Raw genomic sequence first — 109883 nt, 5'->3', positions numbered from 1 at the left:
TCGACGCCATCGACGACAAGTACTACGGGTACTGGGTAGTCCGGTCGGAGAACGTCCGCATCGAGGATGCAACCGCGCGCGACCACACGCGCGGTGAGGGTGAAGGGTTCTCCATCATCCGGTCGAGCAACCTCGTGCTCGACAACATCCGGTCGTACGACAACGACTACGGTATCCACATCGACAACAACGCCCAGGACATGCGCATCGTCGACTCGGTCATCCGCGACAACAGCAACTGGGGCTACTACATGCGCGGGTACGTCGACTCCGAGCCGGCGAACGTCACGGCGAGCAACCTGACGCTCGGCGACGCCGTCGTCGACATTCAGGCGAGCCAGAACGTCGTGCTCGAGGGCGCAGACTCCCTGCCGGCCAGTCCCGGCGGCGGGCAGGTCGTCGGCGCGCCCCTCCAGACGTCCACCGCGGGCGGCAAGGCTCCCTCCGCGCTGAACGTCTCGGTCCACTACGGCAGCGCCGACGGGGTCGACGAGTCGAGCATCCAGCTCTGGCAGTACGCCAGCGACTGGTCGGCCTCCCCCGACCCGAACGTCGTCGACACGGACGCGAACACCGTCACGAGCGACGTCGACTTCACGACGAACAACCGCATCTACCTCGCCGCGGTCGGTGACGCCGCGGCCGAGGAGCCGGCTCCCGAGCCGGCGAACTTCGTGGTGTCAAACCTGAACGCGCCCTCGACGGTCACGCAGGGCGACGCGGTGAGCGTGACGGCGAACGTCACGAACGCGGGCGGGTCGGAGGCGACCCAGACCGTGGAGTTCCGCATCGACCTGAACGGCGACGGCACGCCCGAGGCCATCGGCGTGAACGAGTCGGTGACGCTCGCGGCCGGCGCGAGCGACACGGTCAGCTTCGAGGTGCCGACGGACGGCGTCCCCGCCGGGACGTACACGCACGGCGCGTTCACCGCGAACGACAGCGCGACGGCCCAGATTACCGTCGAAGAACCCGAACCCGACCCGACGGCGAGCGTGACGTTCGCGAACCAGTCGACGAACGGCACGACGGTCGTCGTCGAGTCGGTGACGATGTCCGACGGCGGCTTCGTTACTATCCACGCCGCCGACGGCAGCGTCGTGGGCGTCTCGGGCTACCTCTCCGCGGGCACTTACGAGAACCTGGAGATCGCGCTGTTCGACGTCCCCGGCACGGAGTTCGAGGACGGTATGAGCCTCGGGGAGAACCAGACGCTCGTGGCGATGCCGCACCTCGACACGAACGGGAACGAACAGTACGACTTCGTCGCCTCCGGTGGAAGCGCCGACGGGCCGTACACCGACGGCTCCGGTGCGGTCGTCGACTCGGCGGCCATCACCGTCGAGGACGACGAGATGGAGGAACCCGAGACGGTCTACTACCAGGTGGACTTCGTCGCGGGCGAACCGATGGAGAACCTGTCGGCGGACAGCCTGTACGCCCAGGAGGACCGGCTGGTGCGGTTCGCACACGGGACGAGCGAGGACGGTATCACGGACCGCGGTCGGGCGTGGGCGAGCGAGGGCATCCGGTCGTGTCTCGACCACGCGGGCGTGGTGAAGCAGGAGGACGGGACGGCGACGGTAACGTTCACGCTCAACGAGAGCTGTTCGGACGTCGAGCTGTCGCTCGTCTCGTACACCAAACCCGGCGCGGGCTTCAGCCCCGAGACCGCCGACCAGCAGGAACTGTACGATTCGACCACCCAGACGTTCGGCCCCGGCACGCACACCATCACCGTGACGGTGCCCAACGCCACCGAAAACGGCGAGGACGCGACCGACGTGAGCGCAACCTCCGCGCCGCTCGCCCCGGCCTGACGTCTCGGCAGTCGTTCGACCTCACAACTGACACCCTTTCTTTCGGCGCTTCGCTCGACCCTCCAGCGGCGTCGCTCCTCGTTCCCCCGCTCCGGCGATGGTGCGCGCTCGAACCGGTGGTGTTCATTATCACCCCACACGACGCCTCGCGTCGAGTCCAGATGCCACCGATGGACCTCGACTCCGACCTCGCGGCCGTCGTCGCCGACATCGAAGCGCTCGGCGTCCCCGAGTGGGGCGCGCTCTCCGTCGAGAGCGGACGCCGCGTGGAGGCCGACCTGTTCGGCAACGACCCACCGCGCGACGGCTCCGACGCAGGCGCGGTCCCGGACGACGGCACCCCAGTCCCGGCGACCGACTTGGCGTTCGACGGTCCGGGCGGCCCGCTCTCGATCCGGGTGTACCGTCCGACGGAGACGCCGGCCCCGACGCTGGTGTTCTTCCACGGCGGCGGCTGGTGTCTCGGCACGCTCGACTCGGCGGACGACATCGCCCGCGGCCTCTGTCGCCGGGTCGGCGCGGTCGTCGTCTCCGTCGACTACCGCCTCGCGCCCGAGCACCCCTTCCCGGCGGCGGTCGACGACGCGGCCGCGGCGGTGGCGTGGGCGCGCGAGTACGCCGGCGAGTTGGGCGGCGACGGCCGCGTCGGCGTCGCCGGAACGAGCGCCGGGGGCAACCTCGCGGCAGCCACCGCGCTGCGGGCACCGGGCGAGGACGACCTGGCGGTCCAGGCGCTACTGTACCCAATCACGGACCACGACTTCACGACCGACTCCTACGAGGAGAACGCCGACGGGCCGCTGCTGACGCGCGCGGACATGGAGACGTTCTGGCGGCGCTACCTCCGGAGCGAGGTGGACGCCGCGAACCCGTACGCGGCGCCGCTGCGCGCGCCGTCGCTCTCGGAGACGGCGTCCGGTGTCGTCGTCACGGCCGGGCACGACCCGCTTCGCGACGACGGCGCCCGCTACGCCGCGCGACTCGACGACGCCGGCGTCGACGTGACCCGCGGACACTATCCCTCGATGTGTCACGGCTTCCTCTCGTTCGCCGACCGGGTGCCCGCGGCCGACGCGGCGTTCGACGAGGCGGCGGCGGCTATCCGCTCGGCGTTCGACGGCTGAGCGCCTCGTAGGCCGCCCACGACGGGTCCGACGCCGGCGGGGTGACCCGCTCGCCGTCGACGTACACGCCCCTCCCCTCGCGCACCTCGCCGACGACGCCGACCGGCGTCCCACGGTCGTCGAGCGCCGCTGCCACCGCCTCGGCTGCGTCCGGGCGGGCGGCTATCACGAGCGTTCCGGACGTCGTACACGCCCACGGGTCGATACCGAGCGCGTCGCAGGCGGCGACCGCCGCCGGAATATCCGGGACTGCGACCGACTCCACGTCGAAGCGGACGCCCGCCGCGTCGGCCGTCTCGCAGAGCGCGCCGCGCAGGCCGCCCTCCGTGGCGTCGTGCATCGCCGTGACGCCGTTCACCGCGGTATCGCCGGGTTCGTTCGCCGCCGCTCGTCCCGCCTCGGCGGCCGCGAGGGCGTCGCGCGTCACGCCGACCCGGTCGAGACACGCCTGCGCCTCGCGGAGCGTCGACTCGTCGAGCGCGTCGAACGCATCGGGGTACAGCGTCGTCAACAGTCCCGCCGTCTCGACCGCGGGTCCCTTCGTGACGAGCAGGCGGTCGCCGGGCCGCGCGCCGTCCGGCCGTATCACGTCCGCGTGGTCGCCGACGCCGAGCATCGTCGCGGCGCCGACCCACGGGAACGACGCGCCGGGGTACCGGGCCGTGTGTCCGGTGGCGACGGCGACGCCCAGGTCGGCACACTCCTCGCTCACCGCCGACCAGAGCGCGGCGAACTGTTCGTCGGTCACGTCGGCGGGGAACGCGAACGACGGACAGATGTGGGTGGGCGCGACGCCGGACACCGCCACGTCCGCGAACGCGAACGCCAGCGCGAACCGGCCCGCGCGCGCGAATCCCAGGTCCGGCAGCACCGAGAGCGGGTCGGTCGCGGCGACGAGCGCTCGCCCGCCGACGTCGAGTACGCCGAAGTCGACGCCGTGGGCCGGCCCCAGCGGCACGTCCGCGCGGTCGGCCCCGAGGTTCGGGTAGATGACCGACTCGAAGAGGTCACGGTCGGCCTTCCCGAGTTCGCCGTCGTCCATGGCGCCCGGTGCGAGCGCCCCGGTGAAAAACCGCCCGTGTCCGGAGTCCGGGTCAGACGCGGGCGGGGGACGGGTTCAGAACCGCGGGGCCATCGGGTGGGGAACCTCGTGTTCGGTGCGCTCGACCGGTCGCTCCAGCGCGGCCACGCGCCCGTCGGGCCAGCGCACGGTGACGCGTTCGGGCGTCGCGTCGCCAAGCCCGAAGTGCGCGACCGGTTCCATCTGACAGAGGTAGCCCGACCCGGCACAGACGACGCGCTCTCTGGTCCACGCCTCCGTCTCCAGCGTGACGGTCGCTCCGCGGGCCGGCGCACCGTACTGGGTCGTGGGCCGGACGCGGAGCCAGTCGTTCTCGGTCGCGCCTCGCGCCGAGAACAGCGTGAGCGGCTGGGCGGCGAGTTCGCCGTGGACGAGCAGGAGTTCGAGCGCGCCGTCGCCGTCGAAGTCCGCGACGGCCGCGCCGGTTCCCAGTCCCCGTGGCTCCTCGGCCGCGCCGGGGTCGAGCCGCGTCCACTCGCCGGTCTCGCGGCGGAACAGGCGGTTCTCCGTCCCCATCGCGTTGACGAACAGTTCGTCGCGGCCGTCGTTGTCGAAGTCGGCGGTGACCAGCGTGCGGACCCGGGTGGGTTCGGCGAACGAGGACGGTGCGACGTCCCGGAACGTCGTCCCGCCGTCGGCGCGGTAGAGCCGGTTCGGTCCCTCCCACGTCCCGTACGCCAAGTCGCCGTCGGCGAGCGTCACCCCGCGGGCGCTCGTCTCCGGGTCGGCGAGACCGACCGCCTCGGCCACCTCTGTGAAGTGGCCGCCGTCGTTGCGGAACAGCCGGTTCGGACCGTTCTCGACGCCGACGAACAGGTCCATCCGCTCCGTCACGAGCGACCCGGCGTACAGCGAGCGACAGCCGGCCTCCACGTCGAGACCGACCGCCTCCGCCATGTCCGAGAGTTCGCCGTCGTCGCCGAGTTCGTAGAACCGCGACGGCGGCCCGTACGAGGCCACGAACGCGCCGTACCGACCGGTCCCGTACCGGTCAAGCGCGGCGACCGACCGCCCGGCGCGGAAGTTCCCCCGGTCGGCGTTCAGCCCGAGACCGAAGAGGTCGCGCCAGCGCACCGTCTCGTCGTCGGGGAGCACCTCGACGGGGTCGAGCAGCAGGTCCGTATCGCGGGTGTGACCCTCGTACTCGTCGGTGTTGTGGACGTAGAACTCCTCGCGGCCGTCGGCGTCGAGGTCGGCGGCGACTACGCCGATGGCGTGCCGACCGGCGTCCGCCACGGCCGGGGTAGCGACGTCGCGGAGTTCGCCGTCGCGCCACGTCAGCAGGCGGTTCTCCGGTCCGTACCCCGTCACCAGCGCGCACGGCCCGGTACAGCCGGGCGTGACCGCGACTCCGTAGCCGCGGTGCGGGCTGTCGTCGCGCAGGGCGTCGGACCGGTCCGCGAACACGCCGCCCCCTCAGAGTCGGGGGGATAAGAACGCACGGATTGCTCACACGATGAACAACCCTTTTCGGCCGCGAGAGCGAAGCGGCGCGCATGGCAGACGATGACCCCGAGCGCGAGCAGGCCGACGAGACGCCCGACCGAGCCGAGAGCGACCCCAACGACCCCAACGAGGGCGACGAGGGCGACGACGAGAAGTCGTTCCGCGAGCGCGTCGAGGAGATACGCGAGCGGCGCGAGCAGGAGCGCGAGGAGGGCGAGGGCCCAAGCCCCGAGGAGATGATGGGCGGCGGCGGTCCCGGCGGGATGGGCGGGGGCGGCGGCGGCAACCCGTTCGCGCAGATGATGGGCGGCATGATGGGCGGCGGCGGTCCCGGCGGGATGGGCGGCGGCCCTCCCGGTATGGGCGGTCCCGGCGCCGAGGAGGAGTCCGCCGGCAACGAGGAACTCGTGCGCGAGGTCCGACAGCTCCGCGACGAGGTGCGCGACGCGACCCGACAGCTCCAGCGCATCGCGCAGGCGCTCGAAGACGAGTAACGCGAACTCCTCGGGTACCGCGCGGTCGCACACCGCGTCGACCCCGGTCCACTGTCCGCCCGGTCCGTTCTCCCCCTGTTTCGACCTCAACTCCGGCGAGCGCTGCGAGCGCCCCGCCGACGGTTCACAGCCCGTCGTACACGTCGGCAAGCCGGTCGACGGCGTGTTCGACGCTCGTGCCGTCGCGGCGAGCGAGACAGGCCTCGGAGAGCGGCTCGCGTTCCGCGAGCGTCCGGTCGACGGCCGCCGCGAACGCGTCGACGTCGCCGCGCGCGAAGTGGTAGCCGGTGACGCCGTCCTCGACGGTGTCTTCGAGCGCCCCGGCGTCGACGCCGACGACGGGCGTGCCGCAGGCGTTCGCCTCCAGCGCGACCAGCCCCTGCGTCTCGACGGGCGACGGGAAGAGGAACGCGTCGAGCGCGGTGTAGAACGCGGGGAGGTCCTCGCGCGGGAGGAACCCGAGGAAGCGCGCGTCGACGCCGCAGTCGGCCGCCCGTCGCCGTACCCCGTCGCGGGCGGGACCGTCGCCGCCGAACACGAGCGTCGCGTCGGTGTCGGCGGCGGCAACGGCCGGCGGGACGGTCTCCAGTTCCTTCTCGAAGCCGTGCCGGCCGGTGTAGCCGACGAGCGGGCCGTCGGGCAGGTCGTACCGCTCGCGGAACGCGTCTTCCGTACCGGCGTCGACCGGACGGAAGAACTCGGTGTCGACGCCGTTGGGCACCACCTCGATTCGCGTCCGGGTACCGATGTCGCGCAGGTGCTCGTGGGCCGGCCCGCTCGGGACGACCACCACCGATGCGCGGTTCAGGTACCAGCGCTCGTACCGGCGGGCGACCGACTCGATGCCCGTGGCGACGGGACCGCGCGCGAGGTAGTCCGCGTACTCGGCCGTCGGCGTGTGGTACGACGTCACCAGCGGCAGGTCCGCCCGCCGGGCGAGCGCCAGCGCCGAGAGTCCCAGCGCGAACGGCGTGTGCGCGTGGACCACGTCGGCGTCGCGGACGGCGTCGGGGACGCCCGGCAGGCCGAAGCGGAACCCGTCGTAGAACGGGAACCCGACGCTCCTCGTGGCGTGCTCGCCGGGGCCGGGGTCGTACCCCGGCGCGCCGGGGTACACCACGTCCATGCGTCCGCCGCGCTCGGTCCAGCGCTCGCGCCACGACTGGACGGTGTAGGTGACGCCGTTCACCGTGGGCAGGTACGTGTCGGTGAACGCCGCGACCGTCTGCATGCGCCGGGATTCCGCGGGCCGTCACTAACCGCTTGCGTCTTCGGCCCGGCCGTGCGGCGGGGCCGCACGCCGCCGCTCCGTCAGCGCGCGAGCAGGTCGCGGTAGACGTCGACGAGTTGCTCGCCCACCCGGTCGAGCGAGTGCGCCTCGGCCGTCTCGCGGGCGTTCGCGCCGAGGCGCTCCCGCAACTGCGGGTCGTCGGCGAGCGTCTCCAGCGCCTCGACGAACCCCTCGCGGGTCGAGCGGAGCAGGCAGTCGTGGCCGTCCTCGAAGTACTCCCGGAAGACGGGGATGTCGCGCAGGACGCACGGCTTCCCGCACGCCATCGCCTCCAGGACGACGAGCCCCTGGTTCTCCTCCTTGGTCGGGAAGAAGAACACGTCGCCAGCGCCGAACGCGCCGGCCTTCTCGTCGACCCAGCCGGTGAACGTCACGTTCGCGGGCGGGTCGTCGGTCCACCGGCGGACCGTCGGGGACGCCTGCGGGCCGGAGTCGACGGTGCCGAACCAGACGAACTCGCGGTCCGTCCGCTCGGCCACCTCACAGAACGCCGTGAGCCCCTTCCGCTCGAAGACCGACCCGACGGCGAACACCACGACGCCGTCCAGGTCGAACCGGTCGCGGTAGCGCCCGCGCAGGGCGGCGTGGTCCGCCACCGAGTCGAGGTCGACGCCGTTCGTCATCGCGCGGACGGGTGCGTCGACGGGGTAGTCCGCGAGCCGTCGTTTCGTGTACTCCGACGGGCAGACGACGAGGTCCGCCTGCGAGTAGAACCAGCGGAGGTAGCGCCGGAGCGCGGGGGCCACGGTGGTCGACCCGCGGAAACTCTCGCGGAAGTCCTCGCTCGTCACGTGACAGTGGAGCACGAGCGGACGACCGTGGCGTCTCGCGTGGCGGGCGACCGCGACGCTCCCCGGCCCGATGAGGTTGCAGTGGGCCACGTCGTACTCGACGAGGGGGTCTCGCCCGCGGGCGGCGTTCCAGCCGCCGTCGAGCGCGTCGCCGCCGCGCCACGGCGAGGTGACCACCTCGACGTCAGCGCCGGTGGCGGCCGCGCGCGCGAGCGCCTCGACCTGCTGGTCGTGGGCGGTGCCGAAGCCCGCGCGGTCGAACAGGGGAGCCAGTTCGAGGTAGTCGAGGACGCGCACGTCTCCCCCCGCTTCGCCGAACCGCCCCTTTGACCTGTCGGAACCACGCGGCGTCCGTCCCGGCGCCGCGACCGCACCGGGCCGTTCTGCCTCGCTCTGCCCGCTCCATCCCGCTCCGAAACCGCTATCAGACGGCCGGACCGTACCTCCACCGACGTGTCCTCCATCGCCGAAGAGCGCATCGAGCGGCTGACTGCCCTCGCGCGCGAGGCGACGAAGGCGGGCGAACCCGACCGCGCCCGCGAGTACGTCCGCCTCGCGCGCAGGCTCGCGGAGCGGCACCGCTGTGGGTTGCCGCGGGCGCTCACGCGCTTCTCCTGTGACCGCTGTGACGCGTTCCTCGTCCCGGGCGTCAACGCCCGTACCCGGCTCCAGGAGGGGAGCCACGTCGTCGTCCGGTGCGAGTGCGGCGCGACCGCGCGGTACCCGTACTGACCGGTCTCGCGTCCCGACGCGCCTCGGGTCGGTCGCCGGTCGTATCGTAACCTTTCAGACCCTCAGGTCCGGACTCGAAGGCATGACGGACCACGACCTGCGCAAGCGGGCGCACGACCTCGACGTGACGCTGCGCGTCGGCAAGAACGGCGTCGAGTCGGTCGCGGACGAACTCGCGAGCCAACTCGCCGACCGAGAACTGGTGAAGGTGAAGTTCCTCCGCTCGGCCCGCGGCGGGAGCGACGTGGAGGAACTGGCCGCCGACCTCGCGGACCGCGTCGGCGCGGACGTGGTGGAGACGCGGGGGAACACGGCGGTGTTCCACTGATGCGAGCGGCGGGGGGAGTCGCTCTCGGGGGAGGGGCCGAACAGGTCACCGAGACGCCCGTCGACGACCCCGGCGGGGCCGACGTCGCCCGACTGGTCGCGAACCTGCTCCGGGACCTCGGTCTCCCGGAGAGCGCCGCGGTGGTGCTCGGGGGGGCGATAACGTTCCTGGTGGCGCTCGCGCTGGTGTACGTCGCCGGCCGCGCGCTCCTGCTACCGCTGGTGGACCGCGTCCTCGACTCGCGCGGGCTGGAGACGCACGCGCGCCGGCCGGTGATGAAGCTCGTCCACGCCGTCGTCGTCTTCGCCGGGGTGGCGCTCGCGTTCGGACTGGCGGGCTACGGCGACTTCCTCCAGTCGCTCGCGACCATCGCCGCCGCGGCGACGCTCGCCATCGGGTTCGCGCTCCAGGACGTCATCAAGAACTTCGTCGCCGGCGTGTTCATCTTCACCGACCGTCCCTTTCGAATCGGCGACTGGATCGAGTGGAACGACAACGCGGGCGTCGTCGAGGACATCTCGTTCCGGGTGACGCGCGTGCGGACGTTCGACAACGAACTGCTCACGGTGCCCAACTCGAAGCTCACCGACGACGTCATCAAGAACCCCGTCGCGAAGGACACCCTCCGCCTGAAGTTCCTCTTCGGCATCGGCTACGACGACGACATCGAGGCGGCGAGCGACATCATCGTCGAGGAGGCGGAGCGTCACCCGGACGTCCTCTCGGAGCCCGCCCCCTCGGTCCGGCTGACCGAACTCGCCGACAGCTACGTCGGGCTCCAGTCGCGCATCTGGATACGCGAGCCCTCGCGCGCCGACTTCGTGAAGACGCGCGGCGAGTACGTCGCGAACGTCAAGCGACGGTTCGACGACGAGGGCATCGAGATTCCGTTCCCCCAGCGCGACCTCTCGGGGAGCGTCGAACTCGCCGGCCCGACGGCGCTCGCGGACCGGTAGCGGACGGCTCTAGGTTCCGGCTCTCGCGGCGTCCCGGCTGGGCGAGACCGGAAGCGAGCGAGCCGTCGGGCGCGACGCCGTCAGCCCAGCAACCGCTGGGCGATGGTGTTGCGCAGGATCTCGCTGGTCCCCTCGTATATCTCGTTCAGTTTCGCGTCGCGGTAGTAGCGCTCGACGGGGAAGTCCTTCGTGTAGCCGTAACCGCCGTGGACCTGAATCGCCTCGTTCGCCACCTCGCGGCTCACCTCGCTGGCGTACAGTTTCGCCTGCGCGGCCGCCTTGACGTAGTCCTCCCCCTCCATCTTCAGGTCGGCCGCCTTGTGCATCAGGAGTTTCGCCGCCTGCACCTTGGTGTCCATGTCGGCCAGTTTGTGCTGGACGGCCTGGAACTCGGCGACGGGCTGGTCGAACTGCTCGCGGTCCTGCGAGTACTCCAGGGCGGCGTCGCGGGCGGCGACGGCGATGCCGACGCCGCGGGCGGCGATGGAGATGCGCCCGCCGTTGAGGGTCTTGAGCGCCTGCACGAACCCCTCGCCCTCCTCGCCGAGGACGCGCGACTCGGGGAGGCGCATGTCGTCGAACCGGAGTTCGGCGGTCGGACAGCCCTTGTCCCCCAGTTTGTGCTCCGTGTTCTCGACGACGAAGCCGTCGTCCTCGTCGGGACGGACGACGAAGGCGGTGATGCCACGGTTACCGGCCTCCGGGTCGGTCTTGGCGAAGGCGACGACGGTGTCGGCGACGGAGCCGTTGGAGGTCCAGAGCTTGCCCCCGTCGACGACGTACTCGTCGCCGTCCCGTTCGGCGGTGGTGGTCATCGCGGGCACGTCCGAGCCCGCGCCCGCCTCCGAGAGGGCGAACGCGCCGATGTCGCTCCCCTCGTTGAGCGGCGTGAGGTACTCCGTCCTCTGAGAGTCGTCGCCGAACTCGTACAGCATGTTACCCGCGAGCGAGGTGTGCGCCGCGACGACGGTTCCGAGCCCGCCCGAGCCGCGGGATATCTCCTGAATCCCCATCGCGTACGAGTGGTAGTCGAGCCCCGCGCCGCCGTACTCCTCGGGGAACGGCATCCCCAGCAGACCGAGGTCCGCCATCTCCGCGACGAGGGCCGCGGGGAACTCGTCCGACTCGTCGATGTCCGCGGCGCGCGGGACGACTTCCTCGTCCACGAACTCCGCGACCATGTCGCGGATCTGCGTCTGCTCGGCCGTGAGCCCGAAGTCCATACTCGACCGTGATACTCCCCGCCGTTAGGCCTTTTCGGTGGGTAGGCACGCTCCACACCACTTTTTAACCCCGGTTCCGTAGGCCACTGCATCCGAATGCCCGACGCCGACCGCCCCGCGACGACCGCTCCCGACGCCGACCTCGCGTGGTGTCACGAGGCCGTGCAGGGCGTCTCGCGCACCTTCGCGCTCACCGTGGACGTGCTCGAGGAGCCGATGGCCTCCTACATCTGTTCGGGGTACCTCCTCTGCCGAGTCGCCGACACCGTCGAGGACACCGACCACATCCCTCCGGACGAGCAGGCCCGCCTGCTGAGCCTGTACGACGCCGTGCTCGACCCCGACGACGAGACCACCGCCGCCGACTTCCGCGCGGCGGTCGGCCCGCACCTCCCGCCCGAGGCGGAGCGGTCGGCCGACTGGTCCGTCGTCGCCAACACCGAGCGCGTGGTCGCCACCTTCGAGGAGTTCCCCCCCGACGTGCGTGCCGCGATCACGCCACCGGTGCGCGAACTCGTCTCCGGGATGGCCGAGTTCGTCGAGCGCTACGCCGACGAGGGCGGCCTCCGCATCCGCTCGCGCCCGGAACTCGAGGAGTACTGCTACTACGTCGCCGGCACCGTCGGCAACCTCATCACGAACCTGCTCACGCGCGGCGACGTGTCCGAAGAGCGCGCCCGGACGCTGTACGAGACGGCCGAGGAGTTCGGCCTGCTGCTCCAACTCGTCAACATCGCCAAGGACGTCCACGACGACTACACCGAGGAGGACAACGTCTACCTCCCCGCCGAGTGGCTCGACGAGGAGGGCGTCCCGCAGTCGGACCTCACCGCCCCCGAGCACCGCGACGGGACGGCGACGGTCGTCGGCCGGACCGCGCGCCTCGCCCGGGGGCTGGTCGACGACGCCCAGACGTACCTCGAACACCTCCCGCTCGTCGACGGCAACACGCTCGACGCGTGGGCCATCCCGTTCCTGCTCGCCGTCGGTACTCTGAGAGAGCTGTCGGCGTCGCCCGAGCGCGCCGTCGACGGCCGCGGCGTGAAGGTGAGCAGACAGGAGGTGTTCGCGGTGGTCGCCGCGATGTCCGAGCACGGCAAGGAGTCGCTCCCCGAGTTCCGGTCGACCATCGCCCGCCGGCCGTTCCACCGGACCCCCTCGGCGGCCGACTGAGTCGGGTCCGGGTCGGTGACTTTCAGCGCGCTTTTGTACGGCCGTGCCGAACCCGGAGCCATGAGCGACTTCGAGAAGGAAGACAGGGTCGTCCTGCACGACGAACACAGCGAGTTCGACGGACAGACCGGCACCGTGACGCAGGTGATGGAGACGATGTTCGGCGACGCCACCTACACCGTCAGCTTCGAGGAGGGCCAAGAGCAGGGCGTCCCGGCGGACCAGTTGGAAGCGGCCGACGACGAGGAAGAGTAACGACCGCGTCCGGGTCTGCGTCTCGACCCCGTTGCGGCCGGTCGACGCACCGAGACCGGGGCCCGGCGTCCGTCTCCGGTCGTTTCTCGGACGTGCGTACGGTCCTCGGACGGCTCCGAAGCGTTAAGGGACGTTCGGCAGTTCGGGTGGAACGGCCCCTCCATGACCCGCCGTGCTGTCCTCGCGCTCGTCGCGCTCACGTGTCTCTGTAGCGCCGCGCTCGCCGCGCCGCTCGTCGCGGACCACGTCGCCGCTCAGCAGGTGTCTAGAACCGAGGTGTCGGTCTCGGACGCGCGCGTCACCGGCGACGGAAGCGTGGCGGTCGAGTTGCGGGTGCACAACCCGACGCCGCGGCCGTTCACGGTCCCCTCGACCCCGTCGCTAGCCTCCGTCGGCGTCTACGCCGACGGCGAGCGGGTGAACCTGCCGCGTCAGTCGACGCTCGACGGCGCGGTCGTTCCGGCGGGCGGGACTGCCACCGTGACGGTGACCGTCCTGTTGAAGGAGTCGTACCACGACGACCCCGCGGCGGCGGTCTCGGGTGCGGAACTGAGCGGCGTGCTGCCGGTCGGCATCGACGGGAACGACCTCGAAGTCGACGTCGAAGCCACCGTCGACGTGGAGGTCCGGCGGTGACCGCGCTCCGCCGCCCCGCGAGCGTTCCGGAGCGACTCGGGTACACCGTCCTGTTCGGCGTCACCGGCGGCGCGTCGACGTTCGCCCACTACCAGCAGACCGTCTTCCCCGGCGCTCTCCCGACGCCGACCCAGCTTCCACTCCTGCTGGTGCTCCTCTCGGGAGTGTTGCTCGCCGCGTTGCACCTCGACCTCCCGAGCACCATCTGGGTCGCCATCGGCGCGGTCCTGCTCTCGTACCCCGCGTTCGCGTTCCTCCAGTTCGCCCCGCAACTGCTCGAACGCTGGTCGGCGAACCAGTTCCTGTTCTTCTACGTGTACGGCGCCGGCGGTAGCAGCATCGGTCAGTGGCTCTTCTTCCAGCCGTTCCCGTTCCTCGCGGGCCTCGGCGCGTTCGTCCTCTACGAGGACGGGCCGTTCTCGTGACTCCCGTTCCGGTTCGTCCCGCGCGTCGGAGCGCGGAATCGAACGTTTTTGACCCCCACCGCCGTAGCGACTCCCCATGAGCAGCGTTCCCTTCCACTACGTCGACCTGCGGACCTTCTGTTACGCGACGGAGGACGAGAAGCGGGTCGAGCAGGCCCTCCGGACGTTCCTCCCGGAGGGGTTCGAACTCGACCGAGTCGCCAACGAGGGTCACCACGGCGACCGCATCGTCGTGCTCTCGGCGCGGGTGGAGAACGCCGACGACGTCCGCCACGTCCTCGCGGCCATCGCGGACCTCCCGGACCTCGACCGCGTCGTGGACGAACTCGATGAACGCGTGGACGACAACAACTCGCTGTTCCTCCGCCTCGACAAGCAGGCGGCGTTCAAGGGCGACGTCCGACTCGGTCCGGGCATCACGCTCCGCGGGAAGGTGGAGGCGTACCCCGCGAAACACGAGGCGGCCGTGGCGAACGCTCGCGAGACGCTCGCGGACCTCGCCGACGCGGCCGACGACCGCGACGGGGAGGCGACGACCGACACGTCCACGTGAAGCGGGCAGGCTCGGCGGCGTCGCTCGTTACGCCTCCTCGCGCCACTTGATGGAACACCCCCGGCTCGGCCGGTCCTCGTGTGCGACCGGGTCGCCCGCGACGGCGGCGTCGACGGCGTCGTACACGTAGTACTCCTCGGCTTCGGCGTCCGGTTCGAGCGCGTCGTCCAGCCGGCCGTGGTACGCCAACTCGAACGTCCCGTCGACGTTCGAGAAGACGAACGGGTCGGGCGTGCACACCGCGCCGTACGCGCGGGCGACCGCCTGACTCTCGTCGCGGAGGTACGCGTCGTACTTCACCTCGCCCGACTCGACGCGGGCTCGCATCTCCTCGAAGGAGTCCTCGGGGTACGCCTCCGCGTCGTTGGGGTTGATTCCCACCACCGCGCAGTCGTCGTACTCGGCGGCGACGTCGTTGAGCAGGTCGATCTTCGCCTTCGCGTACGGGCAGTGGTTGCACGTGAACACGACGAGCAGCGCGTCGTTGTTGGCGAAGTCCGAGAGCGCGTACGTCTCGCCGTCCGCGCCGGGGAGTTCGAAGTCGGGCGCCGCGTCGCCCCGCGCCAGTTCGGATTCTGAGTCCATCGCGACCATGCGGGTCGGTACCGTCTCGCGGGGCAAAACAGTTCTGTCGACCGTCCCGCGTACGCCCCACTCGACGGGGAGACGCGTCGAGACGCCCGAACGTCCCGCCGTCGGGTGGTGCCGGTCGATACCAACCTATATTACACACAGCCGATACAAGTAACTATGAAGCGAGAGGTCAGGATTCTTCACGTCGACGACGACCCTGGCTTCGTAGAGATGGCCGCGGCGTTTCTCGAACGGGAGAGCACGAACTGGCGGGTCGAGACAGCCACGAGTGCGCGAGACGGGACGGGACTGCTCGCCGACGGGGGCTTCGACTGCGTGGTCTCCGACTACAACATGCCGGGCGAGAACGGTATCGACTTCCTCGAGACGGTTCGAGAACGCGACCCCGACCTCCCGTTCGTCCTCTTCACTGGCAGGGGGAGCGAGGAGATCGCGAGCGACGCCATCTCGGCCGGCGTGAGCGACTACCTCCGCAAGGGCTCGAGCCCCGAGCGGTACTCGCTGCTCGCCAACCGCATCACCAACCTCGTGAGGCAGTACCGCGCGGAGGCGAAGCTCAAGGACAGACTCCGTCAGCAGGAACTGGTCGCCCAGTTGGGCCAGCAAGCACTGGCGGGCGCGGAGGTCGAGCCGCTGTTCGAGAGCGCGGTCAGAGAAGTCTCGGACGCGCTCGACAACGAGTACTGCAAAGTGCTGGAGTACCGCTCCGACCGCGACGACCTCCTCCTCCGGGCGGGTGTCGGCTGGCACGAGGGACTCGTCGGGACGGCGACGGTCGGTGCGGGGCTGGACTCGCAAGCGGGCTACACGCTCCAGTCGGAGGACCCGGTCGTCGTCGAGGACCTCCGCACCGAAGACCGGTTCACCGGTCCTCCGCTGCTGTTCGACCACGACGTCGTGAGCGGCATCAGCGTCATCATCGGGACGTCCGAAGACCCGTGGGGCGTCTTGGGCACGCACACGACCGTCGAGACGCGGTTCACCGACGACGACGTCAGGTTCGTCCAGAGCGTCGCGAACATCCTCGCGTACGCCATCCAGCGTGAGCGCCACCTCCGGGAGATACGCGAGAGCGAGTCGCGGTACCGGACGCTCTTCGACAGCATGTGGGACCCCATCGTCGTGTCCGACCGCGACCGGCGCCTCGTCGACTGCAACGCGGCGTTCACCGAGCGGTTCGGCTACACGCGGGAGGACATCGAGGGGCGGTCGTCGGAGATGCTGTACGCCGACAGAGCCGAGTTCGAAGCGATGGGAGACCGAGCCCGCGAGCGCAGGGACGAGTCCGGGTTCTTCGATACGGTCAGGTTCGAGACGAAAGCGGGGGAGGTGGTTCCGTGCGAGTCGAAGGTCTCCTACCAGCGGAGAGACGGGGAGACAATCGGGTACGTCGGGCTGATACGCGACGCCTCCCGCCGACCGACGCGAGAGCGGGAACTCGACGAGCGGAGCGACCGGCTGGAGGAGTTCGCGAGCGTCGTCTCCCACGACCTCCGGAACCCGCTCGACGTCGTTCGGGGCAGCCTGGAACTCGCGCGCGAGGAGTGCGACGGCGACCACCTCGACCGTGCGGCGGCCGCGACGGACCGTAGTCTCGCGCTGGTCGACGACCTGTTGCGCCTCGCCCAAGCGGGGGAACGCGTTCGGGACGTCGAGCGAGTGAGTCTGAAATCCTCCGTCGAGGACTGCTGGCGGAGCGTGGCGACGGGCGACGCCACCCTCGTCGTCGAGACGGACCAGGTCGTCCACGCCGACCCGGACCGGCTCGGACTGCTCCTGGAGAACCTCGTTCGAAACGCGGTCGAACACGGAGGACGGGACGCGACCGTAACCGTCGGTGGCCTCCCGGACGGGTTCTCCGTCGCCGCCGACGGCTCCGGCGTTCCGGAGGAGATGCGCGACCGGACATTCGAGGCCGGCTGCTCGACCACGCACGACGGGGCGGGGTTCGGACTCGACATCGTCGAGGAGGTGGCACGCGCCCACGGCTGGGAGGTTCGCGTCACGACGAGCGACGCGGGTGGCGCGCGCTTCGATATCACCGGCGTCACGGTCGACGACTGAGTCCGTCCAGCGCCCCGGTCGCGGTGGTCGCTCCGCCCGCTGCCGCCGTGCTCGCGTCCGGGACGCCGGTCGGCCTCGGTCACTCCCCGGCGACGAGCACCACCGCGACGGCGGCGAGACCGACACCGAGGAGTTTCCGGGCGGTCACCGGTTCGTCCAACAGGACGACGCCGACGAGCGAGGAGGCGACGAAGAACATCGCGAACACGGGCGCGACGACCGACACCGGTCCCATCGACAGCGCGCGGTAGTACGAGAGGATACCCACCGAGAGACAGACGCCCGCGGCGAGGACGTACACCATCTTCGGCTCCGAGACGTACCGCGCGACGCGCTCGTCGGTGAACGCGATGACGCCGACGGTGGCGACGACGAGGACGGCGTTGGCGACGAGCGCCCCGACGTTGCTCGGAATCGCGCCCGCCCCGGAGGTGGCGGCGCGCATCAGCGGCGCGACGAACGAGTACGCGAGGAGCGCGAGGACGGCCCACGGGAGGTAGTTCACGCCGCCCGGTCCGCCGGCGGCGCACTAAGCGGTGTCCCTTCGACGCGCCTCGACACGGACCGGAAACACTCGCACGGGGGCGAAACCACTTTGCCCGGGCACGCGGACTGCGAGTCATGGACGACCAGACGCGCGCCCTGCTCGACGCGCTCGTGGCCAACGCCCGCGAGTCGCCGGCCGACCTCGCCCGACAGACCGGTCTCTCCGAGGACGACGTCGCGGCACGGCTCGCGGACCTGGAGGCGGCGGGGGTGCTCCGGGGGTACGCCGCGGTGGTCGACTGGGACCGAACCGAGGAGGGCCGCGTCGAGGCGGTCGTCGAGGTGAACGTCGAACTCGACCGCGAGACCGCCTACGACGAGGTGGCCCGCCGCATCGCCGAGTCGCCGCTCGTCGACACGATGCGGCTGGTCTCCGGCGACTACGACTTCGAACTGTTCGTGCGCGCCGACTCGATGCAGGCCGTCTCGCGGTTCGTCGCCGAGGAGGTCGCCCCGCTCCCGGCGGTCACGGCGACGGTGACCCACTTCGTGATGGAGACGTACAAGGAGCGGGGCGTCGTCTTCGAGGACGGCGACGACGACGACCGACTCTCCGTGACGCCATGACCGACGAGACGGCGAGCGACGGACCCGACGGACGAGCCAGCGAGGGAACCGGTGACGGGGACGAGAGCGGGACGCCTGCGGACCGGTTCACCCCCGCCGACCGCGTCGCGCGCGTCCCCCCTCGGGTATCCGGGCGTTCTTCGAGGTGGCCGAGTCCCGCGAGGACGTCATCTCGCTGGGCGTCGGAGAGCCCGACTTCACCGCGCCGTGGCCCGCGCGGTCGGCCGCCGTCGCGTCGCTCGAACGCGGTCGGACCAGCTACACGGCCAACCGGGGGACGCCCGACCTCCGCCGGGCCATCGCCGAGCACGTGACGCGGTACGGCCACCGGTACGACCCCGACGAGGAGGTGCTGGTCACGACGGGGGCGAGCGAGGCGGTCGACCTCGCGTTCCGCGCGTTCGTGGACCCCGGCGACACGGTGGCGCTCCCGACGCCGACGTACGTCTCCTACGAACCCGGGGTCACGTTCGCCGGCGGCGACCCGCTCGCGGTCCCCACGTACCACGAGGACGACTGGGCGCTCACGACCGACGCGCTCTACGCGGCCGGCGCGGACGAGGCGGACGCGCTCGTGCTCTGTTACCCGAACAACCCGACGGGCGCGACGATGAGCGGCGACGACCTCGACGCCGTGGCGGACTTCTGCGTCGACAACGACCTGCTCGTCGTCTCCGACGAGATATACGCCGCGCTGACGTACGACGGCGACCACGAGTCGGTCGCCACGCGTCCGGGGATGCGCGAGCGGACGGTCGTCGTCAACGGCTTCTCGAAGGCGTACGCGATGACGGGGCTGCGCCTGGGCTACGCGCTCGCCCCGCCCGGCGCGACGGAGGCAATGACGACCATTCACCAGTACGGCATGCTGTCGGCTCCGACGACCGCACAGCACGCCGCGGTGGCGGCGCTGGAGCGGTGTGACGACGAGGTCGAGCGGATGCGCCGCGAGTACGACCGCCGCCGTCGGTACCTCACGGCGCGGCTGGAGGAGATGGGACTGCCGGTCGCCGACCCGGGCGGGGCGTTCTACGCGTTCCCGCGCGTCGCGGAGGCGGCGCCGGACGGCGACGACGAGGCGTTCGCCACCGACCTCCTCCGCGAGGCGGGCGTCGCGGCGGTGCCGGGGAGCGTGTTCGGCGCCGGCGGGACGGGCCACCTCCGGCTCTCGTACGCGACCGGGCTGGACGACCTGAAGGAGGCGACCCGGCGGCTCGAACGGTATCTCGACCGGTAACCGGAGACGACGACAGCGGGCATGGGCTCTCGGTCTCGAGACGTGCGGGCGTCGACGCGTCGGGGGCGGCCCCTCAGAACTCGAACTCCGCGTCGCCACCGCCCCCCGAGTCGATGTCGCGGAAGGCGCGTTCGAACTCGTCGTGTTCGCCGAGTTCGCCGACCCGGTCGTCGAGGTCGCCGCGGAGGTCGTCCACCCGTTCGCTGAGGTCGTGGTACTCCTCGCTGTCGGCGAGTACGGCGCGACCCCGCTCGGATTCGAGCACCGCCTTCTTCGACGCGAGCGCGAACAGTTCCTGTACGCCGCTGTCGTACTCGCTGCGCCGGAAGAGGCTCTCGACGGTGTCGGTGAGCGAGTCGCGGGTCACGGGTTTGACCAGGTAGTCGTCGAACCCCATCTCGACGATGTCGACGTCGGGTTCGACCGCGGTCACCATCGCGACACGGCAGTCGATGCCGCGCTCGCGTACGGCGACGAGCACCTCGTCGCCCGACAGACCGGGCATCCGGCGGTCGAGGAGGACCACGTCGACGGCCTCGTCTAACTGGTCTATCGCCGCTTCGCCGCCGTACGCGGTTCGAACGCGGTACTCGTCTCCGAGCCACGCGGCGTACAGGTCGGCGAGGTCGGATTCGTCCTCGACGACGAGCACGACGGGGGGTTCCTCACTCATGATACCGGGATTCGTTCGTCCATCGAGGCCGAGAACGTATCAAGATGGTCCTTGCGATCCGGTCGGTCGCGCGTCTCGGGTCCGGGCGTCGGAGACGGTCGCCGTACGGGCATCGTGTGTTCCGGGTGTCGTGCCCGCTACTTAGTCGTGTCTAGCGGTCTCACGCCTCACGGACCGGCGAGTCGAGCGGAGAACCCGAGGAAAGCATCGTGATGGGAGTGGCGTTCGTAGCGCCTGTGCCTCACGAACCGCGGTGGCCACCATAACCACCCAGCCACCGGTACACTACCACTCCGTGAAAGTCTATCGGCCGTCCGAGCGCGACCCCGCTCACTCGGGCGTGTAGTTCGGCGCCTCGTCGGTGATGGTCACGTCGTGCGGGTGGCCTTCGGTCTGGCCGGCCTGCGAGACGCGGACGAACTCGGCGCGTTCCTTGAAGCCGGGGAGCGTCTCCGCGCCGACGTACCCCATCCCGGAGCGCATCCCGCCGACGAGTTGGTGGAGTTCGCTCGCCAGCGACCCCTTGTACGGGGTGGCGGCCTCGACGCCCTCGGGGACGAACTCCTCGTCCTCCTCGGCGTCCTTGAGGTAGCGGTCGCCGCCGCCGGACTTCATCGCGCCGACGCTCCCCATCCCGCGGTACTGCTTGTACCGCTTGCCGTTCATCGTGATGACGCGACCCGGCGCCTCGTCGGTGCCCGCGAAGTACGACCCGAGCATCACCGCGTCCGCGCCCGCGGCGATGGCCTTGATGGCGTCGCCCGAGTAGCGGATTCCCCCGTCGGCGATGACCGGCACGTCGTGGTCCGCGGCCACGTCCGCCACTTCGGCGACGGCCGTTATCTGGGGCATCCCCGCCCCGCTCACGACCCGGGTGGTGCAGATGGAGCCCGGTCCGATACCGACTTTCAGCCCGTCGGCGAACTCCACCGCGGCCTCGGCGGCCTCGCGGGTGCCGACGTTCCCGACCACGACGTCCGCCTCGACGGTCCCCTTGATGGCCCGCGCGGAGTCGAGGACGTTCGTGTTGTGCGCGTGCGCGCAGTCGATGAACAGCACGTCCGCGCCGGCCTCGTCGGCGGCGACGGCTCGCTCCTCCTCGAACGGGCCGACGGCGGCGCCGACGCGGAGCGACCCGTCCGGCGCGCGGGCGGCGTTGCCGTGTTCGCGCCGCTGGAGGACGCCCTGCATCGTCACCAGTCCCACGAGACGGTTCTCGGCGTCGACCACCGGAACGCGCTCTATCTTGTGGTCGTACATGAGTTCGAGCGCCTCGCGCGCGGTGACGTCCTCGGAGGCGGTGATGACCTCGTCGGTCATCGCCTCGCGGACGGCGTCGGACTCGCCGACCTCCAGGTACGGCCGAATGTCGGTCCCCGAGATGATGCCGAGCACCGCGTCGTCGTCGTCGACGACCGGCGCGCCCGAGACGCCCTCGCGCTCCATCATCTCGTCGACCTCGCTGACGGTCTGGTCGGGTGCGGCGGTCACGACGTTCTCCCGCCGGATGACGAGTTCGTCCGCCCGCTTCACGCGCTCGATTTCGGCGACCGTCTCCTCGACGGTCATGTTCCGGTGGAGCACGCCCAGCCCCCCCTCGCGGGCCATCTCCGCGGCCAGTTCGCTCTCGGTGACGGTGTCCATCGCCGCCGAGAGGACGGGTATCTGGAGTCCGACGTTCCGCGAGACGCGCGTCGCCACGTCCGCCTCGTCGGGCTCGACGCGGCTCTCCATCGGCCGGAGCAGCACGTCGTCGAACGTCAGGGCCTCGGGCACCTCCAACTTCCGCGAGAACACGCCGCGTTCGTCGTTCGCCATATCAACGGTGACAGTCCGGGTCGCAAAAGCGTTGCGAGCGCGCGCCGCCTCGCCACGCGCTCGCACGCCGCCGGTCGTGCAACGTTTGCCCGTACCGACAGAGCTCGACGACGACCCGACGAACAACCCGGCACTCTACCTTCGATTCGTAGACTACTTTATAATGTACGCCGACAATACGTGTGACGCGTGCGTCCACGTCCCACACAATATTTATTGACGTTCTCTGGGTAACTGGTGGTATGGACTCCGAGTTCCCCCTCGGTTCACGCACTGTCGGTCGAGCGAGCGCCAGCGACGCGCTCGCGACATTTTTCCGGCAGTCGACCACAGCGTCGCGGGGGACCCGGACCGGAGGGGGTCGGGTGCGCTCCGACGTATGGGGACACGTCGTCGTGGACCCGTCTCCGTATCACCGCCCGGATTCGGGTGACGTCCCGGGCTATCGCTAGTCCATGAGCACGTCGAGACACCCAATCGCGCTCCGGTTCGAGCGCGCGGTCGGCGGGTCGACCAGACTGCTCGCCACCGTCATGGCGCTCCCGCTCATCGACGGCATCTTCCCGGCGCTGGTCATCGCCGGGGCACTCACCGTGCCGTTCGGCATCATCGAGACCGGCCTGCTCATCTTCGGCGGCTCCGCCACCATGGCCGTCGTCCTCGCCGACATGGAGGGGACGCCGCGCGAGAAGGCGACGTCCATCCTCCTGCTCGGGGCGGTGCTCATCCCGCTGGCGGTCGTCGAGGCGGCGCTCGCGCACACCATCGAGAGCATGCTCTCGCCGGTGTTCCACCGCTTCGCGGGGCTGGTCATCCTCGCCATCGCGGCCAAGACCGCCAGCGCGGAGGTCGGGAAGTACCTCCCGCGGCCGGGCGCCATCATCGCGCTCGGACTGGTCGCGAGCCTCGACCTCTCGAACCCGGAGTTCGTCGTCACCGTCCAGCCGGAACTGCTCGCGCGCGCGGCCGCCGCGGCGGCCGTCGGCGTCGGCTTCGCGCTCGCCGTCGCGCTGGCGGGCGAGCGACTGCGCGGTCACGTCGACATCGACCGCTTCCGGTTCGGGTCGGCCGTCGCGCTCGGGATGCTGGCGCTGACCGTGACCGACCTGCTGGAGACGACGGCGCCCGTCGCGCTCGGCGTTCTCTGCGTCACCGCCGTGTTCTCGTACGACCCCGGCGAGTCCGTTCCGGCCGACGAGGCGCCGGAGGCGGACGACGACGTTCCGCCCGCGTCCCCCGCGGTCGCGGGGGACGGGAGCGCGAGCACCGACGGCGGCGCGGTCAGCGTGGACCCGGTCGACGCGCCTGACGACGAGGCGAGCGAGGACCCCGACGACTCGAACTCGGACGGGGGAAGCGCCTCGCGCGCGCCGTGGTTGTAACCGAGACGCCCGGTGCGCTCGGGTCCTCTCTCGACGCGTCCGACGACCGCGGAGTTTACACCGCACCGCCCCGACGTCCGCCCATGGAGAACCGCGTCGTCGAGGGTCGCATGGTGACCCCGGAGTCGCTCGCGGAACTGATCGAGGGCGAGTCGGTGATGGAGGCCGAACCCATCGAGGATGCGGACCGCGACTGCCCGGAGTGCGGCGGCGACGTCCTGTCGGTCGGCTACATGCCCTCGGTCACCGAGTTCGTCACCGGGTACAAGTGTCAAGAGTGCGGGTGGAGCGCGACGAACCGCTGACCGGGGAACCGAAGACACTCGGAGACAATCGAAATCCCTTTACGCGATTCCGGGCAAGCGAACACGCACGGGGTCGTGGCCAAGCCCGGCATGGCGACTGACTCCAGAGGCTGACCGCCCGGTGACGAACTCCAGACTGATATACCGAGCGTCCGACTGATCATCGGCCGCGACGACGACCCTCTGGAGGACCGAGGCGCGAACCGGAGATATCAGTCGATCGGGGGTTCAAATCCCTCCGACCCCATCCTTCCAACTCACAACCGTCGAGAGCGTCGAACACGGCCCTCTCGATGATTTTTCATATAGACTTCACGAGTCCGGATGACACCCCCTCCAGCACCGACCACGAAATCGGATTCGCGTTCGGCAACCGGTGCCGGCAGTCTCGAGGCCGTCGAAGGGGAGTACGTCACGGACGTTTAGTTCCCGTCGGTCGAGCGGAGTCGGTCGCCTCTCGGGGAGACTCGGAGGGGGACGGAACTCTCCAACCTATCGAGGTTCGTAGACGAATATCCAGCCGTCCGAGCGGAGTGCGACCCTGTAGTCGTTGTACGCGAACGTCATCATCCCGACCTCCCCCTCCGTTTCCGGCGAACGCCCGAAGAACGTCCCTTCGAGCGTTTCGGTATCGTAGGCGTCGTACAAGGGCGGCATCTCGCGGTAGTCGAGCGCGTCGACGCCCTTGGCATCCGCGACGGCAGAGACGAGCACCGCGACGAACTCCCCGTCGCCCGTGTGTTCGTAGTAGGACTGGTGAACCTGCACCCACTCGTCGGTGTTTACGTACTCGTCGGGGTCCCCACCGTTGATTCGCATCGGTACGTCGTCGGGGGGCGATTCGTCGGTCTCGGCTGGAGCGGTATCGTCATTCGAGTCCGTCGGCATCGTCATCTCCCGCGCCGGTCTCGGTTTCTGTCGCGTCTTTCCGACGAGCGTGGTCCTCCTGCCGCTGGTCGAGTTCCGCGCCGGCACCGTCGAGGACGGCTTGCACCTGTTCGATGTTCCGCGCCCGGACGATGATGTCCTTCCCCTGTTGGTACTCAACGATGCCGAGGTCCGCGAGTTTGGGGACGTGTGAGTGATAGAGCGACAGGTGCACCTCCCGTCGCTCTTCGTCGGTCACTTCACCGGTGGACTTGTCCTGTTCCCACGCGACGATTTTGGTCGCCAATTCGGGAAGCGTCTCTTCGCTACTCTCGTTGATGAGCGTGTAGAGGAGGTACCGCCGACGGGGGTGATTGAGCGCGGTGAACACCTCGTCCAGTTCGAGGACGGGCGGCGCGTCCGGCCGTCTCTCCGTGGCCGTCGTCGAGTCCCCGTTGTGGACGTGAGCCTCGTCCTCCTCGTCGGGCGGGTCATCCACCATACCGGTTCCACTCTGCCCCGAACAAAAAAAAAAAGACTTGCCATATGATGTGGATTCGTTATACTCAGCGTGTGGATCGTTACCTCGTACAGACGACTCACCGGTCGGTGCGGTAGCTGGAAGCCGCTACCGGTTTTCGCGCCGCTCAGAAGCGGCTTCCGAATCGGCACCCCCGTTTCGCGTCGGTGAGTCGGGTCCTTCGGGTAGAGACTGGTCGACTGTAGACGGTGAGAACGGCCTCGCCGACACCAGCGGATACTCGACCCGTCCACCTCGGAGGTTACGTAGTGGCTCCGACTTCTCGGCTCCCCGTTTATTGATGAGCGTACGCGCGGCGGCAACCCTCCAACGCTCCGAGTGGGACACGAACGGGTTCACTCGGCCTCGTCCGTCGGCGTCCGCTCGCGTTCCTCGGCTCGCGACTCCGCGACGCCGAGATACACCGGTTGCGGCGTGAACTCGCCCCCGTCGTGCAGGAACAGCGCCATCGCCGTCGCGTAGTGGTTCCCGTCCGCCACGTAGGGAGGCCGTCCGTCGGGCGGTCGGAACACGGTCAGCCGTTCGGCTCCTCGCTCCCCTTCCGCGAACGCGGTCGCCCGCCGGCGGATGTACCCCACGTCGATGTCCTCGTACGTCTCCGGGAGGTCGTCCGTGGCGACGCGTTCGGCCGCCCCTCGAACCGTGCCGTCGGGCGAGAGCCGCCGCCACGACTCGTTCGCGGGTCCCTCGATGACGCGCAGACCCGAGAACGCTTCCCGATCCAGTTCCGTCCGGTACCAGTCGACGCGGTATCGCCAGACGAACGCGGCTTGGAACGGACACTGGCACAACAGCGCCCCGACCAGTTCCCAGTCGTGTTCCGTCCGACCCACGTCGACGTCTCGGTACGGTTTCCGCTCCTCGCGGCGGAGCCAGTTCCGCGCGACTTCCGGCAGCGACACCGGGTGCACCCGCGGTCTACCGCGGGCTGTACACGAATAGCTACCGACGGTTCGACAGGGTAGGATACCATTTAATCCAATATCCTCTGTAGATAATTATGCAGCCACAAACAGTTATCTCGTCGCCGAGCGTCGTGACACGCGGTGGCGGTACGCCCTCTCAGGGCTACATCCCCCCAAACGTTACTCCGTCCTCCGCCACTGCCTCGAAGGGGCTGGCACCCCCCGTGCCAATCGCTCGTGACCGGGCGGTCGTGTGGCAGCGGCCCTCTCGAGGCGACGGTCCTGTCTCCTGGCGAGCGCCGCCTCCGGCGGGGAAAGTGGCTCCCCGGTTCGGACCATGCCTGCCGACTGTGACTCCCACCACACCGTGGGTGCGCCGACGAGGCGAGGTGTCGGTCGTCCGTCCGACCGCCCCGCCGGTCGGTAGTGGGGTCCGCCGGTGCATAGTACCGGCCGTCCGTTACCTCCGTTCCGTTCGTTCCACCTCGGTTTAATACGCCCGAAACGTCCGTTCGGCCGGCATACCGCCCGCATCCACGGTCGTGAGCGGAGCACGGACGACCGGGAGAAATCCGGGGCAACCGGAGTGCGGAACGGGAAGCAACGGAGTCGGACGGCGCGATCCGTCCCGCTCGTCGGTCGAAGCCGGCGGGCTTAACCCGCTTCCGACGGAGACACCGACCATGGACGACATCTTCGTCGGACAGCTCATGTCGTCGTCGCTTCACACCGTCTCACCCGGTACGCTCGTCGAGGAGGCGGCGACGGCCCTGCTGGACAACGACATCGGCTCGGTCGTCGTGGTCGACGACGACGGCCACCTGGAAGGGGTGTTGACCACCACCGACTTCGTCCGAATCGTCGCCGAGCGGAAGCCGAAAGACGAGACTCCCGTCTCCGCGTACATGACCACCGACGTCGTCACGACCACCCCGCGCACCTCCATCCGCGAGGTGGCCGACGCGATGATCGAACACGGATTCCACCACATGCCCGTGGTCGACGACGACGGGGTCGCCATCGGGATGGTAACGACGACGGACCTGACGGCGTACATCTCGCACGTCCAGACGCCGAGTCCCGACTGAGTCGCGGGTCGCTCCCGCGGTCAGGCGAACTCGACGAGCGTGCCGTCGTACCGACAGTCCTCCAGCGCGTGCTTCGCCTCGATACCGGCCTCGTGGGGGGTCGCGCCGCTGCCGACACCCACCTTGAGCTGGACCTCGGCCTCCGTCGCGACGTGGTCGATGGCGTCGCGGTACGCCGCGACCGAGAGGTCGGGACAGGCGGCGATGACGTTGTCGCCGCCGACGAAGAACGAGAGCGCCCCGTGCGTCTCGCGCATGTACTGCATCAGGCTCGCGTACCCCTGTTCGATGCTGATGAACGAGTCGAACTCGTTGAGGCGGTCGGTGTACTTCCCCGTCGCGTCGTTCACGTCGAAGTGGGCCACGTGAACGTCGTCCCCGGCCGCCGCCCCGTGAAACGACCCGGCGAGCGCCTCGCTCCGGGTCGACGACTGGGCGCTCCCGGCGCTCTGGACGCGCTCCGTCGCCGTCTCGAGCGCGTCGATGGGTACCTCGTCGACGCCGACGCCGAGGCTCACGGTCACGGGGTAGCGATTCCCGACCGACTCCTGGAGGAGTTCGTGGTCGGTTCGGTCGAGTCCGTTCGTGACCGCGACCATGTTGTCGAAGCGCGTGAAGAAGACGTACCCCCCACGCGAGCCAACGAACTGTGCGAGGTCCGCGAACAGCCGGGACTGGAGCGTCTGGAGGTCCATCTCCCGGCGCGGTTCCGGCGTCACCGTCCACGGTCCGTAGTTGTCGATCTGCACCAACGTCAACTGCGTAGCCGTCACGATAGTGGAGGGTCGAACCCCCCGACACATACGCGTTACCGTTCCCGGTTTCGTGACGCGGGCGGCGCAGGTCCGGTCCCCTTCCCGTCTGGACTCGTCTGCACGGCGACGACCATCGCCTCCAGCGCGAGCCACGCCAGCGCCCACGTGAACACGCCGAGGAACACCAGCGCCGTCGTCGACAGGAGCGGCACCCACGCCGTCGCCGCCAGCACCAGCGACGACCCGACGAGCAGGGCCAGTACCCCGACGCCGAGGCTCACCAGCCCGCAGGCCGTGTGGCCCGTCCGCCCCATCGGCGCCGCGCCCGATTCTCCGCGCATGGTGGAACGTACGCGAACGACAGTGTTAATTGTTACCAATGAACACGTCCAGACGACGGTCGCGGTGCGGCGCGCCGGGGGCCGAGAACGGGTCGGCGCCGGGTGATTCAACACCCGTGCACACGAACGACGGGCGTGATACGCGGCGTCGTCATCGACGTGGACGGAACGGTGATGCAGGGCGAAGAGACGATTCCGGGCGCTCGCGCGGCCCTCGCGCGCGTTCGCGAGGCCGGACTCCCGCTCTGTTTCTGTACCAACAACCCGACGCGGACGCCGACCGCGTACGCGGACCACCTGACGGACGCGGGTGTCGACGCCGAGGCCGCGGAGGTACTCACCTCGGGAACGGTGACGGCGGCGTACCTCCGGGACCGCCACCCGGACGCCGGGCTGTTCGTGGTCGGCGAGACGGGTCTCCTCGACCAGTTGGCGGACGCCGGGCTGACCGTCGTCGCCGACCACGACGACGCCGAGGTGGTCGTGGTGTCCATCGACCGCGCGTTCGACTACGACCGGCTGTGCGAGGCGATGTGGGCGCTGGACGGCGACGTCCCGTTCGTCGGAACCGACCCCGACAGGGTCATCCCCGCCCCGGAGCGCGACGTCCCCGGGTCCGGCGCCATCGTCAACGCGGTGGCGGGAGTCGTCGGCCGGGAGCCGGATGCCGTCCTCGGAAAACCCTCGCCGGAGGCGCGCGCGCTGGCGCTGGAGCGGCTGGGCGTGCCGGCCGGGGACTGTCTGGTCGTCGGCGACCGCCTCGACACCGACATCGCGCTCGGGGCCGACGCCGGCATGACGACCGCGCTGGTCCTCACCGGGGTCACCTCGCGGGCGGACCTTGACGCGAGCGAGTACGACCCCGACTACGTTCTGGAGTCGCTCGCGGACCTCGACCGAGTACTGGCGGACGAGACGGAGTAACCCGACACTCGGGTAATCCTCTGTCTGGGGGACAGTCCGTCGTCGCCGCCACCGCCGAATCGGTCACGTGGCCGCCACGACCCTGTGCGTGTGGCTGTCTGACAAAGGCTTATATGGGTATGTGTGCTACCAACTGGCATGGACGAACGCGACACGCCGTACGTCTTCCGCGACGAGGGGGGTGACATCGACGACGTCGACCCCAACCCCGATGGCGCCGACGTGGTCATCATCGAGGGCCGCGCGATGACGTACCGACACTACCGCGGCGCGGAGTGAGCGGACGCGACCGACGAGAACTCGCTTTGGAGGCGACCGGAAGAACGGGAGAGCAGAGCGAACGCGCCGTCCGGCAGTAGCGCCTCAGAACGCGTCGCCGTGAGCGGTAATGTCGGCGTGCAGCGAGTCCTTGAGGGCGTCGTGGACGTGGCAGATGTCCTCGGCGCGCTCGACGATCTCCTCGAGGGTCTCGTCGTCGACGTCCTCCTCCACGTGGACGTCGAACCGAATCGCGGTCAGGTCGTCCTCGTCGTTCATGTCGGCGTCGGCGTCGATCTGGAGTTTCCCCAGGTCCTCGTGGCCGCGCTGGCGGCCGCCGACGCGGAACGCGGGCAGGAAGCAGGCGGCGTAGTCCGCGACGAGGACCTCCTGTGCGGTCGGCCCCTCCTCGCCGGTCGCGTCGACGGAGAGTTCGTAGTCGTCGATCTGACTGGTGGTCGCGTACCCTTCCTCGCTGACGGTGGCAGTCTCGATGTCGGCCATGGTGCAGTCGGTTCGACTGGCGCTCGCGGCGTAAACCTTGTCACTTCGGCCGTCTCCGACGGGAGACGCGGCTGGGGCGCCGTGACTTCGGCGCGTGAGCGGGCGTACCGGGCTGCCCGCCCCGCTCACTCCAGCGTGAACGACTCGTCGCCGTCGAGGACGTGTACCTCGGCGTCGCTCCCGGTCGCCTTCACCTCGCTCACGAACTCGTCCGTGTCGATCTCTACGGGGGGGAACGTGTCGTAGTGCATGGGGAACGCGTGGTCGACGTCCAGCCAGTCCACCGCGACGGCCGCCTGCGCCGGCCCCATGGTGAAGTGGTCGCCGACCGGGACGGCCGCCGCGTCGGGTTCGAGGTACGGCCCGATGACCTCGCGCATCTCGACCATCAGGCCCGTGTCGCCCGCGTGGTAGAACGCCGTCGCGTCCGGGTCGGACTCCTGCGTCGGCTTCTTGTCCGAGACGACGTAGCCGGCGGGCATCCCCCCCGACGCGCCGTACCCGGTGTCCAGTCCGTTCGAGTGGTCCGCGCGGACCATCGTCACGAACGCGTCGTCGAGTTCGACCGTCCCGCCGATGTTCATGCCGGTGGTGTCCTCGACGCCGTACTCGTCGACGAGGTACCCCGTCACTTCGGGGGTGCCGACGACGTGCGCGCCGCGGTAGCGGTCGATGTCGGCGATGTGGTCCGCGTGCCCGTGCGTGACGAGCACGTGGTCGGGGTCGAGTTCTTCGGGGTCTGTGTCGGTGTACGGGGCGTCGAAGAACGGGTCGATGAGCAGGTCCGTGTCGTCGAGCGAGACGCCCCACGTCGAGTGACCGTACCAGGTGAGTTCCATCTCCGTCATGCGGGCGCGTGTTGGGACGACTCTCACATAAACTCGTCCGCCGGGAGGTGCGTCGCTATCGCCTCGGCGCGGCAACCGGTCGACCGGATGTGTCGTCCCGGACCACGCCCCGACTCCGAACGGCTAAGAGGCGAGCGCCCGACGCGCACCCCATGCGTTACGCCCGATTCCGCGACCCGTCAGGCGCGGTCCGACGCGGTGCGTACGACGAGGCGACCGTCGAGTACGCCGGCAACACGTACGACGTCGGTGCGGACGACGTGGACCTGCTCGCGCCCTGCGAGCCGAGTAAACTCGTCTGCGTCGGCCGCAACTACGCCGCGCACGCCGCGGAGCGAGACGAGGCGGTCCCCGACCGGCCGCTGTTGTTCCTCAAACCGCCGAACGCCGTCGCCACCCCCGGGTCGACCGTCACGCTCCCGGCCGGGAAAGAGCGCGTGGAACACGAGGCCGAACTCGCCGTCGTCGTCTCCCGGCAGTGCCGGAACGTCGACGCCGCCGACGCGATGGACGTCGTCGCGGGCATCACCTGCATGAACGACGTGTCGAACCGGGACGACCAGGACCGCGAGCAGAACTGGGTTCGCGGGAAGGCGTTCGACGCGAGCGCCCCGCTCGGACCGTGCCTCGCGGACCCCGCGCACGTCCCCGCCGACGCGTCGGTCGAACTCCGCGTCGACGGCGAGACGAGACAGTCGGGCACCCGAGACCAGTTCATCTTCGACGTCCCGACGCTCGTAGAGGAGGTGACGACGTACCTGACGCTCGAACCGGGCGACGTCATCTCGACGGGCACCCCCGCCGGCGTGGGTCCGCTCTCGGACGGCGACCGGGTCGAAGTGGAGGTCGAGGGCGTCGGCGTCCTCGAACACGACGTGCGCGCCGAGTAGCGTCGTCGCCCGACGCTCCCCGACCGACGGGAAATCCGAGCGAGGCGCGTTACCGGCGCTCGGCTTCCTACTCCCGGACGGTGACGTCGTGGACGACCGCCTCTTGGGCCGCTCCCTCGCCCGTGTCGACGAGTCCGACGTACAGCGCCGCGTGCGTCCCGTTCCCGTCGCCCCCGCCGTACCGGCGCTTCAACTCGCCGAAGGTCACGAGCTCTCCGCCCGGCAGGAGGGTGAACGTCGTGACGTCGGTGACGGCTCACGAGGACGGAACACGGCGCCGTCTCGGTCGTCTCGCCCGGCCAAGGAAGATTACCAGCTACTGGTGGAACCGGAGTCGCTAAGTCGGTCTACTTGCGTCTCGCAAAATCTATCATTTACTATCATAAATATCTCGCCGGGGCAGACAGATGACCGACGAAGCGAACGCCGACGACGCGGAGCATCGGTCGTGGAACTTGTACCGACGGACGACCCTGAGAGCGGTCGGAGCCGGCCTGCTGGCAGCCGGCAGCGTCGGGTCGGCCAGTGCCCAGGGACCCCCCTACCAGGGACCGTTCCACCGGAGCTACGAGGGCGACCCGGTGACGGTCGGGGAGGTGGAGACGGTCACGACTGGCGACCCGTTCAGCCTCCCCGGCGACGCCGGCGAGGGGGAGGAGGGACTGCGGCAGGTCCCCCGAGGAACGCCAGAGGCGAAGGGCCACCCGACCGGCGGAGGCGGACCGGCCCAGACCGAGGCGACGGAGGGTGACCTCGTCGACGTCCAGTTCGAGGGGTTGGGGGCGGACGACGTCCGCGGGCTGGTTCCCTCGGACAACCAGGTCGCGGTCGGCGACGGGTACCTCGTCAACGCGGTGAACAGCCGCTGGGCCGTCTTCGACACGGAGGGGAACTTCCAGTTCCAGTACACCCTCGACGACTGGTGGCAGAACGTCTCGCCCGTCATCTACGAGGAGGAGGGCGACGAGGACGAGGACCCGCCGGCGGACTTCTTCGACGACTACGCCATCTTCGACCCGCGGGCCCGTTACGACGCGGCGGCGGACCGGTTCCTCATGGCCTGCGTGGAGTACAGTTTCAACACGGGCGTCGGGGCGCTCCTGCTCTCGGTGTCCGCGTCGGGCGACCCGACCGGGACGTGGTACAACTACCGCGTTCCGGCGGTCGTCGCCGACGGCGACGAGGCGGTCCCGGGGCTCGTCGACTTCCCCCAACTGGGCTACGACGAGGAGACAGTCTACCTCACCCAGAACTTCTTCACGGACGTCTTTCAGGAGTCGACGGTCGTCGCGCTCGACAAGGCGGCGGCGTACGCGGGAGGACCCGTGGACGCCAACCACTTCACCGACCTCCGAAACCCGGACGGCAGCCTCGCGTTCACCGTCCAGCCGGCGTCGGCAGAGGGGTCGACCACCGGGTACTTCGTCAACAGCCGGTTCTTCCAGGGGAAGACCCTGACCGTCTGGCGGAGCGAGAACGGGTTCGCCGACCCCGGCGGCGCCGGTCCCGTCCCGACCCTGTCCAACGACGCCGTCAGGGTCCGGCCGTACCACAACGCGCCCCCGGCGGAGCAACCGGACACCGAGGAGAAGATCGACCCCATCGACACGCGCATCCAGCGGGTGTCGTTCGACGGGTCGAACGTCTGGGCGACGCACACCGTGAACGACGGCCGGATTCGGTGGTACAGCGTCGACCCCGGAACCGGGAGCGGGGCGTCGGTTCTCCACGCCGGCGAGTTCAAGCGCGCGGGACGCTCCACGTACATGCCCGCCATCGAGTCGGACGGCGACGGCAACGTCGTACTCGTCTACAACTCGAGCAGCGGGAACGACCGGGACGGCTACGTGAGTGCGGAAGTCGCCACGGTCGACGGGGAGGAGGTCGACGAGTACCAGGTCTATCGGGCGGGCGAAGACGACTACGACTACGCGGACGGCGAGGCCGGTGAACCGGACAACGGCCCGCAGGTGATGCGGTGGGGAGACTACAACGGCATCGAGATCGATCCCGAGGGGAACTTCTGGGTCACCGCCCAGTACGCGCCGAGCAACGCGGACCTCGACGCGCCCGAGTACGTCCGTGACGACTTCTACGCGACGCGAATCGGGCGGATCGACGCCTCGGACTGACGGCTCTCGTCTCCCCTCCTCCCCCCGTTCCCGTTCTCCACTCGACCACGCGCTCTCGGAGACGGGTCGGTCCGTCGACCGACCGTGACGCGCGTTCCGCCGGTCTCGGGCTCACAGCTCCGAGACCAGGTCGCGCAGCACCGCCCGCGGGTCGTCCGCCTTCGCGACGCCGCTGGCGAGGAGCACCCCCGTCGCCCCGAGGTCCGCGGCCGCCGCGACGTCCGCGCCGGTCGAGACGCCGGCGCCGCAGAACAGTTCCACGTCGCGGTCGACGGCGTTCACCGACGCGACGGCCTCCTCGACCACGACCGGGTCGGCGCTCGCGACCGACACGTCCCCGCCGATGAGTTCCGGCGGTTCGACGGCGACGGCGTCCGGTTCGAGCGCCGCCGCCGCGCCCGCTTGGTCCGGGTTGTTCGCGCAGACGACCGTCTCGAGGCCCGCCCGCTCGGCGGCCGCGAGCGAGCCGTCGACGTCTGCCAGCGTGATGCGGCGCTCCGAGTGGTTCAGGAGCGTCCCGACCGCCCCCGCGTCGGCGGCGGCCTCCGCGAGCGTGCTCCCGGTGTGGCTGCCGTGTTCGACGGGCGAGACGTGCTGGGCCCACGTCTCGACGCCCGTCTCGGCGACGGCCGCGAGGTGGGCCGCCTGCGGGGCGACGGCGACGCGGACGCCGGACTCGTCGGCCACTTCGCGGGCGGCAGTCGACACCGCCACGGGGTCGCACGGGTACGCCTTCAGATTGACGAGAACGAACATACAGGACGAGCGACCCTCCGGGGGAAAGGCGTAGCGGTTGCGGCGCGCCCGCGCCGGGGTCGGCCCGGTCGCCACGAGCCGTCGTCAGGTGTCGTCAGTTGTCGTTGCGCTTCACCACGTCGCCGAGCGTCATCGTCCCCGACGACTCCGAGGACCACTCCGAGTCCTCGACGTCCGTCCCCTCGACCAGCGAGATGCCGAGCGCCTTCTCCAGTTTCTTCTGGACCCGGTCGCTCGGCAGGTGCTCGCCGCGTTCGAGTTTGCGGATGACGCTCGTCTTCTCGTTGAGGCGGTCCGCGAGTTCCTCCTGCGTGAGGCCGGCCGACTCGCGCGCGCTCCGGATGCGCTCGTCGAAGTCGGCCGCGACCGTGTCCATCTCGTCGAACATGTCCCGCCGACGACTCGACGAGTTCGACGAGGACGAGGACGAACTCGACGAGGACGAGGACGACGAACTCGACGAGGTGGAGTACTTCGTCGAGGTTGACGAGCCGCTCGACTCCGTGCGCACTTCGGTCCCGAACCCCTTGCAGTCGTCGCACAGCTCCAGCTCCGCACCTTCGACTTTCGTCGTGGTGAGCGAGGGCTTCTCCGCGCCGCACATCTCACACTGAGGCATACCCTCGCTTCGCCGGTGCCGGTGATAAACCCCGCGCCCGGTACGGCCGGTTCCCACCGGTAGGGAGTGATTCCGTCTCGGTAAGGTGTCGTTTCTCCCGGCGCGGCGCACGGTAAGGTCGCATTTCTTTTTCAATCTCGTTTTATCAGAACCTTTCAGATATCTTTACTGTGAAACAAACTCACGGTGTAGGTGTGATGTCCGAAGCATCCAACGCGACGAACTGGCTCGCGGACCACCCGAAGATGATGGGCGTGCTGTTCACGGCGACGCTGCTGCTCTCGAGCGCGGGAAACGCGGCGGCGGCGTACAGCTCTACGGCCGGTCCATAACCGACCGGAGTTGGTCGAACGTCATCTCGTCGGCCCAGTACAACTGACCGCGGACTGACAGGGGGATACGGCTTCCGCCGAACAGGCGGTCGAGCGAACCCGCGTCGATTTCTAGCTCCCGGGACGTCCCCGAGGAGATGTACTGTCGGTTCTCGCTCTCGCAGTGGAAGTTCGACATCGTCCCGACGTCGAAGTTCGGGGTCGGGTAGTACCGCGAGGAGACCCGGACCGAGTCGCCGTCGAGACCCAGCAGTTCCGTCACCATCACCGCGCCGGTCGGACTCTGACACAGCTGCACCCGGGGGTCGCCGACGATGGTGTACGCGCTCCCGGCGAACGGTCCGCGCCGGACGACGTCGAGCGCCGCGTCGAGCGGGAACCCGGCGTCGAACAGTCGCGCGAGGTCGCGCCCCACCTCGGTCGCCAGCGTGTTCGGCAACTCCATCAGCGACACCACGCCGCCGAGCGCGCCCGCCTCGACGAGCGCCATCCCCTGCCTGTGCGAGGAGCAGGCGTTGAGCAGGAACGCGTCGACGTCCGTCTCCCCGAGCGTCCGGAGGTCGAGGAACCCGTCGGAACACTCCATGCCGCGCTCGTCGACGTGACCGATGTAGTGGAAGAAGTCGTGGTCCGCGCGCAGCGTCTCGCGGAGGGCCCCGACCGTCAGGTCGCGTTCGCGGTGGACGTCGAACACGACGTGGTCGCGGAACCCGTACCCGTCGTCCATCTCCTCGCGCATCCGCTCGTCGTTGCAGACCACCGTGACCTCGATGGTGCGGTCGGACGACGGTGACCGGTTGAGGCGTCGCCGGTACGCCTCGACGGTGGGTTTGGCGGCGCGCGTCGGGAACCCGGGGCCGACCCACGACCGCGAGACGCTGTCGGCCTCTCGCGGAGTGACGGTCTCGTCACGGTCGTCGCCGACGTTCTGCGTCGGCCCGCGCGTGAACCCGTCGCCCGCGGCGACGGCCGACCCGGTGGTCGAGCGGGCGCGCGCGTCGCTCGCCCCCCGCGTCAGCACCTCGCCCGCCGCCGGTGCGGGGCACCCTCGCAGGAAGTCGTCGAGTTCCGTCGACCGGTCGCCGCCGGACTCGATCGGCGCCGGGGGCGGCGAGCGCACCGTCGAGAGGTCGGCCGCGAGGAACGGGAGTATCGAGGCGTTCGCTGCCACCGGCTTGACGTCCGTCGTCTGCGGCCAGTCGACGTACCCCTCGGTCGCGTCGGTCGGAACCTCGAGGTACCGGGCGGTCCGCTCGTCGACGTCGGCACGGTACCACGCCTCCCAGGGGGGGTCGAGCCGCTCGGTCAGCGACTCGTGGACGTGGAGGTTCACGTCGTAGAGGCCGGCCGAACACGCCCGGGTCGCGCAGTCGAGCGTGAAACAGTGTCTGAGGAGGCGGCCGAGTTCGACCCCGAGGTCCTCGTCCTCCCGGGGGAGGTCACGCCGGACGCCGCCGGCCGCGAGGTACGGCGTGTCGCTCTCGACCACGCCCGCGCCCAGGTAGTACGCGAGGGGGGCCGCGGAGAACAGCGGACCGTACTCGAACGGGAGACCGAGTTCCACCCCCGTATCGACCCGTCCCACGAGCGCGGGAACCTCGAATCGGTCGCCGAGCGCGAGCAACGGCGGGTGTCCGCGGAGCGTCGGGAACGACCGCTCGGGCGAGGTGGTCGCCAGCGCCGACCCGAACAGCGACAGCGCGGTGGCGAGGTCGGCCGGGTCCTCGGTCGTCGTGATGGTCCCCGCGGGCGTCTCGTGGCGCGAGCGCGCCCCGACGACGAGTTCCGCCGGCCCGCCGTCGAACTGGACGCGCGGGTACCGGTCGTCGTAGCCGACGAGCGCCGGACCCTCGACGGCGACGTACGTCTTCACCGGGGCCGTCGAGAGTTCGAGCACGTGCGGGCCGGGAGGGACCCGCGCCGCCCCGTCGGCGGTCGCCGTCGCGACCACCTCGTTGTCGGGCGTCCGGACGTACATGTCGGCGGTACACAGCGGCGTCACCGACTCGGCGTGGAACCGCCAGCACGCGTCGACCGGAACCGGGAACCGGTTCCCGGCGTCGACCCGGCTCGGCCCACCCACCGCTCCGTCGACGCGGAGCGGCATGCCGACGTCCTCGATGTGGTCGACGACGTCGTAGCGACCGCGGCCCGCGACCGACGCGAGCGTCAGCGCGTCGCCGACGGGCTCGCCGAGTTGCTCGCTCATGCTCACCGGAGCGGGTGCCAGTCGGTGGACCCCCAGCCGACGATGTGCCACCGCTCTTCCGGGACGGCGGTGTGCTCGGCGAACCGCAACTGCACGATGACGTCGAGGTGTTCGCCCAGACGCGTCGCGACGGTGTCCACCACGGGGTCCGACCGGGGCGTCGCGGCGTCGCCCACCGGACGGGGGAGGTGGAAGTGTGCCATGCCGCCCCGTTCGCGCGTCTCCGCCGCCGCCTCGCGGAGGACGTCGTCGGCCCGTTCCTCGCCGAGTCCCGCGCGGAGTCCGTCGACGCGGAACAGGCCGACGCGGAGGTACATGCTGTCCGTCCGCTCTCCGTCGCCGGCGCGGATGGCGTCCAGGAATCGGTCGGAGAACGCCTCGGCGTCGGACTCGGGGGCCGAGTCCGAGACACCGGGGTCGAACTCCGAATCGGCGTCGGAGCCGAGTCCGGCGCTCGCTCCACCCTCGTCGCGGGTGCGTCGGCGGGTCGTCGCCGCGGGGCTGCGGACGGCGTCGTCCAACCGAACCACCTCCGTCTCTCCGCTCGTCGGGTCGACGCCCTCGGGGAACCACCCCTCCGCGTGGAGGCCGTCGTGCGTGAGGCCGAGGACGCGCCGACGCGGGTTCGACGCCGCTCCGAAGTAACGCGCCGCGGCCACCCGGAACGCCTCGGTGGAGACGTCGCCCGTGACCAACAGTCCGCACCCGCCGGCCAGACGGTCGAGTGCGGCTTGCAGGGTCGGCTCGTCACCGCGGTTCCTGGGCCGGGACGGCGAGCCGCCGCCCGTCCCCGTTCCTGTCCGTTCGCTCATGAATTCGTTGTCGTAGTGAGAGAACAAAAGGATTCGCCCCGGTGAATCAGCCGAGATAACGACTGGTCCGAGCGGACTCGCTCGCGCGTTCGCTCGGACGCGGCCACGTTCGGACTCAGCGCAGGTCCGACCACGCGCCCCAGAACCGCTGGAGCGCGGTGAGGTGACCGACCACTGCGAACAGGGCGAGCAACAGCGCGACGACGCCGTAGCCCGCGACTACCGGGCCGGGGACGGCGGCGGCGACGACGGCCGCGACGCCCACGAGCGCGAGTCGGTCCGCGCGTCCGAGCAGGCCGCCGTACTCGCGGCCGATGCCGACCGCCTGTATCTGCGTGCCCAGGTACGACGTCATCAGGACGCCCGTGACCGCGGCCAACCCCAGCGCGTACCCGTCGATACCGGCGGCGAGGCCGACGAGCACCGCGATGTCGGCGTACCGGTCGAGCACGTGGTCGAGCAGGTCGCCGCCCGAGGAGGCGCTGCCCTGCGCCCGCGCGAGCGCGCCGTCGACCAGGTCGAGCCAGCCGTTCAGGAAGACCAGGACCGCGCCGGCGACGTACAGCACCGGGGCGCTCGCGGGCGACCCGACGCCGAGGCGACGCCGGCCGCGACGGCACAGCCGAACGCGACGACGCTCACGCCGTCCGGCGAGAGACCGAGCCCGCTTGCCAGGCGGACGAACGGGTCGAGCCCCCGGTCGGCGAGGGGGCGGAGCCTGTCGAGCGTCATACGTAGCCGATGAAGTCCACCTCGCCCGCGCTCGGGTCGCGCTCGCCCGCAGCGACGGCCGCGATCTCTTCGGCGGTCGCCTCGGGCGTGCGGTCCGTCGTGTCTAGCTCGTACACCGCGTCCGTCCCGTGTCGTTCGACGGCCTCGCCGAGCACGACGTCCAGCGCCTCGCTCTCGCGGTTCTCGCGCGCCTTCGCCTCGGACTCCCCCCGGTCGAGGAGCCGCCGCTCGAGTTCGTCCGGGCGACACCGGAGGACGACCACGCGGTCCGCGTCGAGGTGGTGCGCGAGGTGCGACTCCACGACGCCGTCCCAGTCGCCGAGGTCCGCGCGCACCGCGTCGAGGTCCGCGACGAGCGAGTCGCGCTCCGCGTCCCGCTCGCTCCACAGCCCGCGCTCGCGGACTCGCTCGTTGAGGTGGACCACGTCCGACCGGTCGAGCGCGTCGGTCGCACTCGTCTTGCCCGTCCCGGGCGTCCCCGTCACGGCGAGTCTCACGCTCACGCGTCGCCCCCCGCGCTCGCGTCGGCCGACGCCTCCGCCCGCTCCGCGAGCACGTCGTTCAGCACCTCGACCGCCCGCCTCGTCCCGTCCTCGGTTCCACACGAGAGGCGGATACAGCCGGGGAGGCCGAACGACGTGGTGTCGCGGACGATGACGCCCCGTTCCCGCGCCCGCTCTGCGACCGCCGACCCGTCGCCCACCTCCGCGAGCACGAAGTTGGCCGCGGTGTCGAACGTCGGCGCGTCGAGCGCGTCGGCGACGTACTCGCGCGCCCAGCGCGCCGACTCGACCGACCGCTCGACGTGCGCGTCGTCGTCCAGCGCGGCGCTCGCGGCCGCGAGCGCCACCCCGTTCGCCGCGAACGGGGTGTTCACCCGCGCGTACGCGTCCGCCCACTCGTTCGGCACGACGGCGTACCCGATGCGCAGGCCGGCGAGCCCGTACGCCTTCGAGAACGTCCGCGTGACCGCGAGGTTGTCGTGCGCGTCGAGCAGGTCGACGGCCGACGGGGAGTCGGCGTACTCGCCGTACGCCTCGTCGACGACGACCAGCGTTCGCCCGTCGACGCCGTCGAGCAGGCGGCGCAACTCCGCGCGCGGGAGTTCCGACCCGGTCGGGTTGTGCGGGGTCGTGACGTAGACGATTCGCTCGCCGTCGTACGCGGAGAGCAGGTTCTCCGCGGTCTGGGCGAAGCCGTCCGCCTTCGACAGGTCGTACTCCGCAACCTCGCCGTGGTGGTAGCGCGCGCTCATCCCGTAGTAGGCGAACCCCGGCGTCGGGACGAGCACCCGGTCGCCGGGTTCGAGCGTCGCCCGGGAGAGGTAGTCGAGCGCGCCGTCGGCGCCCGGTCCCACCCACACCTGCGCGGGCGTCACGTCCCACCGGTCGGCCAGCTTCTCCGTGAGGTCGGTGTGGGCGGCCGTCGGGTAGACGTGCGCCTCGCTGACGGCGCGCGTCGCCGCTTCGACGGCCCTCGACGACGGCCCGTGCGGGTTCTCGTTCGAGGAGAGCTTCACGAGGTCGTCGGGTTCCATCCCCAGGTCGCGTGCCACCTCTTCCGCCCCGCGCCCGGGGACGTACGGGGCGTTCGCGGAGAGGTCTCGCAGTCGCATGCTCGACACGAGTGGACGGCGCTTCATAAGGGTGCCCACACCGGCCCGTTCCGCGCCCGGAGACGCCGTCTGCCGGGTCGAGTCAGACGACTTCGAAGGTGTACACGCCGGTGAACTGATCGCACGCCACCACCAGGTCGCGCGCCGGGCAGTACTCCGCGCCCCACGCCCACGGGGCGTCGCCGAACTGGGCGAGCATCTCGCTCGGCGTCGCCTCGTCGGCCCGGTCGTCGGTCGCGTAGCGGTCGAGCGCTCTCGGCTCGGTCGGGTCGGTGAAGTCGTACAGGACGACCCCCTCGTGCCGGTCGCCGCTCACGAGCAGCGTCCGGTCGTCACGCGGGACGTGGTCGAAGTTGTGACCGGTCCAGTCCCACCGCTCGGTCGGGTCGGCCTCGCCGTCGCCGTCGGGGTCGGACGACATCTCGCGCGCGTTCGGCGACGTGACGAACCCGACGGGGGTCGGGTCCGACGGCGAGCCGTCGCCCCAACCGACGTCGAACACGTGTTTTCCGCCCGGAACCCCGTAGGGTACCTCGTCGCCGACGACGACGAGGTCTCGACGCGGGTCCGCCTCCGCGTAGTGACCGCCCGCGAATCCCGGTTCCTCGACGCCCGTCTCCGACAGCGGCGTGCGCTCGGCGTACGAGAACCGTCCGACCTCGGTCGGTCGGAGCGGGTCCGACGCGTCGAACGACGCGTACCCCTCGAACTCTCCGTCCTGGTAGGCGACGTGCAGGCGGTCCCGCCGCGGGTCGACGGTGACGTCGTGACACACGCCGGACGGACCGACGGCCCGTCGCTTCCGCGGCTTTGCCGGGTCGGACACGTCCCAGACGACCACTCCCGGGGAGTCCGGGTTCGTGTCGTAGTTCACCGTGTACACCACCGGCGCGTTCGGGTGCGGCTGGAGGTTGTGTGTCGTGCCGGCGTCGACCGACCCGACGACGACCGGGTCGTCCGGCGTGCCGTCGCGGTAGCCGTAGTCCACCGCGTCGAACGTCCGTCGCCCCTGCGCCGACCGGTAGTAGAGTCCGTCCCGACCGCCGAACTCCACGTCGGGGTTCGGAGTGCCGTCCGAGCCGAGGTGGTGGACCTGGACGGGGTCGCGCGGCTCGCGGAGGTCGAGCAGGTGGGTCCCGCGCCCGCCGAGCGCCGTCCCGACGACGGCGTACCGGCCGTCGTCGCGGACGCCGACCTCGGCGAATCCGGCACCGGGCTGTGACTCCGAGAGCGTCGCCTGCCCGAGTTTCGCCAGCCGCGGGTCCGCGACGGCGGGAGTCGCCGTCGATGTCGCCGTCGGTGTCGCCGTCGGAGTCGTCTCCGAGGTGGCGCTCGCGGACGACCGGCCGGCGGTCCCCCGCGGCGAGTCCGTCGTCGGGGTCGTCGCCGGGGCGGGAGTCGCGGTCACCGCACCGCCGGGGTCGTTCCACCCCCCGACGAGGGCCGCGATGACGTTCACGAATACGTCGAGCGGAAACGGCAGGCCGCTCCCGGCCGCGGGTGCCAGCGTCGAGGGGTCCACGTCGCGTCCGTCGACCGAGACGGTGACCTGGCCGGTGGCGCTGAAGGAGTCGATACGGCCGACGTACGCGTACTCGTCGTACCACCCGGCGACGGTCCCCCGAACCGTCGAGTCGGACACCCGGTCGTTCGCGTCGCTCACCAGACTGTCGACGATGGAGCCGGTGACCGACAGCTCGTACTCGACCGCCCCCTCGTGTTCGCGTCCGTCGATGCGGACGACGTGCCGGCGGCCCGAGCGAGTCGCGGTCGAGTCCGTGGCGAGGAGGCCCTCTCCCGCGAACGCGCCGGCACGGAGCACGGACCGGCGCGACCAGTCGCGAGCGGAAGAGTTGTTGGTGCCCATCGGTGTACTCTGTTCACGCGGTAGCTCGCGCGAGACCTACTTGTGCCGTGTGGTTCTCTCACCCCGATAGAACTTTCAGATTACTCTCTCGGCGCTTGATTCCCGACCCCGACGCCTGCTGGCAATCCTCGCGCCGGCGAGCGACGGCGTCCAACCGGTTCTCGGCCGTGTCTCCGCTCGCCTCGTCGCCGGAGGCGAGCGCTTCGACGGTGCCGCGACCCGGAGTTCGCCTCGGCGACCCCGTCGTCGCCCCGTCCACCTATCGTGAGCGGGTGAGCGCGGTCGCCCCCGTGTGGGCGGCCGGCATCCGCACTCGCCACCCCGCCGGTCGCGGGAGGTGCCGTCCCGCGCTACTGTCGCTGTTCTGCCGCCCGCCGCTCTGCCTCCTCGACGACGGCGGGTCTCCCCGCGAACGTCACGTCGATGCGCTCGCCCGCGTACTCCGTCTCGACGCGTCCGTGCTCGTGGAGCCAGGAGAGCACGGTCTGCGCCTCGTCGGTGTTGGGCAGTCGGAACGCGGTCCGGGCGGTGGGGAGCGCGTCGAGCACCGCCGTCGTGAGACGTTCCGTCCCCTCGCCGTCGAGCGCGCTCACCGCGACCGGGTCCGCGACGTCCGGCCGAATCGCCTCGAGGAGGTCGCGCCGCTCCGCGAGGGCGTCGTCGCTCGTCCGGTCGACCTTGTTCAACACCGGAACGACCGTCCCCTCCGCGTCGGCCGCCAGCACGCCCATCGTCACCTCGGCACGTCGGCGGAACCGGTCGAGGTCGGCCGAGGCGTCAACGACCGCGAGGACGGCGTCGCTCTCCGCTATCTCCGACAGGGTGGTCGAGAACGACCGCACGATGTCGTGGGGGAGGTCGTCGACCAACCCGACGGTGTCGGTACACAGCACCCGCCGCCCGTCGAGGGTCGCTCGCCGGGTCGTCGTCTCCAGGGTCTCGAACAGGCGGTCCTCCACCGTGGCGGTTCCCCCGACGTCGGCGTGGCCCGGGTCGCGGGCGTCGACCGAGAGGTCGTCCGCGAGGCGGTGGAGCAGCGTCGACTTCCCGGCGTTGGTGTAGCCGGCTATCGCCACGAGGTCGAACCCCTCGCCGCGGCGCTTCTCGCGCCGCGCGGCGGCGGTGTCCGCGATGTCGGCCAGCCGGTTCTCCAGCCGGTCGATGCGGCGTTCGGCGTCGAGGACGGGCGACCCCTTCTCGGTCGCCCGGTTCAACAGCGACTCCTCGGTCGCCCGGCGCAGCCGCGGGAGGTCGTACCGGAGCGTCGCCAGTTCGACCTGCGTCTTCGCCGCCTCGCTGCCGGCCCCGGCCGCGAAGATGTCGAGGACGAGGCGGTAGCGGTCGAGGAGGGCCGTCCCGTCGGGCAGCAACGCCAGCAGGTCGCCGTACTGGCCCGGGTCGAGTTGGCCGTCGACGACGACGGCGTCCGCGTCCGTCTCGGCCACCCGCGCGGCGACCTCCTCCGCCTTCCCGCGGCCGAGGTGGTACGTCGAGTCCTCCGCGCGTCGCTGGGTGAGTTCTGCCACCACCTCGTAGCCCGCGGCCTCGGCCAGTCCGCGTGTCTCGCTCGTGTCCGGTTCCTCGTCGGTCGAGCGGGCCGCGACGACGGCTCGCTCGTCGGTCTGTCTGTCTCCTGATTGCATCGGTTACGCGGCCGCCGAGTCGCCCCCCGCGAGAGCGGGCCCGCGGTGGGGCGACGCGCGGCCGGACGTCCGTCGGTCGGTCCGGGTTCGTCCGGTCGCCGTGCCGCCGCGCGCGCCCCCGCCGACGCGCCCGGTCAGCGCGCCGAGAAACAGGTCTCCATTCGGTCACACCTGATTCGCCGTGCCGGATAAACGTTCGGTGGGTGCGTCACTCCTTCACACTGGGTCCGGCGGCCGGCGGTCAGGCGGCCGCCGTCGGGTCACTCCGCCGAGAGTCCCACGCGAGACTCGATTTCCGCGACGACTTCCGCGAGTTCCTGCTCGTCCGCGTTGCCGCCGTACACCCGCCGGACGAGCGCCGGGAGCGCGTAGGCGTACTCGCCGCGCGTCCAGTGTTCGACCACGCCCGCGCTCCGGAGGCGGCGGTTGCGGGAGTACGCGAACCGCCGGTCGCCCGACCCGCCCGCGGCGCGGTGAGCGTCCCGGGGGGTCGTCGGCCCGGCGACGCGGTAGTGCGCGAGCATCGCGAGCGCCACGTCGGGTAGCGAGTCGAGTGCGGCGACGAACCCCTCGACCACCGTCTCGCGCCGCCGGAGTTCCTCGCCCTCGACGACCGACGCCAGTCCCGCCGCCTCCTCGAATCCACCGGGCGAGCGCGCCTCCGAGATATCCACGCCCCCCGTCCCGGACGCGTCGGTCGCCGCCGCGGCCGCGGCCGTGTCCGTCGCGTCGACGCCCGCTCCGTCCGTGGTGGGTTCGGCGGCCGGCGTCCCGTCGGTCCCCGACGCGTCCGCCGCGGTCACGGAGTCCGACCCGCCGGCGCGTCCCGACGCGTTCGGTCCCGCCTCGCCGGCCCCGTTCGACGCGGCCGCGTACTCGGTCACCCCGGACTGGTCGCGCGGCCGGTCGCGCCGCTCGGGGTCGGGCGCGCGGTCACGGTCGGTCTCCGCCGCCTCCCGCGCGAGGTTCCGTCCGCTCCCGCCGCGGTAGGACGCCTCGGACTTGCTGAGCAGCGCCTGTGCGAACTTGTCGGCCATCTCTGACATGTCCTTCGCCTCCTCCAGTTCGCGTTCGAGTTGGCTGATGCGCTGGCGCTTCCTGTCGAGTTCCTGCCGGAGGTCCGCGAGTTCGGACTCGCGCCGCTCGCGTTCGTCCGTGATGTCGCGGAGTTCCGACACGAGGTCGCCCGACACCGACTTGAGGTCGGGCCGCTCGAAGTCCTCCAGCCCGGGCGTCGCGCCCGCGTCGAACGTCTTCTTCCTGTGGAACTTGACCCGCCGGATGGACTCGGCCCAGTCGGTCATCATGAACGCCTCCCCGTCGTCCAGGTCTTCGACGGCGTCGCCGTACTCGCTCCCGAGGATGCGCGAGACGACTTTCGTGTCGTTGTCCCACGTCAGCCGGTGCCAGCAGAGCCAGTCGCACTGCGTGATGAAGTCCTTCTTCACGTCCGCCGGCCGCTGGGAGATGCCCACGATGCCGAGGCCGTGTTTCCGTCCCCGTTTCCCGATTTTGATCAGCGTCTTGCCCGTCGCGTCCATCCCCGCCCCCTCGGGGATGTACTCGTGACACTCCTCGACGAGGAGGAGGAACGGCTTCTTCAGTTTCTTCTCCTTGGCGAACAGGTGCCGCGCCGTCTCGCGGATGAGCGCCGACGCCGCCCCCTCTTCGAGATAGCCCGACACGTCGAGGATGATGGGGACGTTCTGTTCGAGCGCCAGACTCGCCAGTTTGTCCGCGTGTTCCTCCGACACCTGGATGTCGCACTCCTCGTCCGCGCCGGCGTGGAGTATCTCGTACTCCTGTTTCAACCCGTAGTACTCCCCGTCGCTGTCGACGATGAGCACGGGGAAGTTGTTGTCGAGCAGGTTCTCGACGACGACGCTCGCGGTGTTCGACTTCCCGCTGCCCGACTTGCCCGTGATGAACCCCCGCCCCGTGAGGAGTTCGACCACCGGAACGGAGATGGGCGTGCCGGGTTCGAGCCCCGACTCGCCGCCGGTCCCGTCGCTCACGTCCGCGACGGTGATGGTCTCGTCGCTCATCGGGCGTACCCTGCTACGCTCGCGGCATAAGTCTCCCCGTGCGTCGGACGCGCGTCGGACGCCCGCGGAGCGGCCGTTCTCGGCCGACTCGCCCGTCGCCCGCTCGGCTCGCGTTCACTCGAACTCGCCGAGCGACGCCTGCCCGTCGCGGGCGCGTCCCCGGGCCGAACCGCCGGTATCCGCGGGCGCGTCGCCCGTCGCCGCGTCCGTCCAGTCGTCCAGCGTCGGACCGGCGTCGGTCCGCTGGCTCCCGCTCCGCGGGGCGGCGCGTCCCGCCTCGCCGCCGTCCGCCCCGCCTCCCGTCTCGCCGTCGGTCTCGTACCCGCCGAGGGTCGCCTGCTCGCCCGCGGCGAACGAGAGGTTCGAGACGCGGACGCCGAGTTTCCTGACCGGGTCGCCGTCGAACTCCGAGAGCAGGTCGAGCGCCACGGTCTCTACGAGGTCCGGGTCGTCCACCGGCCCGGAGAGCGACTCCGCACGCGTGTTCACCTCGTACGGCGGTCGGACCGCCTTGATACCGATGGTTCGGTAGAGCGCCTCGCGCGAGCGCGCCCGTTCGGCCACGTCGGCCGCGAGGCCGCGGACCACCTCCTCCTTCCGGCTCTCGTCGTCCGTCGGACCGTCGAACGCCGACTCTCGCGAGAGGCTCTTCGGGCGGCCCGTCGGCGTCACCGCCCGGTCGTCGCGGCCGCGCGCCCGGTCGTACAGGTCGCGACCGCGCGCGCCGAACAGGTCGGTCAGGTCGGCCGGGTCGGCCGCGGCGACGTCGCCCGCAGTCTCGATGCCCGCGTCCGCGAGCGTCCGGGCCGTCACCGGGCCGACACCGTGGATGACGTCGACCGGGAGCGGCGAGAGGAACGACTCGACGGCGCCCGGCCGGACGACGGTCAGACCGTCGGGTTTCTCGTGGTCGGAGGCGACCTTCGCGGTGGCCATGTTCGGCGCGACGCCGACGCTCGCGGGGACGCCTACCTCCCGCTGGATGCGCTGTTTGACGTGGCGTGCGAACCCTTCGGCGAGCGTCCGCTCACCCCCGTCGACGACGTCCCAGGTGGTCCGGTCGCCCACGTCGAGGTACGCCTCGTCGATGCTCACCTCGCGGACGGTCGCGGCGCAGTCGTGTAACACCTCCTTCACCTCCGCCGCGACCGACTCGTAGAACCCCATGTCCACGGGACGGTAGTGCCCCGACTCGGACGGGTCGGGCGCGTCGGGGTCGCCGGGGTCCGCGTCGGCGCGCCGCGGGAGACGCTTCAGCGCGCCCGAGATGGCCTGCGCCGACTCGACGCCGAACGCCCGCGCCTCGTAGCTCGCCGTCGCCACCGCCCCCACCGTCTCGCCCGCCTCGTACCCCATGCCGACGACGACCGGTTCCCCCCGGAGAGCGGATTCGCGCAGGCGCTCGCAGGAGGCGTAGAAGCAGTCCATGTCGACGTGACAGACGACCCGCTCCGCGTCGTCGTCCGTCGGTGCTCCCGGGAGCGTCCCCTCCATGCCCGCCCGTTCAGGCCCGACGGTGCTTAACCTTCGCCTCGCGCGGCGAAAGTGGACCCGTCGCCCGGCGGTCGACACCGTCGCCCGCCCGCCGCGTCCCCCGAGTAGCGCCGTCGCTCCGCGTGCCGTCGTCGTGGAGAAGACGTGTCTCCTCCGAAGCCTCGTTCCGACTCAGCGGTCGTTCGTCCCGACCGCGGCGCTGTGTCCGTCCGAGGAACACGTCGCCACCCGGGAGGGCTCGCGCGAGAACGCGCGGTTCTCGCCGGACCCCTCGGTCCGAATCCCGGTGGACACCTCGTGAGGCGTGTCCGTTCCGCACTGCTCGACCTAGTAAGCGCTACTGGTGCGGCGACGGTCCAGTGACCGACCGCGCCGACTCACTTCAGCCGCTCCTGGAGGACGGACGGGTGCGCCGCGGTGACGCCGTCGATGGCGAGGATGTGTTCGCCGATGACCTCGCCGAGTTCCTCGCCGTCGGCCGCGCGGACCTCGGCCATGAACATGTGGTCGCCCGAGGAGGTGTACAGCGCCTCGATGGCGTCCACCTCTTTCAGCGCCCGAGTGGCGGCGACGTACTCCTCGCTGTCCACGTCGATGCCGACGAGGGCGATGGTCTTCCCCGAGAGTTTCTTGGGGTCCACGTCCGCGGAGTAGCCGACGATGACCCCGTCATCTTCGAGTTGGCTGATGTACTTCCGCACCGTCGGCTTCGAGACGCCGGCCCGGTCGGCGATTTCGGCGTACGACGCCTGTGCGTCCGCCTCGAGGGCTTCGAGGATGCGGTCGGCCGTCGAGGTCGTACTCATGCCCTCTCTTTTCGCGTCGCAGAAAAAATACCTTCCGAAGCGAAAAAAGGCACTCGCTCCTTCGTCTCGTCGCGCGGGGACAGACTAACACTGACCGACGGCCGCACTCTCGCGAGCGCGACGACTCACTGAAACGTCCGATTCAGCCCTCGAAAGAACGAGCGTCCGCGGTCGGGTGCGGCGCTACTTGTGCTTGTCGAGGAACATGTCGTACGAGCGCTCCCACTCGTACTCCTCGTCGAAGTAGCGCTCCGCGAGCGCTTCCTCGGGCATCTCGCCGATGTCGCGCTTCTCCTGCTGGTAGGAGGGGCGGTCCTCCTCCTGGTAGTAGACCCCGGTGAGGACCTCGCCCTCGTACAGTTTGTCCTCGGTCTCGCGCATCATCTCCTGTGCGTCCGCGCGGTTCGTCGGGTCGAACTCGTAGTCCTCGGACTCGTTGATGTCCGTGTACGGGACGTACTGGCGCGCGTCCTTGTTCCACGTCGGACACTGGGTGAGGAAGTCGACGTGCGCGAAGCCGTCGTGCTCCATCGCCTGCACGAGGATGTCGCGCGCCTGGTTCGGGTTCACCGCGGCCGTCCGGGCCACGAACGACGCGCCCGAGGTGAGCGCGAGCGACAGCGGCCGGATGGGGGCCTTCGCCGACCCGTGCGGCTGGGTCTTCGACTTGTGCCCCTTCGGGCTGGTGGGGGAGGTCTGCCCCTTCGTCAGCCCGAATATCTCGTTGTTGAACACGATGTACGTCATATCGTGGTTCTCCCGGGCGGTGTGCATGAAGTGGTTCCCGCCGATGCCGTAGCCGTCGCCGTCGCCGCCGGCGGCGATGACCTCCAGGTCGGGGTTGGCCAGTTTCGACGCCCGCGCGACGGGCAGCGACCGCCCGTGGATGGTGTGGAAGCCGTAGCTGTCGAGGTAGCTGTTCAGCTTCCCCGAACAGCCGATGCCCGTCACGAGCAGCGTCTCGTCGGGGGTGCGGCCCACTTCCGGCAGCGCCTGCTTCAGGGACTTGAGTACGCCGAAGTCGCCACAGCCCGGACACCACGTCGGCTGGGGCTCGATGGCCGGCGTGTACTCTTCCCGGTCGATATCCCGCTCTTCTCCGATCGCGCTGAATGCACTCATTGGTCAGTCACCTGCCGCGGGTACGAACTTGGTCTGGTGGTCGGGCGTCTCCGACCCGTCCTCGACGATGCTGGCCTCGAACCCCTGGACTATCTCCTCGGGTTCGAACGGGTTGCCGTTGTACTTGAGCAGCGAGGAGAGCTTCTCCCCGTACCGCCCGAGTTCCTTCTGGGTCAGTCCGCGGAACTGGCCGGAGGCGTTCATCTCGACGACGAGCACCTCGTCGACCGACTCGATGAACGCGGCGACGTGCTCGCGCGGGTACGGCATCAGTTCGCCGACGGTGAGCAGTTTCACCGACGTGCCGTTCTCGTTCAGCCGGTCGACCGCCTCCTCGACGGTCCCCTGCTGGCTGCCGAACGTGAGGATGCCGTACTCGGCGTCCTCCGGACCGTGCTCGACGAGGAGCGACTCCGTGTCGAGGTTCTCGCGGATGGCCTGCATCTTCTGGGTGCGTCGGTCCATCTGCGCGATGCGGTTGTCGGGGTCCTCGCTGATGTGGCCGGCCGGGTTGTGCTCGTTCCCGGTCACGAGGAACCGCCCGCCCTTCTGGCCCGGCACGGAGCGCGGCGGGACGCCGTCCTCGACGTCGTGCTGGAAGCGTTCGAACTGGCCGTCGTCCGTGTGGGGTTCGTCCTCGAGTTCCGCCTCGGTGAGCGTGTTCCCCATCGACGGGTTGGGGTCGCGGTCGAAGTGGCTCGCCGGCACGTTCGTCAACTCGCCCGACAGCTTCTGGTCGTAGAGGATGACCGTGGGAATCTGGTAGTCGTACGCGATTCGGAACGCCGTGCGCGCGTGGTCGTACGCCTCCTGGACGGTACCGGGCGCGAGCACGACGCGCTGGGAGTCACCCTGCGAGGTGTACAGGGTGTGTTCCAGGTCCGCCTGCTCGGGCTTCGTCGGCATCCCGGTCGACGGCCCGGCGCGCATCGCCTCGATGAGCACGAGCGGCGTCTCGGACATCTCCGCCAGCCCGAGCGGCTCGCTCATCAGCGCGAACCCGCCGCCGGAGGAGCCGGACATCGCCTTCACGCCGGCGTGCGAAGCGCCGATGGCGAGCGAGGCGGCGGCGATTTCGTCCTCCACCTGCTCGGAGATACCCCCGAGTTCGGGGAGGTTCTGGGACATGATGGTGAACACCTCCGTCCACGGCGTCATGGGGTAGCCGGCGATGAACCGGCACCCCTCGTCGATGGCACCGTAGGCGATGGCGTCCGACCCGGACATCAGGAGCTGTTCCTCGTCGTGTTCACCCTCGGGGACGCCGACGTCGGGCGCGTCCGTGTCGTACTCCTCCTGGACCGACTCGTACGCGATGTTGAGGATCTCGAGGTTGGGTTCGAGTATCTTCTCCGGCATCGCGTCGCTCATCAGCTCCTCGACCCACTCGAGCTCGATGCCCGTGATGGCGGCGGTCGCACCGACGCCAGCGGTGTTGCGCATGACCTCTCGGCCCTGCTCGCGCGCGAGCCCGCGCAGGTCGAGCGGGTAGACGTGCCAGTCGTTCTCCTCGACGCGCTCGTCGAAGTCGGGGATGTCCTCGGTGTCGACGAGTCCCTCGTCGTACACGATGACCCCGCCCTCGCGGAGTTCGTCCAGGTTCTCCGACAGCGGTTTGATCTCTTCGTTCCCGTAGTACGCCTCGTCCTGGGGGTTGCGCGCGAACGAGTCCCCGAGTGCGAGGAGGAAGTTGTACCCGTCGCCCCGCGACTTCACGGGGTCGCTCGAGGCGCGGACCTCGACGTACGTGTGGCCCCCGCGGATGCGCGACGGATAGTGCCGGTGCGTGAACACGTGGAGCCCTGCACGCATCAGGGCCTTCGCGAAGTTCTGGCTCGTCGAGGCGATGCCGTCACCGGACCCGCCCGCGATTCGCCAGATGAGTTCGTTGTCTGCCATAGTAGGTCAATGGCCTTCCGCCAAGGCCTAGTATCGGGATGGTAATCTAGCCCGAGTAAAAGACCTTGCTATAGGTTCTCACGGAACGTTCGTGAGGGATGCGGTCGTTCCGGCTCCACGCGCGACTGGATTACGTCCGTCTCTCTATATAAAATTACATCTGATAATCTCCGCTCAAACTTTATCCACGACGACGCGCCAGTCGCGCCAACCGATGCGACTCGTCCCGCTCGTACTCGCCTGTCTCCTCCTCGCCGCGCCGCAGGCCGCCGCGGTCCACCCGGCGTCCGTGAACGACGCACCGCTCGCCGACGCGGGTCTCGACCGTACTGTGCGCGCGGGCGAGACGGTTCTCCTCGACGGCGGCGGCTCGCTCGACCCGGACGGCCGCCTCGTCGGCTACGAGTGGCGGGTCGAGACGCCCGCCGGGACCGCGTTCCCCCCGACGGACCCGACGGACGTGACCGCGCGATTTCGCCCCCCGACGGCCGGACGGTACGCGGTGACGCTCGCGGTCCGGGACGACGACGGCGCGACGCGGACGGACACGCTGTTCGTCGACGTGCGCCCGCCGACCGACCCGGGCGAGGACGGCGGGAACGCGACGCCGTCCAACGCGGCGCCGGTCGGGCGTCTCGTCGGCCCGTCGACCGTCTCCCGAGGCGAGTCGGCGACGTTCGAGGCGGCCGTCGACGACCCGGACGGGCGGGTCGTCTCCTACCGGTGGACGACCGGCGAACACCGTCGAACCGTCGCGGAGGCGTTCGACCACCCCGTCGGAACGCGGGTCCCCCTGGCCGTGACGGTGACCGACGACGACGGCGCGACGGTTCGGCTCGAGCGGACCGTCACGGTGACCAACGGGAGCGGCGGGGCGAACCGCCCGCCGGACGCGTTCGTCGACGGTCCCGACCGGGTCGCGGTCGGCGAGACGGCCACGTTCGTCCTCCACGGGAGCGACCCCGACGGTACGGTCGCTCGCCACGAGTGGGACCTCCCGACGTCGGCGAGGGGGACGACGCTGACGCACACGTTCACCGAACCCGGGACGCACTCGGTACGCGGCAGAGTCGTCGACGAGGGGGGCGCGACCGACACCGCGACGACCGCCGTCGAGGTGTACGAGGAGGGGAGGCCGGCGGCGTCGCTCTCCGGCCCGGACGAGGCGCCGGAGGGGAGCGTGCAGACGTACCGCGTCGAGGCGTTCGACCCCGACGGCGGGCCGGTGACCGTCTCGTGGTCGTCCGGTCCGCCCAATCGGACCGGGTCGCGGTTCGAGAACGAGGTCCGGATGCCGAGCGCGACCGAGTCGCCCGTCACCGTCGCCGTCACGGTGACCGACGACGAGGGCGAGCGGGTGACCGTCCGGAAGCGGGTCGAGGTCACCGACGGCCCGACGGCGCAGGCGGGAGACGGGGACTCGTCGGTCCCGCTCGACGTGGACGTCCCCGTCGTCTGGACGCTCCACGACGACGACTCGCAGTCCTCGCCGTCGGACACCATCGAGCACGGCGCGTACGCGCTGAGCGCGACCGTCGAGGGCGAGACCGACGAACCGGTGACCGCGGTGTGGGAGTTCGACGACGAGACGGTGAAGACCGAGTCGCTCGGCCGCCTCGACGGGAGCGCGCGCTCCGCCGTCCGGCACGTCTTCCCCTCGCCCACCGGCGGTGAACGACTCCGGCGCGTGAACGTGACCGTCACGGACGCGGACGGCCGGACCGACACGGAAGGGGTGGCGCGCTCGGTCCGCACGCTCGCCACGCACGACAACGTCTCGTTCGCCGCGTCGGCCGACGGCCGGCGAGCGAGCGACGGTGGGACGCTCACCGTGCCGCCGGGGACGCGCGTGACGTTCGCCGCCGACCCGCTCCAGAGCTTCCGGGTCGAGTACGGCGACGCGACGGTCGAGGAGTTCCGGCGGGGTCCGACGTCCACCCGGTTCGTCCACGCCTACGAGACCGTCGGGACCTACACCGTCCAACTCACCACATCGCAGGGGCCGAAGGGGTACGGCGCCGCGCGGGTCACCGTCCGCGTGACTCGTCGAGCGACCTCCGGTTCAGAGACCCTGACGGCGGGGAGCGACCCGACGCCGACGCGCCCGTAGGGAACCACGACGAGAGACGGGGTGACGATGCACGGGCACGGACACCGCTACCCGCGCCGCTCGCGGTTCGCGCGTCCGCCGGTCACTCCTCGTTCTCCGGGCTGCTCGGGTGGTACTCCGTGTCGTACTCGCCGACCCGTCCGTCCACTCGGTCGGGGTTGATGCGCCCGCCGAGCAGCATGAAGTCGAGCATCGTACACCGGAGCATCGCCTCGACCACGGGAACCGCCCGCGGCGGGAGCACCGGGTCGTGTCGCCCGACGACCTGGATGTCCTTCTCCTCGCGCGTCTCCCAGTCGACGGTCGTCTGCTGTTTCGGAATCGAGGTCGGGGCGTGCCACGTCACCTCGCCGTAGACGGGTTCGCCCGTCGTGATACCGCCCTGCAGGCCGCCGTGGTCGTTGCCGACGGGCACCGGGTCGCCCTCCTCGCTCACCGTCTCGGGGCGGTCGCCGGCGTCGAACGCCCAGTCCTCGTTTCGGTCGTGGCCCGTCACGCCGCGCGCGTCGCGGCCCAGTCCGAACTCGAACGCCGTCGTCGCCGGGATGGCCATCATCGCGCGGCCGAGACGCGCGGGCACCGAGTCGAACCGCGGCGCGCCCAGCCCCCGGGGGACGCCGCGCGTCTCGAAGTAGACGCTCCCGCCGATGGAGTCCCCAGCTTCTTGATACTCGTCGATGCGCTCGCGCATCCGTTCTGCCGTCTCCGGGTGGGCGCACCGGACCTCGTTCTCCTCGGTGTGTTCGAGCATCTCCTCGAAGCTCACCTCCGGCGCCTCGACGTCGCCGATCTGGTTCACGTGCGCCTTCACCCGCACGTCGTACTCGCTCGCGTCGAGCACCTGCTGGGCGACCGCGCCCGCGGCGACCCAGTTCACCGTCTCCCGGGCCGACGAACGACCGCCGCCCCCCCAGTTGCGCGTGCCGAACTTCGCGGAGTAGGTGAAGTCGCCGTGGCTCGGGCGCGGCGCGGTGACGAACGGTTCGTACTTGCCCGAGCGGGCGTCCTTGTTCTCGATGGTCATCCCGATGGGCGTGCCGGTGGTGTAACCGTCCTGCACGCCGGAGTTGACCGTCACCTCGTCGGGTTCCCCGCGACTGGTGGTTATCATCGACTGACCCGGCTTGCGCCGGTCGAGTTCCCGCTGGATGGCGTCCTCGTCCAGTTCGACGCCGGCCGGACAGCCGGAGACGGTACAGCCCATCGCGGGTCCGTGGCTCTCCCCGTACGTCGTGACGCGGAAGAGTCGGCCGAACTCGTTGCCGTTCATTACCGGTGTCTCCGGACTGGGGGACATAAAGCCCGACGGACGCGGCGGGAACCGCGCGCCGCGCCTCCCACTGTCGTTCGGTCTGGGCGTCGGACCGGGGCTGGGGCTGGATGCCGCCCGACACCTCCCGGTGCGACTCGAGGCTCCTCGACCGGTCACGCCGGACGGAACTCGAAGCGCGCCCCCCCGTCGTCGCCCTCCGCCAGTTCGACCGCGAAGCCGTGCGCGGCCGCGGCGTCCTCGACGATGGCCAACCCGAACCCCGTCCCGTCGCGCCGAGTGGTGTACCCCTCCTCGAACACCGCCTCGCGCTCGTCGTCCGGGACGCCACGTCCGTCGTCCTCCACGTAGAAACCGCCGCCGTCGAGCCCACCGACCCGGACCGTGACGTCCTCGTCGCCGTGTTCGACCGCGTTCCGGAAGCAGTTCTCGAACAGTTGCGCGAGCCGTCCGGCGTCGCCCGTCACCTCGGGGAGTTCGTCGACGTTCAGCGTCGCGCCGGCCGTCGGCGCGTTCTCCCACGCCCGGCGTGCGGCCGCGTCCAGGTCGACCCGTTCGGCGTCCCGGTCCGTCTCACCCCCCCGTGCGAGCGCGAGCAGGTCGTCGACGAGCCGCGACATCCGGTCGAGCGCGCGCTCGACCCGGTCGAAGTCGTCGGGGTCGCCCGTCTCGCGCGCCCGGTCGAGGAAGCCGTCGGCCACGGAGATCGGGTTCCGCAGGTCGTGCGCCACCACCCGCGAGAACTCCTCGAGCCGTTCGTTCTGGCGCGCGAGCCGTCTCTCGCGGTCGGCCCGCGTGAGCGCCGCCTCCACCGCGGCGGCGAGCGACCGGAACATCGCCACCTCCGTCTCGTCGAACGCGTACGGCTCGGTCGACCCGGTCAACAGCACGCCGTGGTCGCCGAGCGGGACGATGAGTTCCGCTCCGACCGTCGTCTCGGGGTTGTACCGCTCCGGCGCCTCGCTCACGTCGTCGTACACTCGGGGAGCCCCCTCCTCGAACGCGGCCCACACGAGCCCCTCGTCCGGTCCGAACGTGGGGAGTTCGCCGAACGTCTCGCTCGTCTCCGCGCCGCGCGCGAGCGGAACCAGCGCGTTCCGCGTCGAGTCGTACTCGTAGAGGACCGTGAGTCCCATGTCGAGTACCTCCACCGCGGCCTCGACGGCTTGCCCCGCCACCTCCTCGCTCGTCGACGCGACGTTGAGCCGACCGGTCGCCTCCTGGAGCGCTCTGAGCCGTCGCTCGTACCGCTTTCGCTCGCTCACGTCCTCGTACGTCGCGATGACCTCGCTCGCGGCTCCGCTCGGGTCGTCCGTCGGACCCCGCACCGGTGCGGTCGAGAGTCGGACGTCGAGCAGGTCACCGGACCTGGTCCGGCGGGTGACCTCCCGGCCGTGGATGCGCTCCCCGTCGAGCGCACGGCGGAGGTTCTCCTCGAAGTCGGCGCGCTCCCGTTCGGGAACGACGGGCGTGGGTTCCCCGACCACCTCGTCGCTCGACCAGCCGAACACGCGTTCGGCCGCGCCGTTCCACAGCGTCACCTCGCCGGCGCGGTTCACCGCCGTGACGGGGACCGGCGTCGCCTCGACGAGCGCCTCCAGCCGTCGGCCGGCCGCTCGCGTCTCGTCGGACCCCCGCTCGCGTCCGGAGACGCCACCCGCGTACACCGTCAGCCCGTCGGCGTCGGGGAACACCCGGACGGTGACCCGGTCGCCGCTCCCGCCCGGACGTCCCTCGACGGTACGCGCCTCTCCGGTTCGGGCCGCGCGCCGGTACTCGGTCTCCAGATTCGTTCCGACGACGCCCGGTACCGCCTCCCACAGCACCTCCCCGAGCACCGACGCGGCCGGTATCCCGGTCAGCCCGGTCATCGCGTCGTTCCACAGCCCGATGCGCCAGTCGGCGTCGACCCCGTACACCGCCTCGGCGGTCCGTTCCAGCGCCCGCCGCCGCCCGTCGCTCACCCCGGTCACCGCGCGGACGCGGGCCGCTAGCCGCTCGCCGACGTCTCGGTCCGCCGCTCCGTCCGCGGTTCCGACGCGGAGTCGGGGGACCCCGGCCGCCCCCTTCGCGAGTCCCTCGGGCGCGCTCTCGGCGACGAGGAGGCAGTCGTACCCCCCGACGCACACGCGTTCGTCCCAGCCGGGTTCGGCCGCGACGCGGACCGACCCGACGGCGCGTTCGGATTCGAGCGCCGCCTCCACCGCCTCGACCGTCGCCGTCTCCCCCCCGAGAAAGAGCAGCCGAAGCTCCCCCTCCCGTTCGGTCATACGAGTTACATTCTCCGCCGACGTATGAACCCTACGGATAGCGAGACCGCCGGCGGGGTCGTCGCCCCGCTCGCCTACCAGGCCGCGTCGAGGAGCGCCCGCGCGTCCGACTCGCTCAGGTCGTACCCGGGGGGCGCGTTCGGTAGCAACCGGTCGTCGGCCGTCGCCGCCGCGGCCGCCGCGAGTGCGTCCTCGCTCGCGCCGTCCAGGTCGCGCAGCCGCGAGGGGAGGCCGAGCGCGTCCCGGACCGCCTCGACCGCCGCCACCACCGCGTCGTCGTCCGCGGCGTCGAACGCCTCGTACAGCGGGTCGCGTCCGGCACCCGCGTCGAGCACCGAGCGCAGGGCGTGCGGGGCGACGACGGCGTGGGCGAGTCCCTGCTGGACGCCGAACGCGTCGCGCAGGCCGTGCCCGAGGGCGTGGACGACGCTGAGCGTCGTCCGTTCGGGCCGGGAGACGCCGTACTGGGCGAGGACGGTTCCCGCGACGGCGCGGTCCATCGCCTCGGTCTCCGCGGTCATCGACGGCAGTCCAGCCCGGAGGCACTCCACCGCCCTGGCCGCCGTCGCGTCGGTGATGACCGACGCGTGCCGGGAGTACAGCGTCTCGAGCGCCTTGTCGAACCCGTTCATCGCGGACCCCGCCAGCGCGCTCTCGGGCGTGGTCTCGAACAGCGCGGGGTCGTAGAACAGCGCCGCGGGCGCGAGCGACTCGTCGCCCACGCCCGCGCTCACTACCTCGTCGCCGAGGTCCACCGTCGCTCCGGCGACGGTCGACATGTCCGCGCCGGCGAGCGTCGTCGGCACCGGGACGAGCGGCGTCGGGTCTCCCCCCTCGGGGACGGCGATTCCGCCCGTCTCGCGCACCTCGCGGCGCACGTCGTCGAGGCCGCGCCCGTCCGCGCGGAGCGCGCTCGCGACCGTCGCCGTGTCGAGGCTGGAGCCGCCGCCGACGGGGACGAACGCGTCCGCGTCGAGTGCGTCCGCGCGCTCGACCGCCTCGACGGCCGTCTCCACCCGCTTGTCGGGGGTCGTTCCGTCGAACGTGCCGACGTACCGGTCGCCCAGCCCCGCCTCGACCGCGTCCATCAGCGCCCGGTTCGCGCCGACGTTCGACCCGCAGACGACGAGCGCCCGCTCCAGTCCGCGGTCGCCGAGCGCCTCGCCGGCGTCGTCGATACAGCCCCGCCCGTAGTGGATGTCGCCCGTCCGGAACTCGAAGACGAACGGCTCTGGGTTCACGGGCGAGGGGTCGGCCGGCGGCCGCAAAACCGTGCCGGCGCGTTCGCCGCCGTACGGTCGGCCGCCGCCCCCCTACTCGTTCGTCCTGAGGTCGGACAGCCGCACCGCGGCGAACGGGACCAGTTGCTCGTCCGGGTGGAGGCCGCCGTGCATCCCGACGAGGTCGAGTTCGTCCGACTCCTCGCCGTGCCAGACGCTCACCTCGTCGGGGACGACCACCACGTCGCCGCAGTTGGCCCGGAACGCGGCGCTCGGCCCGGCGGGTCCCCAGAGGCGGGCGCCGAGCGCCTCTTCGCGTGTGAACACGAGCGCCGCCCGGTCGCCGGTGAGTTCGGCGTCGAGTCGGTCCCGGAGGCGGGCCGGGTCGCCGTCGTCGACGTGGAGGTGGACGTTGCGCGGGCCGCCCCCGAACCGCGGGACGCCGAACCGGTCGGTGCCGACCGCGTCGCGGACCGCCCCGTCGGTCCAGAGGTCGACGTTCCGCTCCGGGTCGGTGTCGACGTGGCCGTGGTCGGCGGTCACCACGAGCGCTGTCCGGTCGACGGCGTCGGTCGGGAGGTCGGTCACGAGCGCCCGGTCGAGCGCCGCCGCCACGTCCGCGACGACCGCCGCGTAGTCGGCGTGGCGCGTCCCCACCTCGTGGCCGGCGTGGTCGACGTGCGGGAGGTAGGCGTAGACGTACCCGCCGTCGGTCGCCTCCACCGTGTCGCGGAGGCGGCGCGCGAACGCCTCGAACGAGTCGTAGCCGGTCGTCTCTCGTTCCGGCGCCGCTCCGCCGTCGGCTCCGCCCCCGTCGTCGGCCGGGAGTACCGAGGCGGGGAGGACCTGGTGGACGGGGACGCCGGCGTCGGTCAGCCGGTCGACGAACGGGGTGCCGGCCGAGAGGTCACCCCGCTCGACTCCGAGCGCGTCGGTCGCGTCGCGGCCGTCCTTGAGGCGGAACGGGAGGAACTCGACGACCGCGTCGTGCTCGCGGCGGTAGCAGTTCCAGCCCACGCTCCCGTGGACGACGGGCGGACACGCGCGCTCGAACGTCGTCAGCGCCGCCGCCGTCTCCGAGGGGTACACCGAAGTCAGCGGCGTGGCCGTCCCCCGGTCGGCGACCCGTTCGAAGACCGTTCCGGGTGCGTGCCGCCGCCACTGGTCGAGGCCGAACCCGTCGACGAGGACGACGACCACCGTCTCCGCGCCGTCCAGAGCGCGGGTCGCGTCGTCGGGGAGCGTCGGCCCGTCGAGGCGGACGCCGAACTGGGAGGCCACCGTCGCGGGGACGTTCCCGAAGCAGTAGTCGTCGTACGCGGGGCGGAGGAACCCCGGCGCGAGTTCGTCCGTGCGGAGGCGGGCGGCGACGTCGTCGCGGAACACGGCTCGCCCGACGGCGGGAGCCGCCAAAGCCCCGGCGGTTCCGCAGACGAACCGTCAGCCGTCGACGCGGGCGTCGGCACCCAGGTCGGCGAGCGTCTCGAAGAAGTGGGGGAACGACACCTCGACGTGTTCAGCGCCGCGGACCGTGGTCTCCCCCTCCGCGACGAGACCGGCGACAGAGAGCGCCATCACGATGCGGTGGTCGCTCCGGCCGTCGACGGTCGCCCCTCGGAGCTCCGAGTCGTCGCCGTGGACGGTGAGCGAGTCGGGCTCCTCGGTCACCGAGGCGCCCATCTTCCCCAACTCCTCGGCCATCGCGGCCACGCGGTCCGTCTCCTTGTAGCGGACGTGCTCGGCGTTCACGATGCGCGTGTCGCCGCCGGCGGCCGCGCCGAGTACGGCGATGGTCGGGAGCAGGTCGGGCGTGTCGCCCACGTCCACCTCGACGCCCGAGAGCGACGCGCGCCCGACGCGTATCTCGCCGGCGTCGCGGTCCCAGTCGACGCTCGCGCCCATCCGTCCGAGGACGTCGACGATGGCCGAGTCGCCCTGTGCGCTCGGGCGCGCCCCGTCGACGGTGACTCCCTCCCCCTCGCCGGCGAGCGCACCGGCCGCGAGCAGGTACGACATCGAGGAGAAGTCGCCGGGCACCGCGTACTCCTCGGCCCGGTACGCCTGCCCGCCGGGGACGCGGAACCCGTCGTCCGTGCGCTCGGTGTCGACGCCGAAGTCGGCCAGCACCTCCCGCGTGATTTCGACGTACGGGGCGGACTTGAGTTCGGTCTCCAGTTCGACCGCGATGCCGTCGTTGGTCACGGCGCCCGCCATCAACAGCGCGGTGACGAACTGCGAGGAGACGTCGCCCGGGATGGCGACCGACCCCCCGGACATCGCCCCGCCGACGACGAGGGGCGCTTGCCCGTTACCGCGGGTCGACTCCGCGCGCCCGCCGAGTCGCGTCACCGCCTCGAGGAGCGGTCCCTGCGGGCGCGAGCGGAGCGAGTCGTCGCCGGTCAACACGACCAGCCCGCCCGCGAGGCCTCCGGTCGCGGTGACCAGCCGCATCGTCGTCCCGGAGTTGCCGCAGTCGAGCACGTCGTCGGGCGTCTCGGGACGGCCGGAGAAGCCCGTGACGCGGGCGGCGTTCGCCGCCTCGTCCCACGTCACCGCGCCCCCGAACGCCTCGACCGCGCGCCCGGTCGCGCGCGGGTCGGCGCTGTCCAGCGGGTCGCGGACGACCGTTCCGTCGCCGTACCCGGCTGCGAGGAGCGCCCGGTGGGTGTAACTCTTCGACGGCGGCGCGCGTGCCCGCCCGCCGACGCGGGACGGTGAGACGTGTGCGTCCATGGCTCGCCTCTCCGGCCGGTCGGGCAAGTGTGTACCGGACGCGGCTACTTCTCGCCGCTCCCCGTCGGTACCCACTCGTCGTTCGATTCGTCTTCGAGCGCACGGACGGTCACGTACCCGTCGTCGCAGACGACCACCTCGGTTCCATGGTAACAGAACCGGATGCTGCCGCCGACGCCGCCGTGGCCGTCGCGGTTCGGGAACAGGCGGTCGAGCGCCTCCAGGTCAACCTTCGGCCAGAGCGGGTCGAGTTCTTCGACCGGTTCGCCCGTCACGGCGGAGATCATCGCGAGGACGATGGTGCTCGGGTTTCGGACCGTGGGGTCGTATCGAGTCCGGTAGACGGTCTCGCCGTCGAACTCGACGCCGTACACACCCTCCTCGTTCGGCGCCGCCGGACTCCGATACTCGTCGCTCGATTCCTCTGTCTCCTTTGACAGGTCATCGGTTGGCCGACCGTCCTCGGGTCGGTCGTTTCCGCGGCTACTCATTCGTCAACACGACAAGACGATTCACCACCCGTTTACTCTGACTTCTAACTATTCAAGGTGTTTTTATATCCCCTCGCTTCGCACGCCGTCTACACGCGACGAGTCCCCCCGGGGCCTCTCAAACGACTTTAGTGCTCGCCGCCCCCCCTCTGCGAGCGTGGACCCTGACCTCTCCGAAGTCGACGACCTGCTCGGCCGGACGAGCGCCGACGCCTACTGTCTCGACGCCGCGAGCACCGACTCCAACCAGCTGTACCTCTCGGGGTTCGACGCCCCGGACCCGTTCTTCACCGCCTACGCGCCCGCCGGACTCGCGCTCCTCGTCTCCGGACTGGAGTACGGCCGTGCCCGGTCGGAGTCGCGCGCGGACACCGTCGCCCGCCTCGCCGAGTACGACTACCACGAACGCGTCGAGGAACACGGCGAACTCGCGGGGAGCGCGCGCACCTACGCGGCGTTCCTCGCCGACCAGGGAGCCGACTCCGTGCTCGTCCCCGCCCGGTTCCCCGTCGGCGTCGCGGACGGCCTGCGCGAGGCGGGCGTGGCCGTCGACGTCGACGAGGACGACGTAGTCCAGTCGGTCCGCGCCGTCAAGACCGACGAGGAGGTGGACCACGTTCGGCGCGCGCAGGCGGCGAACGAGGCGGCGCTCCGCGCAGCGGAGGACCTCGTCGCCGCGGCCGACGTGGCCGACGACGGGACGCTGACCCACGACGGTGACACCCTGACCAGCGAGCGCGTCAAGGAGGAGATAGAGGTGACGCTCCTGCGGCACGGCTGCGGGTTGGACGAGACCATCGTCGCCTGCGGCGCGGACGCCGCCGACCCGCACGACCGGGGGAGCGGCCCGCTCCGCGCCGACGAGAGCATCGTCGTCGACGTGTTCCCGCGCGAGAAGGCCAGCAAGTACCACTCGGACATGACCCGGACGTTCGTGAAGGGGGAGCCGAGCGAGGCGATACGCGAGCGGTTCGACTGCACGGAACGGGCGCTCGACGCGGCGCTCGCGGCGGTCGAACCGGGGGCGACCGGCGCGGACGTCCACGCGGCCGCCTGCGACGTGTACGAGGCGGCCGGCTACCCGACGCTCCGCTCGGACCCGACGACGGAGACGGGGTTCATCCACTCGACGGGCCACGGCGTCGGGCTGGACGTCCACGAACTCCCGGGACTCAACCCCCGGGGTGGCGAACTGGAGGCCGGACACGTCGTCACCGTCGAACCCGGGCTGTACGACCCCGCGGTGGGCGGGGTCCGCATCGAGGACATCGTCGTCGTCACCGAGGACGGCCACGAGAACCTCACCGACTACCCGGTCGAACTGGTGGTCGAAGACTCGTAACCGATAACTGGAGCGCCGGTACTATACCGTGGTTCCCCCCGACGGGAGTCGTGCGACACACGGGACTACGGATACGGATGGTGGTGGCGGGAAGCGTGCTGTTCGGATTCTACGCCGCGCTAGCGACCGTGGCGTACTCCGTCGGGGTGGGGCTCCCGCTCGTGTTGGCCGGGAGCGTCCTCTTCGTCGGCGTGCAGTACGTCCTCGGGGTGAAACTCGCGCTCCGCGGCGTGAACGCCGAGGAACTCGACGAGTCGGAGTGGCCCGGGATACACCGGACGGTCGAGCGGTTGAGCGACGAGATGGACATCGAGAAACCGCGCCTGATGGTCGGCCGGATGGGGGTCCCCAACGCGTTCGCCGTCGGGCGCAAGGGGAGGGGGACCGTCGTGGTCTCGGACACGCTCGTCGACCTCCTCGACGACGAGGAACTGGCGGGCGTCCTCGCGCACGAACTCGCGCACATCCGGAACCGCGACGTGCTCGTGCTCCTGCTGGGTCAGTCGATAGCGTCGATGGTGGGACTCAGCGTGTACTGGGTCATCGCGCTCGCGGGCGACTCGTTCGTCGGCACGCTCGTCGGCTGGGTGGTGAGCGTCGTGGTCGAACTCGTGGTGATGGTGTTCGTGCTCGCCATCTCGCGGTACCGGGAGTACGCCGCCGACGCGGACGCCATCCGAGCCACCGGGAACCCGGACGCGATGGCGTCGGCCCTGGAGAAGATAACCGCGGTCGGCTGCCACGAGGACGCCCCCGACGTCTCGGACAACCTGGCGGCGCTGTGTATCTTCGGCGGGCGACGGGGGCTCCTCGCGCGACTCCTCTCGACGCACCCGCCGACGGAGAAACGCGTCGCCCGCCTCTTCGAACGGACGGCCGAGTAGACGCGACTCGCCTCCGACCCGACGGTCGGCCGGCCGACCGGGTTTCGGCACTCAACCTCGGCGAGCCACGGCGACGGCCGACGGCGCGGACCGATACCCTTTCGGCGCCCGTCCCGATACACCCCCCATGCGACTGCTCGTCGTCGGCGCGGGAGAGATGGGTCGGTGGGTCGGACGCGCGCTCCGGTCCACGGCCGACCGCGTCGGCTTCGTCGACACGAACCCGCAGACCGCCACCGACGCCGCCGAGGCCGTCGTGGACGGCCGGGTCGTTCGGCCCGACACGGACGAGCGCTTCGACTGCGTCGTCCTCGCCGTGCCGATGCCGGCCACCGCCGACGCCGTCGAGCGGTACGCGCCCAACGCCGCCGACGGCGCGCTCGTCGACGTGTCCGGCGCGATGGGCGGTCCGCTCGACGCGATGGAGACCCACGCCGAGGGCGAGTACGCCAGCTTCCACCCGCTGTTCGCCCCCGAGCGCGCCCCCGGCCGGGTGGCGTACGTCCGCGGCCGGTCGGGGTCCGTCGTCGAACGGGTGAAGGAGGGACTGTCGGACGCCGGCAATCGGGTGTTCGAGACGACGGCCGCGGAACACGACGAGGCGATGGCGTCGGTCCAGACGGCGGCTCACGCCGCCGTGCTGGCGTACGCGCTCGCGGCCGACGACGTGGACGGGCGGTTCCAGACCCCCATCTCCGAGGGGCTGCGCGACCTCGCGTGGACCGTCACCGAGGGGAACCCCCGGGTGTACGCCGACATCCGCGAGACGTTCGGCGGCGCGGACGAACTCGCCACGGCCGCCCGCGCGCTCGCCGTCACCGACGAGGAGCGGTTCACCGAACTGTTCGAGCGAGCCGGCGAGCGGGTGCGCGCGGGCGGCTGGCGCCCCGACGGCGAGACCGACCGGACCGCCGCGGAGAGCGACGACGCCGACGAGACCGACGACGACGAGCGCGGCGGTCTCTTCGGCGGATGAGCGTCGACCGCGAGGAACTGCGCGATACGGCGAAGTACCTCCGGAACGTCCGGCCCGTCGACCCCGAGGAGGTGTACGAGTACCTCCCCGGTCGGCCGCACCCGGCGGTCGTCCGGCGCGCGCTCCGCGAGGAGGCGTTCGACCTCGCGCTGTTCGAGCGAGCGGACGGCACGTTCGTCCCGGCGAACGACGACCCGGCGCCGCGAGTCGACTGGAGTCCGGAGGCGTTCCCCGACGCGTACGCGCACGTGGTGGAGGACGTCCTCGTCGAACGCTACGGCCGCGACTGGGCGACGGGCGACTCGGGCGACCGTCTCCGGACGGCGATTCGCCGACTGAAAGAGGACTACTACCGCGGCCGCGACGTGGCGTACGACGCGGACGCGGCGCTCGGGTACGCGGTCTATCACCTCCCCGACTTCTACGCCGCGACGGGGTACGTCCTCGACGACGTGGCCGAGACGGGGTCGCTCCCCCGTCGACTCCGCGTCCTCGACGTGGGCGCGGGCGCGGGCGGACCGGCGCTCGCCCTCCACGACTACCTGCCCGACGACGCGCTCGTGGCGTACCACGCCCTCGAACCGAGCGACGCGAACGCCGACGTGCTCGACCGGATGCTCGCGGGCACGCGCCGGAACGTCCGGACGACCGTCCACCGGGACACGGCCGAGGCGTTCGACCCCGGGACGCTCGGCGAAGTCGACCTCCTGCTGTTCGGGAACGTGCTCTCGGAACTCGCCGACCCCGAGGCGGTCGTCCGGCGGTACCTCGACGCGCTCGCGCCCGACGGGTCGTGTCTCCTGCTCGCGCCCGCGGACCTGAACACTTCGACCGGGATGCGGGCGGTCGAACGGGCGCTGACGCCGCCCGGGGGCGACGTGGGCGTGTACGCGCCCGACCTCAGGCTGTGGCCCGACGCCGCACCGAGCGACCGGGGCTGGTCGTTCGACGAGCGGCCGGCGCTCGCGGTGCCGCGGTTCCAGCGACGGCTGGACGACGCCGCCAGCCGCGGTCCCGCCGACGAACCGGGGACGTTCACGAACGCCGACGTGCGCTTCTCGTACGCGGTGCTCCGAACGGACGACCGGCGGCGCGCCGACGTGCGCGCGAGCGCCGACCGCCACGCCCGCACGGCCGAGTCCGAGCGCCACGTCACCAACCGGGTGAACCTCCTCGCGGTGAAACTCTCGCGCGACCTGAGTCCGCGGGGGGCGAACCCGCTGTTCAAGGTGGGCGACGGGTCGGAGGAACTCGAACACTACGCGGTCGTGACCGGCGAGTCGGCGCTCAACCGGGCGCTGCTCGACGCGTCGTACGGCGCGGTCGTCGCGTTCGAGAACGTCCTCGTGCTCTGGAACGACGACGAGGGCGCCTACAACCTGGTCTGCGAGGCGGAGACGGTCGTGGACGTCGTCGCACCCTGAGCCCTCCGACTGCGCGAGCGACGCGTCTCCTCCCGTTCCTCCGGACGGCGTCACTCACACCTGAACGGAGACCGACGACGCCGAACGTGGTGTCCTCGTCGGTCGTCTCGCCCGTATCGACGCCCCTCCGCTCGGTCACGTGTCGGTCGGCGTGTGAAGAATCAGTCGTCGGCGGGCGCGGTCGGTTCGTCGGCGTCCTCGTCCGCGGTCGGCTTCTCGTTTCCTCGTTCCCACACCGCGTCCGCGGACGTCTCGTGCGGCGGCGTGTGGGAGACGTCCTTCATCGTGGCGTCGTCGGTCATCGTGGCACGCAGTATCAGCCAACAGTATTTCAACGTTTCATGGGGTGACGTATAGACACGTAATACCATATTAGGTGGATAATATTACGTTTCCACCGGGGTCATCGGCTCCGTCGGGACGGAGAGGACGGGTTATCGTCGGCGGAGTCGAACGGAGAACGTGAACGAATTCGACTCAGACGTCTACCCGATGCCGCTGTTTCCCCAACTCGCTGTCGACGACGTGGCGGCGTCGACGGCGTGGTACGCGGCGCTCGGATTCGTCGTCGTCTACTCGATGCCGGCGATGGCGCACGTCCGGTACCGGCGGTACGCGGACGTGATGCTCGTCGCGGACGAGACGAGGCCCGCGTCGAGCGCGTCCCCGGGGCGGGACGCGACGAGACGGGGGGAGGGCGTGCGCATCTACTTCACCCTCGAAGACGGGTCGGTCGACGACGTGGCGGCGCGGGCGAGCGACTCGGACGCGACGGTCGTCGACGGCCCGACGGAGACCGGATGGAACACCCGAGAACTCGCGGTTCGAGACCCCGACGGGTACGAACTCGTCTTCGCGGAACCGGTCGACGCGGACCGCTCGTTCGCGTCGGTGATGGGTGGGACGGACGAGGAGTGAGCGACCGCGCGTCCGTCGCCGGGGCCGCTCGCGTTCGTTCGGCCGCGCTCGTCTGACGTCACGGGTTCCGAACTCCGAACCGCGAGTCGAGCGCCTCGAACCAGCCCGTCTCGTCGACCGGTCGCTCGGCTTCCTCGCCGTCGCCGACCTGGGTCAGCGCCTCCGGCGAGAGTCTCTCGTGACCCTCGTCGGTCGCGAGGGTGACGACGGGGTCGCCCGTGAACGGCGACTCGGGCGCGGTGGCGAGGTACTCGCAGGTCGCCTCGAAGTGGCACGGCTCGCGCGGGACGTCCCGGAAGACGTACCGGTCGCTCCAGTCCTCCTCGCTCGCGTCCCGGTACTGGGCCCGGTAGTCCGCGTCGGGGCGGGGACTCGCGACGACGCGCCACGAGACGCCGGCTTCGTCCGTCCTGACACCGCCGTCGAGCGGGAGCGGGCGACGCATCGTCGGGATACCCATCCCGACGTCGACGAGGTACCGGCGGTCGAGCGAGACGACCGTCGTGCGGTGGTTCGCGGGCAGACGACCCCCGTCGTCGCTCACGACGCGCGCGGCGAGCGTCGTGGGGTCGAAGCTGAGTTCGCCGAGCAGCCACGAGAAGAGACCGTTGAGTTCGTAACAGAACCCCCCGCGGCGACGCGCGACGAGTTTCTCGTACAGGGCCGGGACGGCCAGCGACACGCCCTCGCCCTCGCGGACGCCGAACGGGTCGCCGGTGATGGCGAGCGTCTCGAACGGGACCGTCGTGACGTGCGCCCGCTGGAGTCGTTCGAGCGCGTCGTGGTCCGGTCCGCCGAAGTCGGCCGCGTCGACGCCGATACGCGAGAGGTACGGTTCGACGCCCATCTCCGGGCCTACCGCCGTCCCCGAGCCGTCGGTGACCATGGCGGCTAGGTGGCCGAACGGACGCTAAAGCGTTCGCTGAAGACGATTCCTGTAACTCGTGCGGAACGCGCGAGACGCGGCCACCCGCGGGACGTGAGCGACCCGCCTCGACCGGGTCACTTCAGCAACTTCGGTGCCTCGGGGGCTGGCCTGAGCGACCCGCCGGCCCGCTGCCAGTAGACGCCGACCGTGACCGCGGCGGCGAGGAGGAAGGCGCCGACCACCTGCGGCGGCGTGTGCGCGTCGAGGTAGAGCCGGTTCGGAACCATCACCACGGGCACGACCAGTAGCGGCCAGAACTTCCGGTCGACCAGCGTCAGGTACAGCGCCGGCAGGACCGAGAGGAGGACGTGCCCCGAGACGTTCCAGACCGGCGAGAGCGCGGCGTACGGGGCGGTCACGATGGCGAGTGCGACCATCTTTCCGGGGACGAGTTCACCCCAGTCGTACCGGTTCCAGAGGTACCACGTCACCGCGGCGACGATGAGTAGCCCGCTCGCGACCAGCGCGTCCATGGTCCAACTGTTCCCCTGCGTGGAATTCACCGGATTCGCCCCGGTGACGGCGAAGAACGCGACCGTAGGAACGAGCGCGAGCGCGCCCGCTCCCAGGAACGCGCCCACGCGGCGCCGGAGTTCCGACCGGTCGGCACCCTGGCTCGCCCACTCGTAGTGAACGAGTAGTAGCGTCCCGGCGCCGAGCAGCGTGATCGGGTGGAAGACGTACGGGTAGTACGTCATCACTTGCGACAGCAGGCTCATATCGGCGAAGGTAGGACTGCGAGAGGGCAAATGTCCTCTGGCCCCGAGAGGAGCCGTCAACCGGGCCCGACCCCGGTCACTCGACCCCGGGTCCGCCTGTCGCGTCGGGCGGACGCACTCCGAGCCGCCCCTCGACGAACGCGGCGACGTCGGCGGCGAACGCGTCGACCTCGTGCCAGTCGGTGTACTCGTAGTCCCGGGAGGTGTCAGTATCGCCCGTCGCCTTCTCGGCTATCTGCTTCATCAGCAGCCGCTTCAGGAACCCGTACTCCGAGTAGCGGAGCGCGCCGCCGAACAGACCGATTCGGTCGGGGTGCCAGCCGGTCGCTTCCACGAACTCGTCCACGTACCCCGCCGCCTCCGCCCGGTGCGTCTCGTCGTCCTGGGCCGACGACAGCGACAGTTGGAAGAACGCCGTCGGACGCGTCGCCAGCGCGTCCCGGTTCGCGGCGACGAACTCGCGGACCGCCGACTGGTGCCGCCCGACGTGAATCGACGCGCCGACGAGGACGGCGTCGAACGCCTCGACGTCGGGAGCGCCCCCCGAGTCGGCGTCCACCACCGTCGCGTCGTGCCCCCGTCCGCGCAACGCGTCCGCGAGTCGCTCGGCGACCTTCGCCGTCTGTCCCTCGCCGGTGCCGTAGTACACGAGGAATGAGACCATGTGAACTCGCCCGCCCACTACGCTCGCCGGAGAGAAAGAGGTAGGTGTTCCGAGTCGTCTCTGCGGTGTCCGAGGGTCGAGGCTCGACGGTCGGTGACCGGTCGACCGACGCTGGCCCGCCGACTCATTCCAACTCCCTGACGACCGACGCGGGGTTCCCGCCGACGACGACGCCGGCTGGAACGTCGTCGGTGACGACTGCGCCCGACGCGACGACGGCGCCGTCGCCGACGGTCACGCCGGGGTTGAGCACCGCCCGTCCGCCGACCCAGACGTCGTCGCCGACGGTGACCGGTTCCCCGTACTCGGGTCCCTCGATTCGCTCGCTGGCGTCTACCGGGTGGGTCGCCGTGTACACGTGTACGCCCGGTCCCAGCTGACAGTTCCGACCGATATCGACCCGGCAGACGTCCAGCACCACGCAGTCGAAGTTCGCGTAGAAGTTCTCGCCGACGTGGACGTTGTAGCCGTAGTCGCACCGGAACGGCGGCTCTATCTCGCACGACTCCCCCGACGACCCGAGCAGGTCGTCGAGCAGGTCGCGACGCGTCTCCGAGTCGTCCGGCGTCGTCCGGTTGTACCGCCGCGTGAGGGTGCGGGCTCGCTCGCGCTCCGCGACGAGTTCGGGGTCGGCGGCGTCGTACAGTTCCCCGCTCAGCATCTTCTCCTTCTCGGAGTCCACGGCCGTCCCACGGTCCACCCGGGCGAAAAACCCGGGGGTCAGCGCTCCCCGTCGACCGGCCGGGTCGCGACCGGGAGCGCCGACGGGCCCCTCACAGGACGCGGTCCCCTCAGCCGTCGTCGGGGTCGCCGAATCTGGAGTACGGACGCTGGTGGGTGTTCCGGACCAGGTCCTCGTCCGAGACCCGTAGCCCGAGTTCGTCCAGTTCTCTCCCGATTCGGCTGAGGTCGTCGCCGTCGACGCCGATGGCCCGCACGAGGACGTTCGCCTCGCCGGTCATCACCTCCTGTACCTCCACGACGCCGGGGACGTCCGCCGCCGCCGCGGCGAGCTGCTCTCGCTCCGGAATCGGGGCCGTACAGACGATGAGCGTGTACAGCTGGTACCCCGCCGACTCGTAGTCGACGTCTGCGTGGTATCCCCTGATCACCCCGTCCGCCTCGAGCCGCTGTATCCGGTTCCGGACCGTGCTCGCCGAGACGTCGAGCGCCGCCGCGACGTCGCTCGACGACGTGTGTCGCGCCTCCTTCTGGAGCGTGTAGAGGATTCGCCTGTCGAGCGCGTCCAGGTCTCGCGTAACCATTCGACCCCGAGTTCGACGCTCTCTCGTTTAACGCTGCCCCACTGTTGCTATCAGAACAGCACCCTGACCGCCGTCGGTTCTCGAACCGACAGACGAGTATTTAACTGTCGGGACGGGCCGACGCTTCTAAAGCGCTGGAGGTGGACGGAGCGGATACGGCCTAAATGAACACAACCGAGATCGGTCTCCGCCTCGTCGCCGGCGTCGCACTCATCCTCGCGAACGGGTTCTTCGTCGCCATCGAGTTCGCGCTCACGCGCGCCCGACAGTTCACCGAGGACGAGTTCGTCGGCGGCGACGCCAGACTCGAACGCGCCTGGGAGATGACACAGGAGCTGGAACTGTATCTGACGACCTGTCAGGTCGGAATCACCGCGTCGAGCATCGCGGTCGGCATCGTCGCGGAACCGGCGCTGGCGGCGCTGTTCGAACCGCTGTTCGCCGGGACGACGCTCGCGACCATCGGGGCCGGCGCGCTCATCGCGTACCTGATCATCAACCTCGTCCACCTCACGCACGGCGAGCAGACGCCGACCTACCTCGGGGTCGAGCGCTCGCGGATGGTGTGCCGGTATGGCGCCGCGCCCCTGTACTGGTTCTACGTGGTCATCTCCCCGCTCATCACGCTCGGGGACTGGGTCGCCAAGTGGACGCTGCGGCTGTTCGGCGTCGAGATGACCGGCGCGTGGCTCGAAGCCGAGGAGGACGCCATCGAGACGCGCGCCCAGTTGCGCAACCGGATGAGTTCGCTGCTCGAACGGGGAGAGATATCGGACGAGCGTCACGACGAGGTCCTGGGCGCACTCGGAGCCGGGACTGTCCAGGTGCGAGACGTGATGGTCGACGAGACGGACGTCGTCTTCCTCTCGACCGAGGCGTCGGTCGAGGAGAACCTCCGACGCGTCTCCGAGACGCCTCACACCCGCTACCCGCTCGTCGGCGCGGACGCCGAGGCGGTCGAGGGAATCGTCTACGTGCCGAGCGTCATCGACCGCATCGAGGGACTGAAGGCCGGCGAGACGAGTTTCGCCGATATCGCGGCGCCGCCGATGACCGTCTCGGCCGAGACGACGGTCAGCGACGCCATCGACCGGTTCCAGGCCGAACGTCAGGAACTCGCGCTGGTGCTCTCGGACGGCGACGTCGTCGGCCTCCTCACCGCGACCGACGCGCTTGAGGCCGTGATGGGCGAACTCGAGGACCCGCTCGACCGAAGCGCCGGCGGCGACCGGATCAGAGAAGGCGGGACGGCCCCGAGCTAACGGTTCCCGGCACCCCTCGGTTAGCGGGCCGACTCCGGACCCGTCCCCGTCCGGCGCGTCTCGTCGCTCCCGTCGAGGTCCGAGCGGGGGCCCCGTGATAGACCCGAGGAATTACTTGCTGCGGGACTTCCTCCCGCCGTGCGCCAAGAATTCGTCACCCTTCTGCGGGCCAACGCGGACCACGCCAGCGAGTTTCACTCCCGGTTCGACGGCGTGCAGGACGCGCAGCGACCGGGCGTCGTCACCGTCTGCTGCTCGGACTCGCGCGTCCTGCAGGACCACATCTGGGGGAACGACGAACCCGGACGGGTCTTCACGTGCAGCACCATCGGGAACCGGGTCGTCCAGCGGACCGACTCGGGCGACGTGGTCTCGGGGGACGTCCTCTACCCGGTCGAACACACGGGGACGGAGACCGTCGTCGTCGTCGGACACACGGGGTGTGGAGCCGTCACGGCCGCGTACGACGACCTGACCGACGAGGGCTCGGACGCCGAACCGGCGGGAATCGCCCACTGCCTCGGACTGCTGACGCCCCGCCTCGAAGCGGGGGTCGACCTACTCCCGCCGGACGCGGGCCGGACGGAGGCGGTGAACCTGCTCGTGGAGTACAACGTCGACCGGCAGGTCGAGTTCCTCGTCGAGAGCGACGACGTGCCCTCCGGCGTCGACGTGATCGGCGTCGTGTACGACTTTCAGGACGTCTACTCCGGGTTGCGCGGCGAAGTCCACGTCGTCAACGTGGACGGGGAGACCGGAGTCGAGACGCTCCGCGCGGACCACCCGGCCATCGACTCGCGAATCGAACGGCTCTGGGAGTACTGAGCCGTCGCCGGTTTCGGACCGGCGACGGCCGGGTCGCCGGTCGTCGGGCCGGTAGCACCACGTGGAGAGTCCGCCGTCACGCCGGGAGAAAACCCCGTCAACTGGTAGCCATACTTATCATTTCTCTCGGGTGAACCCGTCGGTATGGAGCAGACGATAACGAACCGCCCGTCGTTCGCCATGGTCGAACTCTCGCTCGACGAGAACGAGCAGGTGCGCGCGGAGGCGGGGGCGATGGTCAGTCACAGCCAGGGCATCGAGATGGAGACGAACGCCACCGGCGGGTTCCTGAAGTCGCTCAGCCGCGGTCTGTTCGGGGGCGAGAGCTTCTTCCAGAACACGTTCACGGCCACCGAACCCGGAACGGTGACCTTCGCGCCGCCGCTCCCGGGCGACATCGTTCACCACCGCCTCGACGACGAGACCGTGTACGTGCAGTCGGGGTCGTACATCGCCTCCGACCCGGCGCTCGACCTCGACACCGAGTTCGGGGGTGCGAAGACGTTCTTCGGAAGCGAGGGGCTGTTCCTGCTCCGCATCTCGGGGACGGGCTCGCTGTTCGTGTCCAGTTACGGTGCAATCGAGGAACGAGTGCTCTCCCCCGGCGAGACGTACACCGTCGACACCGGCCACATCGTGGCCTTCGAGGACACCGCCGACTTCACCGTCCGGCGCGTGGGCGGGCTGAAGTCGACGCTCCTCAGCGGGGAGGGGCTCGTCGCCGAGTTCGGCGGCGAGGGGCGCATCTGGCTCCAGACGCGGAGCCAGGACTCCTTCCTCGCGTGGCTCATCCCCAAGCTTCCGAGACAGGCGCCGCCGGCGTCGACGGGGTAGGTCGGTCACCTCCTCGTTTCTCCCCCCCGGTCGGAGACGGTACGGGTTCCGGCCCCCGGTGACGGGCTACCGGACGACCGTCACAGGGACGGGTGACTGACGCATCACAGTCTCCGCCACGCTCCCGAGGACGAGTCGCGAGACGCCCTCGCGTCCGTGACTTCCCATGAGGACGTGATCGATGTCGTGTTCGTCCGCGTACTCCAGTATCGTGCGGGCGGGGGGACCGGTTTCCACGGCGGTCGTGATCTCACAGCCGTGCTCCTCGGCCTGCGCTCTGGCACTCGCACAGCGTTCGTCGGCCCGTTCCTCCATCCGGTCGTGCCACGACCGCGCCTCCTGCAGTCCCCGAGCCTCGGCCTCGTACACGACGAGCACCGGGTCGATCACGTAGAGGACGGTTATCTGGCTGTCCGGATGTCTCGTGACGGCCCGTTCCAGCGCTCGCTCCGAGAGCGGCGAGCCGTCGAACGGGACGAGAATACGTTCGCCCATGGACGGTCCTGTCGGCGCGTACCCGAAACCGTTTCCCCGGTCGTTCGCTCGGACCAACGGTCCTTTGCCGCGACTCGAAGCCCCCCGAAGGATGATTGAGCACCTTCTCGGAGACGAGGTGAAGTCTTCCGGGTAGTACCTCGCAGAAGTGATTTCGAGGCCAACGACGGAATCGTGACCACGTTCGCGGTCGTGTCGGGGGTGGCCGGGGACGCACTCCCCCCGTCTATCGCGCTCGTTCTGGGTGGGGGAGCCTGTTCGCCGACGGGTTCTCGATGGGGACGAGTGACTACCTCAGTCGCCGCTCGGAACTCGATTACCAGCGCTCGGTCCGAGGGGAGACCCCGAACGCGCCGAGCGAGTCGGTCGACGGAGAGTCGCGGCGTCGAACGGCGCTCGTCACCTTCCTCGCGATTCTATCGTGTTCGGTGCCGCAAGGCGGAGTAGAACGGATGCGTTTCACGAGGCCTCGTCTGTTCGTCTATCGCACTATCGCTATTGTGTTGGCTGACGAAAGAGAGTAGCGTTGGTGTATCGCGCGATGGCCGAGGCAGAGTCCCGTCCACAACTCGCCGAGGTATATCGTCGGTTGGCTAAAACGGAGACCGACCACGCTGAATTTTGGTCGAAGAAACTCGCAGACGCCGGTGAGAACGACTCAGAGCCGAGACCGACATTTCGGGCGAGAACGTTGGCGTGGCTGGCACATCGCTTCGGCCCCGGCTTCGTCCTTTCGACGATGCGTACGGGCGAAGTCACCGGTGGGCAGGGGTACGCAACGCAACCGGAGACGGAGGGGACGGGACTATCCGCCGACGAGCGGTCACACGATAGACTGTTGGTGACGATTGCGGAACTACCGGGACGAGGAGCCGAAGGGGACATTCTGGCTCCGTTGGAGGGCCGCCACCGCTCGACGAGTGGAAACGCGCTTCGAGCGGCGGTTCTCGGCGCGAACGACGGACTCGTCTCGAATCTCAGCCTCGTGATGGGCGTCGCGGGTGCAGCCTTAGAATCAACTACGATTCTCGTCACGGGACTTGCGGGATTGATCGCAGGAGCAGGGTCCATGGCGATGGGGGAGTGGCTTTCAGTGCAGAGTTCTCGTGAACTCTACCAGCGCCAAATCGGCTTCGACGACTTCGTCGAGGGCGAGGAGGTCTGCTTCGGTGACGCCGTCGTCGGGATTGAACTGAACGGTGAACTCCCGAACGTCGGACTGGAGACAGAGCGCGTGCACACACTCTACCTCGCCGGGGGCGAGCGTCTCCGTAATACTGACGAGCGGAAGCGGAGGCGACCGAAGCAAGAGCTCCGTGGTGATAATTCATCGCGTGTAGACTGGCTCTAAGAGCGCTTAACCTCCGGAATTCTCTTCAGGTGAGCGGATATTCGATGGGCCGGTATCCGAGATAGCGGTGGACCCGTGGTATCGATTGCCGGTATTCGACCGGTAAAGTGAGCCACCGGTCCGACGGATGCGTGACGACGAGTTCTCGTGTTCTCGGGTCGTGGATGAGTGCCGAGGTGAGACGTGATGTGGTCCTTTTCACCGCCCCCGACCCGAGAAACAGCTATCGGAAGACTATTCTCTGAACCAAAACGGTACTATGCGGTTCGTGTCGCCGGATTACGGCTACCTCGACTCCCGCTGCTCAACCTTGTTGAGGTGGATGAAATCCGTAACACAATGCAGTGGAATAATATATCTTGGAAGGTCAGACTTTTGGAAACAAGAGATACAGACGCTTTCACGAGCCCGTATATATGGGCGTGCGCTACCGATGGTGAAGGCTTGTCGAAATCCTCGGTGAGTGAGATATCGCCATAGCAATACTGAATATAGCGTGTATCGTTCACCGACTTACCGACTCATAGTCCGTTGCTTTCCCGTTCAGGTTGTATAGATTTTCGGACGATGATTCTATCTGACTATGCCGCGTAGAGAATGTGGGTAATTCATTCTATGGGAGAAGCGACATCACCAGATTCGGGGAACGAAATGAGGATAGTCACATCCGCAGATGGTACTGTAATTACTTTCGAACGGACGGGAAGTGGGCCGCCGTTCGTGCTTGTGCACGGGGTTTGCGATGTTCACGAGTTCTGGGACCTGACTGGCGTCCGTTCCGCCTTCGCAGAACACTTCACCGTCTACGCGATGGACCGTCGTGGTCGCGGCGAGAGCGGCGATGCTGCCGAGTACGAACTGGAACGGGAGGCCGAGGACGTGGTTGCGGTCGTCGAGTCGATCGACGAACCCGTAGTTCTGCTTGGCCATTCCGGTGGTGCCCTCTATTCGCTGGAGGCGGCCCTGCAAACCGACAATCTACGCAAACTCATCGTGAACGAACCTCCAATCCAGGTCGGGGACCACAAATTCGACGTAGACAAAGTGGTCGCGGAAATGAAGCGGCTGTTGGAGGATGGCGGAAACGAACAGGCGCTCATGCTATTCCTGGAGCAAGAAGCCCACCTCACACCGAACGAAATCGACGTGGCTCGTTCGGCACCGATCTGGCAGGACATGGTGGACGCGGCCCAGACACTGCCCCGCGAGTGGCAAGCAATCGCCGACTACGAGTTTGAAGCTGGCCGGTTCGAAGACATGACCACGCCGACCTTGGTGTTGGGCGGTGGCGAGAGCCCACCGTTCTACAAAGACGCGACTGAAGCGGTCAACGATGCGCTTCCGAATAGTCGGCTCGTTAGGTTCGACGGGCAATCACACGAGCCAATGAACACCGCACCGGATCGCTTCATCGAGGAGGTACTCACGTTCATTCGAGAATCGGATTAACGAATCGGCGATCGGTCTCCACCTCATTCCTGCGTCGGTTCGAAAACAACGTCGCTAATGTGTTCTCGTTCACCGACCGAGGAACGAAAGAACAACTGCCGAAAGAAGAATTGACTATCCGAACGGCGATAAGAGCCCTGAAACGCCCGATATCGGCCACCTCGACTCCCGCTGCTCCACCTTGTTTAACTCGAATAGATCTACCATACCTGTGACTGCAAGAAACTCAGTCGTCGTCGGCAGTGTATGCGCCACCCCGGCGCTTGATTCGAGCGACCACCATGCGCTGTTCGTTTCGACGGAACGTCACAGCCAGACGGAACTCTCCAACTCGCACTTTCTTGTGCGGGCTGTTTTGGAGCGGTTCCCCGTAACCCGGTGGGTCACGCCACGGTGATTCGACGATCTCGTCCAATTTGTCCAGTATCCGGTCTTGCTCCTGCGGCGAGAGTGCGGCGAGGTCGTCCTGCGCCTTCGGTGTGAGGTCCCACGTCCAGTCGTTGTCACTCATCGCCGTCCGTCCCGAACTGCTCGCGTGCCTCCTCGGCGCTCATCGTGCGTCCTTCGCGGATGTCCTCCTCGGCTCGGAGGAGAGCGACGAGTTCGTCCCGGTCGAACGTCGGGAACTCGGTCGCATCCCTGAGCGTGTAGCGGATGAACTCGCTCCGGCTGTTGAAGCCACGTCCCTGCCACGTCTCGTCAATCTCGTCGAGGAACGACTGCGTGACCTTGAAGTTCACCGTAACGATCTCGTCGTCTCCGTTGTTTTCCGTGGTTGCTTCAGACATACGGTGGTATTACGTACGTGTTACCAAAGCCGTTTCGACGATCGTGTTCTCATTATGGACCATCGAAACTCACCGAAGGAGCGAGCCAGAAAAGGATATGTCGATAGAAATATAATTGAACGATATGGACAGTGCCCTCCGTAACACCCTGTGGAACCGAGCAGTGCTGCTCGTGTTTGCCCTGCCCGCAGTTGGCTACCTTGGATTCCTCTCACAATTTCTGGTAGGTGAGCCGACCGGGGTGCTTCGAGCGATCCTTCTCGCCCTGTTCGTGTTCGCGTTACCCGTCATGGCACTCTACGGAACCCTGCTTGGTGGGATTGCCCCGTCGACCAAGGACTCGGGACGGTCGGGTTCTTCCTCTTCGCCTACCTAGTCGCAGTTGTGCTTGTCTGGGCTGCCCGACGTGGCAAAAAACTCGTCCGAGGTCGCCGCCTAGCGAGGAACGACAATGAAACGTTAGAGTAGCGTGGGTGGGCCTGTCGTCCCCCGTCCGAACGCACCCCTGACTTCTCGACGGTGAGTGGCTCGTCGGTGGGCGGAGACTGCGCGATATAACGAATCGGTCACGACCTCAAATCTTGGAAAATGGAGGGGTCTACGGACAGCAGTTCGGGGTCAGTGAGACAGAATATGGTGCATTTCACCGAACGCGAACTGAGAGAACAGCAATCGGAAGGATATCTTTGGAACTAAACGAGTGCTATACGGTTCGTGTCGCCAGATTACGGCTACCTACTGCTCCGTTGCTCCACCTTGTTCAACTCGGATAGATCTACCATAGCCCGATTCGAATCATCTGACTCGTACCATAGGAGAATATTTAGTGGTAAGATTCTTGTTTCAGTCCATCATAGTTTCCTCCATGTCAGCGGAGACGGACCGGCAGGGTCGGCTGTATATCCCCAAGGAGGTGCGGGAAAAGTACGGGGAGCGGTATCACATCGTGACCTACGAGGACAGGATCGAACTCATCCCAGTCGCAGACGACCCGCTCGCCGCAGTCCGTGAGGCGGCAGGCGAACTCGGGGACGCGTCCGTCGAGCAGATTCGAGGGGACATCGAAGCGGAGGCGAAAGCCGAGGCACAGGGAACGGACGCCGATAGATGACGGTGCACGTCGAGACGGACTTTCTGCTCGCACTCGCCAAGGACTCCGACTGGTTGCAGGGGTCGGCTGAGGACGCGCTCGACGAGTACGAGGTCGAAACGTCGGCGTTCTCCTATCTCGAACTCGTCCTCGCCCGCGAACGATACGAGTTCGACTACGTTCCGCTCGTGGCGAACCTGCTCGAACTCGTTCCCGTGCGAGACGAAGAGGAGAAGCAGGTCGTCCTGAAGGCCGTGAACTACTACGACGAGGGGATGACGCCGTTCGACGCGTTCCACGCCGCGACGGCGGAGACGCGAGGGATGGACGTACTCTCGTCCGAGAAGGACTACGAGGACATCGAGGTGTCGAGAGTGCCGCTGGAGCCGGCTGACGAGGAATGACTCGGGTGTCCGTTTCGACCGTTGGAACTCCCGTTGACGACCAGTTTCACTCGCCGGTATCACTCTGACTTCTCTCGGGGACCAACCTCAAGACCACAAGCCAGTTAGACGCGTGTACCACTCCTAGAGGCACGTACCGTATCCCTCAAGGCGTTCTCGCCCGTTCGACGGAGTAGAGCGTGAACCGAACATCCATCCTCGCCATCGCCGCCGTGGCCGTCCTCGTCGGCGGCGTCGGCATGGCGTTCGCCGCGACGAATCAGACCACTACCGCAGATCCGGACATCTCCGAGGACAGGGCCGCACAGATCGCCGTCGACCACGTCGGTGACGGCGCCACAGTCGAGAGCGCCAGTCTCGAACAGGAGGACGGCCCCGTCTGGGAGGTCTCCGTCGCTCAAGACAACGGCCCCACGAAGGAAGTCGAAGTCGACGGTACCTCCGGGGAGGTCCTCGAAGTCGAGAACGAGGACGCTGACGACGGGATCGAACTCGACGAGATGTTCGAGTCCGACGACTGACGCCCTCGAAGTCCCCCCGATCCGAGAGCAGAGTCGCAAGCTGTGTGACCACGCTCTCGGCTGGCTCCGTTATCCGCTCGGATACTAGGACGTCGAGAACGAACGACGAGCGACGACTATCCACGCAGACGAGTATGCGGCATCCGTCACCACCAGCCCCGACTATCGAACGAGAACCGCTCCTCAACCTATCTAAGAATGCGTAACAATGAACCCGCCGATCGATCCGATAGTGAGAGACCGGACTACGGAACCCTCGCGGTCGTCACGACCACCGCCTTGGTCGTCATCCTGGCAGGTGTCCTCGTGTTCGATCTCGCGATCCCGAATCGAGGAGTCGGAGTGTTTGAGTCGCTCTCCCCCAATATCGGTGTACTCATCGGGTTTTGGGGACTGATCACTCAGTTCGGTGATCCCTGGTTTCTGGTCGGCTTGGCGACGCTCGTTTACCTGCTCGGAACCGAGCGTTCGCTCGCCGAGACGCCGCGCGACGGTGCCTTCGTCCTCGCGGTGACGTTCGCGGCGTTCTCGCTCACCGACCTGCTGAAGAACGTCTTCGCCGCATCCCGGCCCCCTGGAGCCGGGACCGTCACCGTCCCGACGTGGCTCCCACCGGTTCTCGAAGGGACGTTCAGAAGTATCACGACCGGCGGAGGCTATGCCTTCCCGAGCGGACACGCACTCGGCACCACTGCGGTGTTCGCGGCACTCGCCTCGCAGTTGAAGGTCGGCTCACCACCGGTCCGGTGGGCGGTCGCTGGCACGGGGGTCGTACTCGTCGCGGCCTCCCGGGTGATCATCGGCGTCCACTTCCTCGTCGACATCGTCGTTGGTGTCGTGGCTGGGGCGAGTCTGTTCGCGGTCGCAGCTTCGGTCGGTGACGAACGTCCGCTTCGGGTGTTCGCGCTCGGTATCGTCCTCGGCGCACTGGCTGTCATCGCTAGTTGACTTCAGCCACCTGGAAACGTCTGGAAGGCTGGCCAGTGGTTCGGGGCGTCGCTCGGCGGAGGTCGCGTGGTATCTCGTCTGTCCCTCGGACACGCTCGATCTTCGGGGAACGATCATCGCCGGCACGCCGATCGCCATCCTCTGGATCGCCGTGTATCTGCTCTCCCCACCGCTGATCGTGACGGTGGTCGGGACAGCGATCCTGGCGGGTCTGATCATCTCGGCTCCAACGCTATCGAAACGGGTGTCAGGGACGGCATGAGATGGGGACTCGTTACTCCGGACAGCGGGAACCGGTATAGCCGAGGAACAGTCGTCAATGAACCGGTGTGTAGTCAGGTGGAACGTTGGCTCACCCCCAGAAGTCGATGATCCGGTCCACGGCCCGATCGACGAAGCTCTCCCGATAGCGGACGAGGAGTTGAACCGTGAGTTCCTCGTTCGCCACCCGGTAGCGCGTCGTACGCCCGTCTTCGACCGGTTCGATGATCCCCTCCTCGACGAGGTTCGAGAGGTGCCACGAGATCGTCGCCGGGGTCACGCCGCCGGTCTCAGCGATCTCGCTATTGCGTGCCGGTCCATGTTCGAGGAGGTGGAGGAGGATGGTGCGGGTCGTCTCGTAGCGCAACACGGCGAGGATCGCTCGTTCCTCCTCGTCGAGTTCGCGGGTGACGAACACCCGACGCTGGCCTTGGTGCTCTTCGCTTTCGAGGACGTCGTAGTCTTCGAGTTCACCCAAGTGGTACTGGAGGAGCCCGGTTTCCATGTCGAGATCCCGCTTCAACTGACTGAAGTGGATTCCGGGGTTGGCCTTCACATGAGTGAAGAGTTGCTTCCGGGTCGAGAGCGGCAGTCCCTCGTCTTCGGGTCGCTCCCGGTTCCCGTCACCGGAGTCTTCCATCACTCACCACCGTCTGGGGCGGAGCGATGGTCGGGTCATTCTGGCTCCCAAGAGAATCGACTGAGAACGGTAACGAGGAGCAGAAGCGCGATGCCGAGAGAGAGCAGGCTCGCCAGTAGGTCGAAGTAGGGGATGCTCCCTTCGAGGAGTTCTTCGGCGATCGCGACGAGCATGTTCGTGCCGAGTAGCACCGTCAATAGCAGGAGGACCAGGAGTCGATTGATACGGGTCCGGTAGTACGCGATACCCACGAATGCGAGAACCACGAGGACGATCGCGAGCGTAACTGCGTTGACGAGGAACTCGACTTCAACCACGCGTGTTCCTCATTCGGAGAGGGAGACGAACCATCGACTCACAGGTCCGAAGCGGAGTAGCGTGTGAGTGGAGACGGGATCGTCTCGCTGCCTCGTCCCTGTCGAGAGTCAGACCAATTCGTGTTCTACTCTGGGGACTGGTCTCTCGGCACTTCAGGAGTATGGTACGGCAGTCAAAGAGCGGAAAACTTCGAATCTCGACCAGTCCGATCCGTCTGAGTGGCATCTCAATTTTCGGTATGTTATACACTGATCTTATCGGCTACTGGGATTCTTCACCAAAGATCCCGCGTTCGCCTCCGCGGCGGACGGTTCTCTGCCGGGGGGAGTGGAATCTCTTACCGCCCCATCTCGAACGCGTCGACGACTTCCTCGATGGAGTACACAGGTACGAAATCTTGTCCATCGAAATCTGATTCATCGCTCCACACGCTCGTGTCACGAGCCAGCGCACACGCGCACGGTAGCTGGTGATCGAGGTACTGTCCCGAGCGACTGCTACTCCATCACATTCGACGGCGCGACGCCACCGTGGTCGAGGAGCTCGCCGCGAACGTCACGAGCGTCGCGTCCACGTCCTCGGCGAGTGGGAGGAGGACACAGTTCATCGTGTAGAGGAGCGAGTCGCGCTGTCGCTGGTAGGCCGCGATCTGGTCGCTGATCTCGGGCGCGTACACGTCGACGTTCTCGGTGATGTCGTCCAACACCCCCTCGACGCGGTCCTGTTCGACCCGTTCTTCTTCGTCATCACCGACCGAATCTCCATGAGATTGAGGATCGACGTACAGAAGTCGTGGTCCTGGTTGAGGAACTCCGTCGCTACCTCCCCCCGACCCGGTTCTTCGGTGAGGCTAGCGACGAAGACGTTCGTGTCCACGAACGCCTTCATTCGCGTTCTCTGACGTCGCGGACCGCCTCGACCGAATCCACGTCGACGTCGGACAACCGACCGGCAAGGAGGTCACCGAGCCTGACCTCCTCTTCGTCTTCGGATGGCTCGTTGCTCGGTATCCTCGCGGTACTTCCCATGGTCGAGAGTTCGGCGGTCCCAGTTTAAAGTCCTTACCACGCGATCAGGGTCCGCGACCTCCTCAGCACCCCTTTAACGACTCTCGCGCTGCTCCACCTTGTTCAACTCGATCAGCAGCCGGAAGATGGCCTTCACGAGGTTCGCGTCCACGTCGAACCGTTCGGCGTTCTCGCCGGCGCGGTCCATCACCCGCTGTTCCTGCTGTTCGTCGGTCGTCGGGAGGTCCCGCTCGGCTTTCACCCTCGCGATGGTGTCGGCGACGTACGTCCGTCGCGCGATGAGTTCGACCAGTTCGCGGTCGATGTCCTCTATCTCCTCACGAAGTTCCGCCAGTTCCATCTCGTCGGGGTCGGCCGTCTCGGGGGTGTCGTCTGTCATAGAACGTGCGCTCCTCGGTTCCGCGTTCGCGTCGCCGTCGTCTCGCCGTCGCGGCGCGCCCACCGCTCGCGGACCCGCCGGAGTTCCGCCGGCGCGCCCACCGCCACGACGCTCGGCCCGGTCCCCGACAGCGAGACGCCGGTGCAGTCGGGCATCGCCTCGACCGCCGGGTCCGCCGGGAAGCCGAGCGCCGCCGAGAAGGCGAGGCCGTTCACCGTCATGGCGCGGCCGTACTCGCCCTCCGTCGCCAGTTCCACCGCGAGGTCGGCCATCGGGGCGACCTGCCGACAGCGGTCCACGTCGGTGTCAGCGCTGTAGGCGCGCTCCGGGGGGGTCCACACCAGCGCGTCGTGGTCGAACTCGTCGCGGACCCGCAGCGCGTCCTCGGCGTTGTCGGTCACGACGACGCCCCCGAGCATGCTCGCGGCGGCGTCGTCGAACGCCCCGGTGACGGTGACGCCGGCGTCGCGGGCGGCCTCCACGCCGACGAGACACGCCTCCGTCCTGGTCACGTCGGCGTCGGGGTCGTCGGCCACCTCCAGTCCGAGTGCGTCGAGCGTCGCCAGCACCGTCGCGTTCGCGGCCGCGCTCGAGGACTTCAGGCCCGCCGCGGTCGGCACGTCGCTCTCGGTCCGGACGGTCCCGCCCTCGTCGGCGCCGTACTCGGCCACCACGAACTCGACGCACCGCTCGACGAGGGTGGTGTCGCCGTCGGGGTCGCCCGCGATGTCGCCCGTCACGCGGTCCGCGTCGGGGTCGAGACGCACCTCGGCGGTCGTCTCGACGTCGAGCGCGAACGCGGCCCCGACGCCCGTCGCGATGGCGTTCACGACGGTGCCGGCTCCGGGTGCGACGGCGCGGCCCTGCATGGGGGTACCGGCGCGGTCAGCCGTGTTGAAACTGGCGGTCGCGCCGACCTTCGCCGGAGACCGCCCGCCGGCGGGACGCACCGGGTCCGGACGTGACTGCGACGGTACGTCGGCGTGGATACGGCGGCACGCAGACGCGACGCTTATTCGGCCGGCGACGGAACCCGGGGGTATGAGCGCACCGAACCGGAGCGACGTGTCGCCGGCGACGGTCACCGTCGCCCTCCGCGACGAGGGCGTCGAGGTCGAGTACCTCGACGGCCGCGTCACGTTCTACCGCGGCGTCCCCCGGCGGGTGTCGGGGTCGCTCACCACCGCCCCGGGCAAGGAGACGCACGTGCTCGTCACCGACCCGACCGAGACGGAGGGGGTGTTGATGTACGTGAACGACCTCAAGACGCACGACGACATCCTCGCGGACACCGGGGTCGGGCGTGTCATCCTGGAGACCGGCGAGACGGAGGAACTGTTCCCGGGCGTCACGGTGCGCCGCGTGGGCGGACAGCGCACCGAGGTGGAAGCCGACCCCGAGGTGGCCCGCGGCCGCGTGTTCGTCTTCGTCGAGGACGACTGGGGGGAGCAGAGCTACGAGTTCGTGACCGACGACGAAGACGAGGAGACGGCCGGCCCCGACGCCGCTCCCACCGGCGACGCCGCCGGCGGCGCCCCCGAGGAGGAGCCGGGAGCGTGAGCCTCCGCAAACGCTGGCGCGACTTCGACCGGAGCGCGGTCGGCGCGGCCCCCGAGCGCTACGGCGTGTACGAACTCGGCGACGCCGACGGGACCTCGCTGGGGCACGGCGTCGGCGTCCTCCGCGACGAACTCAAGGAGGAACTCGCCTACGGGGAGGCGGCGAAGGTCCGCTGGGTCGCCGCGGAGTCGCGCGAACACGCGGAGCGACTCGCCGAGGAGAACTTCTGACCCCGACGAGCGCGCCCGTCGGCCCGTCCGCTTACCCGCGAGGGCGACGTGGCGGCGAGGCCGGCGACGATGAGACGAACGCGGACGCGAAAGACCGCCTCGAGGGCCTCGCGCGCTCGGGTTCGACGCGGACCTGGACGGGTGAGCGTCCCCCACGGTACCACTAACTGACTGGCCGGAGTGCGGTACGCCGATGGACAGTCGGGAGGTCACCGAGGAGACGCGGAGCTACGGCGAGGTGCTCGAGGACGAACTCCGGAGCGCACTCCGCGAGATGGACCGCCCCTCGTCGGGCCTCGCCCTCTCGGGACTCACGGCCGGGTTGAACGTGAGTTTCGGAGCGCTGTTCATGGGGATGGCGCTCACGTTCTCGCCCGAGTTCTCGTCGGAGCTGGTGAAGCGGCTCGTGCTCGCGAACGTCTCCGCGGTGGGGTTCGTACTCGTCATCCTGGGACAGACGGAACTGTTCACCGCTCACACGACGCTGGGACTCCTGCCCGTGTTGAACGGGGAGGCCACGGTCCGCGACCTCGCGCGGCTGTGGGTCGTGGTCTACCTCGCGAACCTCGCTGGGTGTGCGGTGTTCGCCGGTCTCATCGCCGTCGTGGGCCCGCCACTCGCCGTCGTCGACCCGGCCGCGTTCGGGGCGCTCGCGGAGACGCTGGTCCCGTTCTCGGCGCGTACCACGCTCCTCAGCGGCGTCGTCGCCGGCTGGCTGATGGGGCTGCTCACGTGGCTCGTCTCGGCCTCGCGCGACTCCGTCGGGGAGTTCCTCGCGACGTGGGTCGTCGCGAGCGCCATCGGGTTCGGCCCGTTCCACCACAGCCTCCTCGGCTCGACGGAGGTGCTCACGGCCATGGCGCTCGGACGGGGGGTGACTCCGGGCGCGTTTCTCGGGTTCCTCCTCTGGACGACCGTCGGCAACGCCGTCGGCGGGACCGTCTTCGTCGCCGTACTCAACTACGGACACGCGGTGCGCGGCGGCGAGGCCGGCGACGTCGACCTGTCGGTCGGGCGGGACCGCGAGTGACCGACTCGCGTCAGACGGGTGACGGGTGGCACGCCGGCAGTGAGGCGACACGCTGGCGTACCCGAACGCGACGGGGGGCGGTCACTGGAGGTACGAGGGGTCCTCGGCGTCGCAGTTCTCCTCGTGTTGGCGAGCGTCCTCGCGGTCGTCGAAGAGGAGACCGCACCCCTCGCACTCGTACCAGGTCATGTCGTCCCGCTCCGTCTGGGTGACCATGTGTGCGAGTGCGTCCCGCGGACCTAAATCGCTACCGGGCGACCCGTCGAGGCGTTCGCGCGGTCAGAACTCCGGGAGGTCGTCGGGCGCCTCGAACTCGCTCTCCCAGTCGACGTAGTCGGCTTTCAACACCTCGCAGACGATTCGCCCCAGTTCCGTCAGCCCCGCGTTGATTCCCGACACCTGCTCCCAGGAGGTCAACGCCGGGTGGAGGTCGCGCTCCTTCCAGTCCTCGGGGAGGCCGGGCGCGTGGTACCCCACTCGGTCGGCGAAGTCGTCCCAGAAGAAGTCGAATCTGGAGACCAGTTCGAGGTCGACGACGATTCTCCACTCGGTCTCGTCGAGGTCCGCGTCCGCGGCCCACCGCTCGAACGCCTCGGCCCACGCGCCCTCGCGGAGGAACCGCTCGAGGTCCGCGCGGTGGTACTCGTCGCCCTCGACATCGGTGTCCTCGTACTGGCTGGGGTCGACAGCGTTCAGCGTCGGCGGACTCGGCGGGTCGGCGTCGAGGCCCATACGCGACCCTCGCCTGCCGGCGGCAAAAACCCCCCGAGCGGGGAAGTTATCCGGGCGCGACCGTACCCACGGGTATGCCACGACGACGGGAGTTCCTCGCGGGGGCGACGACTGTCGCGGTCGGACTCGGCGGCTGCATCTCGCTCGGGAGTTCCGGCGCGCCGCGCGGGTCCGCGGCGATGGAGGACGACCCGGTCGCGACGACCGCGTCCGACGCCGACGCGGCCGACGCGACCCTCGAGGCCACCGCGACGGAGGGGGCCGCCGCGGTGTACGAGCGGGTCATCCCCTCGGTCGTCGGCGTGCTCGTGTACGACGAGTCCGGTCCCCTCGGCAGCGGGTCCGGCTTCGTCCGCGGCGACGGCTCCGTCGTCACGAACGACCACGTGGTCGACGGCGCGACGGAGGTGAAGCTCCGCTTCCGGGGCAACGAGTGGGCCGACGCGGACGTCGTGGGGACCGACCCCTACAGCGACCTCGCGGTGCTCGACCCCGCCGATACGCCCGGCGACGCCGCCCCGCTCCCGTTCGTCGACACGGACCCCGAACCCCCCGTGGGGAGCGACGTGCTCGCCATCGGCTCGCCGTACGGCTACACCGGGTCGGCCTCCGAGGGGGTCGTCAGCGGCGTCGACCGCCTGCTCCCGGCGCCGAACGACTTCCTCATCGCGGACGCCGTCCAGACGGACGCCGCGCTCAACCCGGGCAACTCCGGCGGGCCGCTCGTCACGCTCGACGGGCGCGTAGCGGGCGTCGTCAGTTCCGCGGGCGGGGAGAACATCGGGTTCGCCATCTCGGCCGCGCTCGCGGGCCGCGTGCTCCCCGCGCTCACGGCCGACGGCGAGTACGACCACCCGTACATGGGCGTCCGTCTGCTGGAGGTCTCTCCGACGGTCGCGGAGGCGTACGGACTCGACGACATCGGCGGCGTCGTGATCACCGACGTGGTGCCCGGCGGTCCGTCGGCCGGCGTGCTCCGGGGCGCGGGCGGGACCGAGACGGTCGACGGGGTGCAGGTACCGACCGGCGGCGACGTCGTCGTCGGCATCGCCGGCCGCGAGGTCGAGACGCAGGCGGACCTCTCGAACGTCCTCGCGCTCGAGACGTCGCCCGGCGACACCGTCGACGTGACGGTCCGCAGGAACGGGAGCGAGCGGACCGTCTCGCTCGAACTGGGGGAACGTCCCGCCCCGGACGTCTGACCGGGACCGGCGTTACGGGTTCGCGTCCCGCATCGCGCCCCTGATGTCCTCGCTCGACAGGTCCATCCCGTGAGTGTTCTCGGCGTGGCGCTGGACCAGTTCTATCAGCTCCTCTTCGTTCCCGTCGCGAATCTCGAACTCGCAGTCGATCCCCATCTCCCGACAGACCACCTGCTTGACCATGGGTCCGATACGGTCGCGGGCGAGATAGTAGGACGACCCAGCGACGTCTTCTGGTCCGGTTTCGGGCACGAAAAGTCGGTATCCCGGAAGTCAGCCCGAGCCTCGGACCCGTCCGACTCACCCCGACGACCGAGGGTCGACTCAGCTGAACCGTTCCGCGACGGCCAGCGACTGCGTCCGCCGCTCCTCGACGGCCTCCTCGCGGAGCGCCTCCTCCTCGGGCGTCGGACACGTCACCCCTGGGACCGGGGTAGGCGTCCCGGACTCGTCGAGCGCGACGAACGTGAAGAACGACGACGTCGTCTGGCGTTCCTCGCCAGTCTTGGGATTCTCCGCGCGCACGTCGACCTTCACGTCGAGGCTCGTCCGCCCCGTGTTGAACACGTACCCCTCGACGACCGCCACCTCGCCGAGGTCGATGGGGGCGATGAAGTCGACGTGGTCCATCGACGCCGTGACGCACTGCCGCGAGGAGAACCGCATCCCGGCGATGGCCCCGCAGATGTCCATCCAGTGGAGCACCGCCCCTCCGAGCGCCCGGCCCAGGTTGTTCGTGTCGTTCGGGAGCAGCAGTTCCGTCATCTCGGTGTACGACTCGGCCAGTTCGACTCGTCTCGTCTCACCGTCGGCGTCGGCGGTCACGCGCGCCGGTTCGCCCGCGGCCGGTATACGCCCGGCGATTCCCGCGGTCGGCGACGAGCCCCCCGGTCGGCGTTCGACGCGTTCGGGCCTCGACGCCTGAGGCATTACAACCCACGGGTACGAACATCGGTGCGTGATAACGAACCGCGAGATTCGGTCCGCCGCGCTGCTCGAGGAGGCGTTCGCCGAAGTCGTCGACTCCGCACGGGCGAACGGGGTGCCCGCCCGGACCGTCGCGGCCGCGCTCCGGGAACGCGCGGAGTTAGTCGACGAACCCGGCGACGGCGCGCGTCGAGCGGACGAGTGAGAGCGAGCGCCCGAACGGCGTCGGCGCCACTTCCGTTCCGTCAGAGAGGGGCTCCCGGGGTTGCCGGAGCTACTCTTCGGGGTCGTCGTCCATCTTGACCGTCTCGGGCGGCTGGCCGGCGGCGTCGAGCACCGCGTCGCTCACGAGTATCGGGCACTCGAAGCGCGCCGCGAGCGCGATGGCGTCGCTCGGTCGGGCGTCGAAGACGAACTGCTCGGGCTCGCCGTCGTCGTACCGCTCGGCGTCGACCTTCGCGTAGAACGTCCCGTCGGACAGGTCGTCGATGCGCACCGAGTCGACCGCCCCGCCGAACTCCACCAGCACGTCCACCAGCAGGTCGTGCGTCAGCGGGCGCTCGAACTGTTCGCCGTCTATCGCCAATCGAATCGACTGCGCCTGGTCGCGCGTCACGAAGATGGGGAGGTACTCGTCGCGCGCCCTGAGAACGACAGCGGGAACCTCGTCGCCGTCCGGCCCCACGCCCACGCCGATGCCGGCGATGTCGGCCTCGTGATCCATGGACTCCCTTCGAAGGGCTGCTACGAATAACTACCGCGCGAGACCGTCGGCCGCGACGCTCCCGTTCCAGCGGGGGAGACTCCGATACACGTAAACGGGGTCGGGGAAAACCCGCGTCCAATGAGCGACGGACCTCGAACGCGACCCGGTCCGGGGGGAGGGGTCGCGTGAGTCCCGACTCCGACCGGTCGCCGGAACCCTCCGCCGGCGGGGCGGCCGACTCCTCGAACCGGCCGACGTCCGGCGATGGGAGCGTCCGCGTCGTCGGGACCGCGCACGTCTCGCAGGCGAGCGTCGACGAGGTGACCGCGGTCATCGAGGAGGAGCGCCCGGACGTGGTCGCGGTCGAACTCGACGAGGGACGGTTCCGCCAGATGCGCGGCGAGACGCCGGACGACCTGGACGCGGGCGACCTGCTCCGGGGAAACACGGTGTTCCAGTTCATCGCCTACTGGATGCTCTCGTACGTCCAGACGCGGATGGGCGAGCGGTTCGACATCGACCCCGGCGCGGAGATGCTCGCGGCCGTCGAGACGGCGGAGTCGCTCGGCGTCGACGTGGCGCTCGTGGACCGTGACATCCAGACGACCGTCCAGCGGTTCTGGGCGCGCCTCTCCGTGCTGGAGAAGTTCCGCATGGTCGGCGCGCTCGCGTTCGGCGTCTCCGACCCCCGGGTCGCAGGCGTCGTCTTCGGTCTCGTGGCCGGCCTCCTCCTTGGTCCCGCTATCGGCCTGTTCGGCGGCGCCGTCGGGCTGACCGACCCGCTGCTGGCTCGCGCCGGCGTCGGCGCGCTGGTGGGGGTCGTCGTCGGCTACGTCGGGTACGAACTCGCCTCGCGGCTCGAGGGGGGCTACGTCGGTCTCGCGGCCGGAGCGGGGGTCGGTCTCGCGGCGGGGAGCGTCGTCGCCGTCACGGGCGTCGGCGTCGCGTCGGTCGCGTCGCTTCTCTCTGGGTTCGTCCTCCGGACGCTCGGCAGCCTCGGGCTCGGACTGGTGGTCGGCGCCGCCGTCGGCGGACTCGTCGCCGTCGCCATCGAGGTGTTCGGCCTCGGACTGGCCGACGAGGACGAGGAGTTCGAGGAGTTCGACCCCGCCGACCTCACCGACGCGGACGTGGTGACGGCGATGATGGAGGAGTTCCGGGCGTTCTCGCCCGGCGGCGCGGCGGCGCTCATCGACGAGCGGGACGCGTACATCGCCCACGAACTCGTCGCCCTGCGCGAGGCGGGCGCTCGCGTCGTCGCCGTCGTCGGCGCGGGTCACCGCGAGGGCATCGAGGCGTACCTCCGGAACCCCGAGACGCTCCCGCCGGCGGAGTCGCTCGTCGGGAGCGCCGAGTCGCGGGGGTTCCCGTGGGGGAGACTGCTCGCGTACGGCATCTCGATCGGGTTCGTCGCCTTCTTCGCCCTGCTGGCGATGGCGGGCGTGCGCAACGAACAACTGCTCCTCCTGTTCGCCGCGTGGTTCCTCGTCAACGGCGTCTTCGCCGCGGGGCTGGCGAAACTCGCGGGCGCGCGCTGGTCGTCCGCGGCCGTCGGCGGGCTGGTCGCGTGGATGACGTCGGTCAACCCGCTGCTCGCGCCCGGGTGGTTCACCGGCTACATGGAGCTTCGCCACATGACGGTGAACGTGACCGACATCGGCCGGCTCAACGAACTCCTCTCGGACGAGACGAGACCGCTCGGCGCCGTCGTCTCGGACATGCTGGACGTGCCGCTGTTCAGACTCATCGTCGTGGTGGCGCTGACGAACGTCGGGAGCATCGTCGCCAGCGCGCTGTTCGTCCTCTACGTGCTGCCGGTGTTCTTCTCGTCGTTCGACGCGAGCGTGACCGAGTTGATGCTCGACGGGGCACGCCAGAGCGCGCGCATCGTCTGGGGGACCGTCAGGGGGCTGCTCGGGTGAGTCGGCGCGGCGGGCGGACGGCCGACGCGGGCCGCGGACGCGGCGGCTCACCCGGCGTGCTCTCGTTCTCCGGGCGGGAACTCCGCGACCTCCTGCTCGCGTGGCTCGCACTCGGGCTGGCGTTCGCGCTGTTCTTCGACCGGAGGGCGGTCCTCGGTGGCGCGACGGGCGGCGCGTACGGCGCGCTCGCCTCGGCGCTGTTCGTCAGCCTGTTCACCGCGGGGGTCGGCTTCCTGCTCCACGAACTCGGCCACAAGGTCGTCGCCGTCCGGTTCGGCCAGCGCGCCGCGTTCCGGGCCGACTACGGGATGCTGTTCCTGGCCGTCGTCTCGGGGCTCGCGGGCTTCCTCTTCGCCGCGCCCGGCGCGGTCCACCACGCTGGACGCATCACCGAGCGGGAACACGGTCTCGTCGCGCTCGCGGGTCCCGTGGTGAACCTCGCGCTCGCGGCGCTGTTCCTCCCGGTCGTCTTCCTCGGCGGTCTCGTCGGGTCGCCGCTCGTCGCGCACCTCGGGGGGCGCGGGCTCGCGGTGAACCTGTTGCTCGCGGCGTTCAACATGCTCCCGTTCGGCCCGCTCGACGGCAACACCGTCCGCCGGTGGAGCACGCCCGTCTGGCTCGCGGGCTTCCTCGTCTCCGCCGGACTCGCGGCGGCCTCGCTCGTGTTCGGCCTCGGGTCGCTGTAGCGCCCCGCTCCTCCCTCGGGGACGCCGGCTCGCGTCGGTAGACGACAGTCAGTCGGCCACAAACGTAACCGGGTTCTCGGGCGAGTCTCCACACCATGGAGAGTCTCAACCCGGCGACCGGCGAGACCGTCGAGACGTACGAGGAGCACACCGACGAGGAGGTGGACGCGGCGCTCGACCGCGCGACGGAGACGTTCGAGTCGTGGCGCGAGACGTCCGTCCCCCACCGGCAGGAACGGCTGTCGGAGGCGGCGTCGCTCCTCCGGGACCGGACCGACGAGTACGCCGAGTTGATGGTCCGCGAGATGGGCAAGCCGCTCGACCAGGCGCGCGCGGAGGTCGAGAAGTGCGCGTGGGCCTGCGAGTACTACGCCGAGACGGCGGACGAACACCTCCAGGACGAGGTCGTCGGCGTCGACCAGGACGCCCGCGCGTTCGTGAGCTACGAGCCGCTAGGGCCGGTGCTCGCGGTGATGCCGTGGAACTTCCCGTTCTGGCAGGTGTTCCGATTCGCCGCCCCGAACCTCGCGGCGGGCAACGTCGGCCTGCTCAAACACGCCTCGAACGTCTCCGGCTGCGCGCTCGCCATCGAGGAGGTGCTCGCGGACGCCGGCTTCCCGGAGGGGGCGTTCCAGACGCTGCTGATTCACTCCGACACCGTCGAGTCCGTCCTCACCGACGAGCGTTGCCGCGCGGCGACGCTCACCGGGAGCAACGCGGCGGGCGAGGCCGTCGCGGCGACGGCCGGCGGGGAGGCGAAGAAGACGGTGCTGGAACTCGGCGGGTCGGACCCGTTCGTCGTCCTCGACGACGCGCCGATGGAGGAGACGGTCGAACAGGCGGTGTACGGTCGCACCCAGAACAACGGCGAGTCGTGCATCGCGGCGAAGCGGTTCATCGTCCACGAGGACGTGTACGACGAGTTCAGGGAGCGGTTCGTCGAGGAGATGGAGGCGCTGACGGTCGGCGACCCCCTCGACGAGGACACCGACGTCGGCCCGCAGGCCCAGCAGGACCTGATGGAGGACCTCCACGAACAGGTCGAGGAGACGGTGGAGGCGGGCGCGGACCTGCTCACGGGCGGCGAGCCGTCGGACCGCGAGGGGGCGTACTACCCCCCCACGGTGCTCGAGAGCGTCCCCGAGGGGACGCCCGCCCGCGACGAGGAGGTGTTCGGTCCCGTCGCGGCGCTGTTCGAAGTGTCGAGCGACGAGGAGGCGGTCGAACTGGCGAACGACACGAAGTTCGGCCTCGGCGCGTCCGTCTGGACCGACGACCTGGAGCGCGGCGAGCGGTTCGCCCGCGAGTTCGAGTCCGGGCTGGCGTTCGTCAACTCGATCGTCGCGTCGGACCCGCGCGTCCCGTTCGGCGGCGTCAAGCGGTCGGGCTACGGCCGGGAACTGGCCCGCGAGGGCATCCACGAGTTCGTGAACCGGAAGACCGTCTGGGTCCAGCACGGGGTCGGCGAGGACGGGAGCGGAGACGGCGACGGGAACGGGGGCGAGTGATGCAGGTATCGGACCTCGTCGTGGCGTGTCTGGAGGCGGAGGGCGTCGAGTACGTCTTCGGCCTCCCGGGCGAGGAACTGGAGGACCTCCTCTTCTCGCTGCGCGACTCGAGCGTGGAGTTCATCCCGGTCCGCCACGAGCAGGGGGCGGCGTTCATGGCCGACGTCCACGGGCGGCTGACGGGGGAGGCGGGCGTCTGTCTCGCCACGCTCGGGCCGGGGGCGACGAACCTCATCACCGGCGTCGCCGACGCGCACCTCGACAAGTCGCCGCTGGTCGCCATCACCGGACAGGGGGGGCGCGAACGGCTGAACAAGGAGAGCCACCAGAAACTCGACGTCGTCGACGCGTTCGAACCGGTCGTGAAGTGGAACGCTCAGCTCTCGGACGCCGCGGGCGTCGCCGAGTCCGTCCGGAAGGCGTTCAAGGTCGCCGAGTACGAGAAGCCCGGCGCGACCCACCTCGAACTCCCCGAGGACGTCGCCGCCGAGGAGATAGACGGGAACCCGCTCCCGGTCCGGCGGCCCGTGGCCCGCCCGTCGCCGAACGCCGGGGCGCTCGCGGACGCCGTCGCGGCGCTCTCGGAATCGGAGCGGCCCATCGTGCTCGCGGGCAACGGCGCGGTCCGGGCGGACGCGGCCACCGCCCTCGACGAGTTCGTCGAGACCACCGGGATGCCCGTCGTCTCCACGTACATGGGGAAGGGCGCGCTCCCCGACCGGGACGAGCGCTCGCTGATGACGCTCGACTCCGGGCCGAACGCCGACGCCGGCGGCGCGGTAGAGGAGGCGGACTGCGTGCTCGCCGTCGGGTACGACATCGCCGAGCACGACCCCGAGGGGTGGAACCCCGAGGGCGACAAGGCGGTGGTCCACCTCGACGCCGAACCCGCCGAGGTGTACGAGCACTACAACCCGGACGTGGAGGTGGTCGCGGACCCCTCGACGGCGCTCGCCGACCTGGCGGACGCCGTCGGGAGCGAGTGGGAGCCGTGGTGCGCCGACGCCCACGAGCGGGTGTACGACCACGCCACCCGCCGGCCGGACGCCGACGACCCCGTGACGGTGGCGAACGTCCTCCCGCTGCTCCGCGAGGCGATGGCCGACGAGGACGTGCTCGTCTCGGACGTGGGGAGCCACAAGATGGCCATCGCGCGGCGGTTCCCGGTGTACGAACCGGGCCGGTGCGTCATCTCGAACGGGCTGGCGAGCATGGGCATCGGCGTCCCGGGGGGACTGGCGGCCGACCTGGCCGTCGACGCGAACGTCGTCGTCGGCACCGGCGACGGCGGCTTCCTCATGAACGCCGCGGAACTGGAGACTGCGGCGCGACTCGACTGCTCGTTCACCGTCGTCGTGTTCCGCGACGACGACTACGGCCTCATCTCGGAGAAACAGGAGGAGGGTCGCGGGGAGTCGTTCGGCACCCGGTTGGGCAACCCGGACCTCGTGACGTTCGCCGAGAGCTTCGGCGTCGAGGCGGTCCGCGCGCGGTCGCTCGACGCCGTCGACGACGCGCTCGCGGCGGTGTCGAGCGACGAACTCACGCTCGTGGACGTGCCGCTCGACGAGTCGCCGTAGCCCGTCGACTCCGCTCGACGCCGGGGTTCGGTGCGTTTTTCCCCGGGCGCCACCCCTCCGCGCGTATGACCGACGACGCGGACGGGAGCGAGGCGTCCGAGGAGACGGAGGAGACAGAGACGACCGGGGAGGACGAGGGACTCACCTACGCCGACGCGGGCGTCGACATCGCTGCCAGCGAGGCGGCCACGGCGGCGCTCGTCTCGGCCGTCGGCGAGAGCGAGGGGGAGGGCGACTACGCCGGTCTGCTCGACATCGGCGACCGCTACCTCGCGCTGGCGACCGACGGCGTCGGGACCAAACTCCTGGTGGCGGAGGCGCTCTCGGACTACTCGACGGTCGGCATCGACTGCATCGCCATGAACGCGAACGACCTCGTGGCCGCCGGCGTCGACCCCGTCGCGTTCGTCGACTACCTCGCGGTCGACGACCCCGACGAGACGTTCGCGGAGCAGGTCGGCGCGGGGCTCCGGGAGGGCGCCGAGCGCGCGGGCGTCGAACTCGTCGGGGGGGAGACGGCGGTCATGCCCGAAGTGGTCCGGGGACTGGACCTCGCGGGCACCTGCGCGGGCCTCGCCGCCAAGGGGGCCGTGTTCGAGGGACGCGCGCGGCCGGGGGACGCGCTCGTCGGCTGGCCCTCGTCGGGCATCCACTCGAACGGGCTGACGCTCGCGCGCGAGGCGGTCACGCGAGAGCACGCGTACACCGACCCCTGTCCGTTCGGCGGGTACGACACGCTCGGCGCGGCGCTCTTGGAGCCGACGCGCATCTACGCCGACCTGCTCGGGCCGATGCGCGAACACGGCGTCCGCGGGGCCGCCCACGTCACCGGCGGCGGGTGGACGAACCTCGAACGCCTCGGCGAGCACCAGTACCGAATCACGGACCCGTGGCCCGCCCACGACGTGTTCGGGTTCGTCCAGTCGGAGGGGAACGTGACCGACGAGGAGATGCACCGCACCTTCAACATGGGGACGGGGTTCGTCGCCGCGCTCCCGCAGGCCGACGCGGACGCGCTCGCGGGCGCGACCGACGGGCGCGTCGTCGGCGAAGTGACGGATGGCAACGACGTCTCGGTTCGCGGGCTGACGCTGTAGCGGCGCCGCCTCCCCCGCTCCGAGCGCTCACCCCGCGGCCGGAACGTGGACGCCCATCCGCGCGAGCGCGTCCCGCCAGTCGTCCGTCGCGGCGTCGTAGGAGACGGCCGACCGCACCTCGGGCGCGGCCGCGGCGAGCCGCCGGTACAGGTCGGGGTCCGACGCCAGTCGGTCGAGCGCGTCCGCGAGCAGGTCCGGGTCCGAGGCGGGGACCACCAGCGCGTTCTCGCCGTCGCGGGCGACGTCGCGGACGTTCCCCAACTCGGGCACGACGGGGACGACGCCCGTCGCCATCGCCTCCAGCAGCGTGAGCGGGAGCGCGTCGCGGTCCGAGGTGAGGACGAAGACGCGCGAGCGGCGGTAGTACTCCCGCGGGTCGTCGACCCACCCCACCAGATCGACCCGGTCGCCGAGTCCGTGACGGGCGACGGCCGTCTCCACCTCCGCGCGGAGCGAGCCGTCGCCGACGAGGGCGGCGTCGAACTCCCGTCCTCGCTCGGCGAGGCGGGCGAGCGTCTCGACGTACCGGAGCGGGTTCTTCTCGGCGCTCAACCGGCCGACCCAGAGGTAGTCGTACGGTCGCTCGTCGGCGGGGTCGTCGGGCGGGCGGTACTCCTCGACGGGAATGGGGTTGACGAGCACGGCGGTCCGCCCGGCCGGGACGCCGAGATGGTGGAGTTCCTCCTCGTACGCGGTCCCGGGGACGGTCACCACGTCGAACGCGCGCATGAGGCGGACGACGACCGGGGCGTACCACGCCTGCGCGTGGACGTCGACGTCCATGCCGATGATGCCGAGGTGGGCGGGCCGGCCGGTGAGCGCGCCGACCGCCAGCGCGAAGCAGCCGTGCGGGAACAGCGAGAACGAGGCGACCGCGTCGTACTCCCCCCGGACGCCCGCGACGAGTGCCAGCGCGAACATCGACAGCAGGTCGAGCGGGCGGACCCCGGTCGAGGGAACGGTCCTGAACCGGACGTCGCCCGGGTCGTCCGGGGCCGTGATGGACACCATCGTCACGTCGGCGACGGCCGTCAGCGGTCCGACGTGGCGGTCGACCTTCCCGAGGTTGCCCGTGAAGTCGGCGACCACGAGCACCGACGGCTCTCCCCCCGACGCCGTTCGACTCCCAGCGTCCATGCGACCCCCTTCACCCGACCCCCGGATAAGTAGTCGGTGTCTGAGTCGACCGAGTCGGACGCAGTCGGGGTCGGTGGCGGGTTCTTGCCTCCAGAGTGACACCGGAATTTATGCGCTCCCGTTTCATCGGCGAGACTGATGGAGACGTACTCTGTTGGGGTCACCGGGGCCGGTGGGTACATCGGGTCGCTCGTCGCCGAGGAGTTCCTGGCGGCGGGCCACGACGTGGTCGCGGTCGACGATTTCAGCGCCGCACAGGTGGAGTCGCTCGACGGGGCGCCAATCGTCGAGGCTGACGTGCGCGACCGGGAGGCGCTGCGCTCCGCCTTCGAGGGGGTCGACGCGGTCGCGCACCTCGCGGCCGTGAGCGGAATCCCGGCGTGCAGCGAGGACCCGGAGCGGGCGTTCGACGTCAACGTCGTCGGAACCGAGAACGTCGCGTGGCTCTGCCGGGAGCGGGGACTCCCGCTGGTGTTCGCCGGCAGCGTCGCGGCGCTCGGACCGCCGGTCGAGTTCCCCATCTCGGCCGCCCACCCGCGGAACCCGCGGAACCTCTACGGGCGGACGAAGGCGATGAGCGAGGACGACCTCCGCTGGCTCGCGGCGGAGTCGTTCCCCGCCCGGACGCTGCTGCAGGCCAACCTCTACGGCGACCACTACGTCGGCGGCACGCGGGTCGACAAGAACGTCGTCACGAACATCTTCGTCAACCGGGCGCTGCGGGGAGAGACGCTGCGGGTCCACGAACCGGGGTCGCAGATGTACGACTTCGTCCACGTCGCCGACGTGGCCCGCGCGTACGTGACGGTGCTCGACGCCGCCGCGGACGCCGAACCGGGGGCCGAAGAACTGGTGCTCGGGAGCGGGGAGTGCCTGAGCGTCATGGACGTCGCGGAGACGGTGCGGGCGGCCGCGCGCGACGTCTGCGGGGTGGACGTCGACATCGAACTCGTCGAGAACCCGCGGGCGGCGGAGGGGCCGGAGAACTTCACGGTCGACACGGCGGCGACCGAATCGCTCGGGGTCGACCCGACCCACTCCGTGGAGGAGACGGTCAGGCGGATGCTTCGACGGGCGGACTGAGACGGACTCCCTGGGTCCGCGCTCGGTCCGGGGCCGTGGTGGGGAACTGGGTCCGGCCCGCTCGGTGCGGCTGCCGGATTCAGCCGTCGACGTACTGTCCGGCGATCTCCAGCACTTCCTGCATCGTGCGGGGATCGTCGACGGCGACGTCAGCGAGGTTCTCGTCGGTGCCGAACGGCCATCCGCGCTTGAGGTTCAGGGTGCGGAGGTAGCTGGCGTGGCGCGCCTCGATGCTGTGGATACCCAGCGCGATGGGGGTCAACTGCAGGTCCATCACGTTGCCGCCCGTCGCGTCGAGTTCTGCCTTCGCGAGGTAGGGGGCCGCACCCGCGTACGCGGAGACGCCGAGGTCCTCGGCGACCTGCGCGAACCCGACGAAGTTCTCCACGCTGTCGTACACCCCGTCCGGGAGGACGAAGTCGTCCATCGACGGCGCGGTGATCTCCGCGTCCATGGAGTCGAGGGTGTTCTCGAGCGCCGTGACGTGGTATCTCTCGTGGTCGCGGACGTCCTCCAACTGCTGGTAGGTGGAGTACCGAAGCGTCGGCCGGTCGAAGTACTTCGCCACCTCGGACGTCTCGACCTCCTGTTCGGAGAACGTCCCGCCGCTCGACGCGAGTCCGCCCTCGTAGTAGGCCGCCTCCAGTCGCTCCAGCGTGAGCGCGTAGTTGAGGATGTCCGGGATGGTCGGGTCGCCGCCGTGGTCGGCGGAGACCTGCCCCATGCCGAAGGCGGCGCCGAGTCCGGCGACCGCCGCGCCCATGAAGCCGCGGCGTCCGAGGTCGAGCGCCGTGTTCATGGCTGTCTCGGGTGCGGGCCTGTCCTGTTCCGTCTCGGGGGTCCGGTCTTGGTCGCTCATGGTTGGTGCGTGTCGACCACGCACTCCCACCGATGCCCGTCGGACTGGTATTCTTTTTCCGGCTTCTTTCCCTATTTTCCGTATCTAATAGTCTTAATCTGGTACGTATATAGAAAGCTATCACCGTACGGCGGCCGGTCACTGCGACTCGGGTCGGAGGATGAGGACACCGGCGGCGTCCATCAGCGGTCGCAGGAGCGTGAACTCGACCATCACGACGGCACCGATGGCGAGGAAGTAGAGGAACCCGGCGACGGGACCGAGCGCCACCCGCGACCAGAGCCAGAAGGCGCCCGTCACCGTCCCGACGACGACGGGGAAACTGACGCCGGCCACGAGGGCGAGGTAGACGAGCGAGAGACACCACGTGCCCGCGGCGCCGCGGAGCCACGACAACGCGAACGCCGCGCGCTCGCGGACGGAGGGGAGTGGAGGGCGACTCACGGCCGTCGTGACGACGGACGGTCACAAAACGGTTTCTGAAACGCCCGTTTCATCAAGGCCCTGGCGTGTGTTCGACCGGCTGGATGTCTCACACGCACGTGAACGTCGACGACGTGGACCCGAACGGACCGCTGCGCTTCATGCGCGACCCGCTGGACTGTGAGAATTTCGGGTTCACCGTCGTCGAGGCGGACGCCGACTGGAGCGGGATGGAACACGACCACGCCGACCGCGACCACGAGGAGGTCTACTACCTCGTCTCCGGTGCGGGGCGTCTCGACGTCGACGACGAGACGGTCTCGCTGTCACCGGGCGACGCGGTACGCGTCTCGCCCGACGCCACCCGACGGCTCCACACGAGCGAGGAGAGCACGCTCGTCGTCGCGGGCGCGCCGTAGTCGGCCGGACCACTGCCCCGCGAGCGAGTCGCCACGCGGTAACAGTAGCGTTAACACACTTTACTTCGAACGACAGCGCGTGAAACGCACACGCCGTCGGCTGGCGGTCGCGGTCGTGCTCGCGTGTCTCGTCGGACTCTCCGGGTGCGCGACGGTCACGGTGACGAGCGAGGTGGAAGACGCCGAGACGGTCGCCCGCTACGAGGTGGAGATCAACACCTCCGCGACCACGTACGACCTCCTGAGCGAGGGGGCGGAGAACAACGGGTACGACGACTTCACCGCGAATCTCGTCTCCCAGGTCGGGGTTGCCGAGTCGAACGTGGAGTCGTCCACGAACGTCTCGGGCGGCGAGGTGACGATGCGTCTCGTGGCGACGGACGTGGCCGTGGATAACCTCTCGAGCGTGAACACGAGCGTCTCCGACGGTGTGCTTCGCTACCGCGACACCACGCTTCTCGAAGAGAACACCGTCTCCGAGGGACGAACACAGTACTTCGAGGACCTCGTCGTCGAGTACCGGTTGCTGATGCCGAACGAGGTGAGTAGTTCGACCGCCGACGAGACGAGTGGACGAGCGGCGACGTGGCGCGAGACGGGCGTCGGCGCGCTCACGTCGATGAACGTCTCGGCGTCGAGCCCCGCACCATCGTCCTCTACCGCCGACGTCTCGGGGTTCGGTGTCGTCGTCGCCCTCGTCGCGTTCTGTCTCGGTGGGCTGCTCGTGCGGCGTCGGTGACTCGGCGGGAACGCTCGTCCCCGCGAGCGCGGGACTCTTGTCCGTCGGCCGCCCTCTCCCGTGTATGACTGACCGACCGGTGACGCCGGTCGACGCGACGGCCGTCGCCGACCTGGTCGCCCGGGAGCGCCGGAGCGACCGCCCGGCGGTGTACGACGCGCGACGGGACCGCGCCCACAGCTACGCCGAGTTCTGTACGACCGCGTACAAGGTGGGAAACGTGCTCCGACACCTCGGAGTTCACGAGGGGTCGCGCGTCGCTGTCGAGGCGCGCGCCGTCACGCAACCGCTCCTCGCGTTCTTCGGGACCGCCCTGCTCGGCGCGACTGCCTCCTTCGACGCGGCGCCCGGGACCGACGCGCGCGCCGTCGTCGTCGACGCGGTCCGCGAGGGAGCGTTCGACGACCTCCCGGGGGGGTCACGGCTCCTCGTGTTCGGTGACGCGCCCGAGAGCGCCGGGACGACCCACTGGGAGACGGACGTCTGGAGCGAGAACCCCGCGTTCCCGCCGACCGACCACGACCCCGAGGCGCCGGTGCTCGCGGCCGACGGAGAGACGTACAGCCACGCGGCGCTCCTCGGTGCGGCGGACGAGGCCGCGACGGCGCTCGGACTCGACGCCGGGTCGCGGGTGGTGCTCGCCGCGCCGCTCTCGGACCCGCGGGCCGTCGCGGCGGGCGTCCTCGCACCGTTACTCGTGGGGGGTGCCGTTCATCTCCCGGCCGCGTCGGGGGAGGCGGAAGCGGTCGGCGCGTCCGGGGCGACTGCCGCGGTCACGGCGGACGGCGTGGAGGCCGGGGCTGCGGGCGTGTCGACGCTGACGCTCTCCGAGGTGTCGCTGTAGCCGAGGGCGGACGGGGGTAGTCGGACCGCTCGACCCACGCGAACGACCGACGGGGGCGTCGGTTCGGTACGCTGATCGGACGAGTGGGGGCTCTCCCCGGTCAGGACGCCTCGCGCAGTTGCTCCAACGCCTCGGGATTCTCCATCGACGAGAGGTCGCCCGGGTCCTCGCCGGCGTACACCGCGGACAGCGCGCGCCGGAGTATCTTCCCCGACTGGGTCTTGGGGAACCCCTCGACGAACAGCACCTCGCGCGGGCGGAACGGCTTGCCGTGCTCCTCGCCCACCAGTTCGCGCAACTCCGCCGCGAGTTCCTCGCTCGGGTCGACGCCGTCCTCGAGGACGACGTACGCGACGACGGCGGTGCCCGTCGTCTCGTCGGGGACGCCGACCGCGGCGGCCTGATTGACCGCGGCGTGGTCGATGAGGACCGACTCGATTTCGGCCGGACCGATCTTTCGCCCGGCGACGTTGAGCGTGTCGTCCGCTCGGCCGTGGAGGAACCAGAAGCCGTCCTCGTCCTTCTGCGCCCAGTCGCCGTGGTTCCACAGGGGCGGGTCGGTGAACTTCGACCAGTACTCCTCGAGGTAGCGTTCGTCGCCCTCCCAGAGGCTCTTGGTCATACTCGGGCAGGAGTCGCGCGCGACGAGGTACCCCCGTTCGTGGTCGTCCGCGACGGACCGGCCGTCCTCGTCGACGATGTCGACGTCCATCCCGAGGCCGGGCCCGCCGAGCGTGCAGGGTTTGAGCGGCTGGTCGGGCATCGGCATGAGGAAACAGCCGCAGATCTCCGTCCCGCCCGAGATGTTGATGATGGGGCACTCGCCGTCCCCGACGTGTTCGTAGAACCACAGCCAGCTCTCGGGGTCCCACGGCTCGCCGGTCGAGCCCAGTATCCTGAGGCTGGAGAGGTCGTGACGCTCGACCGGTTCCTCCCCGTGTTTGCGGAGCGCGCGGATGGCGGTCGGGGAGATGCCGAACGTCGTGACGCCGTGGCGCTCGACGATGTCCCAGAACCGGTCCGGCCCGGGGTGGTCCGGCGCGCCCTCGTACATGACGACGGTCCCGCCGAACGCGTGGTTCCCCACGAGCGTCCACGGTCCCATCATCCACCCGATGTCCGACACCCAGAAGAAGCGGTCCGCGGGCTTCTGGTCGAAGCCGAAGTGTATCTCCTTCGCGCACTGCATCAGGACGCCCGCGTGGGTGTGGACGATGCCCTTCGGCGTCCCCGTCGTCCCCGACGAGTACAGCAGCATCGACTCCTGCCCGCTCGGGAGCGACTTCGTCTCGTACTCCGTCGACTGCTCTCTCATCGCCTCGTGCCACCACTCGTCGCGCGCGTGCCACGATGGGTCGTTCCCCAGTCGCTCGTAGACGACGGTGCGCTCGACGTCCCCCCCTTCCTCGATGGCCTCGTCGAGCGTGTCCTTCAACGTCACCTCGGTCCCCCGGCGGTAGAAGCCGTCGCCGGTGAACACGACCGCACACCCGGCGTCGTCGAGGCGAGTGGCGACCGCGTCGGTTCCGAACCCGGAGAAGACCGGGACCGCGATGGCACCCGCCTTGAAACAGCCGTAGAGGATGGCGATGACCTCCGGCACCATCGGCATGTACAGCCCGACGGTGTCGCCCGTCTCGACCCCAGCGGCGTCGAGGTAGTTGGCGACACGGTTCGCCTGCCGGTGCAGGTCGTGGAACGTGACGTGCCGCTCGTCGCCGGGTTCGCCCTCCCAGACGCACGCTACCCGGTTGCGCGTCGCCGCGTCGGGGGCCGCGTGCCGGTCGAGCGTGTTGTGCGCGACGTTGAGCCGTCCGCCGGGGTACCAGTCGGTGAACTGCGGACCGTCGGCGTCGTCACCGGACTGCGTCCGGTTGCTCGCGGAGCCTCGCTCCGCGGTGTCGCGGACCGCGTCGTACGGCTGGCCGAACTCGATGCCGAGGTACTCGACGAGTTCGTCCCAGAACCAGTCGACTCCGGACGCCTCGACGCCCGGGAGGTCCGTCGTCGTCCGCTCCACGAGTTCCTCGTAGCCGTCGATGCCGTACTCCCGCATGAACCGTCGGACGTTCGTGGCCGCCGCGAACGCCTCGTCGGGTTCGTGGACCACCTCGTCCGTGTCGACGTCCGTTGGCACCATCTCGTCCGTGGTTCACCTGCGGCCGGGAAGTAGCTTTCCGGGCCCCGGCCCTCTGCTAGCCGAACCAGGCGGCGTCGACGGTGAGTCCGTCGACCCCCGCCGTCGCCGCAGCGTCGACGTCCGCCGGGGACTCGACGCCCCACCCGAACACGCCGAACCCGCGTTCGGCCGCGGCCGACACCACGTCGGTCCGGACGCAGTCGTCGACGTGCGGGTGGACGTTCGCACAGTCGAGGCGCGCCGCGAGTTCGAGGTGGGCGTCGGGGTGGCCGCCGAAGAGGTAGCCGGTCGGCACCGCGGCACCCGTCGCGGCGAACTCCGCCAGCGCCGCCGGCAGGAACGAGGAGACACGCGCGTCGTGACCGGCGTCGGCCAGTGCGGCGGCGACCTCACCCGCGACGCCGACCTGCTTCAGTTCGACCTGGAGCGTCGTGTCCGCAGGAACGGCGTCGAGGACGTCGTCGAACAGGGGGACGGGCTCGCCGGTTCCGAGCACGTCGAGTTCCCGCAGGACGGTCCACGGCGTCTCGCCCACTCGACCGTCGACGCCGGTGACCCGGTCGAGCCGTTCGTCGTGGAAGACGACCAGTTCGCCCGAGCCGCACCGCCGGACGTCGAACTCCACGGCGTCGAGCCGCTCTGCGCTCTCGGTCAGCGCGCGAAGCGTGTTCTCCGGGAACTCCCTCGCACAGCCGCGGTGACCCACGAGTTCGAGTGACACGGTCCCGAGTCCGTCGGCACCACGCTTAGTGCCCGGTGTTCGTTCCGGCGAAATTCGCGGCGGACCCGACCGGTGTGCGGGTCATCTACCGCATTGCTGCCTCGAGACCCACCGGCCGGATACCTCGACGAGACGCCGCGAGCGACGACGAACGCCCGCCGGAGGCGACGAGGGGGCGGTTCGGCCGCGTTCGTGGACCGGCCGTCGTCGAAGTTATAACTGGTTTGATGTCTGCGAACAGTAAATACACGGAACATGGATATAAGGGTCTGTGTAGTGTAGCCCGTTGGCGTGAGTTCCGATAGTCGAGACTCCGACAGGAGCGGTGAGAGTGGTAGAACGAACGCCCCCGTCTCGCGGCGGCGGTTCGTCCGCGTCGCGGGAGCGACGGGCGTGGCAGGTCTGGTCGCCGGGTGTTCGACCCGGGACCCGAACGCCGACGCGACGGACGCCGGAACCGAGGGCGGCGGCGGGACGACCGAGGCCGGAACCGGGAACGGCGGCACGACCGCGGGCGAGTCGGGCGGCGGCGAGGGTGGCTCCATCGAGATCGCGACCGCCGACGTGCAGGGTCACAAGGAGGGGTTCAGGCAGGCACTTCACGAGGGTGGACTCCCCGACAACGTCGAGGTCACGTTCCTGTCCACCTCGGGCCTCTCGGGCGACGTCCAGTCGCAGTACCGGCAGTGGCTCCAGGCCGGCCGGTCCAGGCCCGACATCATGCGGATGGACAGCGGGTGGACGATTCCGTTCATCCAGCGGGGACAGATAGCGAACCTGACCGAGGCGCTCCCCGACGACAAGGTCCGGTCGATCACCGAGAACTACTTCGCCGCCAGCGTCAACGCGGCGTCGGGACAGGACGGGAACCTCTACGGCGTCCCCTACCAGATCGGCCTGCCGACGGTCCAGTACCGGAAGGACCTCGTCGAGGAGGCGGGGTTCAACCCGACCGAGGAGAACTGGGCGACCGAGCCGATGTCGTGGGAGCGGTTCTCACAGGTCATCAGTCAGACCCACGAGCAGGCCAGCGACGTGGACTACGGCTACGCGTGGCAGGGGAGCAACTACGTCGGGCTGTCGTGCTGTACGTTCAACGAACTGATGTCGTCGTGGGGTGGGGCGTACTTCGGCGGGCGAGACACGCTGTTCGGCCCCGTCGGCGACCGGCCCGTCACCGTCGACGGCGAACAGGTGATTCAGGCGCTCCGGATGGGCCGGACGTTCATCAACGGCCAGGAGGACGAGTACGCCCTCGAGGGCTATCAGTCCATCTCGCCCACGAACACGCTCCAGTGGACGGAGGGTCCGTCCCAGACGCAGTTCCTCGACGGCAACTCGGTCTCGCTGCGCTACTGGCCGTCCGCGCTGCCGCCGGCGGCCGAGGAGTTCGGCGACGACCTCGGCGTGATGCCCATCCCGTACGGCATCCCGCAGAGCGAGGCACAGTACGAGGGGCTCGGCGGGACTTCCGCCGCGCTCGGCGGGTGGAACATGGTGTTGAACCCGAACACGGAGAACCGAAGTGCGGCGCTGCAGGTGCTCGAGGCTATCGACTCCGACCCGTTCCGGCAGTTCCAGCTCACCGAACTGGACCTCCTGCCACCGGACACCGCCGCGCTGGGGCAAGAGCAGATCGGGGACATCCCCGTCTGGGGCGAGTACGCCGAGACGCTCCAGATCGCCGGGGAGAACGCTATCCCCCGGCCGGTTACGGTCGTCTGGCCGGACCAGTCGCCCGCCATCGCCGAGCGGGTGAACGCGGTGCTCGCGGGCCAGCAGTCGCCCGACGAGGGAATGAGCCAGCTCAAGGATACGCTCGAACAGCTCGAGAACAGCGTCTGACATGGCGACCGAATCCGAGCGGTCGACGACACCGCGCTACTCGCCCACCTACTGGGTCGAGAACATGTCCGAAGAGCGGTTCGCGTACGCGATGCTCCTGCCCGCGTTCGCGCTCGTCGGGGCGTTCGCGCTCTGGCCGCTGTTCGAGACGTTCCAGATGTCGCTGCACGCCGACAACCTCTCGGGGTCGGGCTACGTCGGGGAGTTCGTCGGTCTGGACAACTACGTCCGCATCCTCACGGGGCAGTTCAGCGCCATCCTCGGCGCGCCGTTCCTCGACCTCGACCAGCCGTTCCAGAGCGCGCTCCCGGTGACGCTCATCTACACGGCGGTCGCTGTCACGTTCGAGCTCATCATCGGGTTCGGGATGGCGCTCGTGCTCGACAAGGATTTCTACGGTCGACGGTGGGTGCGCGTCGCCATCATCATCCCGTGGGCGGTGCCCATCGCCATCCAGGGGATGATATTCTACCTCATCTTCCTCCCGAGCGTCGGCTTCGGGACGGAGGCGATGAACGCCGTCGGGCTCTTCTCGGAGACGCCGTTCATCAACAGCATCGACCTGCTCATCATGGTCATCATGGCCGACGTGTGGAAGACGTCGGCGTTCATCGCGTTGCTCGTGCTCGCCGGCCTCCAGAGCATCGACCGGGAACTGTACCGGGTGGGGAAGGTCGCGGGTGCGAGCGCCTGGCAGCGGTTCCGGTACATCACGTTCCCGTTGGTGGTGCCCACGCTGCTCGTCGCGCTGCTGTTCCGGACCATCCAGTCGATGCGCATCTTCGGTATCATCCGGACCATCGGCGGGAGCGGCGGCTGCTCGACGCTCCCGTCGCTGTCGTGTCTGGTGGTGACGACGTTCCGGGGGTCCGGTCGCTACGGGACGGCCGCCGCGCTGGCGTTCATCACGGCCGGCATCGTCGCCGTCGTCGCGCTGGTGTACATCGCCGGCTTCGCCGACGCCGAAGGGGGTCGGATCTGATGGCGACCGTCTCCGAGGACGGCGAGAGCGAGGGGAACGTCGTCGAACGGGCCGCGAAGCGGGCGATAGAGCGACCGTGGACCGCCTACCGCGCGCTGTTCACGTTCGCCGTCGTGTCGTTCCTACTCATCACGCTGTTCCCGTTCTACTGGCTCGTCGTGCTGGCGCTCACGCCGCTGTCGAACGTCTCCAACATCGACTTCCAGGTGTTCGGGGTCCCGGTCCCGCTCCCGGTGCCGCAGGGGTTCAACCCCGGGGCGTTCATCGAGATGTTCACGCTCGTCCCGTTCCACCGGTACATGGCCAACAGCATCATCATCGGGCTCGTCACGACCGCCATCGTGCTGACCATCGCCAGCTTCGCCGGGTACGCGTTCGGACGGCTGGAGTTCCGGGGTCGGCGCGTCCTGCTGGTGTTGCTGCTCGCCGTCTCGTACTTCCCGCAGGTGGCGTTCGCAATCCCGCTGTTCCGGTACTTCACGGGCGGGGTCCACCTGTTCACCATCCCGGGAGTCGTCGCGGTGTACAGCCCGGACTGGTTCAACACGCCGGCGGCGCTCATCACGCCGTTCAGCGCGCTGTTCATGCCGTTGGCCATCTTCATCCTCACGACGTTCTACAGCCAGATTCCCGACGGCCTGGAGGACGCCGCCCGCATCGAGGGGACGACGCGCGTCGGCGCGCTGTTCCGCGTCATCATCCCCCTGTCGGCGCCCGGCGTCGCCACCGCGGGCGTGCTCACGTTCATCTCTATCTACAACGAGTTCTTCTTCTCGTTCCTCCTCACCAACGGACAGCCACAGAGCTGGGCCCCGATCGTCTGGGGAATCCTCCGGTACCAAGGCCAGTATCAGCAGTACTACAACCTGATGGCGGCGGCGAGTCTCATCGGGGTCATCCCCGTCGCGGTGCTCGTCGTCATCGCCCAGGAGAAGATTGTCAGCGGACTCACGTCCGGCGCACTCAAGGAGTAATCAGAACCAATGGGAGACGTTACACTCGACGGAATCACGAAACGCTACGAGGACGTCGTCGCGGTCGACGACATGAACCTGGAGGTCGAGGACGGCGAGTTCGTCACGCTCGTCGGCCCCTCGGGCTGTGGGAAGTCGACGACGCTCGAGATCGTCGCCGGGCTCACGAACCCCAGCGAGGGGAGCGTCACCATCGCCGAGCGCGAGGTGACGAACCTGCCGCCGAAGGACCGGAACATCTCGATGGTGTTCCAGAACATCGCGCTGTTCCCGCACATGAACGTCCGGAAGAACATCAGCTTCGGGCTCAGACTGCGGGACTTCAGCAGCGACGAGACCGAGCGCCGGGTTCAGCGAGCGGCCGAAATCCTCCAGCTGGAGGGAATGCTCGACCGGATGCCGGACGAACTCTCGGGCGGCCAGCGCCAACGGGTCGGCATCGGACGCGCCATCGTGCGCGAGCCGGAGGTGTTCCTGATGGACGAACCGCTCGCCAACCTCGACGCCAAACTCCGCGTCCACATGCGGACGGAGCTCCAGCGGCTCCACGACGAACTGGAGACGACCATCGTCTACGTCACCCACGACCAGGCGGAGGCGATGACGATGTCCGACCGCATCGCGGTGCTCAACACGGGGGAACTCCAGCAGTTCGCCCCCCCGCTCGTCTGTTACAACGAACCCGCCAACGAGTTCGTCGCCGGGTTCATCGGGTCACCGAGCATGAACTTCCTCGACGGGGAGGTGACGACCGACAGCGTCGAGACGCCCCACTTCTCGATCGCGCTCGACCCCGAGGCGGTCGGGGTCGCCGGCGGCGACGCGATCACGGTCGGCGTGCGCCCGGAGGACATCTACCTCCGGCAGACGGCGGCGACGGTCGAACGAGCGACCGCGCCCGTCGAGGCGACGGTCGACGTGCTCGAACCGATGGGCGACGAGATATTCGTCTACCTCCTCCTCGACGAGGACGAGGAGGAGGGGGCGACCGTCGAGGGGGAGACGGGAGCGCGCCGCTCGGACCAGTTGCTGATGAGCGTCGAACCCGACGTCGAACTCGACTCCGGCGAGACGGTCGAGGTCGCGCTCGACCGCGACCGCATCCACCTGTTCGACGCCGGCGGCGACGCCGTCGTCCACGGCATCGGCGGACCCTCCGGCGGTCAGCCCGAAGTCGGCCCCACCGGCGGGGAGGGACGGTAGCGTGACCGA

General features: G+C 69.6%; 118 protein-coding genes, 1 tRNA gene and 1 pseudogene (2 of these 120 only partly in view). 57 read left to right on the top strand and 63 right to left on the bottom strand.

Annotated elements, in window-relative coordinates:
* Together AC6RUA_RS04075 and AC6RUA_RS04070 are read left to right on the top strand one after the other, a co-directional pair.
* Positions 1 to 1820, top strand: the 3' portion of a protein-coding gene (locus tag AC6RUA_RS04075; protein ID WP_499814663.1) for a DUF7282 domain-containing protein. Its footprint begins 415 nt before the window's first position; the window shows 1820 of its 2235 coding nt (coding positions 416–2235); the start codon falls outside the window, past its left edge; it ends in the stop codon at positions 1818 to 1820.
* A gap of 161 nt (positions 1821 to 1981) precedes the next feature.
* A complete protein-coding gene (locus tag AC6RUA_RS04070) occupies positions 1982 to 2944 on the top strand; it encodes an alpha/beta hydrolase (protein ID WP_499814662.1) in 963 nt (320 codons plus the stop codon).
* Here the strand turns inward: AC6RUA_RS04070 and AC6RUA_RS04065 are convergent.
* Complete coding sequence (locus tag AC6RUA_RS04065; RefSeq protein WP_499814661.1) at positions 2919 to 3986, bottom strand: AIR synthase-related protein; 1068 nt, start codon at positions 3984 to 3986, stop codon at positions 2919 to 2921. The two genes, AC6RUA_RS04070 and AC6RUA_RS04065, sit on opposite strands and share 26 nt — an antisense overlap.
* Before the next feature lie 75 nt (positions 3987 to 4061).
* Positions 4062 to 5432, bottom strand: a complete 1371-nt coding sequence (locus AC6RUA_RS04060) for a CRTAC1 family protein (protein ID WP_499814660.1) — start codon at positions 5430 to 5432, stop codon at positions 4062 to 4064.
* 89 nt (positions 5433 to 5521) lie between these two features.
* Here AC6RUA_RS04060 and AC6RUA_RS04055 point away from each other — a divergent pair, with 89 nt between their 5' ends.
* On the top strand, positions 5522 to 5965 hold the full coding sequence (locus AC6RUA_RS04055) for a hypothetical protein (protein WP_499814659.1): 444 nt from the start codon (positions 5522 to 5524) through the stop codon (positions 5963 to 5965).
* Between the two features lie 124 nt (positions 5966 to 6089).
* Here the strand turns inward: AC6RUA_RS04055 and AC6RUA_RS04050 are convergent, their stop codons facing one another.
* Entirely contained in the window at positions 6090 to 7196 is a 1107-nt protein-coding gene (locus AC6RUA_RS04050) for a glycosyltransferase (RefSeq protein WP_499814658.1), read from the bottom strand.
* A gap of 80 nt (positions 7197 to 7276) precedes the next feature.
* Positions 7277 to 8344, bottom strand: coding sequence for a glycosyltransferase family 4 protein (locus AC6RUA_RS04045; RefSeq protein WP_499814657.1), 1068 nt, complete (start codon positions 8342 to 8344; stop codon positions 7277 to 7279).
* 156 nt (positions 8345 to 8500) lie between these two features.
* On the opposite strand from AC6RUA_RS04045, the gene AC6RUA_RS04040 reads away from it, so the two are divergent.
* The 3 genes from AC6RUA_RS04040 to AC6RUA_RS04030 all read left to right on the top strand — a co-directional run bounded on the left by AC6RUA_RS04040 (position 8501) and on the right by AC6RUA_RS04030 (position 10063).
* Entirely contained in the window at positions 8501 to 8779 is a 279-nt protein-coding gene (locus AC6RUA_RS04040; RefSeq protein WP_499814656.1) for a ribonuclease P protein component 4, read from the top strand.
* Between the two features lie 82 nt (positions 8780 to 8861).
* Complete coding sequence (locus AC6RUA_RS04035) at positions 8862 to 9107, top strand: YhbY family RNA-binding protein (RefSeq protein WP_499814655.1); 246 nt, start codon at positions 8862 to 8864, stop codon at positions 9105 to 9107.
* Positions 9107 to 10063 carry a mechanosensitive ion channel family protein gene (locus tag AC6RUA_RS04030; RefSeq protein WP_499814654.1) on the top strand — a complete coding sequence of 319 codons (957 nt, stop codon included), beginning with the start codon at positions 9107 to 9109 and terminating at the stop codon, positions 10061 to 10063. Before AC6RUA_RS04035 ends, AC6RUA_RS04030 begins: the two co-directional genes overlap by 1 nt.
* Positions 10064 to 10143: 80 nt before the next feature.
* Here the strand turns inward: AC6RUA_RS04030 and AC6RUA_RS04025 are convergent, their stop codons facing one another.
* Complete coding sequence (locus tag AC6RUA_RS04025) at positions 10144 to 11286, bottom strand: acyl-CoA dehydrogenase family protein (RefSeq protein ID WP_499814653.1); 1143 nt, start codon at positions 11284 to 11286, stop codon at positions 10144 to 10146.
* Between the two features lie 96 nt (positions 11287 to 11382).
* Between AC6RUA_RS04025 and AC6RUA_RS04020 the strand changes: the two genes are divergently transcribed.
* From AC6RUA_RS04020 to AC6RUA_RS04000, 5 genes are all read left to right on the top strand, one after another.
* Positions 11383 to 12459 carry a phytoene/squalene synthase family protein gene (locus tag AC6RUA_RS04020; RefSeq protein ID WP_499814652.1) on the top strand — a complete coding sequence of 359 codons (1077 nt, stop codon included), beginning with the start codon at positions 11383 to 11385 and terminating at the stop codon, positions 12457 to 12459.
* Between the two features lie 60 nt (positions 12460 to 12519).
* Positions 12520 to 12714 carry a DUF1918 domain-containing protein gene (locus AC6RUA_RS04015; RefSeq protein ID WP_499814651.1) on the top strand — a complete coding sequence of 65 codons (195 nt, stop codon included), beginning with the start codon at positions 12520 to 12522 and terminating at the stop codon, positions 12712 to 12714.
* A gap of 162 nt (positions 12715 to 12876) precedes the next feature.
* Positions 12877 to 13350: a hypothetical protein gene (locus AC6RUA_RS04010; RefSeq protein WP_499814650.1), complete on the top strand. Its 474-nt coding sequence runs from the start codon at positions 12877 to 12879 to the stop codon at positions 13348 to 13350.
* Complete coding sequence (locus AC6RUA_RS04005; RefSeq protein WP_499814649.1) at positions 13347 to 13775, top strand: hypothetical protein; 429 nt, start codon at positions 13347 to 13349, stop codon at positions 13773 to 13775. The genes AC6RUA_RS04010 and AC6RUA_RS04005 overlap by 4 nt, the downstream gene beginning before the upstream one ends.
* Positions 13776 to 13851: 76 nt before the next feature.
* On the top strand, positions 13852 to 14328 hold the full coding sequence (locus AC6RUA_RS04000) for an RNA-binding protein (RefSeq protein WP_499814648.1): 477 nt from the start codon (positions 13852 to 13854) through the stop codon (positions 14326 to 14328).
* Positions 14329 to 14355: 27 nt separating this feature from the next.
* Here the strand turns inward: AC6RUA_RS04000 and AC6RUA_RS03995 are convergent, their stop codons facing one another.
* Positions 14356 to 14922: a thioredoxin family protein gene (locus tag AC6RUA_RS03995; RefSeq protein ID WP_499814647.1), complete on the bottom strand. Its 567-nt coding sequence runs from the start codon at positions 14920 to 14922 to the stop codon at positions 14356 to 14358.
* Positions 14923 to 15078: 156 nt separating this feature from the next.
* Here AC6RUA_RS03995 and AC6RUA_RS03990 point away from each other — a divergent pair, with 156 nt between their 5' ends.
* Positions 15079 to 16986 (top strand): PAS domain S-box protein, encoded by a 1908-nt coding sequence (locus tag AC6RUA_RS03990; protein ID WP_499814646.1) that lies wholly within the window; start codon positions 15079 to 15081, stop codon positions 16984 to 16986.
* A 79-nt stretch (positions 16987 to 17065) separates the two neighbouring features.
* On the opposite strand, the gene AC6RUA_RS03985 is transcribed toward AC6RUA_RS03990, so the two are convergent.
* Positions 17066 to 17491, bottom strand: a complete 426-nt coding sequence (locus tag AC6RUA_RS03985; RefSeq protein ID WP_499814645.1) for an EamA family transporter — start codon at positions 17489 to 17491, stop codon at positions 17066 to 17068.
* Between the two features lie 116 nt (positions 17492 to 17607).
* Between AC6RUA_RS03985 and AC6RUA_RS03980 the strand changes: the two genes are divergently transcribed.
* Both AC6RUA_RS03980 and AC6RUA_RS03975 read left to right on the top strand, forming a co-directional pair.
* The gene (locus tag AC6RUA_RS03980) at positions 17608 to 18099 is read left to right on the top strand and encodes an Lrp/AsnC family transcriptional regulator (protein ID WP_499814644.1); all 492 of its coding nucleotides are present in this window, start codon (positions 17608 to 17610) and stop codon (positions 18097 to 18099) included.
* Positions 18100 to 18244: 145 nt separating this feature from the next.
* A complete protein-coding gene (locus AC6RUA_RS03975; RefSeq protein WP_499814643.1) occupies positions 18245 to 19336 on the top strand; it encodes a pyridoxal phosphate-dependent aminotransferase in 1092 nt (363 codons plus the stop codon).
* A gap of 73 nt (positions 19337 to 19409) precedes the next feature.
* On the opposite strand, the gene AC6RUA_RS03970 is transcribed toward AC6RUA_RS03975, so the two are convergent.
* Together AC6RUA_RS03970 and guaB are read right to left on the bottom strand one after the other, a co-directional pair.
* The gene (locus AC6RUA_RS03970) at positions 19410 to 20009 is read right to left on the bottom strand and encodes a HalX domain-containing protein (RefSeq protein WP_499814642.1); all 600 of its coding nucleotides are present in this window, start codon (positions 20007 to 20009) and stop codon (positions 19410 to 19412) included.
* Positions 20010 to 20339: 330 nt separating this feature from the next.
* Positions 20340 to 21827 (bottom strand): IMP dehydrogenase, encoded by a 1488-nt coding sequence (gene guaB / locus AC6RUA_RS03965; protein WP_499814641.1) that lies wholly within the window; start codon positions 21825 to 21827, stop codon positions 20340 to 20342.
* 455 nt (positions 21828 to 22282) lie between these two features.
* Between guaB and AC6RUA_RS03960 the strand changes: the two genes are divergently transcribed.
* From AC6RUA_RS03960 to AC6RUA_RS03950, 3 genes are all read left to right on the top strand, one after another.
* On the top strand, positions 22283 to 23209 hold the full coding sequence (locus tag AC6RUA_RS03960; RefSeq protein ID WP_499814640.1) for a DUF5794 domain-containing protein: 927 nt from the start codon (positions 22283 to 22285) through the stop codon (positions 23207 to 23209).
* Between the two features lie 83 nt (positions 23210 to 23292).
* Positions 23293 to 23514 (top strand): DUF5795 family protein, encoded by a 222-nt coding sequence (locus AC6RUA_RS03955; RefSeq protein WP_499814639.1) that lies wholly within the window; start codon positions 23293 to 23295, stop codon positions 23512 to 23514.
* 69 nt (positions 23515 to 23583) lie between these two features.
* A tRNA-Trp gene (locus tag AC6RUA_RS03950) sits at positions 23584 to 23761 on the top strand.
* A gap of 245 nt (positions 23762 to 24006) precedes the next feature.
* Here the strand turns inward: AC6RUA_RS03950 and AC6RUA_RS03945 are convergent.
* The 3 genes from AC6RUA_RS03945 to AC6RUA_RS03935 all read right to left on the bottom strand — a co-directional run bounded on the left by AC6RUA_RS03945 (position 24007) and on the right by AC6RUA_RS03935 (position 25833).
* Positions 24007 to 24333, bottom strand: coding sequence for a HalOD1 output domain-containing protein (locus AC6RUA_RS03945; protein WP_499814638.1), 327 nt, complete (start codon positions 24331 to 24333; stop codon positions 24007 to 24009).
* A 49-nt stretch (positions 24334 to 24382) separates the two neighbouring features.
* Positions 24383 to 24883, bottom strand: a complete 501-nt coding sequence (locus AC6RUA_RS03940; protein ID WP_499814637.1) for a DUF7344 domain-containing protein — start codon at positions 24881 to 24883, stop codon at positions 24383 to 24385.
* A gap of 374 nt (positions 24884 to 25257) precedes the next feature.
* Entirely contained in the window at positions 25258 to 25833 is a 576-nt protein-coding gene (locus AC6RUA_RS03935; protein WP_499814636.1) for a hypothetical protein, read from the bottom strand.
* Positions 25834 to 26510: 677 nt separating this feature from the next.
* On the opposite strand from AC6RUA_RS03935, the gene AC6RUA_RS03930 reads away from it, so the two are divergent.
* Complete coding sequence (locus AC6RUA_RS03930; RefSeq protein ID WP_499814635.1) at positions 26511 to 26915, top strand: CBS domain-containing protein; 405 nt, start codon at positions 26511 to 26513, stop codon at positions 26913 to 26915.
* Between the two features lie 20 nt (positions 26916 to 26935).
* On the opposite strand, the gene AC6RUA_RS03925 is transcribed toward AC6RUA_RS03930, so the two are convergent.
* Complete coding sequence (locus AC6RUA_RS03925; RefSeq protein ID WP_499814634.1) at positions 26936 to 27688, bottom strand: GTP cyclohydrolase IIa; 753 nt, start codon at positions 27686 to 27688, stop codon at positions 26936 to 26938.
* Positions 27689 to 27723: 35 nt separating this feature from the next.
* Positions 27724 to 28011: a hypothetical protein gene (locus AC6RUA_RS03920; RefSeq protein WP_499814633.1), complete on the bottom strand. Its 288-nt coding sequence runs from the start codon at positions 28009 to 28011 to the stop codon at positions 27724 to 27726.
* Between the two features lie 174 nt (positions 28012 to 28185).
* Between AC6RUA_RS03920 and AC6RUA_RS03915 the strand changes: the two genes are divergently transcribed.
* Together AC6RUA_RS03915 and AC6RUA_RS03910 are read left to right on the top strand one after the other, a co-directional pair.
* Positions 28186 to 28935, top strand: coding sequence for an HAD-IIA family hydrolase (locus tag AC6RUA_RS03915; RefSeq protein WP_499815395.1), 750 nt, complete (start codon positions 28186 to 28188; stop codon positions 28933 to 28935).
* 138 nt (positions 28936 to 29073) lie between these two features.
* On the top strand, positions 29074 to 29214 hold the full coding sequence (locus tag AC6RUA_RS03910) for a hypothetical protein (protein WP_499814632.1): 141 nt from the start codon (positions 29074 to 29076) through the stop codon (positions 29212 to 29214).
* Positions 29215 to 29298: 84 nt separating this feature from the next.
* Here the strand turns inward: AC6RUA_RS03910 and AC6RUA_RS03905 are convergent, their stop codons facing one another.
* Together AC6RUA_RS03905 and AC6RUA_RS03900 are read right to left on the bottom strand one after the other, a co-directional pair.
* Positions 29299 to 29697 carry an OsmC family protein gene (locus AC6RUA_RS03905; RefSeq protein WP_499814631.1) on the bottom strand — a complete coding sequence of 133 codons (399 nt, stop codon included), beginning with the start codon at positions 29695 to 29697 and terminating at the stop codon, positions 29299 to 29301.
* A gap of 125 nt (positions 29698 to 29822) precedes the next feature.
* Positions 29823 to 30536 (bottom strand): metal-dependent hydrolase, encoded by a 714-nt coding sequence (locus AC6RUA_RS03900; protein WP_499815394.1) that lies wholly within the window; start codon positions 30534 to 30536, stop codon positions 29823 to 29825.
* A 161-nt stretch (positions 30537 to 30697) separates the two neighbouring features.
* On the opposite strand from AC6RUA_RS03900, the gene AC6RUA_RS03895 reads away from it, so the two are divergent.
* Positions 30698 to 31435 carry a fumarylacetoacetate hydrolase family protein gene (locus AC6RUA_RS03895; protein ID WP_499814630.1) on the top strand — a complete coding sequence of 246 codons (738 nt, stop codon included), beginning with the start codon at positions 30698 to 30700 and terminating at the stop codon, positions 31433 to 31435.
* Positions 31436 to 31502: 67 nt separating this feature from the next.
* Here the strand turns inward: AC6RUA_RS03895 and AC6RUA_RS03890 are convergent, their stop codons facing one another.
* A complete protein-coding gene (locus AC6RUA_RS03890; RefSeq protein WP_499814629.1) occupies positions 31503 to 31643 on the bottom strand; it encodes a hypothetical protein in 141 nt (46 codons plus the stop codon).
* 199 nt (positions 31644 to 31842) lie between these two features.
* Here AC6RUA_RS03890 and AC6RUA_RS03885 point away from each other — a divergent pair, with 199 nt between their 5' ends.
* Positions 31843 to 33567: a hypothetical protein gene (locus AC6RUA_RS03885; RefSeq protein WP_499814628.1), complete on the top strand. Its 1725-nt coding sequence runs from the start codon at positions 31843 to 31845 to the stop codon at positions 33565 to 33567.
* Positions 33568 to 33678: 111 nt separating this feature from the next.
* Here AC6RUA_RS03885 and tpiA read toward each other — a convergent pair whose 3' ends face one another.
* Together tpiA and AC6RUA_RS03875 are read right to left on the bottom strand one after the other, a co-directional pair.
* Entirely contained in the window at positions 33679 to 34323 is a 645-nt protein-coding gene (gene tpiA / locus AC6RUA_RS03880) for a triose-phosphate isomerase (protein WP_499814627.1), read from the bottom strand.
* A gap of 94 nt (positions 34324 to 34417) precedes the next feature.
* Positions 34418 to 34942: a multiprotein bridging factor aMBF1 gene (locus AC6RUA_RS03875; protein WP_499814626.1), complete on the bottom strand. Its 525-nt coding sequence runs from the start codon at positions 34940 to 34942 to the stop codon at positions 34418 to 34420.
* A 197-nt stretch (positions 34943 to 35139) separates the two neighbouring features.
* Here AC6RUA_RS03875 and AC6RUA_RS03870 point away from each other — a divergent pair, with 197 nt between their 5' ends.
* A complete protein-coding gene (locus AC6RUA_RS03870; RefSeq protein WP_499814625.1) occupies positions 35140 to 35274 on the top strand; it encodes a DUF7503 family protein in 135 nt (44 codons plus the stop codon).
* Here AC6RUA_RS03870 and AC6RUA_RS03865 read toward each other — a convergent pair.
* The 13 genes and pseudogenes from AC6RUA_RS03865 to AC6RUA_RS03805 all read right to left on the bottom strand — a co-directional run bounded on the left by AC6RUA_RS03865 (position 35258) and on the right by AC6RUA_RS03805 (position 51518).
* Positions 35258 to 37483, bottom strand: a complete 2226-nt coding sequence (locus tag AC6RUA_RS03865; protein WP_499814624.1) for a CHAT domain-containing protein — start codon at positions 37481 to 37483, stop codon at positions 35258 to 35260. The genes AC6RUA_RS03870 and AC6RUA_RS03865 overlap by 17 nt on opposite strands.
* 2 nt (positions 37484 to 37485) lie before the next feature.
* Positions 37486 to 38295 carry a DUF7504 family protein gene (locus tag AC6RUA_RS03860; RefSeq protein WP_499814623.1) on the bottom strand — a complete coding sequence of 270 codons (810 nt, stop codon included), beginning with the start codon at positions 38293 to 38295 and terminating at the stop codon, positions 37486 to 37488.
* Positions 38296 to 38410: 115 nt separating this feature from the next.
* A pseudogene (locus tag AC6RUA_RS03855) lies at positions 38411 to 39027 on the bottom strand (CDP-alcohol phosphatidyltransferase family protein).
* Positions 39024 to 39524 (bottom strand): adenylate kinase family protein, encoded by a 501-nt coding sequence (locus AC6RUA_RS03850; protein ID WP_499815393.1) that lies wholly within the window; start codon positions 39522 to 39524, stop codon positions 39024 to 39026. Before AC6RUA_RS03850 ends, AC6RUA_RS03855 begins: the two are co-directional and overlap by 4 nt.
* Positions 39525 to 39526: 2 nt before the next feature.
* Positions 39527 to 40642 (bottom strand): histidinol-phosphate transaminase, encoded by a 1116-nt coding sequence (gene hisC, locus AC6RUA_RS03845; RefSeq protein ID WP_499814622.1) that lies wholly within the window; start codon positions 40640 to 40642, stop codon positions 39527 to 39529.
* An 82-nt stretch (positions 40643 to 40724) separates the two neighbouring features.
* Positions 40725 to 42464 carry an LVIVD repeat-containing protein gene (locus AC6RUA_RS03840; RefSeq protein WP_499814621.1) on the bottom strand — a complete coding sequence of 580 codons (1740 nt, stop codon included), beginning with the start codon at positions 42462 to 42464 and terminating at the stop codon, positions 40725 to 40727.
* A gap of 395 nt (positions 42465 to 42859) precedes the next feature.
* Positions 42860 to 44152, bottom strand: coding sequence for a GTPase HflX (gene hflX, locus AC6RUA_RS03835; protein ID WP_499814620.1), 1293 nt, complete (start codon positions 44150 to 44152; stop codon positions 42860 to 42862).
* 260 nt (positions 44153 to 44412) lie between these two features.
* Positions 44413 to 46197: a helicase HerA domain-containing protein gene (locus AC6RUA_RS03830; RefSeq protein WP_499814619.1), complete on the bottom strand. Its 1785-nt coding sequence runs from the start codon at positions 46195 to 46197 to the stop codon at positions 44413 to 44415.
* 114 nt (positions 46198 to 46311) lie between these two features.
* Complete coding sequence (locus AC6RUA_RS03825) at positions 46312 to 47691, bottom strand: DNA polymerase Y family protein (RefSeq protein WP_499814618.1); 1380 nt, start codon at positions 47689 to 47691, stop codon at positions 46312 to 46314.
* A 171-nt stretch (positions 47692 to 47862) separates the two neighbouring features.
* The gene (locus AC6RUA_RS03820) at positions 47863 to 47985 is read right to left on the bottom strand and encodes a DUF7835 family putative zinc beta-ribbon protein (protein ID WP_499814617.1); all 123 of its coding nucleotides are present in this window, start codon (positions 47983 to 47985) and stop codon (positions 47863 to 47865) included.
* 83 nt (positions 47986 to 48068) lie between these two features.
* Complete coding sequence (lrpA1, locus tag AC6RUA_RS03815) at positions 48069 to 48497, bottom strand: HTH-type transcriptional regulator LrpA1 (protein ID WP_499814616.1); 429 nt, start codon at positions 48495 to 48497, stop codon at positions 48069 to 48071.
* Between the two features lie 183 nt (positions 48498 to 48680).
* On the bottom strand, positions 48681 to 49619 hold the full coding sequence (locus tag AC6RUA_RS03810; RefSeq protein WP_499814615.1) for a thiamine pyrophosphate-dependent enzyme: 939 nt from the start codon (positions 49617 to 49619) through the stop codon (positions 48681 to 48683).
* 3 nt (positions 49620 to 49622) lie between these two features.
* Positions 49623 to 51518 carry a 2-oxoacid:acceptor oxidoreductase subunit alpha gene (locus AC6RUA_RS03805; RefSeq protein ID WP_499814614.1) on the bottom strand — a complete coding sequence of 632 codons (1896 nt, stop codon included), beginning with the start codon at positions 51516 to 51518 and terminating at the stop codon, positions 49623 to 49625.
* A gap of 214 nt (positions 51519 to 51732) precedes the next feature.
* Between AC6RUA_RS03805 and AC6RUA_RS03800 the strand changes: the two genes are divergently transcribed.
* Positions 51733 to 53628, top strand: coding sequence for a PKD domain-containing protein (locus AC6RUA_RS03800; protein ID WP_499814613.1), 1896 nt, complete (start codon positions 51733 to 51735; stop codon positions 53626 to 53628).
* Between the two features lie 82 nt (positions 53629 to 53710).
* On the opposite strand, the gene aroC is transcribed toward AC6RUA_RS03800, so the two are convergent.
* The 6 genes from aroC to AC6RUA_RS03770 form a co-directional block, all read right to left on the bottom strand.
* Positions 53711 to 54898 carry a chorismate synthase gene (gene aroC, locus AC6RUA_RS03795; RefSeq protein WP_499814612.1) on the bottom strand — a complete coding sequence of 396 codons (1188 nt, stop codon included), beginning with the start codon at positions 54896 to 54898 and terminating at the stop codon, positions 53711 to 53713.
* A 155-nt stretch (positions 54899 to 55053) separates the two neighbouring features.
* A complete protein-coding gene (locus tag AC6RUA_RS03790; RefSeq protein WP_499814611.1) occupies positions 55054 to 57168 on the bottom strand; it encodes a sensor histidine kinase in 2115 nt (704 codons plus the stop codon).
* A gap of 74 nt (positions 57169 to 57242) precedes the next feature.
* Positions 57243 to 58409: an iron-containing alcohol dehydrogenase family protein gene (locus AC6RUA_RS03785; RefSeq protein ID WP_499814610.1), complete on the bottom strand. Its 1167-nt coding sequence runs from the start codon at positions 58407 to 58409 to the stop codon at positions 57243 to 57245.
* 72 nt (positions 58410 to 58481) lie between these two features.
* On the bottom strand, positions 58482 to 59774 hold the full coding sequence (locus tag AC6RUA_RS03780; protein WP_499814609.1) for an alkaline phosphatase family protein: 1293 nt from the start codon (positions 59772 to 59774) through the stop codon (positions 58482 to 58484).
* A gap of 54 nt (positions 59775 to 59828) precedes the next feature.
* Positions 59829 to 61121, bottom strand: coding sequence for a 3-phosphoshikimate 1-carboxyvinyltransferase (gene aroA / locus AC6RUA_RS03775; protein ID WP_499814608.1), 1293 nt, complete (start codon positions 61119 to 61121; stop codon positions 59829 to 59831).
* 44 nt (positions 61122 to 61165) lie between these two features.
* Positions 61166 to 61612, bottom strand: coding sequence for a HalOD1 output domain-containing protein (locus tag AC6RUA_RS03770; protein WP_499814607.1), 447 nt, complete (start codon positions 61610 to 61612; stop codon positions 61166 to 61168).
* 157 nt (positions 61613 to 61769) lie between these two features.
* Between AC6RUA_RS03770 and AC6RUA_RS03765 the strand changes: the two genes are divergently transcribed.
* From AC6RUA_RS03765 to AC6RUA_RS03750, 4 genes are all read left to right on the top strand, one after another.
* A complete protein-coding gene (locus tag AC6RUA_RS03765; protein ID WP_499814606.1) occupies positions 61770 to 62954 on the top strand; it encodes a M24 family metallopeptidase in 1185 nt (394 codons plus the stop codon).
* Positions 62955 to 63004: 50 nt separating this feature from the next.
* Complete coding sequence (locus AC6RUA_RS03760) at positions 63005 to 63838, top strand: M48 family metalloprotease (RefSeq protein ID WP_499814605.1); 834 nt, start codon at positions 63005 to 63007, stop codon at positions 63836 to 63838.
* 127 nt (positions 63839 to 63965) lie between these two features.
* Positions 63966 to 64814 carry a prephenate dehydrogenase/arogenate dehydrogenase family protein gene (locus AC6RUA_RS03755; RefSeq protein ID WP_499814604.1) on the top strand — a complete coding sequence of 283 codons (849 nt, stop codon included), beginning with the start codon at positions 63966 to 63968 and terminating at the stop codon, positions 64812 to 64814.
* Complete coding sequence (locus tag AC6RUA_RS03750) at positions 64811 to 66238, top strand: DUF8157 domain-containing protein (RefSeq protein ID WP_499814603.1); 1428 nt, start codon at positions 64811 to 64813, stop codon at positions 66236 to 66238. Before AC6RUA_RS03755 ends, AC6RUA_RS03750 begins: the two co-directional genes overlap by 4 nt.
* A 161-nt stretch (positions 66239 to 66399) precedes the next feature.
* Here AC6RUA_RS03750 and AC6RUA_RS03745 read toward each other — a convergent pair whose 3' ends face one another.
* Positions 66400 to 66540: a DUF7989 family protein gene (locus tag AC6RUA_RS03745; protein ID WP_499814602.1), complete on the bottom strand. Its 141-nt coding sequence runs from the start codon at positions 66538 to 66540 to the stop codon at positions 66400 to 66402.
* Between the two features lie 160 nt (positions 66541 to 66700).
* On the opposite strand from AC6RUA_RS03745, the gene AC6RUA_RS03740 reads away from it, so the two are divergent.
* Complete coding sequence (locus AC6RUA_RS03740; RefSeq protein ID WP_499814601.1) at positions 66701 to 67156, top strand: VOC family protein; 456 nt, start codon at positions 66701 to 66703, stop codon at positions 67154 to 67156.
* A gap of 58 nt (positions 67157 to 67214) precedes the next feature.
* Here the strand turns inward: AC6RUA_RS03740 and AC6RUA_RS03735 are convergent, their stop codons facing one another.
* The 5 genes from AC6RUA_RS03735 to AC6RUA_RS03715 form a co-directional block, all read right to left on the bottom strand.
* Positions 67215 to 68042: an arylamine N-acetyltransferase family protein gene (locus AC6RUA_RS03735; protein WP_499814600.1), complete on the bottom strand. Its 828-nt coding sequence runs from the start codon at positions 68040 to 68042 to the stop codon at positions 67215 to 67217.
* 116 nt (positions 68043 to 68158) lie between these two features.
* Complete coding sequence (locus AC6RUA_RS03730; RefSeq protein WP_499814599.1) at positions 68159 to 68803, bottom strand: phosphoesterase; 645 nt, start codon at positions 68801 to 68803, stop codon at positions 68159 to 68161.
* Positions 68804 to 68879: 76 nt separating this feature from the next.
* Positions 68880 to 69467: a flavodoxin domain-containing protein gene (locus AC6RUA_RS03725; protein WP_499814598.1), complete on the bottom strand. Its 588-nt coding sequence runs from the start codon at positions 69465 to 69467 to the stop codon at positions 68880 to 68882.
* 124 nt (positions 69468 to 69591) lie between these two features.
* Positions 69592 to 70149 (bottom strand): sugar O-acetyltransferase, encoded by a 558-nt coding sequence (locus tag AC6RUA_RS03720; RefSeq protein ID WP_499814597.1) that lies wholly within the window; start codon positions 70147 to 70149, stop codon positions 69592 to 69594.
* A 109-nt stretch (positions 70150 to 70258) separates the two neighbouring features.
* Complete coding sequence (locus AC6RUA_RS03715) at positions 70259 to 70732, bottom strand: Lrp/AsnC family transcriptional regulator (protein ID WP_499814596.1); 474 nt, start codon at positions 70730 to 70732, stop codon at positions 70259 to 70261.
* 164 nt (positions 70733 to 70896) lie between these two features.
* On the opposite strand from AC6RUA_RS03715, the gene AC6RUA_RS03710 reads away from it, so the two are divergent.
* From AC6RUA_RS03710 to AC6RUA_RS03700, 3 genes are all read left to right on the top strand, one after another.
* Positions 70897 to 71994 (top strand): CNNM domain-containing protein, encoded by a 1098-nt coding sequence (locus tag AC6RUA_RS03710; protein ID WP_499814595.1) that lies wholly within the window; start codon positions 70897 to 70899, stop codon positions 71992 to 71994.
* Positions 71995 to 72132: 138 nt separating this feature from the next.
* Entirely contained in the window at positions 72133 to 72819 is a 687-nt protein-coding gene (locus tag AC6RUA_RS03705; RefSeq protein WP_499814594.1) for a carbonic anhydrase, read from the top strand.
* Between the two features lie 144 nt (positions 72820 to 72963).
* A complete protein-coding gene (locus tag AC6RUA_RS03700; protein WP_499814593.1) occupies positions 72964 to 73653 on the top strand; it encodes a TIGR00266 family protein in 690 nt (229 codons plus the stop codon).
* 66 nt (positions 73654 to 73719) lie between these two features.
* Here the strand turns inward: AC6RUA_RS03700 and AC6RUA_RS03695 are convergent, their stop codons facing one another.
* The gene (locus tag AC6RUA_RS03695; protein WP_499814592.1) at positions 73720 to 74148 is read right to left on the bottom strand and encodes a universal stress protein; all 429 of its coding nucleotides are present in this window, start codon (positions 74146 to 74148) and stop codon (positions 73720 to 73722) included.
* 541 nt (positions 74149 to 74689) lie between these two features.
* Here AC6RUA_RS03695 and AC6RUA_RS03690 point away from each other — a divergent pair.
* Together AC6RUA_RS03690 and AC6RUA_RS03685 are read left to right on the top strand one after the other, a co-directional pair.
* Positions 74690 to 75499, top strand: a complete 810-nt coding sequence (locus AC6RUA_RS03690; RefSeq protein WP_499814591.1) for a VIT1/CCC1 transporter family protein — start codon at positions 74690 to 74692, stop codon at positions 75497 to 75499.
* Positions 75500 to 76219: 720 nt separating this feature from the next.
* Complete coding sequence (locus AC6RUA_RS03685; protein WP_499814590.1) at positions 76220 to 76948, top strand: alpha/beta fold hydrolase; 729 nt, start codon at positions 76220 to 76222, stop codon at positions 76946 to 76948.
* A 226-nt stretch (positions 76949 to 77174) separates the two neighbouring features.
* Here the strand turns inward: AC6RUA_RS03685 and AC6RUA_RS03680 are convergent, their stop codons facing one another.
* Both AC6RUA_RS03680 and AC6RUA_RS03675 read right to left on the bottom strand, forming a co-directional pair.
* Entirely contained in the window at positions 77175 to 77459 is a 285-nt protein-coding gene (locus AC6RUA_RS03680; RefSeq protein ID WP_499814589.1) for a type II toxin-antitoxin system RelE family toxin, read from the bottom strand.
* Positions 77452 to 77736 carry a ribbon-helix-helix domain-containing protein gene (locus AC6RUA_RS03675; protein ID WP_499814588.1) on the bottom strand — a complete coding sequence of 95 codons (285 nt, stop codon included), beginning with the start codon at positions 77734 to 77736 and terminating at the stop codon, positions 77452 to 77454. The genes AC6RUA_RS03680 and AC6RUA_RS03675 overlap by 8 nt, the downstream gene beginning before the upstream one ends.
* 865 nt (positions 77737 to 78601) lie before the next feature.
* Between AC6RUA_RS03675 and AC6RUA_RS03670 the strand changes: the two genes are divergently transcribed.
* From AC6RUA_RS03670 to AC6RUA_RS03655, 4 genes are all read left to right on the top strand, one after another.
* Complete coding sequence (locus tag AC6RUA_RS03670) at positions 78602 to 78847, top strand: AbrB/MazE/SpoVT family DNA-binding domain-containing protein (RefSeq protein ID WP_499814587.1); 246 nt, start codon at positions 78602 to 78604, stop codon at positions 78845 to 78847.
* Entirely contained in the window at positions 78844 to 79230 is a 387-nt protein-coding gene (locus AC6RUA_RS03665) for a PIN domain-containing protein (protein ID WP_499814586.1), read from the top strand. The genes AC6RUA_RS03670 and AC6RUA_RS03665 overlap by 4 nt, the downstream gene beginning before the upstream one ends.
* Before the next feature lie 179 nt (positions 79231 to 79409).
* Positions 79410 to 79751 carry a PepSY domain-containing protein gene (locus AC6RUA_RS03660; RefSeq protein WP_499814585.1) on the top strand — a complete coding sequence of 114 codons (342 nt, stop codon included), beginning with the start codon at positions 79410 to 79412 and terminating at the stop codon, positions 79749 to 79751.
* A 279-nt stretch (positions 79752 to 80030) separates the two neighbouring features.
* Positions 80031 to 80699: a phosphatase PAP2 family protein gene (locus AC6RUA_RS03655; RefSeq protein WP_499814584.1), complete on the top strand. Its 669-nt coding sequence runs from the start codon at positions 80031 to 80033 to the stop codon at positions 80697 to 80699.
* Positions 80700 to 81051: 352 nt separating this feature from the next.
* Here AC6RUA_RS03655 and AC6RUA_RS03650 read toward each other — a convergent pair whose 3' ends face one another.
* The 6 genes from AC6RUA_RS03650 to AC6RUA_RS03625 form a co-directional block, all read right to left on the bottom strand.
* A complete protein-coding gene (locus AC6RUA_RS03650; protein WP_499814583.1) occupies positions 81052 to 81600 on the bottom strand; it encodes a winged helix-turn-helix transcriptional regulator in 549 nt (182 codons plus the stop codon).
* A gap of 35 nt (positions 81601 to 81635) precedes the next feature.
* Positions 81636 to 81917, bottom strand: a complete 282-nt coding sequence (locus tag AC6RUA_RS03645; RefSeq protein ID WP_499814582.1) for a hypothetical protein — start codon at positions 81915 to 81917, stop codon at positions 81636 to 81638.
* Between the two features lie 604 nt (positions 81918 to 82521).
* The gene (locus tag AC6RUA_RS03640; RefSeq protein WP_499814581.1) at positions 82522 to 82806 is read right to left on the bottom strand and encodes a type II toxin-antitoxin system VapC family toxin; all 285 of its coding nucleotides are present in this window, start codon (positions 82804 to 82806) and stop codon (positions 82522 to 82524) included.
* Positions 82803 to 82946: a hypothetical protein gene (locus tag AC6RUA_RS03635; protein ID WP_499814580.1), complete on the bottom strand. Its 144-nt coding sequence runs from the start codon at positions 82944 to 82946 to the stop codon at positions 82803 to 82805. Before AC6RUA_RS03635 ends, AC6RUA_RS03640 begins: the two co-directional genes overlap by 4 nt.
* A 73-nt stretch (positions 82947 to 83019) precedes the next feature.
* Positions 83020 to 83325: a chorismate mutase gene (locus tag AC6RUA_RS03630; protein ID WP_499814579.1), complete on the bottom strand. Its 306-nt coding sequence runs from the start codon at positions 83323 to 83325 to the stop codon at positions 83020 to 83022.
* Positions 83322 to 84194 (bottom strand): shikimate kinase, encoded by an 873-nt coding sequence (locus AC6RUA_RS03625; RefSeq protein ID WP_499814578.1) that lies wholly within the window; start codon positions 84192 to 84194, stop codon positions 83322 to 83324. The genes AC6RUA_RS03630 and AC6RUA_RS03625 overlap by 4 nt, the downstream gene beginning before the upstream one ends.
* A 172-nt stretch (positions 84195 to 84366) precedes the next feature.
* Between AC6RUA_RS03625 and AC6RUA_RS03620 the strand changes: the two genes are divergently transcribed.
* The 3 genes from AC6RUA_RS03620 to AC6RUA_RS03610 all read left to right on the top strand — a co-directional run bounded on the left by AC6RUA_RS03620 (position 84367) and on the right by AC6RUA_RS03610 (position 86145).
* A complete protein-coding gene (locus AC6RUA_RS03620; protein ID WP_499814577.1) occupies positions 84367 to 84885 on the top strand; it encodes a DUF5796 family protein in 519 nt (172 codons plus the stop codon).
* Positions 84882 to 85115, top strand: coding sequence for a DUF7508 domain-containing protein (locus AC6RUA_RS03615; protein WP_499814576.1), 234 nt, complete (start codon positions 84882 to 84884; stop codon positions 85113 to 85115). Before AC6RUA_RS03620 ends, AC6RUA_RS03615 begins: the two co-directional genes overlap by 4 nt.
* 193 nt (positions 85116 to 85308) lie before the next feature.
* Positions 85309 to 86145 carry a formate/nitrite transporter family protein gene (locus tag AC6RUA_RS03610; RefSeq protein ID WP_499814575.1) on the top strand — a complete coding sequence of 279 codons (837 nt, stop codon included), beginning with the start codon at positions 85309 to 85311 and terminating at the stop codon, positions 86143 to 86145.
* 81 nt (positions 86146 to 86226) lie between these two features.
* On the opposite strand, the gene AC6RUA_RS03605 is transcribed toward AC6RUA_RS03610, so the two are convergent.
* Both AC6RUA_RS03605 and AC6RUA_RS03600 read right to left on the bottom strand, forming a co-directional pair.
* Positions 86227 to 86361: a DUF7128 family protein gene (locus tag AC6RUA_RS03605; protein WP_499814574.1), complete on the bottom strand. Its 135-nt coding sequence runs from the start codon at positions 86359 to 86361 to the stop codon at positions 86227 to 86229.
* Positions 86362 to 86424: 63 nt separating this feature from the next.
* On the bottom strand, positions 86425 to 86877 hold the full coding sequence (locus AC6RUA_RS03600; RefSeq protein ID WP_499814573.1) for a DUF7992 family protein: 453 nt from the start codon (positions 86875 to 86877) through the stop codon (positions 86425 to 86427).
* A gap of 74 nt (positions 86878 to 86951) precedes the next feature.
* On the opposite strand from AC6RUA_RS03600, the gene AC6RUA_RS03595 reads away from it, so the two are divergent.
* Positions 86952 to 88079: a S1C family serine protease gene (locus AC6RUA_RS03595; protein WP_499814572.1), complete on the top strand. Its 1128-nt coding sequence runs from the start codon at positions 86952 to 86954 to the stop codon at positions 88077 to 88079.
* A gap of 12 nt (positions 88080 to 88091) precedes the next feature.
* Here AC6RUA_RS03595 and AC6RUA_RS03590 read toward each other — a convergent pair whose 3' ends face one another.
* Together AC6RUA_RS03590 and AC6RUA_RS03585 are read right to left on the bottom strand one after the other, a co-directional pair.
* Entirely contained in the window at positions 88092 to 88262 is a 171-nt protein-coding gene (locus AC6RUA_RS03590) for a DUF1059 domain-containing protein (protein ID WP_499814571.1), read from the bottom strand.
* Positions 88263 to 88403: 141 nt separating this feature from the next.
* Positions 88404 to 88844, bottom strand: coding sequence for an acyl-CoA thioesterase (locus AC6RUA_RS03585; protein WP_499815392.1), 441 nt, complete (start codon positions 88842 to 88844; stop codon positions 88404 to 88406).
* Between the two features lie 193 nt (positions 88845 to 89037).
* Between AC6RUA_RS03585 and AC6RUA_RS03580 the strand changes: the two genes are divergently transcribed.
* On the top strand, positions 89038 to 89211 hold the full coding sequence (locus tag AC6RUA_RS03580) for a hypothetical protein (protein WP_499814570.1): 174 nt from the start codon (positions 89038 to 89040) through the stop codon (positions 89209 to 89211).
* Between the two features lie 69 nt (positions 89212 to 89280).
* Here the strand turns inward: AC6RUA_RS03580 and AC6RUA_RS03575 are convergent, their stop codons facing one another.
* Positions 89281 to 89730, bottom strand: a complete 450-nt coding sequence (locus AC6RUA_RS03575) for a bifunctional nuclease family protein (protein WP_499814569.1) — start codon at positions 89728 to 89730, stop codon at positions 89281 to 89283.
* Positions 89731 to 89897: 167 nt separating this feature from the next.
* Between AC6RUA_RS03575 and AC6RUA_RS03570 the strand changes: the two genes are divergently transcribed.
* The 5 genes from AC6RUA_RS03570 to purM all read left to right on the top strand — a co-directional run bounded on the left by AC6RUA_RS03570 (position 89898) and on the right by purM (position 96505).
* Complete coding sequence (locus tag AC6RUA_RS03570; RefSeq protein WP_499814568.1) at positions 89898 to 91634, top strand: TraB/GumN family protein; 1737 nt, start codon at positions 89898 to 89900, stop codon at positions 91632 to 91634.
* Between the two features lie 56 nt (positions 91635 to 91690).
* Positions 91691 to 92320 (top strand): zinc metalloprotease, encoded by a 630-nt coding sequence (locus tag AC6RUA_RS03565; RefSeq protein ID WP_499815391.1) that lies wholly within the window; start codon positions 91691 to 91693, stop codon positions 92318 to 92320.
* Between the two features lie 95 nt (positions 92321 to 92415).
* Entirely contained in the window at positions 92416 to 93828 is a 1413-nt protein-coding gene (locus AC6RUA_RS03560; protein WP_499814567.1) for an NAD-dependent succinate-semialdehyde dehydrogenase, read from the top strand.
* Entirely contained in the window at positions 93828 to 95408 is a 1581-nt protein-coding gene (locus AC6RUA_RS03555) for an acetolactate synthase large subunit (RefSeq protein WP_499814566.1), read from the top strand. Before AC6RUA_RS03560 ends, AC6RUA_RS03555 begins: the two co-directional genes overlap by 1 nt.
* A 65-nt stretch (positions 95409 to 95473) precedes the next feature.
* Positions 95474 to 96505 (top strand): phosphoribosylformylglycinamidine cyclo-ligase, encoded by a 1032-nt coding sequence (gene purM, locus AC6RUA_RS03550; RefSeq protein WP_499814565.1) that lies wholly within the window; start codon positions 95474 to 95476, stop codon positions 96503 to 96505.
* Positions 96506 to 96532: 27 nt separating this feature from the next.
* On the opposite strand, the gene AC6RUA_RS03545 is transcribed toward purM, so the two are convergent.
* Positions 96533 to 97642: a glycosyltransferase family 4 protein gene (locus AC6RUA_RS03545; protein WP_499814564.1), complete on the bottom strand. Its 1110-nt coding sequence runs from the start codon at positions 97640 to 97642 to the stop codon at positions 96533 to 96535.
* A 138-nt stretch (positions 97643 to 97780) separates the two neighbouring features.
* Here AC6RUA_RS03545 and AC6RUA_RS03540 point away from each other — a divergent pair, with 138 nt between their 5' ends.
* Positions 97781 to 98725 (top strand): NAD-dependent epimerase/dehydratase family protein, encoded by a 945-nt coding sequence (locus AC6RUA_RS03540; protein WP_499814563.1) that lies wholly within the window; start codon positions 97781 to 97783, stop codon positions 98723 to 98725.
* A 79-nt stretch (positions 98726 to 98804) separates the two neighbouring features.
* Here AC6RUA_RS03540 and AC6RUA_RS03535 read toward each other — a convergent pair whose 3' ends face one another.
* Together AC6RUA_RS03535 and AC6RUA_RS03530 are read right to left on the bottom strand one after the other, a co-directional pair.
* Positions 98805 to 99584 carry a ferritin-like domain-containing protein gene (locus AC6RUA_RS03535; protein ID WP_499814562.1) on the bottom strand — a complete coding sequence of 260 codons (780 nt, stop codon included), beginning with the start codon at positions 99582 to 99584 and terminating at the stop codon, positions 98805 to 98807.
* A gap of 138 nt (positions 99585 to 99722) precedes the next feature.
* Complete coding sequence (locus tag AC6RUA_RS03530; RefSeq protein WP_499814561.1) at positions 99723 to 100028, bottom strand: hypothetical protein; 306 nt, start codon at positions 100026 to 100028, stop codon at positions 99723 to 99725.
* A gap of 83 nt (positions 100029 to 100111) precedes the next feature.
* On the opposite strand from AC6RUA_RS03530, the gene AC6RUA_RS03525 reads away from it, so the two are divergent.
* The 3 genes from AC6RUA_RS03525 to AC6RUA_RS03515 all read left to right on the top strand — a co-directional run bounded on the left by AC6RUA_RS03525 (position 100112) and on the right by AC6RUA_RS03515 (position 102009).
* Entirely contained in the window at positions 100112 to 100426 is a 315-nt protein-coding gene (locus tag AC6RUA_RS03525; RefSeq protein ID WP_499814560.1) for a cupin domain-containing protein, read from the top strand.
* Between the two features lie 79 nt (positions 100427 to 100505).
* The gene (locus AC6RUA_RS03520; RefSeq protein ID WP_499814559.1) at positions 100506 to 101165 is read left to right on the top strand and encodes a hypothetical protein; all 660 of its coding nucleotides are present in this window, start codon (positions 100506 to 100508) and stop codon (positions 101163 to 101165) included.
* Between the two features lie 64 nt (positions 101166 to 101229).
* Positions 101230 to 102009: an AMP-binding protein gene (locus AC6RUA_RS03515; protein ID WP_499814558.1), complete on the top strand. Its 780-nt coding sequence runs from the start codon at positions 101230 to 101232 to the stop codon at positions 102007 to 102009.
* 100 nt (positions 102010 to 102109) lie between these two features.
* Here AC6RUA_RS03515 and AC6RUA_RS03510 read toward each other — a convergent pair whose 3' ends face one another.
* A complete protein-coding gene (locus AC6RUA_RS03510) occupies positions 102110 to 104149 on the bottom strand; it encodes an AMP-binding protein (protein ID WP_499814557.1) in 2040 nt (679 codons plus the stop codon).
* Between the two features lie 55 nt (positions 104150 to 104204).
* A complete protein-coding gene (locus AC6RUA_RS03505; RefSeq protein WP_499814556.1) occupies positions 104205 to 104870 on the bottom strand; it encodes a glycerophosphodiester phosphodiesterase in 666 nt (221 codons plus the stop codon).
* Positions 104871 to 105263: 393 nt separating this feature from the next.
* On the opposite strand from AC6RUA_RS03505, the gene AC6RUA_RS03500 reads away from it, so the two are divergent.
* The 5 genes in view from AC6RUA_RS03500 to AC6RUA_RS03480 are tightly spaced (at most 9 nt apart) and all read left to right on the top strand, a layout consistent with a single transcriptional unit that may run on beyond the window.
* The gene (locus tag AC6RUA_RS03500) at positions 105264 to 106715 is read left to right on the top strand and encodes an extracellular solute-binding protein (RefSeq protein WP_499814555.1); all 1452 of its coding nucleotides are present in this window, start codon (positions 105264 to 105266) and stop codon (positions 106713 to 106715) included.
* 1 nt (position 106716) lies between these two features.
* Positions 106717 to 107697 carry a carbohydrate ABC transporter permease gene (locus AC6RUA_RS03495; protein ID WP_499814554.1) on the top strand — a complete coding sequence of 327 codons (981 nt, stop codon included), beginning with the start codon at positions 106717 to 106719 and terminating at the stop codon, positions 107695 to 107697.
* Positions 107697 to 108671: a carbohydrate ABC transporter permease gene (locus AC6RUA_RS03490; protein ID WP_499814553.1), complete on the top strand. Its 975-nt coding sequence runs from the start codon at positions 107697 to 107699 to the stop codon at positions 108669 to 108671. The genes AC6RUA_RS03495 and AC6RUA_RS03490 overlap by 1 nt, the downstream gene beginning before the upstream one ends.
* A 9-nt stretch (positions 108672 to 108680) precedes the next feature.
* Positions 108681 to 109874: an ABC transporter ATP-binding protein gene (locus AC6RUA_RS03485; RefSeq protein ID WP_499814552.1), complete on the top strand. Its 1194-nt coding sequence runs from the start codon at positions 108681 to 108683 to the stop codon at positions 109872 to 109874.
* 1 nt (position 109875) lies between these two features.
* Positions 109876 to 109883, top strand: partial view of an endonuclease/exonuclease/phosphatase family protein gene (locus AC6RUA_RS03480; RefSeq protein ID WP_499814551.1) — the beginning only. The gene runs 793 nt beyond the window's last position; 8 of the gene's 801 nt are visible here — the first part of the coding sequence; the start codon lies at positions 109876 to 109878; its stop codon lies beyond the right edge, outside the window.

Source organism: Halorarum sp. SLYT50 (assembly GCF_059821265.1).
Note: the sequence above shows the minus strand (reverse complement) of the source record. Positions and strands in the feature narration are given on the sequence as shown.

Bases quoted from the DNA above. Each gene is read 5' to 3' on its own strand.
- AC6RUA_RS03830 (WP_499814619.1), bottom strand. From the start codon at position 46,197: ATGAGCGACGAGACCATCACCGTCGCGGACGTGAGCGACGGGACCGGC.
- tpiA (WP_499814627.1), bottom strand. From the start codon at position 34,323: ATGTTCGTTCTCGTCAATCTGAAGGCGTACCCGTGCGACCCCGTGGCG.
- AC6RUA_RS03690 (WP_499814591.1), top strand. From the start codon at position 74,690: ATGGCCGAGGCAGAGTCCCGTCCACAACTCGCCGAGGTATATCGTCGG.
- AC6RUA_RS03590 (WP_499814571.1), bottom strand. From the start codon at position 88,262: ATGGTCAAGCAGGTGGTCTGTCGGGAGATGGGGATCGACTGCGAGTTC.
- AC6RUA_RS03610 (WP_499814575.1), top strand. From the start codon at position 85,309: ATGGACAGTCGGGAGGTCACCGAGGAGACGCGGAGCTACGGCGAGGTG.
- AC6RUA_RS03700 (WP_499814593.1), top strand. From the start codon at position 72,964: ATGGAGCAGACGATAACGAACCGCCCGTCGTTCGCCATGGTCGAACTC.
- AC6RUA_RS03640 (WP_499814581.1), bottom strand. From the start codon at position 82,806: ATGAAGGCGTTCGTGGACACGAACGTCTTCGTCGCTAGCCTCACCGAA.
- AC6RUA_RS03595 (WP_499814572.1), top strand. From the start codon at position 86,952: ATGCCACGACGACGGGAGTTCCTCGCGGGGGCGACGACTGTCGCGGTC.
- aroC (WP_499814612.1), bottom strand. From the start codon at position 54,898: ATGAACGGCAACGAGTTCGGCCGACTCTTCCGCGTCACGACGTACGGG.
- AC6RUA_RS03940 (WP_499814637.1), bottom strand. From the start codon at position 24,883: ATGGTGGATGACCCGCCCGACGAGGAGGACGAGGCTCACGTCCACAAC.
- AC6RUA_RS04015 (WP_499814651.1), top strand. From the start codon at position 12,520: ATGAGCGACTTCGAGAAGGAAGACAGGGTCGTCCTGCACGACGAACAC.
- AC6RUA_RS03995 (WP_499814647.1), bottom strand. From the start codon at position 14,922: ATGGTCGCGATGGACTCAGAATCCGAACTGGCGCGGGGCGACGCGGCG.
- AC6RUA_RS03895 (WP_499814630.1), top strand. From the start codon at position 30,698: ATGCGTTACGCCCGATTCCGCGACCCGTCAGGCGCGGTCCGACGCGGT.
- AC6RUA_RS03540 (WP_499814563.1), top strand. From the start codon at position 97,781: ATGGAGACGTACTCTGTTGGGGTCACCGGGGCCGGTGGGTACATCGGG.
- AC6RUA_RS03790 (WP_499814611.1), bottom strand. From the start codon at position 57,168: ATGACCGAACGGGAGGGGGAGCTTCGGCTGCTCTTTCTCGGGGGGGAG.
- AC6RUA_RS03630 (WP_499814579.1), bottom strand. From the start codon at position 83,325: ATGACAGACGACACCCCCGAGACGGCCGACCCCGACGAGATGGAACTG.
- AC6RUA_RS03555 (WP_499814566.1), top strand. From the start codon at position 93,828: ATGCAGGTATCGGACCTCGTCGTGGCGTGTCTGGAGGCGGAGGGCGTC.
- AC6RUA_RS03575 (WP_499814569.1), bottom strand. From the start codon at position 89,730: ATGGATCACGAGGCCGACATCGCCGGCATCGGCGTGGGCGTGGGGCCG.
- AC6RUA_RS03870 (WP_499814625.1), top strand. From the start codon at position 35,140: ATGTCCGAAGCATCCAACGCGACGAACTGGCTCGCGGACCACCCGAAG.
- AC6RUA_RS03915 (WP_499815395.1), top strand. From the start codon at position 28,186: ATGCAGGGCGAAGAGACGATTCCGGGCGCTCGCGCGGCCCTCGCGCGC.
- AC6RUA_RS03725 (WP_499814598.1), bottom strand. From the start codon at position 69,467: ATGGTCTCATTCCTCGTGTACTACGGCACCGGCGAGGGACAGACGGCG.
- AC6RUA_RS03745 (WP_499814602.1), bottom strand. From the start codon at position 66,540: ATGACCGACGACGCCACGATGAAGGACGTCTCCCACACGCCGCCGCAC.
- AC6RUA_RS04020 (WP_499814652.1), top strand. From the start codon at position 11,383: ATGCCCGACGCCGACCGCCCCGCGACGACCGCTCCCGACGCCGACCTC.
- AC6RUA_RS03585 (WP_499815392.1), bottom strand. From the start codon at position 88,844: ATGACGGAACTGCTGCTCCCGAACGACACGAACAACCTGGGCCGGGCG.
- AC6RUA_RS03865 (WP_499814624.1), bottom strand. From the start codon at position 37,483: ATGAGCGAGCAACTCGGCGAGCCCGTCGGCGACGCGCTGACGCTCGCG.
- AC6RUA_RS03605 (WP_499814574.1), bottom strand. From the start codon at position 86,361: ATGGTCACCCAGACGGAGCGGGACGACATGACCTGGTACGAGTGCGAG.
- AC6RUA_RS04000 (WP_499814648.1), top strand. From the start codon at position 13,852: ATGAGCAGCGTTCCCTTCCACTACGTCGACCTGCGGACCTTCTGTTAC.
- AC6RUA_RS03715 (WP_499814596.1), bottom strand. From the start codon at position 70,732: ATGGTTACGCGAGACCTGGACGCGCTCGACAGGCGAATCCTCTACACG.
- AC6RUA_RS03930 (WP_499814635.1), top strand. From the start codon at position 26,511: ATGGACGACATCTTCGTCGGACAGCTCATGTCGTCGTCGCTTCACACC.
- AC6RUA_RS03945 (WP_499814638.1), bottom strand. From the start codon at position 24,333: ATGCGAATCAACGGTGGGGACCCCGACGAGTACGTAAACACCGACGAG.
- AC6RUA_RS03905 (WP_499814631.1), bottom strand. From the start codon at position 29,697: ATGGCCGACATCGAGACTGCCACCGTCAGCGAGGAAGGGTACGCGACC.
- AC6RUA_RS03755 (WP_499814604.1), top strand. From the start codon at position 63,966: ATGCGACTGCTCGTCGTCGGCGCGGGAGAGATGGGTCGGTGGGTCGGA.
- AC6RUA_RS03730 (WP_499814599.1), bottom strand. From the start codon at position 68,803: ATGAGCCTGCTGTCGCAAGTGATGACGTACTACCCGTACGTCTTCCAC.
- guaB (WP_499814641.1), bottom strand. From the start codon at position 21,827: ATGGCGAACGACGAACGCGGCGTGTTCTCGCGGAAGTTGGAGGTGCCC.
- AC6RUA_RS03710 (WP_499814595.1), top strand. From the start codon at position 70,897: ATGAACACAACCGAGATCGGTCTCCGCCTCGTCGCCGGCGTCGCACTC.
- AC6RUA_RS03675 (WP_499814588.1), bottom strand. From the start codon at position 77,736: ATGTCTGAAGCAACCACGGAAAACAACGGAGACGACGAGATCGTTACG.
- AC6RUA_RS04065 (WP_499814661.1), bottom strand. From the start codon at position 3,986: ATGGACGACGGCGAACTCGGGAAGGCCGACCGTGACCTCTTCGAGTCG.
- AC6RUA_RS03600 (WP_499814573.1), bottom strand. From the start codon at position 86,877: ATGGGCCTCGACGCCGACCCGCCGAGTCCGCCGACGCTGAACGCTGTC.
- AC6RUA_RS03695 (WP_499814592.1), bottom strand. From the start codon at position 74,148: ATGGGCGAACGTATTCTCGTCCCGTTCGACGGCTCGCCGCTCTCGGAG.
- AC6RUA_RS03960 (WP_499814640.1), top strand. From the start codon at position 22,283: ATGAGCACGTCGAGACACCCAATCGCGCTCCGGTTCGAGCGCGCGGTC.
- AC6RUA_RS03900 (WP_499815394.1), bottom strand. From the start codon at position 30,536: ATGGAACTCACCTGGTACGGTCACTCGACGTGGGGCGTCTCGCTCGAC.
- AC6RUA_RS03490 (WP_499814553.1), top strand. From the start codon at position 107,697: ATGGCGACCGTCTCCGAGGACGGCGAGAGCGAGGGGAACGTCGTCGAA.
- lrpA1 (WP_499814616.1), bottom strand. From the start codon at position 48,497: ATGAGTACGACCTCGACGGCCGACCGCATCCTCGAAGCCCTCGAGGCG.
- AC6RUA_RS03670 (WP_499814587.1), top strand. From the start codon at position 78,602: ATGTCAGCGGAGACGGACCGGCAGGGTCGGCTGTATATCCCCAAGGAG.
- AC6RUA_RS03750 (WP_499814603.1), top strand. From the start codon at position 64,811: ATGAGCGTCGACCGCGAGGAACTGCGCGATACGGCGAAGTACCTCCGG.
- AC6RUA_RS03825 (WP_499814618.1), bottom strand. From the start codon at position 47,691: ATGGAGGGGACGCTCCCGGGAGCACCGACGGACGACGACGCGGAGCGG.
- AC6RUA_RS03875 (WP_499814626.1), bottom strand. From the start codon at position 34,942: ATGCCTCAGTGTGAGATGTGCGGCGCGGAGAAGCCCTCGCTCACCACG.
- AC6RUA_RS03545 (WP_499814564.1), bottom strand. From the start codon at position 97,642: ATGGACGCTGGGAGTCGAACGGCGTCGGGGGGAGAGCCGTCGGTGCTC.
- AC6RUA_RS03525 (WP_499814560.1), top strand. From the start codon at position 100,112: ATGTCTCACACGCACGTGAACGTCGACGACGTGGACCCGAACGGACCG.
- AC6RUA_RS04030 (WP_499814654.1), top strand. From the start codon at position 9,107: ATGCGAGCGGCGGGGGGAGTCGCTCTCGGGGGAGGGGCCGAACAGGTC.
- purM (WP_499814565.1), top strand. From the start codon at position 95,474: ATGACCGACGACGCGGACGGGAGCGAGGCGTCCGAGGAGACGGAGGAG.
- AC6RUA_RS04070 (WP_499814662.1), top strand. From the start codon at position 1,982: ATGCCACCGATGGACCTCGACTCCGACCTCGCGGCCGTCGTCGCCGAC.
- AC6RUA_RS03885 (WP_499814628.1), top strand. From the start codon at position 31,843: ATGACCGACGAAGCGAACGCCGACGACGCGGAGCATCGGTCGTGGAAC.
- AC6RUA_RS03635 (WP_499814580.1), bottom strand. From the start codon at position 82,946: ATGGGAAGTACCGCGAGGATACCGAGCAACGAGCCATCCGAAGACGAA.
- AC6RUA_RS03970 (WP_499814642.1), bottom strand. From the start codon at position 20,009: ATGAGTGAGGAACCCCCCGTCGTGCTCGTCGTCGAGGACGAATCCGAC.
- AC6RUA_RS03680 (WP_499814589.1), bottom strand. From the start codon at position 77,459: ATGAGTGACAACGACTGGACGTGGGACCTCACACCGAAGGCGCAGGAC.
- AC6RUA_RS03650 (WP_499814583.1), bottom strand. From the start codon at position 81,600: ATGGAAGACTCCGGTGACGGGAACCGGGAGCGACCCGAAGACGAGGGA.
- hisC (WP_499814622.1), bottom strand. From the start codon at position 40,642: ATGCGACTGCGAGACCTCTCCGCGAACGCCCCGTACGTCCCCGGGCGC.
- AC6RUA_RS03665 (WP_499814586.1), top strand. From the start codon at position 78,844: ATGACGGTGCACGTCGAGACGGACTTTCTGCTCGCACTCGCCAAGGAC.
- AC6RUA_RS03515 (WP_499814558.1), top strand. From the start codon at position 101,230: ATGACTGACCGACCGGTGACGCCGGTCGACGCGACGGCCGTCGCCGAC.
- AC6RUA_RS03535 (WP_499814562.1), bottom strand. From the start codon at position 99,584: ATGAGCGACCAAGACCGGACCCCCGAGACGGAACAGGACAGGCCCGCA.
- AC6RUA_RS03860 (WP_499814623.1), bottom strand. From the start codon at position 38,295: ATGAGCGAACGGACAGGAACGGGGACGGGCGGCGGCTCGCCGTCCCGG.
- AC6RUA_RS03990 (WP_499814646.1), top strand. From the start codon at position 15,079: ATGAAGCGAGAGGTCAGGATTCTTCACGTCGACGACGACCCTGGCTTC.
- AC6RUA_RS04050 (WP_499814658.1), bottom strand. From the start codon at position 7,196: ATGCAGACGGTCGCGGCGTTCACCGACACGTACCTGCCCACGGTGAAC.
- AC6RUA_RS03810 (WP_499814615.1), bottom strand. From the start codon at position 49,619: ATGAGTGCATTCAGCGCGATCGGAGAAGAGCGGGATATCGACCGGGAA.
- AC6RUA_RS03805 (WP_499814614.1), bottom strand. From the start codon at position 51,518: ATGGCAGACAACGAACTCATCTGGCGAATCGCGGGCGGGTCCGGTGAC.
- AC6RUA_RS03955 (WP_499814639.1), top strand. From the start codon at position 23,293: ATGGAGAACCGCGTCGTCGAGGGTCGCATGGTGACCCCGGAGTCGCTC.
- AC6RUA_RS03800 (WP_499814613.1), top strand. From the start codon at position 51,733: ATGCGACTCGTCCCGCTCGTACTCGCCTGTCTCCTCCTCGCCGCGCCG.
- AC6RUA_RS04055 (WP_499814659.1), top strand. From the start codon at position 5,522: ATGGCAGACGATGACCCCGAGCGCGAGCAGGCCGACGAGACGCCCGAC.
- AC6RUA_RS03495 (WP_499814554.1), top strand. From the start codon at position 106,717: ATGGCGACCGAATCCGAGCGGTCGACGACACCGCGCTACTCGCCCACC.
- AC6RUA_RS03735 (WP_499814600.1), bottom strand. From the start codon at position 68,042: ATGGTCACCGACGGCTCGGGGACGGCGGTAGGCCCGGAGATGGGCGTC.
- AC6RUA_RS04025 (WP_499814653.1), bottom strand. From the start codon at position 11,286: ATGGACTTCGGGCTCACGGCCGAGCAGACGCAGATCCGCGACATGGTC.
- aroA (WP_499814608.1), bottom strand. From the start codon at position 61,121: ATGGACGCACACGTCTCACCGTCCCGCGTCGGCGGGCGGGCACGCGCG.
- AC6RUA_RS03625 (WP_499814578.1), bottom strand. From the start codon at position 84,194: ATGCAGGGCCGCGCCGTCGCACCCGGAGCCGGCACCGTCGTGAACGCC.
- AC6RUA_RS03910 (WP_499814632.1), top strand. From the start codon at position 29,074: ATGGACGAACGCGACACGCCGTACGTCTTCCGCGACGAGGGGGGTGAC.
- hflX (WP_499814620.1), bottom strand. From the start codon at position 44,152: ATGCAATCAGGAGACAGACAGACCGACGAGCGAGCCGTCGTCGCGGCC.
- AC6RUA_RS04010 (WP_499814650.1), top strand. From the start codon at position 12,877: ATGACCCGCCGTGCTGTCCTCGCGCTCGTCGCGCTCACGTGTCTCTGT.
- AC6RUA_RS03560 (WP_499814567.1), top strand. From the start codon at position 92,416: ATGGAGAGTCTCAACCCGGCGACCGGCGAGACCGTCGAGACGTACGAG.
- AC6RUA_RS03620 (WP_499814577.1), top strand. From the start codon at position 84,367: ATGAGCGCACCGAACCGGAGCGACGTGTCGCCGGCGACGGTCACCGTC.
- AC6RUA_RS04035 (WP_499814655.1), top strand. From the start codon at position 8,862: ATGACGGACCACGACCTGCGCAAGCGGGCGCACGACCTCGACGTGACG.
- AC6RUA_RS03485 (WP_499814552.1), top strand. From the start codon at position 108,681: ATGGGAGACGTTACACTCGACGGAATCACGAAACGCTACGAGGACGTC.
- AC6RUA_RS03980 (WP_499814644.1), top strand. From the start codon at position 17,608: ATGGACGACCAGACGCGCGCCCTGCTCGACGCGCTCGTGGCCAACGCC.
- AC6RUA_RS03510 (WP_499814557.1), bottom strand. From the start codon at position 104,149: ATGGTGCCAACGGACGTCGACACGGACGAGGTGGTCCACGAACCCGAC.
- AC6RUA_RS03920 (WP_499814633.1), bottom strand. From the start codon at position 28,011: ATGCGCGGAGAATCGGGCGCGGCGCCGATGGGGCGGACGGGCCACACG.
- AC6RUA_RS03770 (WP_499814607.1), bottom strand. From the start codon at position 61,612: ATGAGTAGCCGCGGAAACGACCGACCCGAGGACGGTCGGCCAACCGAT.